110 protein-coding genes and 1 pseudogene (2 of these 111 running past the window's edge) are annotated in these 114,419 nt (G+C 58.8%); 54 read left to right on the top strand and 57 right to left on the bottom strand.

Features of this window, described 5'->3' with window-relative positions:
- The 9 genes from ACHAC9_RS13595 to ACHAC9_RS13555 form a co-directional block, all read right to left on the bottom strand.
- On the bottom strand, nt 1-785 hold the 5' portion of the coding sequence (locus ACHAC9_RS13595; RefSeq protein ID WP_435760534.1) for a sensor domain-containing diguanylate cyclase. 931 nt of this gene lie to the left of the window's left edge; 785 of the gene's 1,716 nt are visible here — the first part of the coding sequence; the start codon lies at nt 783-785; the stop codon falls past the left edge of the window.
- 125 nt (nt 786-910) lie between these two features.
- Nucleotides 911-1,546, bottom strand: coding sequence for an SAM-dependent methyltransferase (locus ACHAC9_RS13590; protein ID WP_435760533.1), 636 nt, complete (start codon nt 1,544-1,546; stop codon nt 911-913).
- Between the two features lie 218 nt (nt 1,547-1,764).
- On the bottom strand, nt 1,765-2,325 hold the full coding sequence (locus ACHAC9_RS13585; protein ID WP_435760532.1) for a YSC84-related protein: 561 nt from the start codon (nt 2,323-2,325) through the stop codon (nt 1,765-1,767).
- Between the two features lie 36 nt (nt 2,326-2,361).
- Nucleotides 2,362-2,844, bottom strand: coding sequence for a hypothetical protein (locus ACHAC9_RS13580; RefSeq protein ID WP_435760531.1), 483 nt, complete (start codon nt 2,842-2,844; stop codon nt 2,362-2,364).
- 248 nt (nt 2,845-3,092) lie between these two features.
- The gene (locus ACHAC9_RS13575) at nt 3,093-3,650 is read right to left on the bottom strand and encodes a DUF1643 domain-containing protein (RefSeq protein WP_435760530.1); all 558 of its coding nucleotides are present in this window, start codon (nt 3,648-3,650) and stop codon (nt 3,093-3,095) included.
- A 108-nt stretch (nt 3,651-3,758) separates the two neighbouring features.
- Entirely contained in the window at nt 3,759-4,361 is a 603-nt protein-coding gene (locus ACHAC9_RS13570) for a PD-(D/E)XK nuclease family protein (protein WP_435760529.1), read from the bottom strand.
- Complete coding sequence (locus ACHAC9_RS13565; protein ID WP_435760528.1) at nt 4,351-4,881, bottom strand: CFI-box-CTERM domain-containing protein; 531 nt, start codon at nt 4,879-4,881, stop codon at nt 4,351-4,353. Before ACHAC9_RS13565 ends, ACHAC9_RS13570 begins: the two co-directional genes overlap by 11 nt.
- Nucleotides 4,882-4,883: 2 nt before the next feature.
- Nucleotides 4,884-5,162, bottom strand: coding sequence for a hypothetical protein (locus tag ACHAC9_RS13560; RefSeq protein WP_435760527.1), 279 nt, complete (start codon nt 5,160-5,162; stop codon nt 4,884-4,886).
- Entirely contained in the window at nt 5,159-6,208 is a 1,050-nt protein-coding gene (locus ACHAC9_RS13555; RefSeq protein ID WP_435760526.1) for a PRTRC system protein D, read from the bottom strand. Before ACHAC9_RS13555 ends, ACHAC9_RS13560 begins: the two co-directional genes overlap by 4 nt.
- A gap of 1,036 nt (nt 6,209-7,244) precedes the next feature.
- Between ACHAC9_RS13555 and ACHAC9_RS13550 the strand changes: the two genes are divergently transcribed.
- From ACHAC9_RS13550 to ACHAC9_RS13540, 3 genes are all read left to right on the top strand, one after another.
- Nucleotides 7,245-8,519 carry an integrase domain-containing protein gene (locus ACHAC9_RS13550; protein ID WP_435760525.1) on the top strand — a complete coding sequence of 425 codons (1,275 nt, stop codon included), beginning with the start codon at nt 7,245-7,247 and terminating at the stop codon, nt 8,517-8,519.
- Between the two features lie 487 nt (nt 8,520-9,006).
- A complete protein-coding gene (locus ACHAC9_RS13545; RefSeq protein ID WP_435760524.1) occupies nt 9,007-9,201 on the top strand; it encodes a hypothetical protein in 195 nt (64 codons plus the stop codon).
- Between the two features lie 102 nt (nt 9,202-9,303).
- Nucleotides 9,304-9,792: a hypothetical protein gene (locus ACHAC9_RS13540; RefSeq protein WP_435760523.1), complete on the top strand. Its 489-nt coding sequence runs from the start codon at nt 9,304-9,306 to the stop codon at nt 9,790-9,792.
- Between the two features lie 212 nt (nt 9,793-10,004).
- On the opposite strand, the gene ACHAC9_RS13535 is transcribed toward ACHAC9_RS13540, so the two are convergent.
- The 6 genes from ACHAC9_RS13535 to ACHAC9_RS13510 all read right to left on the bottom strand — a co-directional run bounded on the left by ACHAC9_RS13535 (nt 10,005) and on the right by ACHAC9_RS13510 (nt 14,121).
- Nucleotides 10,005-10,268, bottom strand: coding sequence for a hypothetical protein (locus ACHAC9_RS13535; RefSeq protein ID WP_435760522.1), 264 nt, complete (start codon nt 10,266-10,268; stop codon nt 10,005-10,007).
- Between the two features lie 124 nt (nt 10,269-10,392).
- Nucleotides 10,393-11,223, bottom strand: coding sequence for a PRTRC system ThiF family protein (locus ACHAC9_RS13530; RefSeq protein WP_435760521.1), 831 nt, complete (start codon nt 11,221-11,223; stop codon nt 10,393-10,395).
- A 2-nt stretch (nt 11,224-11,225) separates the two neighbouring features.
- Nucleotides 11,226-11,924 (bottom strand): PRTRC system protein A, encoded by a 699-nt coding sequence (locus ACHAC9_RS13525; protein ID WP_435760520.1) that lies wholly within the window; start codon nt 11,922-11,924, stop codon nt 11,226-11,228.
- A complete protein-coding gene (locus ACHAC9_RS13520; protein ID WP_435760519.1) occupies nt 11,917-12,648 on the bottom strand; it encodes a PRTRC system protein B in 732 nt (243 codons plus the stop codon). Before ACHAC9_RS13520 ends, ACHAC9_RS13525 begins: the two co-directional genes overlap by 8 nt.
- A gap of 12 nt (nt 12,649-12,660) precedes the next feature.
- Nucleotides 12,661-13,809, bottom strand: coding sequence for a PRTRC system protein F (locus ACHAC9_RS13515; RefSeq protein WP_435760518.1), 1,149 nt, complete (start codon nt 13,807-13,809; stop codon nt 12,661-12,663).
- A gap of 105 nt (nt 13,810-13,914) precedes the next feature.
- Complete coding sequence (locus tag ACHAC9_RS13510) at nt 13,915-14,121, bottom strand: PRTRC system protein C (protein ID WP_262838259.1); 207 nt, start codon at nt 14,119-14,121, stop codon at nt 13,915-13,917.
- Between the two features lie 238 nt (nt 14,122-14,359).
- Here ACHAC9_RS13510 and ACHAC9_RS13505 point away from each other — a divergent pair, with 238 nt between their 5' ends.
- Nucleotides 14,360-15,349 (top strand): hypothetical protein, encoded by a 990-nt coding sequence (locus tag ACHAC9_RS13505; protein ID WP_435760517.1) that lies wholly within the window; start codon nt 14,360-14,362, stop codon nt 15,347-15,349.
- Nucleotides 15,350-15,374: 25 nt separating this feature from the next.
- Here the strand turns inward: ACHAC9_RS13505 and ACHAC9_RS13500 are convergent, their stop codons facing one another.
- Nucleotides 15,375-15,857: a PRTRC system protein E gene (locus ACHAC9_RS13500; protein WP_435760516.1), complete on the bottom strand. Its 483-nt coding sequence runs from the start codon at nt 15,855-15,857 to the stop codon at nt 15,375-15,377.
- 400 nt (nt 15,858-16,257) lie between these two features.
- On the opposite strand from ACHAC9_RS13500, the gene radC reads away from it, so the two are divergent.
- The 3 genes from radC (at nt 16,258) to ACHAC9_RS13485 (ending at nt 18,080) form a co-directional block, all read left to right on the top strand.
- Nucleotides 16,258-16,839, top strand: a complete 582-nt coding sequence (radC, locus tag ACHAC9_RS13495; protein WP_435760515.1) for a RadC family protein — start codon at nt 16,258-16,260, stop codon at nt 16,837-16,839.
- Between the two features lie 241 nt (nt 16,840-17,080).
- Nucleotides 17,081-17,362: an HU family DNA-binding protein gene (locus ACHAC9_RS13490; protein ID WP_435760514.1), complete on the top strand. Its 282-nt coding sequence runs from the start codon at nt 17,081-17,083 to the stop codon at nt 17,360-17,362.
- A gap of 58 nt (nt 17,363-17,420) precedes the next feature.
- A complete protein-coding gene (locus ACHAC9_RS13485; protein WP_435760513.1) occupies nt 17,421-18,080 on the top strand; it encodes a hypothetical protein in 660 nt (219 codons plus the stop codon).
- A gap of 32 nt (nt 18,081-18,112) precedes the next feature.
- On the opposite strand, the gene ACHAC9_RS13480 is transcribed toward ACHAC9_RS13485, so the two are convergent.
- The 8 genes from ACHAC9_RS13480 to ACHAC9_RS13445 form a co-directional block, all read right to left on the bottom strand.
- Nucleotides 18,113-18,259: a hypothetical protein gene (locus ACHAC9_RS13480; RefSeq protein ID WP_435760618.1), complete on the bottom strand. Its 147-nt coding sequence runs from the start codon at nt 18,257-18,259 to the stop codon at nt 18,113-18,115.
- A 156-nt stretch (nt 18,260-18,415) separates the two neighbouring features.
- Nucleotides 18,416-20,626 (bottom strand): UvrD-helicase domain-containing protein, encoded by a 2,211-nt coding sequence (locus ACHAC9_RS13475; protein WP_435760512.1) that lies wholly within the window; start codon nt 20,624-20,626, stop codon nt 18,416-18,418.
- 2 nt (nt 20,627-20,628) lie between these two features.
- Nucleotides 20,629-21,492, bottom strand: a complete 864-nt coding sequence (locus ACHAC9_RS13470) for a hypothetical protein (protein ID WP_435760511.1) — start codon at nt 21,490-21,492, stop codon at nt 20,629-20,631.
- A 499-nt stretch (nt 21,493-21,991) separates the two neighbouring features.
- Entirely contained in the window at nt 21,992-24,433 is a 2,442-nt protein-coding gene (locus tag ACHAC9_RS13465; protein ID WP_435760510.1) for a DNA repair protein, read from the bottom strand.
- Nucleotides 24,434-24,585: 152 nt separating this feature from the next.
- On the bottom strand, nt 24,586-25,893 hold the full coding sequence (locus tag ACHAC9_RS13460; protein WP_435760509.1) for a metallophosphoesterase family protein: 1,308 nt from the start codon (nt 25,891-25,893) through the stop codon (nt 24,586-24,588).
- A gap of 160 nt (nt 25,894-26,053) precedes the next feature.
- Nucleotides 26,054-27,445, bottom strand: a complete 1,392-nt coding sequence (locus ACHAC9_RS13455) for a hypothetical protein (RefSeq protein ID WP_435760508.1) — start codon at nt 27,443-27,445, stop codon at nt 26,054-26,056.
- Between the two features lie 135 nt (nt 27,446-27,580).
- Nucleotides 27,581-28,819 carry a DUF1173 family protein gene (locus tag ACHAC9_RS13450; RefSeq protein WP_435760507.1) on the bottom strand — a complete coding sequence of 413 codons (1,239 nt, stop codon included), beginning with the start codon at nt 28,817-28,819 and terminating at the stop codon, nt 27,581-27,583.
- Nucleotides 28,816-29,733, bottom strand: a complete 918-nt coding sequence (locus tag ACHAC9_RS13445) for a site-specific integrase (protein ID WP_435760506.1) — start codon at nt 29,731-29,733, stop codon at nt 28,816-28,818. Before ACHAC9_RS13445 ends, ACHAC9_RS13450 begins: the two co-directional genes overlap by 4 nt.
- Nucleotides 29,734-30,524: 791 nt before the next feature.
- On the opposite strand from ACHAC9_RS13445, the gene ACHAC9_RS13440 reads away from it, so the two are divergent.
- The 4 genes from ACHAC9_RS13440 (at nt 30,525) to ACHAC9_RS13425 (ending at nt 34,748) form a co-directional block, all read left to right on the top strand.
- Entirely contained in the window at nt 30,525-31,082 is a 558-nt protein-coding gene (locus ACHAC9_RS13440; RefSeq protein ID WP_435760505.1) for a TetR/AcrR family transcriptional regulator, read from the top strand.
- 50 nt (nt 31,083-31,132) lie between these two features.
- A complete protein-coding gene (locus tag ACHAC9_RS13435; protein ID WP_435760504.1) occupies nt 31,133-32,368 on the top strand; it encodes an MFS transporter in 1,236 nt (411 codons plus the stop codon).
- A gap of 49 nt (nt 32,369-32,417) precedes the next feature.
- Nucleotides 32,418-33,458 (top strand): alpha/beta fold hydrolase, encoded by a 1,041-nt coding sequence (locus ACHAC9_RS13430; RefSeq protein WP_435760503.1) that lies wholly within the window; start codon nt 32,418-32,420, stop codon nt 33,456-33,458.
- Nucleotides 33,459-34,109: 651 nt separating this feature from the next.
- Nucleotides 34,110-34,748, top strand: a complete 639-nt coding sequence (locus ACHAC9_RS13425) for a hydrolase (RefSeq protein ID WP_435760502.1) — start codon at nt 34,110-34,112, stop codon at nt 34,746-34,748.
- A gap of 317 nt (nt 34,749-35,065) precedes the next feature.
- On the opposite strand, the gene ACHAC9_RS13420 is transcribed toward ACHAC9_RS13425, so the two are convergent.
- The 6 genes from ACHAC9_RS13420 to ACHAC9_RS13395 all read right to left on the bottom strand — a co-directional run bounded on the left by ACHAC9_RS13420 (nt 35,066) and on the right by ACHAC9_RS13395 (nt 44,344).
- Complete coding sequence (locus ACHAC9_RS13420; RefSeq protein WP_435760501.1) at nt 35,066-37,360, bottom strand: xanthine dehydrogenase family protein molybdopterin-binding subunit; 2,295 nt, start codon at nt 37,358-37,360, stop codon at nt 35,066-35,068.
- 84 nt (nt 37,361-37,444) lie between these two features.
- A complete protein-coding gene (locus tag ACHAC9_RS13415) occupies nt 37,445-39,799 on the bottom strand; it encodes a xanthine dehydrogenase family protein molybdopterin-binding subunit (protein ID WP_435760500.1) in 2,355 nt (784 codons plus the stop codon).
- A complete protein-coding gene (locus ACHAC9_RS13410; protein WP_435760499.1) occupies nt 39,796-40,797 on the bottom strand; it encodes an FAD binding domain-containing protein in 1,002 nt (333 codons plus the stop codon). The genes ACHAC9_RS13415 and ACHAC9_RS13410 overlap by 4 nt, the downstream gene beginning before the upstream one ends.
- Nucleotides 40,794-41,306, bottom strand: a complete 513-nt coding sequence (locus ACHAC9_RS13405; RefSeq protein WP_435760498.1) for a (2Fe-2S)-binding protein — start codon at nt 41,304-41,306, stop codon at nt 40,794-40,796. The genes ACHAC9_RS13410 and ACHAC9_RS13405 overlap by 4 nt, the downstream gene beginning before the upstream one ends.
- Nucleotides 41,307-41,410: 104 nt before the next feature.
- Nucleotides 41,411-42,232 (bottom strand): hypothetical protein, encoded by an 822-nt coding sequence (locus tag ACHAC9_RS13400; protein ID WP_435760497.1) that lies wholly within the window; start codon nt 42,230-42,232, stop codon nt 41,411-41,413.
- Nucleotides 42,233-43,450: 1,218 nt separating this feature from the next.
- The gene (locus ACHAC9_RS13395; protein WP_435760496.1) at nt 43,451-44,344 is read right to left on the bottom strand and encodes a LysR family transcriptional regulator; all 894 of its coding nucleotides are present in this window, start codon (nt 44,342-44,344) and stop codon (nt 43,451-43,453) included.
- A gap of 105 nt (nt 44,345-44,449) precedes the next feature.
- On the opposite strand from ACHAC9_RS13395, the gene ACHAC9_RS13390 reads away from it, so the two are divergent.
- Together ACHAC9_RS13390 and ACHAC9_RS13385 are read left to right on the top strand one after the other, a co-directional pair.
- Nucleotides 44,450-45,199 (top strand): alpha/beta fold hydrolase, encoded by a 750-nt coding sequence (locus tag ACHAC9_RS13390; protein ID WP_435760495.1) that lies wholly within the window; start codon nt 44,450-44,452, stop codon nt 45,197-45,199.
- A 378-nt stretch (nt 45,200-45,577) separates the two neighbouring features.
- Nucleotides 45,578-46,513 (top strand): alpha/beta hydrolase, encoded by a 936-nt coding sequence (locus tag ACHAC9_RS13385; RefSeq protein WP_435760494.1) that lies wholly within the window; start codon nt 45,578-45,580, stop codon nt 46,511-46,513.
- 795 nt (nt 46,514-47,308) lie between these two features.
- Here the strand turns inward: ACHAC9_RS13385 and ACHAC9_RS13380 are convergent.
- Both ACHAC9_RS13380 and ACHAC9_RS13375 read right to left on the bottom strand, forming a co-directional pair.
- Entirely contained in the window at nt 47,309-47,770 is a 462-nt protein-coding gene (locus ACHAC9_RS13380) for a YybH family protein (RefSeq protein WP_435760493.1), read from the bottom strand.
- A 500-nt stretch (nt 47,771-48,270) separates the two neighbouring features.
- Complete coding sequence (locus ACHAC9_RS13375) at nt 48,271-48,885, bottom strand: TetR/AcrR family transcriptional regulator (RefSeq protein WP_435760492.1); 615 nt, start codon at nt 48,883-48,885, stop codon at nt 48,271-48,273.
- A 249-nt stretch (nt 48,886-49,134) separates the two neighbouring features.
- Between ACHAC9_RS13375 and ACHAC9_RS13370 the strand changes: the two genes are divergently transcribed.
- Nucleotides 49,135-50,031, top strand: coding sequence for an SDR family oxidoreductase (locus ACHAC9_RS13370; protein ID WP_435760491.1), 897 nt, complete (start codon nt 49,135-49,137; stop codon nt 50,029-50,031).
- 518 nt (nt 50,032-50,549) lie between these two features.
- Here ACHAC9_RS13370 and ACHAC9_RS13365 read toward each other — a convergent pair.
- From ACHAC9_RS13365 to ACHAC9_RS13350, 4 genes are all read right to left on the bottom strand, one after another.
- Entirely contained in the window at nt 50,550-52,025 is a 1,476-nt protein-coding gene (locus ACHAC9_RS13365) for a UvrD-helicase domain-containing protein (RefSeq protein WP_435760615.1), read from the bottom strand.
- The gene (locus ACHAC9_RS13360; RefSeq protein WP_435760490.1) at nt 51,961-53,406 is read right to left on the bottom strand and encodes an ATP-dependent nuclease; all 1,446 of its coding nucleotides are present in this window, start codon (nt 53,404-53,406) and stop codon (nt 51,961-51,963) included. The genes ACHAC9_RS13365 and ACHAC9_RS13360 overlap by 65 nt, the downstream gene beginning before the upstream one ends.
- Nucleotides 53,294-53,692 carry an ATP-dependent nuclease gene (locus ACHAC9_RS13355; RefSeq protein ID WP_435760489.1) on the bottom strand — a complete coding sequence of 133 codons (399 nt, stop codon included), beginning with the start codon at nt 53,690-53,692 and terminating at the stop codon, nt 53,294-53,296. Before ACHAC9_RS13355 ends, ACHAC9_RS13360 begins: the two co-directional genes overlap by 113 nt.
- 387 nt (nt 53,693-54,079) lie before the next feature.
- Nucleotides 54,080-54,877, bottom strand: coding sequence for a helix-turn-helix transcriptional regulator (locus tag ACHAC9_RS13350; protein WP_435760488.1), 798 nt, complete (start codon nt 54,875-54,877; stop codon nt 54,080-54,082).
- Nucleotides 54,878-54,991: 114 nt separating this feature from the next.
- Between ACHAC9_RS13350 and ACHAC9_RS13345 the strand changes: the two genes are divergently transcribed.
- Nucleotides 54,992-56,071 (top strand): zinc-binding dehydrogenase, encoded by a 1,080-nt coding sequence (locus tag ACHAC9_RS13345; RefSeq protein ID WP_435760487.1) that lies wholly within the window; start codon nt 54,992-54,994, stop codon nt 56,069-56,071.
- 465 nt (nt 56,072-56,536) lie between these two features.
- On the opposite strand, the gene ACHAC9_RS13340 is transcribed toward ACHAC9_RS13345, so the two are convergent.
- The 3 genes from ACHAC9_RS13340 to ACHAC9_RS13330 all read right to left on the bottom strand — a co-directional run bounded on the left by ACHAC9_RS13340 (nt 56,537) and on the right by ACHAC9_RS13330 (nt 59,113).
- Nucleotides 56,537-57,538 (bottom strand): N-acyl homoserine lactonase family protein, encoded by a 1,002-nt coding sequence (locus ACHAC9_RS13340; RefSeq protein ID WP_435760486.1) that lies wholly within the window; start codon nt 57,536-57,538, stop codon nt 56,537-56,539.
- A 126-nt stretch (nt 57,539-57,664) separates the two neighbouring features.
- Entirely contained in the window at nt 57,665-58,087 is a 423-nt protein-coding gene (locus ACHAC9_RS13335; protein ID WP_435760485.1) for a hypothetical protein, read from the bottom strand.
- On the bottom strand, nt 58,088-59,113 hold the full coding sequence (locus tag ACHAC9_RS13330) for an NADP-dependent oxidoreductase (protein WP_435760484.1): 1,026 nt from the start codon (nt 59,111-59,113) through the stop codon (nt 58,088-58,090).
- A gap of 96 nt (nt 59,114-59,209) precedes the next feature.
- Here ACHAC9_RS13330 and ACHAC9_RS13325 point away from each other — a divergent pair, with 96 nt between their 5' ends.
- Nucleotides 59,210-59,770, top strand: coding sequence for a TetR/AcrR family transcriptional regulator (locus ACHAC9_RS13325; protein ID WP_435760483.1), 561 nt, complete (start codon nt 59,210-59,212; stop codon nt 59,768-59,770).
- A 163-nt stretch (nt 59,771-59,933) separates the two neighbouring features.
- Here the strand turns inward: ACHAC9_RS13325 and ACHAC9_RS13320 are convergent, their stop codons facing one another.
- From ACHAC9_RS13320 to ACHAC9_RS13300, 5 genes and pseudogenes are all read right to left on the bottom strand, one after another.
- Nucleotides 59,934-61,061 carry an alpha/beta hydrolase gene (locus ACHAC9_RS13320; RefSeq protein ID WP_435760482.1) on the bottom strand — a complete coding sequence of 376 codons (1,128 nt, stop codon included), beginning with the start codon at nt 61,059-61,061 and terminating at the stop codon, nt 59,934-59,936.
- Between the two features lie 97 nt (nt 61,062-61,158).
- Entirely contained in the window at nt 61,159-61,635 is a 477-nt protein-coding gene (locus tag ACHAC9_RS13315; RefSeq protein ID WP_435760481.1) for a nuclear transport factor 2 family protein, read from the bottom strand.
- A 299-nt stretch (nt 61,636-61,934) separates the two neighbouring features.
- Nucleotides 61,935-62,873, bottom strand: a complete 939-nt coding sequence (locus ACHAC9_RS13310) for a LysR family transcriptional regulator (protein WP_435760480.1) — start codon at nt 62,871-62,873, stop codon at nt 61,935-61,937.
- Nucleotides 62,874-62,970: 97 nt separating this feature from the next.
- Nucleotides 62,971-63,111 (bottom strand): hypothetical protein, encoded by a 141-nt coding sequence (locus ACHAC9_RS13305; protein ID WP_435760479.1) that lies wholly within the window; start codon nt 63,109-63,111, stop codon nt 62,971-62,973.
- A 540-nt stretch (nt 63,112-63,651) separates the two neighbouring features.
- Nucleotides 63,652-66,161: pseudogene (locus ACHAC9_RS13300) on the bottom strand (sensor domain-containing protein).
- 591 nt (nt 66,162-66,752) lie between these two features.
- On the opposite strand from ACHAC9_RS13300, the gene ACHAC9_RS13295 reads away from it, so the two are divergent.
- A complete protein-coding gene (locus tag ACHAC9_RS13295; protein WP_435760478.1) occupies nt 66,753-66,917 on the top strand; it encodes a hypothetical protein in 165 nt (54 codons plus the stop codon).
- 107 nt (nt 66,918-67,024) lie between these two features.
- Here ACHAC9_RS13295 and ACHAC9_RS13290 read toward each other — a convergent pair whose 3' ends face one another.
- The 5 genes from ACHAC9_RS13290 to ACHAC9_RS13270 all read right to left on the bottom strand — a co-directional run bounded on the left by ACHAC9_RS13290 (nt 67,025) and on the right by ACHAC9_RS13270 (nt 69,905).
- Nucleotides 67,025-67,258: a helix-turn-helix transcriptional regulator gene (locus ACHAC9_RS13290; protein ID WP_435760477.1), complete on the bottom strand. Its 234-nt coding sequence runs from the start codon at nt 67,256-67,258 to the stop codon at nt 67,025-67,027.
- Between the two features lie 885 nt (nt 67,259-68,143).
- On the bottom strand, nt 68,144-68,440 hold the full coding sequence (locus tag ACHAC9_RS13285; RefSeq protein WP_435760476.1) for a hypothetical protein: 297 nt from the start codon (nt 68,438-68,440) through the stop codon (nt 68,144-68,146).
- Nucleotides 68,441-68,488: 48 nt separating this feature from the next.
- Nucleotides 68,489-68,893 (bottom strand): transposase, encoded by a 405-nt coding sequence (locus tag ACHAC9_RS13280; RefSeq protein ID WP_435760475.1) that lies wholly within the window; start codon nt 68,891-68,893, stop codon nt 68,489-68,491.
- The gene (locus ACHAC9_RS13275) at nt 68,894-69,073 is read right to left on the bottom strand and encodes a hypothetical protein (RefSeq protein WP_435760474.1); all 180 of its coding nucleotides are present in this window, start codon (nt 69,071-69,073) and stop codon (nt 68,894-68,896) included.
- A 142-nt stretch (nt 69,074-69,215) separates the two neighbouring features.
- A complete protein-coding gene (locus ACHAC9_RS13270) occupies nt 69,216-69,905 on the bottom strand; it encodes a DUF1845 domain-containing protein (RefSeq protein ID WP_435760473.1) in 690 nt (229 codons plus the stop codon).
- A gap of 461 nt (nt 69,906-70,366) precedes the next feature.
- Here ACHAC9_RS13270 and ACHAC9_RS13265 point away from each other — a divergent pair, with 461 nt between their 5' ends.
- The 5 genes from ACHAC9_RS13265 to ACHAC9_RS13245 all read left to right on the top strand — a co-directional run bounded on the left by ACHAC9_RS13265 (nt 70,367) and on the right by ACHAC9_RS13245 (nt 75,346).
- Nucleotides 70,367-70,930: a hypothetical protein gene (locus ACHAC9_RS13265; protein WP_435760472.1), complete on the top strand. Its 564-nt coding sequence runs from the start codon at nt 70,367-70,369 to the stop codon at nt 70,928-70,930.
- 38 nt (nt 70,931-70,968) lie between these two features.
- Nucleotides 70,969-71,280, top strand: a complete 312-nt coding sequence (locus ACHAC9_RS13260; RefSeq protein WP_435760471.1) for a hypothetical protein — start codon at nt 70,969-70,971, stop codon at nt 71,278-71,280.
- 75 nt (nt 71,281-71,355) lie between these two features.
- Nucleotides 71,356-72,981 carry an ATP-binding protein gene (locus tag ACHAC9_RS13255; RefSeq protein WP_435760470.1) on the top strand — a complete coding sequence of 542 codons (1,626 nt, stop codon included), beginning with the start codon at nt 71,356-71,358 and terminating at the stop codon, nt 72,979-72,981.
- A complete protein-coding gene (locus ACHAC9_RS13250; protein WP_435760469.1) occupies nt 72,981-73,997 on the top strand; it encodes a DUF7146 domain-containing protein in 1,017 nt (338 codons plus the stop codon). The genes ACHAC9_RS13255 and ACHAC9_RS13250 overlap by 1 nt, the downstream gene beginning before the upstream one ends.
- Nucleotides 73,998-74,281: 284 nt before the next feature.
- Complete coding sequence (locus tag ACHAC9_RS13245; RefSeq protein WP_435760468.1) at nt 74,282-75,346, top strand: DUF932 domain-containing protein; 1,065 nt, start codon at nt 74,282-74,284, stop codon at nt 75,344-75,346.
- A 176-nt stretch (nt 75,347-75,522) separates the two neighbouring features.
- Here the strand turns inward: ACHAC9_RS13245 and ACHAC9_RS13240 are convergent, their stop codons facing one another.
- Together ACHAC9_RS13240 and ACHAC9_RS13235 are read right to left on the bottom strand one after the other, a co-directional pair.
- Nucleotides 75,523-76,794, bottom strand: coding sequence for a type II toxin-antitoxin system HipA family toxin (locus ACHAC9_RS13240; protein WP_435760467.1), 1,272 nt, complete (start codon nt 76,792-76,794; stop codon nt 75,523-75,525).
- Nucleotides 76,772-77,149 carry a helix-turn-helix domain-containing protein gene (locus ACHAC9_RS13235; protein WP_435760466.1) on the bottom strand — a complete coding sequence of 126 codons (378 nt, stop codon included), beginning with the start codon at nt 77,147-77,149 and terminating at the stop codon, nt 76,772-76,774. Before ACHAC9_RS13235 ends, ACHAC9_RS13240 begins: the two co-directional genes overlap by 23 nt.
- A 324-nt stretch (nt 77,150-77,473) precedes the next feature.
- Between ACHAC9_RS13235 and ACHAC9_RS13230 the strand changes: the two genes are divergently transcribed.
- Nucleotides 77,474-78,355, top strand: a complete 882-nt coding sequence (locus tag ACHAC9_RS13230) for a type IV toxin-antitoxin system AbiEi family antitoxin domain-containing protein (RefSeq protein WP_435760465.1) — start codon at nt 77,474-77,476, stop codon at nt 78,353-78,355.
- Between the two features lie 53 nt (nt 78,356-78,408).
- Here ACHAC9_RS13230 and ACHAC9_RS13225 read toward each other — a convergent pair whose 3' ends face one another.
- Nucleotides 78,409-79,167, bottom strand: coding sequence for a S24 family peptidase (locus tag ACHAC9_RS13225; protein ID WP_435760464.1), 759 nt, complete (start codon nt 79,165-79,167; stop codon nt 78,409-78,411).
- A 279-nt stretch (nt 79,168-79,446) separates the two neighbouring features.
- Between ACHAC9_RS13225 and ACHAC9_RS13220 the strand changes: the two genes are divergently transcribed.
- From ACHAC9_RS13220 to ACHAC9_RS13200, 5 genes are all read left to right on the top strand, one after another.
- The gene (locus ACHAC9_RS13220; RefSeq protein ID WP_435760463.1) at nt 79,447-79,779 is read left to right on the top strand and encodes a hypothetical protein; all 333 of its coding nucleotides are present in this window, start codon (nt 79,447-79,449) and stop codon (nt 79,777-79,779) included.
- 12 nt (nt 79,780-79,791) lie between these two features.
- Nucleotides 79,792-80,409, top strand: a complete 618-nt coding sequence (locus ACHAC9_RS13215) for a FlhC family transcriptional regulator (RefSeq protein ID WP_435760462.1) — start codon at nt 79,792-79,794, stop codon at nt 80,407-80,409.
- 151 nt (nt 80,410-80,560) lie between these two features.
- Complete coding sequence (gene mobH / locus ACHAC9_RS13210; protein WP_435760461.1) at nt 80,561-82,354, top strand: MobH family relaxase; 1,794 nt, start codon at nt 80,561-80,563, stop codon at nt 82,352-82,354.
- Nucleotide 82,355: 1 nt separating this feature from the next.
- Nucleotides 82,356-84,242 carry a conjugative transfer system coupling protein TraD gene (traD, locus tag ACHAC9_RS13205; RefSeq protein ID WP_435760460.1) on the top strand — a complete coding sequence of 629 codons (1,887 nt, stop codon included), beginning with the start codon at nt 82,356-82,358 and terminating at the stop codon, nt 84,240-84,242.
- 9 nt (nt 84,243-84,251) lie between these two features.
- A complete protein-coding gene (locus ACHAC9_RS13200) occupies nt 84,252-84,875 on the top strand; it encodes a DUF4400 domain-containing protein (RefSeq protein WP_435760459.1) in 624 nt (207 codons plus the stop codon).
- 338 nt (nt 84,876-85,213) lie between these two features.
- Here ACHAC9_RS13200 and ACHAC9_RS13195 read toward each other — a convergent pair whose 3' ends face one another.
- From ACHAC9_RS13195 to ACHAC9_RS13185, 3 genes are all read right to left on the bottom strand, one after another.
- Nucleotides 85,214-86,668, bottom strand: a complete 1,455-nt coding sequence (locus ACHAC9_RS13195) for a hypothetical protein (protein WP_435760458.1) — start codon at nt 86,666-86,668, stop codon at nt 85,214-85,216.
- 411 nt (nt 86,669-87,079) lie between these two features.
- Nucleotides 87,080-88,039 carry a hypothetical protein gene (locus tag ACHAC9_RS13190; RefSeq protein WP_435760457.1) on the bottom strand — a complete coding sequence of 320 codons (960 nt, stop codon included), beginning with the start codon at nt 88,037-88,039 and terminating at the stop codon, nt 87,080-87,082.
- Between the two features lie 112 nt (nt 88,040-88,151).
- Complete coding sequence (locus tag ACHAC9_RS13185; protein ID WP_435760456.1) at nt 88,152-88,721, bottom strand: hypothetical protein; 570 nt, start codon at nt 88,719-88,721, stop codon at nt 88,152-88,154.
- Between the two features lie 495 nt (nt 88,722-89,216).
- On the opposite strand from ACHAC9_RS13185, the gene ACHAC9_RS13180 reads away from it, so the two are divergent.
- The 23 genes from ACHAC9_RS13180 (at nt 89,217) to ACHAC9_RS13070 (ending at nt 110,243) form a co-directional block, all read left to right on the top strand.
- Complete coding sequence (locus ACHAC9_RS13180) at nt 89,217-89,564, top strand: integration host factor subunit alpha (protein ID WP_435760614.1); 348 nt, start codon at nt 89,217-89,219, stop codon at nt 89,562-89,564.
- 307 nt (nt 89,565-89,871) lie between these two features.
- Nucleotides 89,872-90,372, top strand: coding sequence for a hypothetical protein (locus ACHAC9_RS13175; RefSeq protein ID WP_435760455.1), 501 nt, complete (start codon nt 89,872-89,874; stop codon nt 90,370-90,372).
- Between the two features lie 166 nt (nt 90,373-90,538).
- Entirely contained in the window at nt 90,539-91,087 is a 549-nt protein-coding gene (locus tag ACHAC9_RS13170) for a lytic transglycosylase domain-containing protein (RefSeq protein ID WP_435760454.1), read from the top strand.
- Nucleotides 91,084-91,800 (top strand): OmpA family protein, encoded by a 717-nt coding sequence (locus tag ACHAC9_RS13165; protein WP_435760453.1) that lies wholly within the window; start codon nt 91,084-91,086, stop codon nt 91,798-91,800. The genes ACHAC9_RS13170 and ACHAC9_RS13165 overlap by 4 nt, the downstream gene beginning before the upstream one ends.
- 64 nt (nt 91,801-91,864) lie before the next feature.
- Nucleotides 91,865-92,233 (top strand): hypothetical protein, encoded by a 369-nt coding sequence (locus tag ACHAC9_RS13160; protein ID WP_435760452.1) that lies wholly within the window; start codon nt 91,865-91,867, stop codon nt 92,231-92,233.
- Between the two features lie 31 nt (nt 92,234-92,264).
- Nucleotides 92,265-92,564: a type IV conjugative transfer system protein TraL gene (gene traL / locus ACHAC9_RS13155; RefSeq protein ID WP_435760451.1), complete on the top strand. Its 300-nt coding sequence runs from the start codon at nt 92,265-92,267 to the stop codon at nt 92,562-92,564.
- Nucleotides 92,565-92,582: 18 nt separating this feature from the next.
- The gene (gene traE / locus ACHAC9_RS13150; RefSeq protein ID WP_435760450.1) at nt 92,583-93,143 is read left to right on the top strand and encodes a type IV conjugative transfer system protein TraE; all 561 of its coding nucleotides are present in this window, start codon (nt 92,583-92,585) and stop codon (nt 93,141-93,143) included.
- Entirely contained in the window at nt 93,136-93,954 is an 819-nt protein-coding gene (locus tag ACHAC9_RS13145; RefSeq protein WP_435760449.1) for a type-F conjugative transfer system secretin TraK, read from the top strand. The genes traE and ACHAC9_RS13145 overlap by 8 nt, the downstream gene beginning before the upstream one ends.
- Nucleotides 93,955-93,956: 2 nt before the next feature.
- Complete coding sequence (locus ACHAC9_RS13140) at nt 93,957-95,339, top strand: TrbI/VirB10 family protein (RefSeq protein WP_435760448.1); 1,383 nt, start codon at nt 93,957-93,959, stop codon at nt 95,337-95,339.
- The gene (locus tag ACHAC9_RS13135; protein WP_435760447.1) at nt 95,326-96,201 is read left to right on the top strand and encodes a DsbC family protein; all 876 of its coding nucleotides are present in this window, start codon (nt 95,326-95,328) and stop codon (nt 96,199-96,201) included. The genes ACHAC9_RS13140 and ACHAC9_RS13135 overlap by 14 nt, the downstream gene beginning before the upstream one ends.
- On the top strand, nt 96,198-96,881 hold the full coding sequence (locus tag ACHAC9_RS13130; protein ID WP_435760446.1) for a TraV family lipoprotein: 684 nt from the start codon (nt 96,198-96,200) through the stop codon (nt 96,879-96,881). Before ACHAC9_RS13135 ends, ACHAC9_RS13130 begins: the two co-directional genes overlap by 4 nt.
- Before the next feature lie 22 nt (nt 96,882-96,903).
- Nucleotides 96,904-99,465 carry a type IV secretion system protein TraC gene (gene traC / locus ACHAC9_RS13125; protein WP_435760445.1) on the top strand — a complete coding sequence of 854 codons (2,562 nt, stop codon included), beginning with the start codon at nt 96,904-96,906 and terminating at the stop codon, nt 99,463-99,465.
- A 5-nt stretch (nt 99,466-99,470) separates the two neighbouring features.
- On the top strand, nt 99,471-99,842 hold the full coding sequence (locus ACHAC9_RS13120; protein WP_435760444.1) for a hypothetical protein: 372 nt from the start codon (nt 99,471-99,473) through the stop codon (nt 99,840-99,842).
- A complete protein-coding gene (gene traF / locus ACHAC9_RS13115; RefSeq protein ID WP_435760443.1) occupies nt 99,839-100,444 on the top strand; it encodes a conjugative transfer signal peptidase TraF in 606 nt (201 codons plus the stop codon). Before ACHAC9_RS13120 ends, traF (ACHAC9_RS13115) begins: the two co-directional genes overlap by 4 nt.
- A gap of 11 nt (nt 100,445-100,455) precedes the next feature.
- On the top strand, nt 100,456-100,818 hold the full coding sequence (locus tag ACHAC9_RS13110) for a hypothetical protein (RefSeq protein ID WP_435760442.1): 363 nt from the start codon (nt 100,456-100,458) through the stop codon (nt 100,816-100,818).
- A gap of 2 nt (nt 100,819-100,820) precedes the next feature.
- The gene (traW, locus tag ACHAC9_RS13105) at nt 100,821-101,465 is read left to right on the top strand and encodes a type-F conjugative transfer system protein TraW (RefSeq protein ID WP_435760441.1); all 645 of its coding nucleotides are present in this window, start codon (nt 100,821-100,823) and stop codon (nt 101,463-101,465) included.
- The gene (gene traU, locus ACHAC9_RS13100) at nt 101,462-102,484 is read left to right on the top strand and encodes a conjugal transfer pilus assembly protein TraU (protein ID WP_435760440.1); all 1,023 of its coding nucleotides are present in this window, start codon (nt 101,462-101,464) and stop codon (nt 102,482-102,484) included. Before traW ends, traU begins: the two co-directional genes overlap by 4 nt.
- A 76-nt stretch (nt 102,485-102,560) precedes the next feature.
- The gene (gene trbC / locus ACHAC9_RS13095) at nt 102,561-103,307 is read left to right on the top strand and encodes a type-F conjugative transfer system pilin assembly protein TrbC (protein WP_435760439.1); all 747 of its coding nucleotides are present in this window, start codon (nt 102,561-102,563) and stop codon (nt 103,305-103,307) included.
- A complete protein-coding gene (gene traN, locus ACHAC9_RS13090) occupies nt 103,304-104,629 on the top strand; it encodes a conjugal transfer protein TraN (RefSeq protein ID WP_435760438.1) in 1,326 nt (441 codons plus the stop codon). The genes trbC and traN overlap by 4 nt, the downstream gene beginning before the upstream one ends.
- A complete protein-coding gene (locus ACHAC9_RS13085; RefSeq protein ID WP_435760437.1) occupies nt 104,626-105,012 on the top strand; it encodes a hypothetical protein in 387 nt (128 codons plus the stop codon). The genes traN and ACHAC9_RS13085 overlap by 4 nt, the downstream gene beginning before the upstream one ends.
- A 27-nt stretch (nt 105,013-105,039) precedes the next feature.
- On the top strand, nt 105,040-105,936 hold the full coding sequence (traF, locus tag ACHAC9_RS13080) for a conjugal transfer protein TraF (RefSeq protein WP_435760436.1): 897 nt from the start codon (nt 105,040-105,042) through the stop codon (nt 105,934-105,936).
- Between the two features lie 10 nt (nt 105,937-105,946).
- Nucleotides 105,947-107,398: a conjugal transfer protein TraH gene (locus ACHAC9_RS13075; protein ID WP_435760435.1), complete on the top strand. Its 1,452-nt coding sequence runs from the start codon at nt 105,947-105,949 to the stop codon at nt 107,396-107,398.
- 58 nt (nt 107,399-107,456) lie between these two features.
- Nucleotides 107,457-110,243: a conjugal transfer protein TraG N-terminal domain-containing protein gene (locus ACHAC9_RS13070; RefSeq protein WP_435760434.1), complete on the top strand. Its 2,787-nt coding sequence runs from the start codon at nt 107,457-107,459 to the stop codon at nt 110,241-110,243.
- 183 nt (nt 110,244-110,426) lie between these two features.
- On the opposite strand, the gene ACHAC9_RS13065 is transcribed toward ACHAC9_RS13070, so the two are convergent.
- Complete coding sequence (locus ACHAC9_RS13065; protein ID WP_435760433.1) at nt 110,427-111,167, bottom strand: hypothetical protein; 741 nt, start codon at nt 111,165-111,167, stop codon at nt 110,427-110,429.
- A 186-nt stretch (nt 111,168-111,353) separates the two neighbouring features.
- On the bottom strand, nt 111,354-111,677 hold the full coding sequence (locus ACHAC9_RS13060; RefSeq protein ID WP_435760432.1) for a hypothetical protein: 324 nt from the start codon (nt 111,675-111,677) through the stop codon (nt 111,354-111,356).
- A gap of 398 nt (nt 111,678-112,075) precedes the next feature.
- Here ACHAC9_RS13060 and ACHAC9_RS13055 point away from each other — a divergent pair, with 398 nt between their 5' ends.
- The 3 genes in view from ACHAC9_RS13055 to dpdA are tightly spaced (each overlapping or abutting the next) and all read left to right on the top strand, a layout consistent with a single transcriptional unit that may run on beyond the window.
- Entirely contained in the window at nt 112,076-113,014 is a 939-nt protein-coding gene (locus ACHAC9_RS13055) for a hypothetical protein (RefSeq protein WP_435760431.1), read from the top strand.
- Nucleotides 113,001-114,122, top strand: coding sequence for a DGQHR domain-containing protein DpdB (gene dbpB / locus ACHAC9_RS13050; RefSeq protein ID WP_435760430.1), 1,122 nt, complete (start codon nt 113,001-113,003; stop codon nt 114,120-114,122). The genes ACHAC9_RS13055 and dbpB overlap by 14 nt, the downstream gene beginning before the upstream one ends.
- A protein-coding gene (gene dpdA, locus ACHAC9_RS13045; protein WP_435760429.1) for a tRNA-guanine transglycosylase DpdA crosses the window boundary here: on the top strand, nt 114,119-114,419 show its 5' portion. Its footprint extends 989 nt past the window's final position; the window shows 301 of its 1,290 coding nt (coding positions 1-301); it begins with the start codon at nt 114,119-114,121; the stop codon falls past the right edge of the window. Before dbpB ends, dpdA begins: the two co-directional genes overlap by 4 nt.

Here is a 114,419-nt window from a genome sequence, read left to right as displayed (position 1 = left end):
GGCCACTCCTCGCGCAGCGACCCGGTGCCGCCTCCCTGCGCCAGGCGCAGGCCCGGGCTGTCGATCTTCTTCTCGACCAATTCGGCAGGTCCCAGCAGGACCGTGCCATCCGCGCGCACCACCAGCACCTCGGCGCCGTACTGGCGCAACGCGGGCGTGAGCAACTCGTGCGCGCGGTTGCGCACCCACTGCCAGCTCATGTGCACCCCAACGACGCCGCGCACCACGCCGTCATCGCCCACGAGGGGCGCCGACATGTCGATGAAGCGCCACGGATCGATGGATTTCGGCAGCAGCTTGTTCAGCAGCAGGGCGGGATGGTAATCGGTCGCCTGCACGCCTTTCAAACCGGCCTTGAACCAGGGACGGCCATCGACTTGCGCGCCCTCGAGCATCCGGTTGGTCGCGGCGACCACCCTGCCCCCGGCATCGGCCACGCCGATCCACGCATAGTCGGCAAAGCCGCGCTGCAAGGAGTCGAGCACGCGGCGCGCTGCGTCCGGTTCATCGAACGAGCGTACCTGCGGCAGGTCGGCCAGCAGCCTGACGTCGGCGACGGCACTGCTCGTGACCAGGTTCAGCGAATCGCGCATTTGCCACGAAAGCTGCTGCAGGCGCATCTGCGCCTCCTTGCGCGCCTGCTGTTGCGCGAAATGGCTGACCAGGGCCAGGTGCAGCAAGACCGTCAGGGTGACGGCGATGCTAACCGTCAGCATCGCCAGGGTGACCAGGCGCAAGGGACGTCGCCTTGCCTCAGGGGTCGAAGCAGGAGCTTGGTTGTGCATGCATATTCTTTGTAAGAGCAATCCTACATGATATATGCGTGGGAACTGGTTTCCAACTTATTTGATGCCGGCAGGCACTATATGCGTGACAATTCCGAACAGGACTGTCGTGCAAGTCACAATCTTTAACGGGGATAGGTAAAGCCGGTACGGATATCCATCGGCGCCAACCGTTTGCCCTCGCGCACCATCAACTTTTGCGGCGGTTCGTCGCCCGCCAGCGCGCGTGGGAAGACGGGCAGTCCTTCGCCTTTGCGTTGCAATTCGTCGCAGCGTTCATAGACGTTCGGGCAAGCTGTCTCCTTGAGCAGTGCCTGCACGACCGCCACCTTCCACAGCTCGACGCCGGCCGCATTGAACTGGCACACCAGGTAACCTTCAGCGCCGCCGTAGCTGTGCACCAGCAGGCCGGACAAGCCGTCCTTATCGCCATCGATCAACTGGAACAGCGCTTGCGGGTCGGCGATGCTCCATGCAACGGCGCGGCGCGCCAGGGCGGCCTGCACGCGGCGCTTGATCAGCGCGTGGTCGATCGGCTCGTCCTCGCGCACGGTCCAGACGCGGGCGGCGATTTGGGATTTGGCGTTGTAGGCGGCGCGCGCCAGGAACTGGCGTGAGGAGGACTGGACGATCGCGGTGGCGCCGGGTTTTTTCAGCTCCTGCGGTTTGCCGTCGATTTTTTCGATGGCGGAGAGGTAGATCCAGGGGTCGCCGGCGAGGAGGGTCTTTTCTTTGCCCTGTTTGATGGTGATGATGAGCATGTGAGGCTTTCAGTTTTTCAGGGGTGGGATGATACAGCAAGCAGTTCCTGCCAAGGTCAGAGGATGCGCGCCCCGCGGAAGACGCGCAGGCACCTTCCCCGCTTCCGAAAAGCAAAAAAACCACCCAAGGGCGGTTTCTTCGTTTCCTGGCGGAGCGGTGGCAGTCGAATAGACGGTTGCAGAAGCACTACAGAGGCGTGGTAAAAATATTTTGCGATTCACTTATCAAACTTAACAATCCTTTGTCCTTGCACCCCAAAGCCGGCCATCAGTCCCTCTTGTCCAAAAATAAACGCATAGGCATCGGATTTCAACGTGGTAGTCGTCATTGTCTTAGCCATCCCAACATCCACGACGACGACGCTCGGCCCCGTGCCCACCGACAATCCGGCACCGCTGGTGAGCGTAGTGATGGCAGCGTCGGTCATGAGAAACAGGGCCTCCGAGAACGATTGGGCGCCAGCCTGCAGGCCGTACGACACTGCGCGCGCGCTGTAGTACCCCAGGATTTTCCCATCCGGACCAAACATCACCCCTTTCCCGCCTTGCGCACCAACAATCAGCCCCGCCTTGACAATGTCAGGGAATATAACCACGGCTTTCGCTTGAGATTGGAGTTCCCTCGCCTTTGGTGTCGCGATGAGAAGTTGTTGTAGTGCCGCTTGCGCTTTTGCGTCCAACTCAGGGTCTCCGCCGCTGGCGACGGTCGGATTCGTCGAGCAGGACAGGATAAACAGAAAGACGGGAATCGCGAAGATAAGCCGAAGGTATCCGATCATTATGCTGACTCCATTTAAAACTATGTGAATATGGCCTTAGATGTGACGCCCACCCACTTCAACAGCGACGCTCACATACATACTGGCAGCTGCGTACCGGCGGCCCAATTGCGGCATAAGCTTGGCGTCTTCACTTGCTTCGAATTGTCTGGGTTTTTCCATCGCATTGCTATAGGACCTTGGTCTAAGGAAGACGGCACCAGATGGGCGATTCGAAGAGGCAACAAAAAACCGCCCGAGGGCGGTTTCTTTGTTTCCTGGCGGAAGCGGTGGGAGTCGAACAAGGCCATGGAAGCCGCATGAATACTGGATTCCTCGCCAGTCTTTCACAGCCGTGGATGCATTCGTGGATGCAAAAAAAACTGCTATTTTCATGTCGCTTTCACGACGCTTAGCGCTGCCAATTTCCGCGAAAAGTGCACGAAGAATTCTATCAAAATTCGAGTCGAGCGGCGTCGCAATGTCATTTCTGTCACTAAAGAGCTTACTGTAGCTGACCAGGTCCTGTCCGTGAACCATATCTATTCCTACGCCGAATAAGTGGTCGCACGTATCGCGCGGCCTACTGCAAAAAAACCGCGCTCTCACTATGAGGACGCGGGCTGATGGGACTTGATGGGTGGTGGTACGGTATGGGATTCGAACTGTGTCTGGCACCGCGCTAAGCTGGGCCGAAACCCAGCGGACGGAAGCGAAAACGTAGTTTTTGGTCATCAACGTGAGCGATCGGTTTAGCATCCGTCGGCTGGACTAAGCACATCTTGCACCTACGCAAAATATTGCTTCAATGGTGCATCAAGCCGTTGATAGAGCGGGTGGACTGGCGCCCCGTTCTTATTCCTGCCGAAGCAAAAGACTTTCGCCGGGTCGCACACTTCGCGCAAGATTGTCTCCACCGCAGGTCCGCGGCCCGACTTTTGACCGGGATTACCCCAACTCACTACAATAAATCGAGCTTTGGCCGCGATTCGCCGGATCCATTCATCATTCTCCGGGAGGTTAACCAAGGCCGTATTGGCTAAGTCTGACGAGTAGGTACCGCGAATGGACATGACATTGAGTTGGTAGTAGGCACCAACGCCCCAGTAGTCTCGAGCTCGGCGGACCATTCCATCCACTGTAGGATCGCCTACATCTTCCGCCGCACCGGAGGGGTTCATGCTAATGCCGCAAGCATAGTTTTCTATGTCACCCCAATGCCGGAAAAGCGCGAAGCGATGAGTTCTATCGGTGTTGAAAACTGTTCGCTCTGCGATAAGTGGATCGACCGATTGCTCAGGCAACGGCGCCGGTGAGCCGATTGCTGCGACGGCGAAATTGGACATTGGTTTATCTCGAAGTTGGCTGTTTTCAGGAAGGTGAAGGAGGCATCGATCGTTTGATATGAACTTTAACTCATCTAACAGCCAGCGTCAGGTGAAGTCTGAGCGGGTTCAACTGAGCGAATGCCACCAAGCCCCCCGCCGCCAGAGAGCATCAACCTGGCTGGACCAGGTCGACACCTCGCATGCCTGCATGAAAGCGCACCCGCCACACAATCCCTTCGAACACGAATACCTTGGAACCAAATGGCCATTCAAAATGTGTTCCCTTCGCCTGGCCAGCGCTCCCACCTCTTCAGCCGACATCAAATCCACCCGATGTGCCGACTTGAACATGCGCCCAGGTCGCTGGACCAACACGTAGCCGAACGCAGCGACGTGCTCCCCTGTCTGCGCCTGCACCGCCAGTCGCTGAGCCGACAACCAGATCACATCGGAAAAATAAGGCCGATTTGCACTACGCGTTTTCAATTCCACCAATATGATTACGCCGCTCGGATTCCGGTAGCCCCGGTCCAATTTGGCGATAATTGTGATGTCGCCCCCGGCACAGAAGGTTTGCTCGGCATAGACCAACTCGGCGCCGCGTAGCTCCCGCGGCAGCCAGGCAAGCCCGAGTTCCTGGCCAGTCGAACGAGCATGGCGTTGTCGAACAACGAACGTCACAACGACCACTACAACCAGCACCAGCAGAATGAATGCGTTACTTGCCATGATTTTCTCCGTTCTCAAGAAGTATTTTCTTCACGAGCCAGACAGCAGCTCGCAGCGTGGTACGAACAATGGGTTGTAGCCATGCATGGTGTTTCAACGCTGAACACATCAAGGGCGCCGTCCGGTAGTGCATTCCGATGCACCAGCGTCCCGCCGAGTAGGGCCGCAATACTCGATCCCGGAATGCTCTGAGCGCAGCAGTCTCTGGGCCGGCGCCGAATATGAGCGTCGCGATGTAACAGCGCCCCTTTTCGGCCGATGCACTTCCTGCTCCGGATATCGATGCGCCGTCGCGATAGAACTGCTTGTGTGCGATCTGTCCTCGTTTGATTGCACCGCGCTGGCGTAGAGACCTCCGCTTGCCGAAGTGGTGTTCGAATACGACCAGTCGCTCACACACGCCCATCTGGGCTAATTCCGAAGCGCCGACTGCGTTCACCTTTTTGCCTGACTGCCGACCATCACCAGTGCGCAATCCGCCTTTCCGCGGCGCGCATCCGTCGAATTGATCCTGGTTCATGTCTACTCCATCAGCGGTTCGTCGAATACCTGGTTGGTGACCGAAGCCCCGCCCACATCGACGCGAACCCTGTCGCCATTCGCGTCCTCGATTGGAGCCCCTCCGCGAGCCGACCAGATTTGCACAAGCAAGCCTTCGTGCGCCAGGGTTCGCAAACGATTGACCCGTTTGGAGCCCTTCTTGCACTGGATCAAGTCATCGTAGAGCCGCGGATTGTCGGCGCGTTCCAATTCGAAAACGAGTCGTATGCGCTCTGGAGATCCCACATTGCCCGGGCTCATGCCGCGCCTCCATCCGCCTTCAACTCGGGCCGAACGGCGGGCGCATCCTTTTCGATTCCGCTTCGGACGTAGTTCATCCCGGCGATCTGAAACCCTTTTACGTTGGCATAGATCGGATCTTTGATCTCGTGGATCTTATGTCTCGGAAATGCGTCCTTGACCGCCTTCTTGAAAAGGAACGCGCCGCCCCCGACCAGGATGATGTTCTGGAAGTTGTACGATGCCTCGATCCATTGCATCATCGAAGACACCGCCTGCTGCGCGATCGTTCGCGCAATGGGCATCAGACGCGACATGTCGTAGGGCTTCTGATAAATGACAGGGTTTTTGCCAGTGCGCAGCGCAGCATCAATCGCGTCGAAGTCCCGGTAAGGCGTGCCGATGTCGTCACTGATCTCGGTCGCGATGGCCTGCAAGACATCGAACATTCCGCGATTGATGGAATGACTTTTCTTTTGGACTAGGCGCATCCCTCTCGTGACCAGCCAATCGAAGGTCCGGGCGCCAGGATCGATTACCAGGCTCTGCTCATTCTCGATGCTTTGCAGCTTTTGGTGCAGCGAGGCGTAGTACACCAACGCACCTTGAGGTTGGGCGACAGCCAGGGCCTTGCGCACCGTCACGGTCCGACCATTGCCGACTTCGTGTTTGCCGGTCATCGCCTTTTCCAGGGCCGCCTTTTTGGCGGCGAAGGCCGCGACAGGCAAGCCGACCACCAGCAGGTCTACGGTACTGACCTTCATCAGATTGAGCGCCCCTCGCAAGAGGGCCGCATATTCCGGGGTCTCGGTGTAACGGTCGTGCATCTGGGTAGAACGGAATGTATCGGCGGCCAGGTTCACTTCAGGGCCCACTTCATAAAAAAGGCCATCAATCGGCACGGCCACGGTTCTGCGCCTCTCGGCGGCCGGCGTCGCCGACAAGTCCCTTGCGCTCGGATAGGCGATCGAAGGGAAGGTGGCGCAACGGATCTCGTCGCTCGATCCACTTGTCACGTACTTGGTATTGCCAAATCCAACATCCACTGCTCTGACGATCGGTTCCATAGGTTCTCCGGAAATGTCGATTCATATGAACAGCATCGGATATTCGATGCCGCGCCTCCATGCGAAACGCCCACGATTGGGACCGGATTTCGGCACCAGGTCCACGTCCGGTCGATCCGCAGTGTCATTCGGATAAAACCGGAACGACATCGGCCGCCGCCGAGCCCGGATCGTATTGGTTCGCATGTCACTACGGTCGCACCAGAAGAACACGCGTCAAGCCTCCAGATCGTCCGTTAAATCGGCGGTCAAGGCCGGTTCCGGAACCAGAGGCCACTTCCTTGCGAGTCAACCCCTCGCGCACCCTCGCGTGCCCGCCGGATCGGAAGAAAAACCGCCATCAAGGGCGAGTGCCGTCGCCAGCCGAAAGCGCCGGAAAGCGCTTGACGCGCCAACCGTCACGGTGTCAACTGGCAGTGCTCGAAAGGCTCCTTGCCCTGCTCCCATCGCGGGAACAAAAAGGCGTTGCGGTCGATACCCGTCCTGACTAACCGATCCTTGAATTGGTTTTGGCGCGATCCTCGAGGTCGCGCCTAGCAGTGATCCACCCCGTAGTGCAATCGGCCTTGACTGTTCAGCAAAGCTGCGCTGGCCTTCTTCGAGAAGGCGTCATGGCCGGGCAAATGGTCTTTTCGGCACCCGATGCCGGACCACTATTCCTCGTTACCCGCTGCGAGCATGCATGCCATGCACCGTACGGCCGTGCTTGCCTATTTAGGCTCCCCGTACGCATTCGCTCGACTACCTGACACGCCCCGGACTTTCGGTAAGGGACGAACCCACCCAGGTAGGGTGACGGCTACAAGAACTGATCCCGACAGCGCACGAGACCCGATCTCGTCGCCGATGTCTTGCCACGACCCTGGAGGTCGGGCGGCATCCCCTCCCCCGTACGCTGCAGAAATGCACAAGCGGGCTGGATTCATTGAACCATTTTTACGATTACCGAGCCGGCCTCCCAACGGGGGACTGGCGCAACCCTGGGTACTTTTTTGATTTTCGCAAGGACGCTCGTGGTCGCGTCCGGCGCGATGCAATGACCACTGAACGCGATGGCGACGGAATCCGCCATTCTGTTTCATCCCCCATCGATTCCGTGATGACTGAACCCGCCCGCGTTTCGAGCAGCGGGCGTTCAAGAACGGAGGACATCATGTCCAAGGGAACAATGCATGACCGCACCTCGCGTGCGGCAAATTCGCTCGTCCATCAACCGCGCCGCCACCAGGACTGGACAGGACTGAGCGCATCCGAAATCCTTACCCGCTACCGAATCGGCAAGACCCCTCCGCTGAAGGTGTTGGAGGTCCTGATCGATCTGTTCAACAGGCAGCACACGGCCAAGCACAAGGACGTGTCGTTCAAGACGCGCCAGGAACGGGCCGACTTCCTGCGCCGCTTCTTTCGCGACCTGAAGGGCAAGGCTGGATTCAAGCGACTGCCGGACCCGCGCAACTTGGGCGAGCGCCACATCAAGGCCATGGTCGCGGTTTGGCAAGCAGAAAAACTGGCGGCGGCGACGATACAAACCTATTTGAGTTTTCTGCGGGGTTTGGCCCAGTGGCTCGGCAAGCATGGACTGGTGCGTCAGCCACATTACTACGGCTTGCAAGTCGACGAGTACCAACGCCATGAAGTGGCGGTGCGAGACAAGAGTTGGTCCGCTCAAGGGATCGATATCGACGGCGTGATTAGCGAAATCTGCATGTTCGATCCGTACGTGGGCGCGGCCATGCGCCTGGTCCGGGCGATGGGACTGCGCAGGAAGGAAGCCGTCATGTTCCGCCCCCATGCCTGCGTGATGTCCTTCGACGCGACCGGGTTGCCGCTTCACAAAAGAAAGGCGGACTCGTATGCGCGCATCAAAGGCGGCAGCAAGGGCGGCCGCGAACGCTTCGTCCCTCTTGATTCAGTGGAACGCACTGCTGCGGTCGAGCATGCGCAGACGGTGGTCGCGACCCGCGATGGCCACATGGGGCACCCATCGCATACGCTGGAGCAGGCCCTGCGTCGGTTCAACTACGTTCTGGAGAAATTTGGAGTCACGCAAGGCGCACTGGGCGTCACCGCGCACGGCCTGCGCCATGAAGTACTGATTGAACAATTTCAGGTACTCACCGGGCACGCAGCTCCGGTGCGCGGCGGCGCAAGACTGCCGACGGAAATTGCCGCTCCCGCACGCCAGGAGGTGGCGGAACTTGCCGGGCACGCACGCAAGCGCGCTTCAAGCGCTTATCTCGGCGGGGTATTGGCGCACAAGCGGGCCAAGCATGAGGATGGCGAACCGCCTGAATCGGGGTCCGTCGAATGACTCGCAACTGACGATGTTGCGCATGCGGGATGCACGTCCATGCGGACCGGCATCCGGTCATGCGTCCACCTCGCCGCCGCCATCCGAAACACACAGGAACCAAGACAGGTTTCCACGTGGCGCGTGCGCAAACAGCGGCCTCCGGTCTTGAACGGCGTCGTCGGCGATGCAATACTAGAACCGCTATCTGTGAGCATCGTGCTTACGCAGCCTTCGCGATGGTCGATCGCCGACCTCATGAAGTCCGGCCTACCTTGTCGGCGTTGCGGTCGTTACCCGCCCTTGAAGAATGAAGTCGAAGTCAAGCCTCCGTCCGCAAGGACAGTGTGCCGTTTTCGCATGCGCCAGCAGTCAGCAATGTGAATTAAGTGCGAGTTAAATGTTAAATATGAGCGTCTCCGTTGGCAACAATCGGAGGCATCCTTGACGGGGAACATTGTTCCCTTCCGGGACTGGTGTTCCCCTTCTTTCATTGAAGGAGAATGCCATGTTTTCGACAGCCAATCCCTATCGTCAAGGTCGACCAGTCAGTGTGCTGCTCGGTGGCTCCGGCATCGACCGGACTTTCGAGCGCAAGCTGCCTGTGTTGGGAGCGTTACTGAAGCCATCCACCGGCGATGCTTGTCGGTCCAGGCAAGAGCATGTCGTATCCATGCGCTGCGAAATCGCTCGTGGAGATTGATCGCTGTCGTATTTTTCTGGAGTCATCGTGCATCGTCACAACCTTGGGGAACCTTCGTCGTTCCCTTCAGGGACGGGGTTCCCCATTTTTTTGGAGAACCTCATGTCCCAAGAGAGAACCCATCGGTCCCGCGCCAAGCGTTATGGCGTTGAATTTGAAGAGGAAAAGGTCTGGGTCGGCTTCTACCGCCGCGTGGTAGATCCTGCCGTCGCGGTCGAAGTGATGAACCAGCTCGAGTCCGATCCTGATATGAAGCGTACGCACGTCGCGCTCTACCTGCGTTGCAAGGAAAGTCTGCGTACGCAGAAGGCACGCCAGGCGCGTAACAAGCGTATCGGCCAGTTCGTCCGCATGTTGTTCAATGCAGTGTTCGTCGTTCCAGTCATCGCTATGCGGCGTCTGTTACTACGAAGCGGCGACCTTGCCGTCGAGTGCTTGCCAGAAGTTAGCAAAGAGCCGGCCACGCGACGCGTCGGTCAGCTATCGAAGAAAGCCGAATTTGAGCAGGCGAAAACGACATTCACTGCCCAAACGGAAGCTCAATGTGTTCAGGAGAATGACGGCGCGCCGCCAGCCTCCAAAGTCGCATGAGTATTCGCCCATCACGGCGAACAAAGAAACCGGCATCCCCGGTTGCGGCGCTGCGCGATCCTTATTGCGGCGCCCCGAACGCCGAACGTCCTCACGCCCACCGGAGACGGTGATCGCATTAGGCGTTCGGGCATTTTTCCTCACAGGAGAGCGTGAACCGGAGCCCGGCAGGCCGGCACGAACTTGTCCCAGGCTGGGAACATTTCTTTTTCCTAGCCTTTGCCGACACAGAGCGAGCGCTCCCGGTCAATAAGCCAATGCAGGAACTTGGTGTCTGTTGACACTCCCCAATAATGCCGCTTGCATTGCCCGATGTAGGCATCAAGGTCGTCGAACGTTCGGACGTGCGCGGGCACGAAGCCCGTGATCATCGTGAATCGTTCGACTTCCCTCCGTGTCAATCGAATGTTCTTTCCGAGGCGGATCATGATCGTCACCCTGTGTTGGATGACGATGATTTTCGCGCCGTTTTGCACGCCTGTCTCTAGTGTTCCGCGCTTTTTTTCACACCGGCTGGCGCCCATCTCTCCAGTACCAGCACAGCGTGAGCGCACTGACCATCGGTTCCAGGGCGCAAGATTGGCAGCAGGTTGCCTGCGGTTAGGCCGCAACAGCATCCGTGTCGGCCCCTGCTGCGCAATAGCCAAACCGACTCCATGCCACCGGGTCGATGTCGATGGGACCGCTTCGTTTGGATTCGAGATTGATCAGCACGCCATGCTGCCGAATCCGTCCATTGGAAAACAATTCGTACAATATCTGGGCCGCATAGCGCACCGCCACGTCATTGATGAACAGGCCTTGGCTTGCCAGCGACATGCGTACCGAACATGACGGCGTGTTCGTATCGGCCACCGACCTATCGAGCAATTCCGGAAACAGTTCCGTGACGCACGGCAGGCGCGGCGACTGGCCCGTACTGGAGTGGCTGCGTCGGCCCGGCGCTTCGCCCAGCACCACCTGTGCCGTCGCTTCGGTGTTACCGAGATCGAGCCAGTAGCGGCGCTGTCCGCTCCCTTCGAATAGGCGAGCATGCAGCGCCTGTCGGGCGGATCGGGTGTCAACGCAACTGACGATCAGGTCGGCGTCGGGACGGCGCAAGGCGCCATGCTCGAAATCCTCGAACCGGCACGGATGGGCGATCCAGTCGAGTCCATAAAATTGGTTGAGCCGATGAATGGTTACCACCGCTTTGTAGCGCCCGACATCGGCCGGGCTGTACAACTGGCGGCCCACGTTCGCCTCGCTCACCCGGTCCCCGTCAAAGGCGGTGATGTGCAGTCCGTAGGGATGCCCAAGCGCCTTGATGGCGATATCGAGCCGTGCCAAGCAGGTCGCCATCTGCGCGCCATTGCCGCCGACACCGATCAGATAGATCTGCACCCGCTTGTCCAGCAGGCTCGCGTCGAGCACGTGTTCCATCGTCTCCATGTTCATTTCCCTCCTCTCGGTATACCCAACCACTTAAGTATCGTCCTGTATGCGCCACCATCAAGGCCGTCACCTTGCGCATCCATGCGGTTTTTCTGCCTCTCCCACGGATGCTGCAACGACTGGTAATGACCGTTCACCGCGAGCCGGAACGCCGCGCTTGGCCGAATACGATCAAGATGGCCGAACACGCCGGCCACCTTGACGCCCCGGTCGTCCCGATTGTCGGTCGCCGACCAGAACGCGGCGGCCCGGCCATGCGTATGCAAGTCGATGGCAATGGTTTCATCGTCGGCCAGGGATGGCATCCTGTAGTCGATGCCATCCGGTGACGCGTCCAGGGCGTCGTAGATCGCCAAACGCAGGGAGCCGCTTTGCCGCGCATAGATCAATCCTCCCGCCACTTCGTTCGGCAGCCCCGCCCTGCCCGCTTCGATGATGGATTCCAGCAGGCGCACCGGGATCACGCCGAACGCGAAATCGATGCGTTCGTGCAGGCATCCGAAAGGCAGCGGCGGGCTCAAAGCGACGTGCGCGATGCGCACCGTGCAATCGAGCCAGTCGAGTTTCACCTGAACGAACACCCCGTTCGAGGCGACGATGACGCGCTGCCCGTTATCCATGGCCGGCAGCGGCCCGAAGCGCGGTGCCGATAGCGTCGGGCAGCTTCTCTGCAGCGCAGTATCACGCGGATCAGTCATCGCGCTCACCTTCGATGCCCAGCAATGCACCGAGCGAGGTCTGCGCATCGACCAGCACGCGCTCCGGAAACCGCTTGAACTTGCCATCGAGCATATCGCGCCAGAACGGATAGGCACCGCCCCGATAGCGCACCAGTTTCCCGTCTCCATTCGGATGAGTGAAGAACGAGCCCATGAACGCGGCGTTCCATGCGGCGATCTTTTCGGTCGTCGTCCCTTCCGGCACTTGCACGTTGCCTCGGCAGATGGCGCCCCCTTCCCACACGTTGAAGTAGGGCGACTGGAACAAGGCTGTGCGCAAGGTGGGACGCTCCCTGCCCTTCACCGCCCACACCTTCCACACCGTGCTCGACGCCGCGAACAACAGGCCCGGATGCGGAACCACCTCGCCGCGCTCCGGCGCGCCCAATTCCGGCGCGCGGAACATGATGTGGCGTCTGCCAGGGGGCACCCACCAGAGCAGCAGGTCCCCGTCCACGTAGAGCACCGTCGCGGGCAGGAAGCCGCCATGCCCGACATTTTTCGACAAGGCGCGCGACAACTGGTTTGCCGCGCGCGGCGTCATCGCCCGGCCGGCCATTATCACCGGCTCGCCATCGACCTGCTTGACGTCGTGGACGGTGGCCAATGCGCTGTCCGACGCGCCCCGATAAATCAGTACCGCCTGCGCGAGTCGCAAAACACCACTAGTCTGCGTTCGAATCTGAAAATGTGCCTGGTTCATATCGCTCCCCTTTCACTGCCAGTTTCCCCCGGCAAGCCGGTGTATCAAGCGGTCGATCAGTCGGATCGCCTTGAAGCGCAACCGCATCGCGCGTTGCCACGAGTGCATCGCCTGCGGCGCATCGAGCGCCATATCGAGTTCTCCGATGCGGTCGCAGAATTCACTCTGATAGGCCAGTTGCACCAGATCGTCGTAGACACGCACGGTCAGGTCGTCCTCGCGCCATGACAGCACGGCGCCCCAGCCAAGGAATTCACCTTCAACCGCCGGACTGAAAGCATCCTTGATGCGCATGCGGGCCAGACTGAGCGCATCGGCGGCGATGTCGCGCATCGCAGGATCGTGCAAGCCGCATGACAATCGCTCGATGACCTGCAGCGGCAGCGGCCTTGACGGCTTGGGCGGCGTGGCCGTGGCCCACGAAGGGAATGCCTCGTCGAGTTTGCGGCGTGTCACCATCTCGTCCCGCATCGCCTCGCGCGCCTCTACGTCGTCTCCCGCTTCCATGTCGAGCGCCGCCTCTTCGTCGTCTTCGCCGCACCAGTACACATACGACGCCACATCGCAGGCAAGGTCGGGCGTGAACAAGGGGTAGACGAAGCGGCTCTGGCGGCGCAGGATGTCGAGTGTCATCTGTCCCAATCCCGGGAATGCCCGCTCCAGCGCCTCCAGCCCAGCTCCCACCGGCCACTGCTGCAGATTGTTCTCATACCAGACCAGCTCGACGCTTGAATACCGGAAGGACGCGGCGTCGCGTGCCCCCTTGCGCGGCATCGACCCTCCATCCGAACCGCTAGAGGCCGTCAGGGTGAAGACGGGTTCCAGGCAATGCAAGGGACCTAGTTCGCGCCTGAGCCATGCGTCGAGAGCGCCTTGGCAGACCTCGATGGCGTCGTCCCATTTTTCTGGCACGTCGCCTTCACGGATCGCGCCGGCTTGGATCAGGAAGCGGGCGATGCTCGCGTTCGCCGTAGCCAGACGGGGCGGCACGACTGTCAGGGGGATGGCGCCAGCAAGGCGCGGCAGGGCCAGCGCGAAGACAGCGCCATTCAGGGCAGCGGCGGCAGATCCTCCGATGGGAGCAGTACCCGAAACGCCGGCCGCTTTTGTTCGGTGCCGCCGTCCACCTGCTGCGCAAACTTGCTCCATAGCTGAGAACATCGCATCCCCTCCCTTTTGCTCAAGGCCGCCGCCAGCGCGGGGGCCTTTGTTACCAGCATCTGGCCGTTCGCCGCAGCCTCGACCTGCGCCGAAAACGCGGCGAGCCTACCCTTTGGTGCCGACGGCCCGCTTGAACGTGATCTCTTGGATGCCATTGTGAATTTCCCCTGTTTCAATCTCCGCACTGACCAGTTCCGGGTATTGCGCGCTGTACAAATCGCGCACCTCACGCGGCGCCATGCCGGGCACGTCTGGAAGACTGATCCCGTTGTAGCGGTATATCCGCTTCACTTCACTCACTTCGATGGCCACAGTTCGCCTCCTTTGAGAAGCACCGGAAACCGATCCGGCATCGTTGGAACCATTGTCTCAATAGGGGAATGGCCTGCAACCGGTGATCGCGGAGGCGCCGCATCAATTTATACGCGGTGCAGGCTGGCATAATCGGGTTGCATGATCGATAGGTCACACGCGCCGCAGGCGCGCGGGAACGATCTGGCCGAAGCAGTGAATGTACTTTTGACATCAAATCAACAGGAGTCCGGACCGTATGGGCAATGGGATCAAGATGCGTTCCGCCGTGGACGCCACAGGCAGGCTTTACCCAATTGAAGAATTACACACCGCGCATGATGCGAACGCCGCCATCCCCAACCTGCTCTGCGCCGATCCGATCTGCCGCAAGCCGGTGCGTTACGTGCCTCGCCACCAGCAAAACCGCAAGAACCGCATTGAGCCTGTCGACGTTCCGGCCTATATCGGCCTGACAAGCGGGTCAATGCACGCCGATGGATGCAAGTTCGACGCGGTCAAGCGCATCGCACTGATCGTCGATGAGTCCGATCCTGATTTCGTCGGTGCCCTCGATGAAGGCAAGCGCGACCTGCGCTTGCTCGTCCTTCACAATGGGCTGAGCGGCAAACCGCTCTCCGGCAACGCCCTCGTGCCTCCCGGCGGGGCGGGCGCGGGTTCTGGCATGGGCACCAAGACATTCACACCGAGCGGGAAAAAACTGGACTCGTACCTACGCACCACGTCCGATCTGCTGGCGCTGCGCGAGTTATGCGAGTCCGACGCGGTCTTGGCGGCGCAACTGATCCTGCGCTTTGGCACCAAGCGCATTGCGTGGAGCAATTTCTTTTTCACGAAGGATGGTTACGACGAAGCGTGGGAGTTGCTGCACAAGGCCGGGGGCAACGCCCATCCACTGGCACTGGTGGCCGAAGTGAAGTCGCATTTTTCGTCCAAACCGGACGCAAAGTACAAGAGCACGTTTCTCAATTGCCGCTCGCTGTACCGAAAGACCGATATCGCCGATACGATCGAGTCGTTCGAAGTGAGCGTCCTGCATGCTGATGCCGCATGGCTGGGCAGTTTTCCTGTCGGTAGCAATATCATCATGTTCGGCATATGGGAATACAAGGCGGCGACGGAAACCCACAGGAAGGCCGCGAACGACGACACCCGCACGATCACCTACATCACACACAAGCTGACCCTCAAGCCCAGGTTCAAGCAGCAGATCCTGGCCGCATCATGATGTAGGTGACGGGACTGACGGCTCGCTAACCGAACAGCGGCAGCGATTCGCCCAGCGCTGGCGCGGGAGTTGCTGTCTGCGGGTTTGGCACCTGCACCGGATCTTTGCCATCCATATCCTTTTCGTCCTCCTCCGATTCGGCCGATCTGACGGCTGGCCTCTGCTTCGTTGTAGGGGACGGTGTGGATACCTTCTTCGTCGCCTCGGTCGCCCGCGTGGCACACAATGCCGTGGCAGCTTTTAGCGCTTCCCGAGTCGCCTCGGCCTGTTCGTTCAGGGTCGCGCGCGCCTCGCGATAGCCTTGCAAGGCTTGCACGAAGCCGGCATCGAAGTCCTCGGGACTGGCGGTCAGCGTCAAATCCTTCGTCAGCGCCGCCTCGCCCGTGTCCTTTCTCGGCTTCGGCAGCACACTGATCGTGAGCTTGCCGCTTTTCTCGTCGGCGCTCACGATCATCGTCAGCGTGGCACTTGTCGCCAGTGCATACAATTCCTGAAACATCGTCATCATCACTCTCCTTGTGAGGGACCACCTCTGCATACATGGTATGGCGGCTTCCCTCCCCGTCCAGTCCTCGGGCGCCGGCCAACCCCACCAGTGCCCCCGCCGGAGACGCCTCCGTCAATTCGGCCTCATCGGTCCGCTGTCGCCCGCCACCGTAACGCCTCCCGCCGACGCGACAACGGGGTGGCGAGTCGCATGGCGGGATTGCTGCGTCCTCTCGCCGATGCGACACTGAAGCTTCATTTCCGATCCGTTGATCGGCGCCTTCCTCGTGGAGGTCCTGACCACGTCAGGCGTAGCAGTCGTTACCTGCCTATCTAGCAACGCACGTAATTCGCGTGCGTCCCGAGCGGGAACCTCGTTCCCCTCGGAGCGGTGTTCCCGCTTTTCTTTTTTGGAGAACGCCATGAACGAAATTAAACGCATGTCGCGGGCCGAACTTGCCTGTGAACTGATCACGATGCCAGAGGCGTCGATTGTTGCCGACGCCATAGTCTTCTATGCTGCCGGAGCCGTAACGGCGTCGCCATCTTGCGAAGAGCAGGTATCACGCAAGCTGTCGGTGGCCAGGGAACTTCTAATGCGCGACCTGGCCGCCACGATGCGCAGGGGATCCGTCATGCGCTCGCCGGACACGGTGCGCGAGTGGCTCAAGTTGTATTGCGCTCAGCTTGAACATGAGGTGTTCCTTCTGCTTCACCTTGACGTGCGCAATCGCCTGATCGCGGCCGAGGAGATTTTTCGCGGGACATTGACCCATACCTCGGTGTATCCGCGCGAAGTCGTGAAGTCGGCTCTTGCACGCAACGCGGCCTCGGTGCTGCTGGCGCACAACCATCCCAGTGGCGAAACCGATCCAAGTCCAGCCGACCAGGTGCTGACGAGGCAACTGGCCTCGGCCCTTGCCATGGTGGACGTGCGGGTGGCCGACCATTTTGTCGTCGCCGGTGACCGCATCCTGTCCTTCGCCGAACAGGGCCTGCTGTAAGCAATATCGAAGTATTGATGGCAAGTCAGGAAAACGCTTCATCTCTTGATTGCTTCCGAGCCTGATGGCGCCCCATCCCGTTGCGGTGGGGCGCCATCTTGCAATGAACTGGCGTCTCGTCAGCCGACAGTCGGGAAGTGCTGCTTCGGCCCGCCCGGAATTTCCGCAATTCGCCTTGTGATGGGGTGGGATGGGGCAATGCTAAAATCACGCCCTTTGATTCCATCCGATAGACTTGAATATGAACAAGACTGACCTGATCGAGACCATCGCCAAAGAATGCGAACTGTCCAAAGCGGCTGCCCAGCGGGCATTGGAATGCATATTGAACACCATCGTCGATACGGTCGCGGATGGCGACACCGTTCAATTGGTCGGATTTGGTTCGTTTTCCGCTGGCAAGCGCGCCGCCCGTACGGGACGCAATCCGCGCACCGGCGAGGAAATCAAGATAGCAGCCACCAAGACGGTGAAATTCGCGTCGGGCAAGGCGTTCAAAGATACATTAAACACGAAGAGATAGTCGGCTCTATCCAGGCGTGCGCCAATTTCGGTCCAAAAGAGCCCGTTATAATCAAAGCATGAAACGCCTTGTCGACCGCCTGAAAGACCTTTTTGGCATCAGCCAGCCAGTATCCCCTGCTGTGCCAGTTGACCCATTGGACTACGAGCAGGCAATTTCTTTGGACGCTGAAAGCTTGGCGGAGCAGGGTATCCTGTCCGCTTATCGAGAGTTGTTGCCCCGGCTCAAGAAGTACACGGTGGCACCACTTGAAGTCACTGAAGCCCTTGACGACGACGGTCGCCGGTACACCGTTAGCGCCGGTGGCAGGCAATTTGTCGTCTGGGAGGTATTGGAAAACGGAAAGCAGAACACCGATGGCTGGGAGCGCGCCACGGTCGCCTTTTTCCAAATCGTGAATGCAAGTCTTAACGCCTCCACTCACCATTTTTACGCACTCTATGGCGGCAACGATCTTTTCGGGATGTTCCTGACCGAAGGCGAATTCACTGCCGCACGGCAAGGTATTGCAAAGCGCTCATACTGGCCGTGGTCGCCGGATGACAAGTCGCCGCACGATGGTTTTCCTGTCGAAGATGCGGACTGTTGGCGCCGACGTCAAATTGACCCAGGACGCCGAAATTTGTTGACCCACCCATTTTCTTCGAAGCCCAAGCCTCGTGTGGCGTCGTTCCGATTTCGCTGGGTCAGTCGAGATCGGCAGCTTGGGGCAATTTGACGTCGGCGTCAACAGCGGACTAACGAATGTTATTACGGTTTGAATTGAGCGTGGCTGATGCGGAATTTCGCGCGCCGATCCCCCATCAAGTACCGCAAGTCGCGAATACTCAGGCCGCTCACCTCATGCATGCGGATCAGCAGCGACGCGTCAACCGCCAGCCGGCGGTGGATCGTCACCGGACGTTCGCCGGGTAGCAACTCGTTGACGGCTGCGCATCCGACAGCGGGCTTCGCCCGGGGCTGCCTGGGGCCAGCGCCAGTGCATTGGCTACATGACGGCACCCGGCGGGTCCCGGCAGGCCTTGACGTCGTCTTGCCGCAGTGCGGCTGGGTTCAGCTGGCGCGCCGCAAGGTCTTGTTGGCCAACGGCACGTCCAACAATTGGCAGGGCCCGCCTTGTTCTTTGGAGCTCGACAGCAGGATCTTGCGCGCAGCCCGGCTGGCGCCGAGGTAGACGCGCGACACATAGCGCCGGCGCGTACCCAGGCCTTGGTCCTCGTTGTAGTCCGCACTATCGGCATGGATTAGGATCACGGTGTGGAACTGCAGTCCCGCCACAAATTCCGGCATGCTGAAGACGCATTTGCTCTTGGCGTAGCGTAGTTCCTTAAGGTCATCGCGCGTGGTGATCGGCACGAATTTGTCCCGAACGCGGCCGGCAAAGCGGATCTTGTCGAACAGCGCTTCGTTCAGGCACAGCACCGCCACCTGGCTGCCGCCGCCATCGATGTCGCGCGCCATGCGGGCGGCCTGCTCGAATACGCTATCGACCAGATTGATGTCGGTTTCGTAGACGGTCAGGGTCGGCGTTTCGCCGTCCTCCTGCTGCGACTCGGCCACGTAGGTCGCGTACTCGCCCTCAAGGTCCATTGCCGGGAAAGAAGCATCGAGGTCGCGCAGGAACGCCGTGATCTGGGGCGTAGAGCGATAGACCTGCTTGAGTTCGGTCAGCACGGATTCGCCTACGCCCGGGTTGCGGAACTTTTCCATCCCGCCGCTGATGGCAACGTCGTTGGTGCCCTGCTTGATGTCGTAGGCCATGAGCAAGGGCCAGCGGCCGCCGACCTGCGCCCGCGTCTTGAACAGGTTGTGGAGCAACATGGCCTCGACGCGGGTAAAGTAGTGGTACTCGTCGACGAACACTAAGTCAAAGCCATCGCGCTCACGCAGGGCCCCCCACTCGTGCGTGCCGAGGTAGCGGTCGAAGTCAGCGACCATCTGGTCCATGCTCAGCGTCTTCTGCGCCCGCAGTAGCGCACGATAGGTATCGTGAATCTCCAGGACCACGCGACGGTGGGTTTCGCTTGGCAGGACCATCTGCCAGGCCTCCCTGGAGCCACGCGCATAGCGGTGGGCCTCGTGGGTGTCCTTCTTGATGGATTCCAGGTCCAGCACACAGGCAAACTCGTTCATGAGTTCGTCAATGAGCGAGGCGTCTTCGGCGCGATTCTTCAGGCGCTCCTGCAAATCCGGACAGCCGGGGAACAGGTCCAGAACGATACGGGGATCCTGCACGATCTGGCCGATGGCCTGCTCAATGATGATCCGCTGGTACTCGCGTCCATCACAGCCGTCCAGCGATAAGGGCTTCAAGCCCTTTTTCTCGTAGCCCAGCTTCTCCTGCGCCAACTCGTAGATCGTGCCGATCCACAGCCTGGGTTGCCCGGAAGGTGTCTTCAATGACGTCCAGCGTTCCGTGGGGTCCAGTGCATGGAACATACCCCGCACGATCGTATGGGCCAATGCCGAGCTGTGGGTCAGGAATGCGAAGGTTTTGTCGCCGTCCGCGTCGGCATACAGATCGCGCAGGCACTTCACCACCATCGACTGCGTCTTGCCCGTTCCGGCGGCGCCACGCAGTCGCACGGGCCGGTCATGCGGCAGATCGACAAATGTGCGTTGCTCGCGGTTCAGGCGCTGCTCGTACCACTCCTGCAATGTTCCCGCACTCGCCAGCCGGACACCCAGGGGCTCCGACAGCAGGACGCCGAAGTTGCCTACGGGTGGTGCGACCGGAGGGGGCGTCAGCAAGGCATCGCAGATACCTTCCATCGCGCGCTGATACAGCGCAATGTCCTCCGGCACTCCATCCAGGTCTTCGGGGTTACTGGTGACTGCAAACGCGTAGAGATTGCCGCTGCCATCCGGCGATTGGTCGAAGTAGACCCGTTGCCTGGCGTCTCGGGAAGGCTGTGCGTAAACCGAAAGCAGGGAGCCAACGTGATACGGCTGCCACTGGATGGGAATCGCAATGCCGCGGTCGAAGTGACGCAACGCCACGCGGATCACCCGCTCAAAGGCCGTGCATGGCTTGGCGAGCCCGGCCGGAGGGACGAACACGGCAGTGTTGATTACCAGGTAGCCATCATCCAGATCGGCATCCTCGGACAGCAGGTAGACGATGTCTTTCGATTTCACACGGCGCAGGCCATCGGTGTTCTGCGGTACTTCGAATTCCTGCAGCCATGCATCCTCTACGAATGCCCGGTCCAGGATGCTGATGGCCTTCTGGTCAATAACGAGGGCGGATACGGTCGTCGTCATGGTCATGCCTCCTGCACGCTTTTCTTGAAGAATTCCTCGATCGTGAGTTCGGCCGCTGTTTCGCAGGCGGATTCGAAGGCCTTGGGCATGCCGATGCGGGAGAACAGGAATGCCAGCTTTTGAGTGATCGAGAAGCGAATGCCGTCGTTGAGGCGCCCCAAGCGATGGAAAGCATCCGGGCGGTTATGGATGCGCGCGTCCTGCTCAGTGAGATACAGGTCGGGGGCCATGATGGTCCACATCGAGCGCAGCATCACCACAAAGCCGAGACCAGTCTGTCGGGGCAACTCCGGAAGCACGAAATAGTCCTGGAAACCGCCGCCGTCCTTGAATGCATTGCGCACGCTTTCTTGCTGTTTATTCTCTTCGAGGCCGAAGAGTGTCCAGGCGGCTTTCAAACGGCTGAAAGCGCTCTGGGTTTCGTCGGTGCTCACCGTGAGAGCGAAGCCCTGGAGATCGCTCAGCGGCTTGCCATCTGCGGCTGGCGCCTGGCCGGTGGCGCTCGCCAGAATTTCTTCTGCAGTTTTGCTGCGCAGCCATTGCACCAGTGACTCATGTGTCAGTGCAGCAAGGCCAGGTTGCAGTTTGCGGATCTGGCCATTGAGATACTCGCAATTCGCCTTGGAACGTTTCTCGGAGAGCTTGCGCAACTGCTCCTGCGCCCAAGGGCCTTCGATATAGGCTGCCATGGGGACGATTTCCAGCCAGGTGTAGCGTTCGCCAGCTTTCCTTTGGGCGATATCGCAATCGGCCGTGATCACAATTCCCAGCTTCTCTGCTTCGCCGGTCTTGGGGTTGAGCTTGCGGATGATGTCGCCTTGGCGCACCTCTTCTGTGTCTTCGATCTGCGTGAAAAAGCCCGTCATGTAGTCTCTGTATGAGTCAATGGTGCCAATGTGTACACAGCATACTACATGATGGAGGCTTACCCATATTGCAGCCTGGGCACAAGACGAAGCGATGAGAAAGTCTTGCGCTGAGGTGAGTTCGAACAGTAGAGAAACGGTCGCTGGCGCGGCGCGACGCGCTGTCTGAAAGACCAACGGCCGCAGTACCTCGTACAGCCTCCATTCGGGGCGGCGCATGGCGCCGGGTCCAATGACCGCTTTACACCAGGCAGCGTAAAATAGGCTCGCAGGCGGCTACCGACAGAAACCGCTGCATTGCTGTCATTGGTAGTAAAAATTTGAGCGGCAGCATCGGATAGCTGCCGATCATCGGACACGATCCATCAGATCAAGTCTGAGTTCGTACAATTTATAACTGCTATAGACGTAACGCTATCGAAGCCAGACTCTGATGCCAAGCGCACTCAAGAGAATGAAAAACTGCTCATGGAAATGAGCCCAACTCGAGTCTGAACTGTCATCTTCCCGGAAGACAAAAGGCATCGAGGTCAATCATCGCATCGGCCGTTGCGGTCAGGTCGGGGTTTTGCGATACAAAAAATTCCTGCTCATAGCCACCCAGGCGCAACACCTCCCGTTTCATCGCCATGAACATCCGCTTGCGTTCGGGATCGAGCGGCCCGTCGGCCTCGTCGGAAAACAAGGTCGCATAGCGGCGCCCGGCATGTTGGGCGAGATACAAGGCCACCGCGCGCACCATGCATTCATTGATCCAGACCCGTTCGCCGCCGCTCATCAGGCCCACGCTCTTGCTTTCGGTCGACTCGGAATCGTGCACCACGATGTCGAATCCCTCGCGCGGTTCTCCTTTTCCCGTCTCGACCAGCGTTTTGATCGACACCGTGAACCTGCCGCCATAGCAGGCCAGCAGCAGGTCGTTCGCGAGGCCGGACAGCACGGGGCCAGCGTCATCGATCGCCAGCGCAATCACCCCGTCATTGCTCAGGCATTTGGCGAACAGCATCCAGTTTCCCAGTTCCTCCTCGACCGCAGCCGTCCGCTGCGCCCCCCGCGCCTTGCGCGCACACAGGTCGGCGGCCTGCCGGTCCACCAGTTCCAGCGACTGTGCATCCTGCACGGCAGCGACGTGCGCCTGCTCGGTCGCATTCACCGCGTTCACGGCCACCTCCACAGCACGCGCGTCGGCAACAAGCCGCTGCTCGTCGTACGGCGCGGGCAACCCGGCGATTGCGGTTTCAAGGCGCCGCAGCGTGCTACGCAACTGTGATTCTTGTCGCCCGCGCTCTGCGGCAATTGCCTTGCATGTCGACGCGATCTTCTGACGTTCCACAAACTCCTCCGTGGTTTCGCCAACGAAGCCGGTCTCGGTCATTGCGTTCAACTCCTGAACCAGGCCGGACAACGCCGCGCGCGCCTGCCTGATCTCGCCGGCCTGGCCCGCCAACACGGCGTATCGCGACGCCCGCAGCCGCGCACCTTCCAATCGGCGTTCCGCCTCAATGAGACTAGCCGGCGATTCGGCAAGCGCGGAGCGTTGCGCACGTAGCGCGCTCAGCTCATCATTGACCACCCGCTTCCTCTGGGACAGGTTAGCAATTTCCAGGTCGGCGCTGGGCATCAGCGTCTTCGCCTCTCTCGCATCGCCCAGCAGCTTGCAGCGTCCCTGCAGATCGGTACCAAAGCATGGCACTTCCTGCGTCAGGCCGAATCGCCGCGCCAGCTCTGCGGCCCTCAGCGATGCCTGTCCCGCTTCGCGTTCGATGGCGGCAATTTTTTGCAGGGCCGCCCTGTCGTGTCCTTGGAGTTCCGCCAGCCGCTGGACCGCATGACGACATTGTGTGACGCGCATGCTGTGGGCCGCGACGATGCGTTCCGCTAGGTTCTGACGTCGGCAAGCGCGCATCACGGCGCTGGCACGGGATAGAATTTGGTTGAGGCTCCTGCGCTTGTCCTCCAACGAATGCCGCCGCAACCGCGCCTGCTCGGCGCGCGCCGCAACCCGTTGTTGCAGTTGGGTCAAGCGTTGCCGCTCCCGGGCATCCTGCACGTCCAGCGATTGCACGGCTTCCCGTCCGGATTGGATCACTGCCCTCCGATCAGACAGCAAGTCCGATCGCCGCAGTTCTGTTTGATGTGCCTGATCCCTTTCTGCTGCTAGTTGCGTCTGCTTTGCCCGTGCGGCGTCGAGCGACTGCTGTGCCGAATGTTTTGCTACAGTCGCGCTCGTTACCCGCATCCGTGCGTCCGCCATGCGAGCCCGCTCGCCTTCCACCCGCCGCAATTCATCATCCAGGGTGGTCTGCGCTTGACGGATGGCGCTGAGTCCAGCCTTCAACAACCGTCCTGTCTCCGCAGCTCGCTGGCCAAGCTGTCGAATCTCGTCCAGTCCAAGCAGGTCTCCCAGCAAGGTTTTTATCTCCGCATTCTTGTAGGTAGTCAGTTGCCGTTTTCCCTGCGCCGAGAAAACCGACGTGAAGAAAGTCTCGGCCTTTCCCAGGATCGCTTCCAGGCACCGCTCGTAGGTTTCGACCTTGCCGTCCGACACGGTGCCGTCGTCCAGACACACCGGCCCCCATCCCTGAACGTCCTGTTTGAACAGGAAGGCCTCGGTCTTGCGTTTGCCATTGAGTCGGAAAACGATGTGCGACCGATAGCGCAGTCCCTCATGCTCCCAGATCAGGTCCTTTTCGCTCTCGGGCAGATACACATGGTCGTAGTAGGAAAACCCGCCCGGGCCGGCGACACCCGCCCGCGATGGCATGATCAGGTATGGATGCATATTGTCCATCAACGTGGTCTTGCCCCGGCCATTCGATCCCGCGATGGCTATCAGCCTCGCGCCGCTGACAAGAGCATCCAAATCCAGTGAAAGTTCGCCCCGGCCGAGGCCGTCGCGAATGCCCCGGAATCCTTTCAGAGTGAGCGAGAGCGGTGTCATGATGACTCCCTTACATTCGCCGAACGCATCGGCATTTCTAGCTGAGCAAGCTTGATCGTACCTATCGACATAGCTATCTCCATAATTGATCTGGAACCAGTGTCGCTCAGACATGGCACACTTCAACCCCAGCGCTGCCACCATTGATCTGACTAAACCAGATCTGGCATGGTGTCAGCGGCGACGTCCGATGGCGCCTGGTATGCCGTGGCCCGTGTGTCAGAAAAATCCCGAACAGTCGCCTCGACACCGCGCTCCAGAATCTCGGACACGATCTCCTCCGGTGCACACGTTTGAAGGCACTCCAGGCAAGCGAGCAGCGGATTAGCCTTTACCTTGGTCGCCCGTGCCCATACTTGGACCTTGTCGGCAATCGTCGCTGCCTGCGACAATCCTGTAGCTCGCGTCCGAACGACTGGCACGATGCGGCCCTCCAGCTTGACCTCCGCTGCGGCGTTCAAGATGCGCCCAATCGCATCGCGGTCGACCTGATGCCGGTCCTCGTCGGCGATGTTCCAGCGAACCCGAACGAAGGCACCCGCGACCTCCTGCGCGTTGATTGCTGCCTGCAGCGCTTCGATATCCGGCTTGCCCTCAAAGCAAAAATCGATCGTCCGGCGCGCGGACGTGGGATAAAGCGCCAGCCGCGCCGCTGTCGCACCGACCTCCCATAGCAGGAAGCCCTTTTCCCCCTCCTCTCCGTAGTGGAAACGGCCAATCGATCCGGCATACGCTATCCTCCGACCACCGTCCTCCCATTCCTGATGGCGGTGAATGTGGCCAAGCATGAACGCCTGGGCCTGCGCACCGAATAGAGACCCGGTCGTGAATTCGTGATCGAAGCCCGCCATCGGCACGCCGTGTTCGGTCATACAGCCATAGACCGTACCGTGCGAGACGCCAATGGTCGGGACCCCAGCTTCTCGTGCGGCCCGGTTGGTGGGGCCGAAACCGGACAGCAGCGCACCGAGTTGCTCGCCGACGGCAACCGCTGCAGACGTTGCACCGAACGCTGCGGCCACGGTCGCCTTGTTTACCGTCGGCACGCACGAGAAAAGCGCGCGCATGGCGCCGGGAAGCTGCGCGAAGCGCCAGCTCTCCGAGGCGATCCAGTTGCCGTCGTTTGATAACGCGACCTGGCCGATCCGGTCCGCGACATGCACCGGAAAGCGGCCACCGAGCAAGCGGAATATCGCCAGCGTCCCGGGTGGCTCGTGCGAATAGGTCCCTTGGAGCATGAGGACCGGGCAATGCTCCGCCAGGCGCCTGACGTTGCTAGCCAGGCGCAGGGCGGCCGGCGCATGCAAGTCGAGTGCGTGGTCGGTCGAATCGCCCGAAATCACCGCGGCATCGACGTCCAGGGCAATTGCCCGATCAACAGCGTGGCTGAAGCAGCGGTCGGCTTCCGCAAGATGCTTGCCGCTGTAGTGCAGGTCAGAAAACTGCGCAATGCGAATCATGGTCGTCCTCCCAAGTCGTTTCATCAAAGGCCGGTCAAAAGATAGTTCACTACCTGCCGCGTTCAACGTCCACCGCCTGGCTTGTGGGCAGAGAAGCGCATAACCATCGCCCGCCCCTGCGGTCGGGACTCAAGCGCTTCGCTTCCCGTTGGCCGCGCTGCTACTTCAATTGCGATGCGATCTTGTCGACGTATCCCTGCGGATCGTTGCGATAGCGTCCAAGCTCCTCCAGCGCCCGTCGGCGCCCATCGGCGTTGTGCTTCCATCCACTTCCCCAACTGCGGTCCGCGTAGGCCTCGAACGTCACCGCATCAATGCCATAGGACGAAGCGACGTCTATCACCTGGGCCAGGCTAGGACCGGCGTTGCGCTCCCTTCCGGCCGACTGCGCGCCAGCCTTCGGCGTAGCCGAAGCGCTGTCCCGCGTATGCGCTACATCAGGTCGCGCTGACTCTTGTTTGGCGTCGATGGCGCCCGCCTTGTCGATGTCGGACCATATCTGCGAGCGGGGAATGTCAGCAAGGGGCGCCGCCGCTTGGGCGGCCCCGGTGGGGCCCACGTCGAGCGGCCCCTCGAGAATCTGGCTTGCGATTTGCGCGTTGACGATTGCAGTATCCTCGTCGTCATGCGCGCGCAACAGCGCGGTCACGTCGATCGGCGCCTCGATTTCAATGATCCACTGCCTTACCCGCACCGCCCGTCCAGTTTCATCGATATGCGGCACGTCCATCAGCTTCTTGGTGATATAGAAAGGCGTTTGCTTGGCATCGAGAAAACCCGATATCCGCCCGCCGCGCATGAAGGCAATGGTTTCGAATTTCTGGATTGCGGCATTCATCGCGTAAAAACTGTTTGTGTGCAGTTCGAACGCGCTGATCGACTTGATACCCGGTATGAAGAAGATGAAGCGCCCAGACAGATTGCATTGCCGCTGCTGGTATTCGGCGCAGCCTTCCGGGTCGCACAGGCCACCGTTTTCGCTGCGCAATGTAGTTTTGCGACCGCCGAACACACGGATCACGCGCCTGCCGGTGTCATTCATCGGTACGGGAGCGAAGCACTTGCAATAGCGCACCCGGCCGTCCGGCGCATATTCCGACCAGAACTTCTTTTCACTCGCCCCCCAGGCGACCAATTCATGCGGCATCACTGCCTGCCACATGTCAGAGGGAAAGACGACTGGAAAACGATATAAGCGCTTGACGCCGTCGCCGCGCTCCTCGCCGAAGGTATCGAGGATCTGGCTTGCGATTTCGGGATTGGGGAAGTCCTGGCCACGGACCGTGAACCAGGCTACGTTCTTCGGGACCAACGGCGTTTTCAGTTTGGGCAGCGCCTCACCGATGAATTTTTCGATCTGCTCGAATGACTGGCCCGATGCGACGCCCTGATCGTAGATCTCTTTGGCTTGCGGGTTGTCCGCCGCTTTTTTTGTCAGTACCTTGATGCCCGCGCGGATCTTTCCGCCGGTCGCAATGCGCACCGGGCCATGCCCGAGCAGCGTTGGCGGCGCCTGACCGCTGCCGTTGATAGATACCATTGTGTTGCCCATGGAAGCGCTCCTTCATGAATAGCGAGACATCTCGCGAATTCATGATCTCCTGCATCCGCCTCACATCAACTGTGCCCCCCAAGAATAGTGCAACTGATGGCGCCAAAAAAGTGCAGCGGCAATTCGGCCGTGGCGTCAACGGCGCATTGCTGCCGGTTTAATTGCGGCGGGCAATGCCGGCATCGGCGTGTCGGTGGTCCAGGCCCATTCCCTGGTGCCGCTGGCTTTGAGTAATTTTTCCTTTAGCCCTCGCTCCTTGGCCTCCATGAAAGCGCTCACGACGTGTAAGGCCACCGGTGTATCGCCGGCGTCAAGCAGTAGCGCATTCGGAAATTGCGCGGCGCTCTTGGCGTCGTAGCGTAACGGCTTCATGAATCGACGATGGTGCGCGACCAGCGCATCGATCAAATCAATTTCATGGATGCCATCGACCGGAATCCATTGATCCGTAGTCAACAGGAAGCTGGCCTTGTCGATCTGATAGGTGTGCTCCCGCTTTGCGTATATTAAGGCGCACATGACGACGCGAGGTTTGTGGGATGTGTCCGCATCGCGCGCATCGAAAAGACTGCCGTAGACACGTTCTATCCGCTCCCATGCCTTGGTGTTAATGAACAACGGCGCATCGGGCATATGCTTGACCCATACCTTGCGCCCAAACGAGGTCGCCTCGCTGCATTTGAACTCCCCCAATACCAGGGCCATCTTGAATTGCGACTCGTCGTCGGGAGCATGGAGCACCGCGAGCTTGTTGCGTCTACGCTCCGCAGTATGCGACTTTGTCGCTTCGCTGAACGGTTCGGGCACGTAGAGGCGCTCCGACAAGCGCACGCCTTTTGTCACGACATCTTCGGCCGCTTCCATCAGATACCTGTGCAGTACGCCCTGATTGCGCTTGCCCTCCATCGCTGGAACCCAGCGGTTCATCCCTGCCCGCTCGAACAGGAAGTGCATGACGGCGCGCAGGCTCATCCTGCGTCTGGGAACACTGACCTCGGAAGGCTCGTGCTGTTCGCCGCAGGGAACGGTCCGGCCTGGAACGCGGACCAAGGGAAAGTCAACGCGCAGCTCCACGGATTCGGCAGAATGTTCGATGATCGACTCCCCCATCAATTCTCCCAGTCCCGATTGGTACAACTCCGACTCATAGGATGGACAGGATGCGTGGTGGCTTGTCCCCGTCTCAGGCATGCGTTTGACCACGAACAGTCGGTGCTTGGCGACGTACATTTCGATCCCGCCCGGGACGCACAGGCAGCGCGGACGCTCGGGTGTGTCGTAGACGCGCGCGAGCGCATCCTGCAAGCGCTCGTCATTCGCTGCAAAGGTAGATCCGTTGATGAAGAAGCGCTGGTCTTCCATGGCGGCGCTCACACCAGTTCCCGCACGACCAGGTGCAAAGGCCGACGCACGTCTGGAAGAAGCTCCCTCACCGACTTGAGTTCGCTGATCCCCAGGACTTCGCCAATCTGGTCCTCGGCGGCACCACGTTCGAGCAAGCGGGCGGCGACCGCCCGTCGCACGTTAAGTGCCGACAGCCCCTCGAGCCCGATGCGCCGGAAGATCTTACGATAGGTATCGAGAATACCTCGGCACAGAAATCGCGTCTGCCCCGCCTCGCCGTAGCTCACGATGTCGAATGCTGCACCTGTCTCGGTCAGAAACAGGCGGCTATGTGGGTCAAGGCCGCGATAGCAGGACGGATCTGCGACGGCATATCCCCGGCGTAGTCGTTCCGCCAAATAGCTATCGATAGATTCGGCGACCTTACTACTTGCAAAAAAGAGCGGCCTAGCCTTGTTGTTGATTGCCACCTCCGCGCGCATTGCCGACTGCTCCCGCACATTGCCGCCAAAGTCTAGATAATCACACACTTCCAAACGCGCGATTTCGAGCGGGCGCGCACCAGTGGACAGCAAAATATAGAGCAGTGCGATGTCGCGGTGTGGGCAACTGCTGCGTACACGCGTGCGCTGCACTGCCAGCCCAATTTCCTCGTCCGTCAATATTCGCCTTGCTGGTCTTTCGTGTGACAGATTTGGTGTGTACCTTTCAAGTGCCGCCGTGACACCCTCACTACATTTGCGGAGTCGCTGTACGAACGCCAGACCATCCTGGTTGAGCCCTTCGATACCCACTTCCTGGCACAGCTTCAGTGCCAATGCCTTGATGCGACGCTCGACCGCCGTACGCGTCACGCCGTGCTCACCGGCAACCACATCGTAGGTCTTGCCCGTGATGACGCCTTTGAGCATAGCGATCGAAATAGAAATTGATTCGGAATCCATGCTTGGCACCGTCAAAGAGTGGGGACCTCCTATATTCCTATCTCGGCCACCTTCCGGGCCAGTGCAAAGCCCCCCCGCAAACTGGGGATTTCGACACTAGTTTTGGGTGTTGGCTTGGGCGCGGCCTTCCGTTGCGGTTATGCTGGCGAACCGAGTCTCGAAGTCCACATGTTTGGTCAAACCGACCAGCGGATCGCCAATCTTGGTATTCCCTAATTAGTTAAAATAAATTTCGAACTATACGAATACTTTCAAAGCCTGCTCGACGACGGTAATCATCTGTGCCTTCAAAGCGCCGACCTTTCCCACAGACCGCATGCCTTGAATGCCGTGTAGACGCTGCCAGTCAGCAGCCTGACCGCGGCGCTGAGGTCGCAAATGGAGGTGGCGTGAAAACGGCGCTCATGAAATACCAGCACCCCTTGTCCAGCATCTCGCCCATGTCGAATGCGCGCCGACGCCCGGGATTGCGTGGGGTGATGGACGGTGGGTGAGAAAATGAGGTCATGCGCCCATTATAGGGAATATTAATTCCCTAATCAAGCCATACCCGAAAACAGGTATGGAACGCATGTGCTTATTCGACTTTTACATGACGGCCATTGGGCAAGAGCGATTTCACTTGGCGTCGCCCTTTGGTGCCAGGTCAAAAGGGCAGACGCGCTTCCATCCCATGTTTTCAGGCATGCCTTGATTAGGGAATGAATATTTCCTATAATGCGTGTATGACCTCTTCGTCTCATCCACCTTCCATCACCCCACGCACTCCGGGGCGTCCGCGCGAATTCGACATGGACGACATGCTGGACAATGCTGTGCTGGTATTTCGCGAGCGCGGTTTTCACGCCACCTCCATCGGCGACCTCAGCGCCGCGGTTGGGCTGCCTACTGGCAGCATTTATAAAGCGTTCAAGGATAAGCGCGCCGTTTTCCTGGCGGCCTTCGACCGGTACGTGTCGGTCCGCGGCGAGCAACTCCGCAAGCGGCTGTCCAAAGGTGAGACTGGTTACGACAAGTTTCGTATCGCGCTCACGTTCTACGCCGACTCAGCGCAAAGCCAAGAGGGTGTGCGTGGGTGCATGGTGGTGGGTACGGCCGCGGGCATTGCTACATTCGACGAAGAAATTACGACTAAGGTCAAGACTGCTTTTGAGCGTAACGAAAATATGTTGCGCGAGCTGATTCTGCTAGGACAGTCGGACGGTTCGATCGCCTCCCGCATCGACGCCGCGGGGGTTGCGCGCTTCACGCTCTGTCTGCTACAGGGCATGCGGGTGGTGGGAAAGGTCGGCGCTTCGAAAGCACAAATGAATGCCGTCGTCGAGCAGGCTTTGAAAGTACTCCAATAGTTTGAAATTTATTTTACCCAATTAGGGAACGAATGTTCCCAAAAGAAATCATGACCGAAACAACCATACCCTCGCCGCTCAATTCGCGCTTGACCATATTGCTAGCTGTCGCGTGCGGCCTTATCGCCGCGAACCTTTACTATGCGCAGCCGCTTACCGGCCCCATAGGCCAGGCGCTCGGTCTGTCGGCCGGATCGTCGGGATTGATAGTGACGATGACGCAGGCTGGCTACGGCCTAGGATTGCTGCTGATTGTGCCACTAGGGGACCGGTTCGAGAATCGTCGCCTTATGCTTTGTCTCTTGGCCATCTGCATTTTTGCGCTGGTTGCAGCTGCAATGTCGACTAACGCATACGCATTTCTCACTGCGAGTTTCTTGATCGGCGTCGGCGCGGTCGCAGTGCAAGTGCTGGTTCCATACGTCGCTCACTTGGTGCCGATTGCAACACGTGGGCGGGTAGTCGGAAACGTTATGGGTGGGCTAATGTTCGGCATCATGATGTCGCGGCCTATCGCGAGTGTAATTTCTCAATTGCTCTCGTGGCATGCAGTGTTCTTCATTTCGGCGCTTGTGATGGCCGCAGTAGCGCTGATTCTAAGGCTAAGCCTGCCTCAGCGTCAGCCCGCCCCTGGCTTGCGTTACGGTGCGATGTTAACGTCAATGCTTCATTTGGCCGCCACGAACCGAATACTGCAGCGTCGCTCGTTGTACCACGTTTTCCTGTTCGGCGGGTTCAGCCTCTTCTGGACAACGGTACCTTTCCTGCTAAAAACTACATTCCATTTGTCGCAGAACGGTATCGCACTGTTTGCCCTTGCCGGAGTTGCAGGCGCCGTTGCCGCACCAATTGCAGGCACGATTGCGGACCGCGGTTGGAGCGAACCCGCAACGGTATTCTCGATGCTCGCTGTGGCCATGGCGTTTTTGTTGAGCATGTTTACCGACTCTGGCTCCCCAGGCGAACTGGGCTTGTTGACGGCCTGCGCCATTTTGCTCGATTTCGGCGTCACCGCGAATTTCGTGCTCGGACAGCGTGCTCTTTTTATTCTTGGAGCCGACGTACGCAGCAGGCTAAACGGCTTGTACATGGCATTCTTTTTTGCCGGCGGAGCTCTGGGAGCATTGATTGGCGGCTGGGCTTACGCTAGGGCAGGATGGACTTTGGCGGCATCAATCGGCCTCGGCATGGCGTTGGCTGCAATCGCTTACTACTGCACCGGATTTCTTGCAAAGCCCTCCCCTCCCTCTTCTTTAAGCGACAAAGACACCAGTCCTCGGGGTTGATTTATTCAGATATTCGATCACACCGTCCTGCAAAATGAAAGGATTTATCATGTTCAAGAAACCTGCCGGCCTGCTCGTCGCTTTGCGCGCAACGCTGCACCTAGTCCTGAAACAAATTCTCAATTTTCGCCTGTTGGTGTTACTTCTCGTTATGCCCTGCGCTGCCGCGTTTGCAGCCGCTCCGACACAAAAACAAGCGACACTCGATCCGTTCTGGCAAACGTTTCATCATGCCGCCATCACACTCGACGGCGTTAAGATCCATTACGTTGAAGGTGGCCAAGGTGCCCCAGTGCTGCTGATCCCGGGCTGGCCTGAGAGCTGGTATGCGTGGCGGATGGTAATGCCGGCGCTCGTCGCTTCGGGACATCGAGTCATCGCCATTGATCCACGGGGAATGGGGGATTCATCCCATCCCCGCTCTGGTTATGACACCCGCACGGTTGCCGCCGAAATACACCGATTTATCGCCGCAACAGGTTTAGCACGTGACGCAAAGGTCGATGTCGTCGGCCATGACGTCGGCGCTTGGATAGCTTATGCGTTGGCGGCCGACTGGCCAGGGGACGTTCGGCGCCTTACGGTGATGGAAGCGGCACTTCCGGGCATTACGCCGCCTAACCCGGCTGGTATCCCAACCGACAGCGCCAATACTCATACCTGGCACTTCGCCTTCAACCGCCTCGACGACCTGCCCGAAATCCTCGTAGAAGGACATGAGCGTGCCTATCTGAATTGGATCTTTCAACAGAAGGCAAACCGCAGTTGGGTGTTCACACCGGAGGTGATGGACGAATACGTGCGTGTATATACCCTACCTGGCGGAACTCGCGCCGCATTTTCATATTATCGTGAGGCCTTCAGCAATGCAGGACTCAAGCAGAACGTCGAGCGTGCTCAAATTAAACTGGCAATGCCGGTGCTGGCGATTGGCGGACAATTCGGCGTAGGTGATGCAATGGCGAACACTATGAAGAGTATTGCTAACGACGTCAGCGGCAAGCGACTGGAAGGGTGCGGCCACTTCGTTTTGGAAGAATGTCCAGAGGCTGTCGCCAGCGCGCTGCACCCGTTTCTTAGTATGAAATAACGGCGTCGAAAAATTGGAAGCCTATTAAGTTGCAAACGCCAGAGATGTCCGTCGGTATGGAAGTAATCAACTACGAATTGGCGCACATTCACGCGGCCAGTGAGCAGCAGGCCGAGACTTTGACAGTCGCCAACGACATTGAATACTGGTTCTGCATGTTCTTCCAGCGCGCGCGCAGAAAGAGGCGTTCATCAACCACTTCGGCTGGGCCACGGACAAGTACATTGACGGCCTCGACGCCGCCGAAAAGTCGGGCGTCAAGTTGAGGACGCGCACCGTCAAGTTAAAGGTGGGGCGCGTAGACAGCAAGCTGGCGGACCTGGCGTAATGGCTTCCTACTGCCTACAGTGCAGCGTGCACGTGCTGGGTGCGGACTACCGAGACCTGGCCGGCATTGTCAGCGAGGAGGACACCGCCAAGGGCTTAGGCGTCCGCGTGGTGTGCCAGGGATGCGGCAACGCCTTCGTTGACCATGAGGGCCGCTGCCACTCGCATACCTGCACCGCGAACCACGGCGACCTCGCGCATGGACCTTCAGACGCGTCGAACATGTATATGAAGTAGCGCCATTTTTACAGGAACTGAGGTACTCGCCTCAGGATGACAGCGGGTGTTGCGCTTCAACACATTAGTTCATTTCAGGAGGCTATTATGACCAGTGAAACGATCCGAGACGCAGGCAAGGACCAGCTGCTTACTCCAGCCAACTCAGCCTTTCTTATCATCGACTATCAACCAGCACAAATAAACTCAATCGCGTCGATGGATCGACAGCTATTAATCAACAACATTGTCGGAGCGTCTAAGGCCGCACTTGCCTACGGCCTACCCATCGTGCACTCGACCGTCAACGTCAAGACTGGCCTCAATAAGCCGCCGATTCCACAGGTGCTCAAGGTGCTTGAGGGCGTTCCGACCTATGACCGCACCACCATTAACGCGTGGGAGGATGTTGAGTTCCAAGCTGCCGTGAAGGCAACGGGCCGCACGAAGCTCGTCATGACAGCGTTATGGACGGAGGCCTGCTTGACCTTTCCAGCTCTCGACGCGCTAAAGGAAGGTTTTGAAGTCTACGTCGTAGTCGACGCTGTGGGCGGAACGTCGGGAGCAGCACACGATGCGGCATTACGGCGCATCGAACAGGCCGGTGGAAAAATGATTAGCGTGGTGCAGTTGTTCTGTGAACTTCAGCGTGACTGGGCTCGGAGCGAAACCGTCCCCGCGTTCATGGAACTTTTTATTGAAACGGGCGGCACCGCCGGGATTCAGTTTTCGCTCGATAAGAGCTAAGGATTCGTGGTCTCGTCTCGCAAAAGGAATCTCTGAAGCCGTGTCTCTGAGGGGCTGGCCCGGCTGGGCCGGTCGCTCGAGCACTTTATTGCCGGTCACACGACTCGAGGCCGCTAAGGTCGTGCCGCGCGGCCAGCACAAAAACATCGGCACTACATCGCGCGGCGGCCGGCCCGTGCACCGTCCGTGCACCGCACAGACCGAGTTCGGCACAACCTGATCCGCGAGCGTACCCAGGCCAAGCTGGGCGCGGCGCGTACATGCAACCGAACGGGCGGGGGCTTTTGCAAACGATTGCCACGCTCAGCACCATAGATTCAGGCGGCCAGCACCTTGTCGAGCGTGATTGGCAATTCACGGATTCGCTTGCCAGTCGCATTGTAGACCGCGTTGGCCACCGCAGCGGCGACACCGGTGATGCCAATCTCGCCGACCCCGTGCACGCCCATCGGGGCGTGCGGGTCGGGGATGTCGGTCCACATCACATCAATCTCCGGCACGTCAGCGTGGACGGGAACGTGATATTCAGCGAGTGAGGGATTCATGAACCGGCCCGACCGTTCGTCGAACAGGCTTTCCTCGGTCAACGCTAGACCAAGGCCCATGATGATACCGCCGCGAAACTGGCTAGCGGCCGTCTTGGGATTAAGGACGCTACCGGTGTCGAACGAACCCAGGAAACGAGACACGCGGATTTCACCGGTGACGTCGTTCACGCGAACCTCGCAGAACTGCGCGCCGTAAGAATGCATTGAGTATTTCACGATCTCGTTCGGGTTCGAGGCAACTGCCTCCGCCTCGACCTGGTCGCGGCCCGCGTTGGCCAATATTGAGATATATGTTTCGCCTTGATCCGGCACGTCGTTAAGGTACAGGCCGCCGGCCCGCGAATGGACCTCGTCGGGCTTGGCACCGGCGAGCGGCGAGGTGTTGCCGGCCAGTTTGAGTAGCTTTTTCACCAGTGCCCCTTGCGCTGCGATCACGGCGGCTATGATGCTGACCGTCTGCGACGATCCGCCGGCGACAGTGCCGGTCGGCAAGTTTGTGTCGCCATATTCGAAGGCGACACGGTCAACCGGCAGGCCGAGCCGATCGGCGGCGTGCTGGGACTGCACCGTGGCGGTGCCCATGCCGAGCTCGTGGCTCGCCATCTGCACGACCGCGCGGCCATCGACGGTGAGCCGAATGCGCGCTATGCCGCTCGGCATCCGGTGATAAGGATAGTAAGCGGTGGCAACGCCTTGGCCGATCAGCCATTCCCCTTCCCGCCGCGATCCGGGCACAAGGTTGCGGTCCGCCCATCTGAAGCGTTCGGCGCCGGCCGCGTAAGCCTGGATGATGTTGCGCGATGAGAAGGGCGTGTTCTTGGTCGGGTCGATCCCGGGTTCGATACGTCGCCGCAGATCGATGGGGTCAATATTCATCTTGATCGCAAGTTCATCAAGCGCAGACTCGAGCGCAAACGTGCCGATCGACTCGCCCGGCGCGCGCATCGAGGTGTTGGCTACCATGTCGAGCAGGACGACGTTCTGTTCGAGCAAAAGCGTGTCTGCAGCGTAGAGGTGGCGCGCGGGAAAGGTGAACTGCTCGGGGAACTCGTTGTGGGCGGTCATCGCGGTCGTGCCGGTATGGATTAAAGCGGAGAGCGTGCCGTCGCGCTTGGCCCCGAGCGCGACGCGCTGTTCAGACAGCGTGCGTCCGCCGACGACGCGGAACACGTCCTCGCGCGTCAGGACGATGCGGACTGGCCGCCCGGTGAGCTTGGCCGCCGCGATGCAAAGGAGTTGGTGGCACGACACGGTCTTGTTGCCGAAAGCACCCCCAACGAAGGGAGCGTGGACGCGTACATTTTCCGGTTTCAGCCCAAATACCTTAGCGAAGGTATACCGGGCGCCCTCAAGCGACTGGGAGGCGTCGTGGACGATCAGCCGTTCGTTGCCGTCCCACAGTGCGGTGGTCGCGTGCAGTTCGATTGCGTTCTGGGTATTTCGCGAAGTGCGGTAGATTTGGTCGACGCGGAACTCGGCCGCAGCGAGAGCCGCCTCGGCATCGCCGCCGACGCTCACTGCAGCATCTTCACCCATGATGTGCTTGGGCGACTTCGCGCCGGACTTTAGTGTCCCGAACGACAGGTCGGCAGGCTCGAGGTCGTACGTAACGCACACGAGGGTGGCGGCGTAATCGGCCTGTTCCTGCGTTTCCGCGACTATCAAAGCGATGGGTTGACCGTTCCAATGAATTTTGGCGTCCTGCATGACAGGAAGGTTGCTAAACGATGCGGCCTTCGGGTCGGTGAACAACTGCGGCGGAGGCGCCATTTTGGGAGCGTTCTCGTGCGTCATCACGAGGGAGATGCCATGTGCACGTATCGCATCGGCGGTATCGAGGCGGCTGATGCGGCCCTTGGCGATCGTGCTGCAGATCATGGTGGCATAGAGCAGCCCGTCATACGCCACCTCGGCGGTAAAGCGCGCTGTACCCGAGACTTTGAGCGGCCCATCGACCCGCGACAACGGCTGGCCGACCGCGTCGCGTGTGGCAATCAACGGGTCAACGGGCGCATCAGGCAAAAGCTTTACGACGGCCTCCATCACTTTTTGTATGACGCTCATGCCCTTAGCTCCTTCGATCATGCAGATCCACGGAATCCGTTCAAATCCAACGCCCTTTGCACCGCTCCCACAGCTGCCTTGTGATCAGTACCCCATCAGGCTGCTATCAGTTTCCGCGCCCTTCCATCTACCGGCCTTGTCGAGGGTGATCGGCAAATCGCGTATGCGCTTGCCGCAGGCGTTATACACCGCGTTGGCAATAGCCGCGGCGGTGCCAGTGATGCCAATCTCGCCGACGCCACGAGCGCCCATCGGTGTATGCGGGTCGGGAATATCAGTCCACATCACATCAATCTCTGGCACGTCCATGTTTACTGGGACATGATACTCGGCGAGACTCCGGTTCATGACGCGACCGTTACGCTCATCGAACTGGGTTTCTTCCATTAACGCCAAACCTATACCCATAATCATGCCACCGCGAAACTGGCTAGCGGCCGTCTTGGCGTTTAGAATGCGGCCGCAGTCGAAGGCGCCCAGCAGTCTATTCACTCGGACCTCCGCGCTAACAACGTTGACCCGTGCTTCGCAGAAAATGGCGCCGAACGAATGCATCGACCAATGCCGCATTTCGAGAGGTGGCGGCGCGCTCGCCTCGACGCTGATCTCATCCCGCCCCGCTCCCTCAAGAATGGACGCATAGCTTTCAAAGCGCTGCGAATCGTCCAACTTGCCCAAGCCGCCATGCAAACAGCCAACCTCGTCTGCCTTTAGACCGGCGAGAGGGGACTCACCTCCGATCATCTCCAGCAGCTCAGTGACCAACACACGATGTGCGGCGGACACTGCCGCGCCAATCGAGGCGCTCTGCTGGGAACCACCCGCGAGGACAATTCCTGGAAACGCGGAGTCGCCATAGACAAAGCTGACCTGGTCCATCCGCAACCCGAGCCGCGCAGCAGCGACTTGTGTCTGAGCAGTGGCCGTGCCCATGCCCATTTCGTGTGCCGCTACCTCGACGCGGGCATGCCCTTCTCTTGACAGCGTGATTCTTGCCGCACCGCCTGGCATGCGGTAATAGGGGTAAGTGGCGGTCGCGCAGCCTATGCCTACCAACCATTCACCTTCGCGGCGCGTGCCAGGTTTGCTGCTCCAGTTTGCCCAGCCAAAGCGCTGTGCCCCCATGCGGTAGGCCTCATCCAGGTGCCTCGAAGAAAACGGGGTGCCAGTCAGCGGATCCTTGGCCGGTTCATTGCGCATTCGCAGGGCAATGGGGTCCATCCCCAGTCGCTCGGCCAGTTCGTCAACGGCGCTTTCAAGGGCGAAAGTGCCGACCGCTTCTCCCGGCGCACGCATGAAGGTGTTGGCTAGCATATTCATCGTTGCAACTTCCACATCCAGCTTGAAGCTGCCGGCGGCGTAGACGCACTGGGCCGGCAGGACAAACGGCTCGGGCAGCGCATTGTGCTCCGTCATGGCGACCACTCCGGTATGGATGAGCGCATCGAAGCGCCCGTCGGCCTGTGCACCGATCGCTACCCGCTGTTCGGTCACGGTGCGCCCGCCTACCACGCGGTACACGCCTTCGCGCGACAGCACGATCCTTACCGGACGGCCAGCAATCTTGCTCGCAGCCGCCGCCAAAACCTGGTGCTGCCACAGCGTTTTGCCACCAAATCCACCGCCGACAAAGGGCGAAGTAACGTGGACTTGCTCCTCCTTGATAGCGAACACTTCGGCCATCGACCAAGCCATGTGCGCCACGGCTTGCGAGGCATCGTGGATGGTCAGTTCGTCGCCGTTCCAAGCTACTGTGGCGGCATGCAGTTCGATCGCGTTGTGGTTATGACGTGGGGTGCGATAAATTTCATCGACCTGGTACGGCGCCGCTGCCAGCACGGCTTCGGCGTCACCGACCTCGGTTTTCAGCGGCTCTCCCTGAAAAGTTCCGGGCGCGGTGCCGTTCGCCTTGGCAACAGACATTGCTGTGACTGCGGTTTCGGTAAAATAAGTCGTGCGTACCAAGGTGCCGGCATGGTCGGCCTGCTCCTGCGTCTCGGCCAGTATGAGCGCGATGGGCTGACCGTTCCAGCGAACAGCGTCATCCTGAAAGACCGGTGAAGAAGAGCCGCCTAAGGCTTTTTCTCCTGTGAGGAACAGCGGCACCTGCTTCATCGGCGGAGCATTATGGTGCGTCATGACCATCACCACCCCTGGCGCCGCCTCAGCCGCGGCAGTGTTGAGGGTTGCGATGCGCCCTTTCGCAATAGTGCTGTAGACAAGCGATGCGTAAGCCATGCCTCTTATCGAAAATTCAGCCGCGAATCGTGCTTGCCCCTGCACCTTTAGCGGCCCGTCGAGGCGCGACACAGGGGCGCCGATCAAGCTATGGTCATCGTTGGCCAGAGGATCAGGCTTGGCACCTGGAATGTATGCGTCGGGTGCGAGCTCGACTGCTTTGGTCGACACAGCCGTGGCACCTGTTTGGACTATGGTCATCCGTTTTCCTCCTTCGCCTGTTGTTCCATGAGGCCATTCAGAACGGCGATCAGAACTCGCTGAGCCAATTCAACCTTGAAACCGTTATCGCGAAGTGGCACCGCGCCAGCCAATTCGATTGCGGCGGCGGCGCGGAAATTTTCCACTGTGGCCAACTGGCCTTTGAGCGAATGCTCGGCCTGCCACGCACGCCACGGCTTAGGGGCGACGCCGCCGAGCGCGAGCCGGACGTCGCGAATGATGCCATCCTCGACGTCGAGCGCGGCGGCGACCGAAACCAGGGCAAAAGCATAGCTGGCCCTGTCGCGCACCTTTCGATAGGTGGATCGCGCGGCGAACGGCAATGGCGGCAGTTCGACTGCCGTGATCAACTCGCCTGGCTGCAACATTGTTTCGTACTCGGGATGTTCGTCAGGCAACCGATGCAACTCGGTCAACGGCAGCACGCGGGTGCCACGCGCGCTCTGCAGATGGACTTTTGCGTCTAGCGCGGCCAATCCGACGCACATATCAGAGGGATGAGTCGCTACACAGGAAGATGACGCGCCGAGAATCGCATGATTGCGGCTGAAGCCGTCGATGGCGTCGCACCCCTGTCCCGGCGTACGCTTGTTGCAGCGCGAGCCGGCTTGATCGTAAAAATAGGTGCAGCGCGTGCGTTGAAGGACATTGCCGGCCACCGTCGCCATGTTGCGAATTTGCGCTGACGCACCGGCGACGATCGCGCGAGTCAATAGAGGATAGCGTGCGCGCACTAATCGGTGTTCCGCCAGCGCCGTGTTCTTCACCCCGGCACCGATCAGCAAGCTGCCGTCGTGCAGCTCTTCGATTGAATGCAGCAAGCCGCTGACGTCGACCAGCGCAACCGGACGCTCCAACGATTCGCGCATCAGGTCGACCAGGTTGGTCCCGCCACCCAGATATTTGGCGCCCGATTGCTCGCCCAGCAGCACGGCCTGCTGCGCGTCTGCCGCACGTGCATAGTTGAACGGGATCATGGTGCCGGCTCCCGGTGGGCGTCGAGGATCGCAGCGACGATCCCGTTATAGGCGCCACAGCGGCACAGGTTACCGCTCATGCGTTCGCAGACTTCATCCCGCGTCATGGAAATTAAGGCGCTGGACAGATCCGCAGTGACTTGGCTTGGGACGCCGCGCAGCAATTCGCTGGTCATACCAAGGGCTGAGCAAATTTGTCCCGGCGTGCAGTATCCGCATTGAAACCCGTCATGTTCGATAAACGACTGCTGCAAGGGGTGGAGCGCACCGTCCATCTCCAGCCCCTCGATCGTGGTGATTGAGCGCCCTGCATATTGCACTGCCAACGCCATACACGACAAGATGCGCTCACCATCTGCCAACACGGTGCAGGCGCCGCACGCTCCCTGATCACAACCCTTTTTAGTACCTGACAAATGCAAATCTTCGCGAAGCATATCGAGCAAAGACACGCGCGGGTCTGTCGGTACATCGTGCTCTACCCCATTTATATTGATTGTCATGCGCATAGTTGAAATCTCCCCAAGAAATGATGACGCCTTGCACGGACCATGAAGGTGTAGCAGTCGATTGGTATCAGGAAACGTATTTTCAGCGAACCTTGCTCATACATCTACCACTCTGGCAGCATAGAAAGATCGTCCGATGATCGCTTGCTTGCTTTCATCAGCGTTTCGAGTTCGTCAGGCCAGTTGTCGCGTATTTGGTTCCACGTCTGAGCGACGAGCAACGGATTCTGCAATTTAAAACTTGCGTTCGTCGCGAGCGTCACGTCAATAGAAGTCAATGGAATCGGCATTCGAACGATGCTACCTTGATATCGAAAGAGGATGATCTCGTCCATGCTACGCACATCGAAAAGCGCCGCCATGACCCCGTCGACTCTGCTTAAGCGTAATTTTTCGAAATTAGCCCAGATATCTTTGCCACCGTAATCAACAACAATGGTCTCGCTCGGCAACGCGTTAAAAACCTGCAGTTCCTTATAAGCAGCAAGTGCGTGCGACCTGAAATAAACTGAAGGAAGCACAACCGGCGATATTCCGTCTTTCGCGCGGACAAAAACCACACCCTTCAGATGCAGTGCCCGTTGCCTGTCTACATTGCCATTCGACAGGGTCGGAACTGCGATTTCGCGGCCCAGCTTTGGACCCAAACCGACGAATGAAAAGTCGACTGCTCCTTGGCTTAGCGCGCTGGCAAGCCGTGCAGGTGGATAGCGCTTGAAGTGAACGCGGCAATTGAGGGCCGCAAAGCTGTTTCTAATAAGTTCGACAGCCATTCCCGGCGGCTCTGGGGTCTCATGCCCGGAGCCGAGAAAGAACGGCGGGCGGGGTTGGTCGGTGTAGCCGACCTTTACTATGCCGCACGGAGCAGCGAACGCCGAGGACGAAATTCCGAGCAAAAAAACAAGTAAAGCGAACCACCTTTTCATCTAAGAATCCTCCTACTTCAGACGGGCGCTCACCTCTGAATTTTCCCAATTGAATGACCGCCCTTTTCGCTGATAATCCAGTCCGTCAAGTATGTAAATGCTTCGCGCTCCAGGCACGGTCAACCACTTCTGGGCCTGATTGGTCAACTGGGGCGCCAGATCGACAATTGGCTCTTCAACTCCCAACGCGGGACGCCTTCTACGCCAGTAGGATCGCAACCTTAAAGGTCAGTCCAAAGGTGGTCCGTGCAATTCGCTTGCAACGCACTAGCTTTCTATCATTGTGGCTCGTGACGCGACGACGGTCGACGCGGACTCGTGCTGTCGCGGTATGATTGTTGCGCAGCGTTTGCACGTGGGAAACCAGGTTTATGCTTCGCGCATTCTCTCGATATGAACACGCCAGTCGACCCATGTCAATGTTGTTTCGCGGCGCGCGCTGGGTAGTTACGTCCGGAGCTCAGCTGTAATTTCGATTGTCGTTGAGTCATCTTGGGTAAGCGAAACTGCCGAGCGCCAAGTTCGCAATGGCGCACCGTAGAGTAGATCTACGCGTTCAGAGGGCCAGCCGTGGCTGTCTTGACCCTTCGGCATGCATTTCCGCACATGGCAGACCACTGGCACAGCGCCTGGTACTAGCTGCGGCCTCCATACTTTGAGCCGGCCGCATCCAACATTGATCCGTAAGGACTGCCCGAACAGCGGTTGGCGGCATATCGACGGGCTGCTGCTATTGTGTGCCTGCCTGTTCGAAGCGACCTGCAAGACCTTCACGCTACTCACACGTCGGACGAATCCATGGCTGCCGAAAACCGGTCCATCCCGAATGAAGTCTACGGCATCTTGCTGGGTGATATTGGCTGGCTTCTATCTATGGTACTGGCGCGGGCACTGTTGCAGGCAAAAGTCAGAGGTGCTTAGGCGCGAGTTCCAACGCAGTCGGCTTGTCCCATTCGCATCGGGTCGTGCCTGTCACAGCAGAAAATCGGTGTTGCTGCAACCATCAGGCTTCTCCAAATACAAATCCAATGGTTCAGCCGCTTTCGCTCAGTTTATAGGGCATTTTTGGCTTGAGCCTCTTCAAAATGCCTTCCTTTTACGCTGTGGTCGGACGATTACCGAAGTAACTGCCCTAGCAATGCCGTTCTGCAGAGGAATCGCGCCTGACATTTCACAGATACAGTGTCGGGCCAAGCGAAACCGACCTCAGACGCGCCCTCAAACATTAGCACGTAGGACAGCGAGAAGCGCGGCGAAGGCTGACGGCATCAGTCGTTGCCGAGGATAGTAAATATAATAGCCAGGAAAGGCCGGGCACCAAGACTCCAGGATGCGCACAACCGATCCGTTCGCCAGTTGCGAAGCCACTTGGTCCTCGAACACGTAGCCAATACCTTGGCCCTCTTCTACGGCCGCCATTATGAGACCCAGAGTGTTAAAAACTAGTTGGCCATCGGGGCGGACTTCAACTTTACGCCCCCTCTTCTGGAATTCCCACGCGAATACTGCGCCGGACGTCGCAAACCTATAGCCAATGCAACGATGGCCACTCAGATCGCGGGGTTCATTCGGCGTTCCGTGACTTGCAATATACGCTGGCGACGCCAGGACTACGACGCGAGTATCCACGCTGAGGCGCAACGCAACCATATCTTTCTGAAGGTGTTCGCCACGGCGAATGCCTCCATCGAATCGCTCTGCGACGATGTCAACGAAACCATCGTTTGCATCCACCTCTACGTTTATATCCGGGTACGCGTCTATGAAAGACGGCAGAATTGGACGAATCAACAGCAGTGCCGCGTGCTCACTCATCGTCAATCGGACAGTACCTGCAGCTTTAGTCCGCTTAGCGCCAAGAAGTAGGAGAGCTAACTCAATCTCCTTAAATGCCGGAGAGAGGGAACGCAACAATTCTTCGCCCGCCTCTGTTGTTGCAACACGTCGAGTTGTGCGCGACAGAAGCGGCACTCCCAAACGTTCTTCTAGCGAACGCATGGCGTGACTCAGCGCCGACTGCGACATCGCTAGCCGTCCTGCAGCACGGGTGAAACTGCCCTCTTCCGCCACGACGCTAAAGGCGACCAAGTCAGCCAAATCTGCTCTCTTCATTTATGCACCGGTTTCATATGTTCATGCAGTTTATCCTATCTAGTCGCCGACTAAAAGCCTCTGTATATTGGACAAATCGCTGCAACCGCAGTCTAGGAGCTCACAATGCAACGTCGTACAACTATGGCCCTCGCCGCCTTTACCCTACTGCATTGCCTCACCGGCAGTGCGGCAGAGCCTGTCAAGAATATTGTCCTGGTACATGGCGCGTTAGTCGATGGCTCAGGCTGGCGCCCGGTCTACGACATCCTAAAAAAGGATGGTTATAAGGTTTCGATTGTCCAGCAGCCACTAACCGGTTTCGACGCCGACCTTGCCGCGACAAAGCGTGTGCTGGATCTGCAAGACGGCCCGGTCGTATTGGTCGGCCAAAGCTACGGCGGTTTCGTTGTGACCGCGGCAGGAAACGATGCAAAGGTTAAGGCCCTGGTTTATGTTGCAGCCTTCGCGCCGGCGGAGGGCGAGTCTGTTGGCGATCTTGGGCAGCGTTTCGTTTCCGCTTCGGGCAAGGATATCAAAGCGACAAAGGACGGCTACATTTACATGTCGCACGAAAACTTCATCAAGAATGTAATGGCCGATGTTGACCCTACGGTCGCACGCTTTGCCGCTGATTCGCAGACCCTTACTGACCCCAGCGCTTTCGGCGTGAAGATGTCGGCACCCGCATGGAAGAACAAACCCAGCTATGGCATTGTCACAACAGAAGATCGCACCATTGAGCCACGGCTGCTTCGCTTTATGTACGAAAGAGCGGGCTCGACCATCGTGGAACTTAAGGCGAGCCACGCGGTTTATCTTTCGCAGCCCCGAGCAGTTGCGAAAGTGATTGAGCAAGCAGCCCGTGGTAAATAGTGGGCGCATGCTATTTCGCTGAGTTAAAAGCGTGAAGCAGAAGAATTTATTCTAGATTGTGTCGGTGCTAAAGTCGGTCGGGAAAATTAGAGTTAATCGTTAATTTCCTAATTAATGAGGTCGCCGTGAGAACGGTCGATTTCAGTTCCACGACTAAAGTATTTTTTCACCCCACTGGGCAACCGCGCGCCCATGGCTTTGCGCAGCGTAGGGGTGTGGCCTATACTTAAAATGTTGGACTAGTAGAAATGTGTGAACACCGCGAAACAAAGTCAACGGGACCAGAATCGCATCGCCTATTTAGCGCCAGTCGTCGCACCCGCGCCATACGACCTCAGGCATAGCCGGTAAATAAATTAGCGCATAAAGGAGCAGGAAATGGCTTGTGAACTGAAACACATTTCGTTTAAAAACGGCAGCATCGACATCGCTGGTGATTTACGATTTCCCAACGGGTTTGACGCGAACCAAAAATACGCAGCGCTCGTCATCGTTACCCCAGGAAGCAGCGTGAAGGAACAAATCGGGGCCGTTTACGGCGAGAAGATGGCAGAAAAGGGGTATGTCACTCTTGCGTTCGACCCATCACATCAAGGCGAAAGCGGCGGGGAGCCAAGAGACTTGGAGGACCCTGCGGCTCGCGTTGAAGATATCCGATGCGCCGTGGATTTTCTGGCAACGCAGTCGTACGTCGGAGAAGATCGCATAGGCGTGCTAGGCATTTGCGCTGGCGGCGGTTATGCGGTAAATGCCGCCCTTACCGAGCATCGATTTAAGGCCGTTGGAACAGTCGTCGCAGTGAATTTAGGCAGAGCCTTCCGACAAGCCGAGCTTTCAGTTGGAGCGGTCCTTAAAACCATCGAAGCAGTCGGGAAGCAGCGCAACGTCGAAGCCCGTGGTGGGGATCCGCTTCGTGTCCAATGGATTCCGGACAGCTTGCAAGAAGCGAAAGCGGCTGGCATCGTGGACCCCGATACCCTTGAAGCTGTGGAATTTTATCGGACCCCGCGCGGTTACAACAAGAACTCGACAAATCGCCGATTCTTTAGAGGTGACGCGCTTGTTCTAGGCTTCGATGCGTTTCACCTCGTCGGGGAGTTGCTGTCTCAGCCTATTCAAGTGATCGTGGCTGGAAGACTAGGGACCACATTTTCTTTTGAAGATGGAAAGCACCTCTGGGGCCAGGCGACCAATAAGAAGGACCTTTTTGTCATCCAAGGTGCCGGGCATTACGACATGTATGATAAACAACCCTACGTCGACCAAGCCGCTGAGCGACTTGATAGCTTTTATAAAGAATATTTAAGTACATAGGATCCACCAAATTCGATCGCGGCTCGGTTAGCTACGTTGAAGACCGAGCGCGACTTAATGGGGCAATTCAATCTCTTGTTTGGAAATATATGATACAAGGTTATCTATACCTCAACTCGATACTGTATTTGCTACTAGCATTTTGGTCTACAGTTGCATCACAAAGCATGTCGACACGATTGGGATACATCACAATGTCGAACCGTGGCCACTCGGAATATCTGGTGATTTACGGTGGCTTGCAAGTTGGCCTCGCAATCCTTTTCTTTCTGCTTGCACAAAATAGGGACTTCCACCGTCTAGGCCTTCTAATCTCGATCGGGTTTTATGCTCCGATCGTAATTTATAGACTTGTGATCATTCTAGTGAAGTGGCCAGACTCTGGGTTTACGACAAGCACAATCGTTTTAGAGGCGTTTTTTTTACTAGCAGCATTGTGGCTTTATTTTTCAAAGGTATCTTGATCCATCGTTGTGCTCATCGTACGAACGCATCTTTAGTTTCCAGGCCCTCATCTGGCGAATCAGCGGTCATCTTAATGCCTTGCGAAAATTAGGCGTAATTTGGATCGAGATTATGTCATGAAAATGCAGGATAATTCCGGCAACGATTTTTCCGCATTGATCAAATGCCCCCACTCCTGCGTAGCAACTGTCAGAATTCGCAATTCGTTTGAACGCCTTAAATTTCCTCTTTGAAACATAGGAGAAATTTCCAGGGCGGAAACATGTTTGTGAGTCGAATTGTGGTGCGATGGGCGTTCATTCATAGATCCACTTTCGCCCGAACCTGTCGCTAGAGTGGCTGCTTCATCACTGCCTCTCTCGTGAAGATGTTGACGGGTAATGAGCTGTGCTCGTGTATGGCGAGCCACTTTCCGTCATTCTTACGCCAAATGCCGGTGACGCGGATGTGGACGTCGATTTTTGATCCATCTTTGGACTTCACCGCCACGTGCCCATACGCCATCGAGTATGCGAGGCTATCCGAAAGGATCCTGACGGTCACCTTGGGATACTGATTGGTGACCGGCCCATCCGCGTTCTCGACAAGGCGGCCAGCAGTCTTCTTGACCTCGTCGACCGTGGTCACACCCGGCGCCATGAAATCGAACAACACTACACTCGCGTCCTGATCGAACATGGCGACCACAGCGTCCAGATCGCCTTGCTCGGTCCCACGGCCAGCGCGCCGCAACGTCTCGATGATGTCCGCGATGTCCTGCGAATTACCGATTGACCCCTCACCAATCTCCATATCATCCTCCTCCGATCGTTACCAAGATCATTCGTTACAAACGAATTGAGATTCGACCTTACGGCTTTGAAATTGACTTCTTCGCGCAGCATTGCCGACGATCAATATTGCATTGTTTCGTAACACGCCATTCTATTGAGCCACAGGACCGCATAATGCGTGAGGCGTGCACCGTCAGCACGATTGCATGATGGAGACGCTGTTTCGATTCCAGTCCGTCCCGCCGATGTCATAGTGCGGCCGGCGGCGCCGCGTCCGATAATCGGCGGTATTCTTATAGCGGAGTGACATTGACGCCCTCATTTCCGCAGTGGCGGCACAATCCGCCGGAGTCACAGAAAGAGTGAACGGTGCCGCAACGCACCTAATTCATACCCGCGCTATTTTTTCGAACATGGTTTGTCGTGCGTATGACAATGGCAAGACCTGTTTGTTGCGTAACTGGGAGCGAAATACCACGCCAGATGGTGAAGTCTACATCAGATTGTCACGCTCAGATACTAAGTGCTAGCTCGAAAGCGCAAGCCGTCGATGAGCAAGCTGACCATGCGTTGCGCATAGTCGGTCTGATCCGCGCCGGCCGACATGCACAAGCTGCTGACGGCGCGCAACAGGTCGTAAGGCACGATGTCGGCACGGATTTCCCCGGTTGCGGACGCTGCTTCGAGCAATGTCCGCACTGCCGGCTGAAGCCGTTGATCGAAATATGCATGCAAGGTGCTGTAAGCCGGATCGCCAGAGTTTAGCGCAGCCGCAAGACCGCGCTTGGTGGCGATAAATTCCGCGTAGCGGTGCATCCAGCGGACGAGAGCCTCGGCCGGTGCATGCTGTTGCGCCAATACCGGTGCCGCGTCGGCACAGGCGTCGACCTGTTGGCGAAAAACCGCGACGACTAAGTCGGAGCGCAGCGGAAACCGACGATACAGCGTGGCGATGCCAACACCCGCCTTTTCGGCAATTTCGCGCACGGGCGCGTCAACGCCCAAAGTAGCGAATATTGACAATGCCGCGTGCAGCAAGGCGTCTTCGCTGCGTTGAGCGTCTGCGCGTAACGGTCGAAGTCGCGGTTTCGCGCGACCTCCTTCTTGATTAGGAGGAACAAAATCTTTCACCATTTTTACACTCATTTAAAACGCAATTGACAAACGGAACTTTGATCCATATTATACGGAACATTGATCCATTTTACGCCAAATCATTAGTTTGGGCAATGTCGCCAGCCGCAGTTTGACGAAGCGGACCGACTAGCAATTTACGATGAGGGTGGCGCAGGTCGATTTGTGATACCCGTGCCGTCGCGTCGGCGCTGTGGACTAAGGGTTCTACGATCTATGTTGCAAAAATTCTTAAAGGAGAAATTCATCATGCGTGTATTCGTCACCGGCGCAACCGGTTTCATCGGCTCTGCCATCGTCCCTGAACTGCTTGCTGCCGGCCACCAGGTCCTCGGCCTCACCCGCTCGGACGAAGGCGCCAAGGCCCTTATCGCCGCAGGAGCAGAAGTGCATCGCGGCGACCTGGAAAATCTGCAATCCTTACGCACTGGCGCGGCCAGTGTCGACGCCGTCATTCACGCCGCCTTCAACCACGATTTCTCGAAGTTCGCCGAGAACAGCACATTAGACCGACTTGCCATCGAGGCAATAGGTGATGAGCTGGCCCGTTCGAGCCGCCCCTTCATCGTCACGGCTGGACTTCCCACCACCCCCGGTCGCCCTGCAACGGAAGACGATGAAGTATCGTCTGACCCAGCGGACACGCCCCGGAGGTCCGAGCAAGCTGCGATGTCGCTGCTTAAGCGCGGCGTGCAGGTATGCGTGATGCGCCTGCCACAAGTGCACGACCGGAATAAGCAGGGGCTTGCCAGTTATCTATCTGCGCTGGCACGCGATAAGGGCATTTCTGCCTATGCCGGCGACGGCAACAACCGTTGGTCGGCAGTGCATTTGCGCGACGCGGCATCGCTCTACAGGCTAGCGCTCGAGAAAGGACATGCTGGCGCGAAGTACCACGCCGTTGCTGAAGAGGGTGTGCCGCTGCACGCCGTTGCTGAAGCAATCGCTCGCGGCTTGAAAATTCCCGTTGTGGGCTTGTCACCGGAAGAGGCAGCGCGTCACTTTGGCGGGCTCTCTTTCGCAGCCACCATGGATGCTCCCGCGACAAGCATATTGACGCAACAGCGCCTCGGATGGTTCCCTGCCCAGGGTGCCGGACTCATGGAAGACCTCGAACATGCAAGTGAATTCAACAAGCCTTCGTAGTCTGTCGGGCTCAACCATTTGAGCGAACGTACCTCAGCCGCGTGCGCGATTGGACGTCGCGCCTCTCGGCTTTTTTGCGAATGCGGGCGAATGCATCCAAACAAAGCCAGCGCGTCATATCCAACGCTGCCTGTTGGAATTTAGGCTCAGTTTTTCTGATGCGTCGCGGTCCATTGAAGCCATTTTCGGGTACCTTTTTCGCCTGAAATTTCGCGCCAAGGTGGTCAGATCCCACTCACGGCCGCGTTGCATTAGTCCGCTCATCAAAATCACGCAAATTTGGCGTCTGAGGTACAGTGGAACGATTATGCTCAGCTGACCGTAATCGTTCTTATGAAAAGTGGCTGCTTATGAAAAGCCAGGGTCACAGAACGCCTCACGTGTAGGGTCGAGAGCTGGTTTTACTTTACATATTATTCGTAGCCCCGCCACCCGCGGCACAGTCAGAGCGCGGAGCGGTCGGTGAAGACTCGAACGCCACCGTTGTGAGGATGACTCAGTTGTTGAATGAGCGTTCGCTAGCGGCCCGCGGCGGGCGTAAGCAAAGGTGTCGACGAGCAAACCACGACTCGCCTTGCGCCTCGCGTCAGAGCCACGTAGAGGTGTTGCGCAGTCATGCGCTCGGGCTCAAGAATGACCGCGACATCAGCCTCGAGCCCTTTTAGAAGAAGCGTGCTTCCAACCGCGCGCCGGCCCAGCGGTCGACCCAGATGGCGGTTTCGCTCGCGGGTCTGCATCGCCGCGCCAATGAACCCACCCTCGTCCCCGGCTGCTCTCAGCGCTGAGATACAGCCGTGCAGCACTTCGGGGCGGTAGACCCGCGCACCGCGTTGGTCCGCGAGGGACAGGAGGAGGTCAATCGAGGTCGTGTGGTTGGGAGTTGCCATGAATATCACTGCTGCCGTTTCTGCAGGCGTCGCGGGCGTGCGGGCTCGGCCGCCTCGTATCGTTTCGACCCGAGCGAGTAAGTTGGCAGTTCCCACCTCGGTCATCAGTGAAGTGGCGAACTCGGCAAGCAGTCGCAGCGCGTTGGGCCTCGCTAAATCGAACTGGCGGGCAAAAATCAGCAGGTCCCTGAGGTCGACCGCCTCGACGGAGGTGGCGCCCGGCGTCTGCATTGTGAGTTGATGGCGACCGTTGACATTCATAGAGTCGCCAATCACTAAAACGCGGCCATCTCGGTTTGGCGCCTCCGTCCGGGCGGCCACTAGCCGCTGCTGCACTTCCATGCCTTGGGTCAGTCGAACCCACTGGACGCCCTCTGGCGCTTCACGCAGGTCCACAGGCTGGCCCGCCTGCAATGATGTTCGGGCTTGAAGTAGCCAAGCACCTAGTGCATCCATGCCTGCGAGCTGCCATCGCCAAGGGGTCTGCAGCGAGCCGATGGGCGGGAACGCAGCCTGAGCCTCACGTTCCCAGTGGACAAGTGGGTCGCGGAAGCCGAATATCGCCTGCATCGGGTCCCCAAGAATGCAAGTGGGCAGCGTCTGCGCGATGGAGCAGACTATGGCATGCTGCACGGTATTGCAGTCCTGATACTCGTCCACCAGCAAGCGCGAATAAGTGGAGGCTATGGGGTCACAGATGTGACCTGCCTGTAGGAGTTCTTGCACGGCGACTCGGATGGCTGGGTAGTCGGCGTTCGGGTTGTCCAGATCAAGAACGCGCGCGTTGAGGCCCGCGCGGAGCGGAAACTTTGCCGCTAACCGCATGGCGAAACCGTCGATGGTTGACACTCTATACGCTGAGCTCGGGACGCCGCCGCGCTGGAGCCTGGCGCGTAGCGCGGTGACTCCGGCGTTGGTATGCGTCAGCACCAAGATTGGCTTGATGCCCGCGTGCCGACTCAGCGCGTCCGCGATGAGCTGGGTCTTGCCGCATCCAGCTGGGGCGGTAACTGAGCCTAAGCGCGCTTGAAAAATGTTAATTTCAGGCGGCCGCACTCGACCACCCCCAGAGTTGGTTCGTAATTTCGGCGAACCCCGGCTCTGCATTTGCAATGTGGGGGCCGACGATTTCCTTGGCGATTTCCTGGAAACCAGTCACTGACTTGAACCAGCCGTTCTTGTTGTTGCGAGCGGCAAGTCCGAGCAATGCTCGACTCGCAGGTGTGTAGCCGCCATTCATCCGTTCCGCCTCTATCGCATCCAAGGTGACTTGTCCGTTTGATTTCGACTTGATGTGCTCGGCCATGAGCTCGCGGCCGACCATCTCGTCCGCCTTATTCAGCAGCGCGTGCACCGCGTCATTGCTTGAATGGCGGAATAGCTCGTCCTCGAGGGCCAAGCCGGGACGCCATGTGACGTACTGACCGTCAGCCGCGACGAACCTCTCGATGAGTCCGACTGTCGAAACAGGTTTGTCCGCGTCGACGAAGACAAGGACGCGATAGCCCAACTTGAGGAACGCTTCCCCTCGTGTGAAGCATTGGTCGGGGCTTCCTCCGCCTGCGTCCACATATGAGCCTCCGTTGGCCAGGAAAGATGTCGCGCCACAGTGCACCCACCACTGGTCCATACCGCGAGCGAATCCGACCTCGCTGGCGCCCTCGCAGACGATGACGGACTTAGACAGGAAAGCCTCGGCGGCCTTGCGCAGTGTCCCCTGGATGCCGTCGTCTGTACCGGCACATGTGGCTGTGTGGATGCCCAAGTGCTGGCGCACGACGAAAAGCTGGTTGCCAGCCAGCTCCCTGAGCGTTACCGGTGAATGGGGTGTCATAAAGACCTGTAGCGGCTGGGTCGCATCCTTCGCTCCGAGTGAGTCGAGCAGACGCATGAGTCGGTGCGGCTCGAGTCCGTACTCGACTTCGTCTACTAGGGCGACGGTGGCGGCCGCCGCTGCGGCCCTTTGCAACCCCGCGACAAGGAGGCGCCCCGAACCGGTGCCGAGCGACCGCAAAGGAATGCCGGTCTCACTGTGGAGCGCGATAGCACCGTCGCCAATCGACACCGAGTGAGCATCAAGTAGCGCCTGAGCGCTAGCGCCGATGGCTACGCCCAGGGCGGTAGCGGTCTGGGTGACCACTTGCAGCGTTTGGGCGAGTTGAGGGCCAGCCTGCGCGCCGAAGGCGGCCCGGGCGGCGCGTGCGGCGCCGGCAAGTTCCAAGCCAAGGTTCGCGCGCTCTTCCGTAATCCGGTTCAACACCGAGCCTCTAGCCCAGGAAAGGTTCGTGTTTGCGTAGGTGCCGATTCGAGCTGGTGTCAGGAGGTTGCGGTCCTTCCAAGGCAAAGACCGTTCTATTTGCTGGCGGGCGGCTCGGTCAGAATGGAGCGTCCAACTCGGCTCGAGGTCGGCCTTGACCTCGAGCTTCAGCGTCAGAACTGTTTCTAGTCCTGCGCGGCTCGTCTTCAAGCAGCCCAGTGCCGAGGTCAAATCCGCGAAGGAACTCTCCGTACGTTTCGATGTTCTTCAGCGCGTCAGGTAGTGCACCGAGCGTGATCGCAATCACGATGGTCCGGCTTACGTCCAGGCCGAAAAAGTCCGTGTCGCCGAAAGGTGCGCTCCTCCGCGCTCCAAGGCAGAGGTCAATCGCATCGAGAATGGTCGACTTGCCGCTGTCACCCGGGCCAATAAGGCAGTTTACGCCATTGGACGGTAACCAATCGAGCGTCTGTATCGAACGGAAATTGCGAATTTCAAGGCGTCGGACACGAGTCATGTAACCTCTCAGTTAGTCGAGCAAATATTCCGACGCAACGTAAGCTGCCCAAGGGGTTCATGGGTCCTCGTCAGAATTCCTAACGCAACTGTCTCCGGAAAACCGGCGACCGAGAGTCCGGCTGCCGACCGACCGCAAGCAGCCTGCATCGGACGTTAAAGTTGACCTTGCGAACTTCCGCTTCCGGCCGCTTGCCGTCGATTGTACCCGACACAACAATGAGCGGCCCCGCAGGCACCCATCAACGCCCACAATTGGGTGTATGGATTGCGCGCCCGTGTGCATTACCTGGTCTTTAATGATGCGACCGAGCAGGACTGCCGGGTGGATACGCAGCGGAGCCGCGTCCGCCTTAGGCTAGCATCCCACGTTTTCCTGCACGCTCTGCTATCTTGTACCTGCCGAGAAAACTACTAGTCTTAGCGCCGGGTCATCGTTGGATTGGAAGCTAGCGTACTCATAATTCACGACACCCTTTTCGGGATGAATCAGCGACTTTCGGCCGGATGAGACTTTGCCGATTTCGTGGTCTCGCCACCAACTGGCGAATTCGGAATTGCCTTCACTCAGGCATTGAACTAGTTGTATAAAAGCTGGGTCGTCCGCCCAAGGCGCGTATGCGGAGCGAAATTCGGCCACCATGCGCTGCGCCTCCTGTGTCCATGCATTGCCAAACAGCCTTCGTGCGTTCGGATCGATCAACATGCCAATGAGGAGATTGTGTTCGGCCTGCGGCCGCCGGCTGGAGGCAAACAGTTCATTTGCCGCCGCGTTCCACGCCAAGACATCCCACCGCCGACCCGTGATGTAGGCTGGCTGAGGTATGCCAAGGAGCACGCGCTCCACCGCGGGCGGAACGGTTTCGCGGATGAAGGCTGCTCGCTCTGCCCGATTGTAGAGTTTGCGCGTCAACACCTGCAGGTGAGCGTGTTCCGCCTTGGTGAGCCGTAAAGCACGGGCCAGTGCGTCAATGGTGGTTACGGATGGGTTAACCGATCGTCCCTGTTCCAAACGGATGTACCAGTCCACTCCGATGCCGGCGAGCTCCGCCACCTCTTCCCGGCGAAGGCCGGGCGTGCGTCTTCTGCGGCCGCTGGCAAGCTTGAACGCTGCGGGGCTCAACCTCTCCCGGCGCGAGCGCAAAAAATTTCCGAGTTCGCGTCGACTTGGTTCAATGATTGTCAAGGTTTTTCCTTTTAGCCAATGTTTTTCAATCCTAGGATACCAGCCGTCCTTGCTCGGACTTGCCAGATCCTGAAGACTACAGACTTCACTGCCCAAATCATAGAAGGAAAAATCATGAAAGCAGCAATCTTGAAAGCCTTTGGTCAGCCTCTCTACGTAGAGGATATTCCCGCGCCAACTCTGGGCACAGGGGAAGTCATTGTCGATATGGTCGCAAGTGGCGTGCTGAATTACGCGAACGAAGTCTTTAGCGGCGAGCGCAAATTTTTGCTCGACCTGCCAGTGGTGCCGGGCCCCGGCGGCATCGGCCGGGTGCGCGAGTTCGGACCGGATGCAACCCATTTGGCGGTGGGCGACTGGGTTTATTGCGACCCTACAGTTCGCTCCCGAGATGATGCGCTCGATCCCGACATTACCTTGCAAGGGTGGAGTGCAGGTGGCACAGGCGGGTTGAAACTTCAAGAATATTTTCGCGATGCTTCGTGGGCACAGCAGATGCGCCTGCCGACCGAAAACGCCATCCGCATCGGCAACATTGAAGAAAAGGATGCCGCTGCCTGGCTAGCAATCGGCACTTTTCTTGTGCCTTTTGGGGGCCTGCTAGCCCTCGACTTGCAGGCGGGCGAAACGCTGGTAGTCAACGGTGCCACCGGTGGTTTTGGCGGCGCCGCCGTCGCGGTGGCTTTAGCGATGGGCGCTGGCTGCGTCATCGCCACTGGTCGAAACGAACATGCGTTGCGCGAACTGGAGCGCCGCTTCGGCCCCCGCGTGAGAATCACGAAGATGGGGGGCGACGAGCAGGACGACCGCGCGCGCATCTTGCAAACCGCCGCTGGCCCGATTGACTGCGTGCTGGACTTGCTGCCACCGGCCGCGACTGGCGTGCAAGTGCGTACCGCCTTAATGACCGTGCGGCCTCGTGGCAGAGTAGTCCTGATGGGCGGCGTCGGCGAACAGGGCGGACCTGGCCTTGAGCTGTCCTACCGGTGGCTTATGCGCAATGCTGTGACCGTTCGTGGGCAGTGGATGTATCCCCCGGAAGCGACCGCGCGCATGGTTAGGCTCATCCATTCAGGCTTGCTGACACTAGACCATTACCAAGTCACTGAATTTGACCTGGACCGGGTCAACGAAGCCGTCGCTCACGCGGCCGCTAACGCTGGGGCGTTTCAAAAAACAGTGATCCGTTTCTGACCACCGCAGGTTTCTTGGCTACAGATGAGAGTATTATTTTCCGTATGATGTCGTGCCCACGCACGACATTCCAACGGAAAATAGCTCGCATCAAAAGTACTCAGTCGTCGAGGCGTTAAGAGTGGTCGCAGCAAATACGAGAGATGGCCGCGGAATAAGCCGATCGCTTACTGTTGGCTGCCAAGCTCGATCCTCTGCCGTCTCGTTTAGGGGTGCTGAAGCGATGGCTGCAGCGGAGCAAATCAATTTTAGCTCTTCGTTCCCATCGCCTTCGTCAGCGCACCACCGCCCGACAGCTCCGAGCTCGCCCAACATCCAGATCTTTATTCCGGTGGCGCCTGAGCGCCCCCACCACGTACAGGTGGACGCACGTCAGGCACCCGGTTTCCGCGGCCTCAGCCATCAAACTGATGAACTACCATCACAAAGAGATAATTTCACGCTCGTTTCTTCATCGACCTTGTCTCAGTCGAGATATTTTGGAAAAGCCGGCATCGCGGCGAAGTCTTCGGGTGCGTGTTGAATAATCACGCGCGCATTGGTGTTCGTTTTGATTTTGGCAAACCGCTCCATCGATGCCAGCGTATCGGCGCGATCATTAAGGTGCGGAACCAAGCCCTTTTCATAATTTTGTCGGGTGTGGTACAAGTCGCCCGTGATCAGCAGAATGCCGGATTTAGGTAGTTTTACAATCAGCGATCTGTGTCCGCGTGTATGACCAGGTGTCTTGAGCATTTTAACGGTACCGTCGCCAAAAACGTCATAATCTTCGTCCACCGCAGTGACCTTGGCTTTCGCCAGAGGAGCGATCTGGGCAAGATCAATCCCAAACGGTGTCGGCTTGGCATGGGCTGCAGTCACTTCTGCCGCCGCGACAAGAAACGTAGATGTCGGGAACAAGGCAATATTGCCAGCATGGTCGAAGTGGAGATGCGAAAGCCCGACGTAGTGCACATCGGACGGCTTCAGTTTTAATTGCGCCAGTTGGGCTGCCAGCGTTCGTTTCACAGTGAAGCGTCCGCCAAATTTTTCCAGGACCCCGTTCGGCTGCGCCGCGATTTTATCGCTCAAGCCGGTATCCCAAAGTAGCCACTGCTGCCCATGCTGAATTAAATAGCAGGGCGTCGGCAGCGCCAGCGGTTTACCTTCATATTCGCCCGTATCAGAAAACACGTCCGCGTCTTTGAACTCGGTAAGTCCGCAATCGAGCGTGTAAAGTCGGATATCCGGCGCGGAACCGGATGGGTTGGCTACGGGCTGAGCAGCCATCGCGTTCACGCCGCCTAAAACGGACAACACTGCAAGCGCCGTCATCAAATGTCTCACGATGCGAGAGTCGGCCGGCTTTCCGACGATGTTACTTCGAATCTGTTTAACATTGACCTTAGTTTTTGAGGGTGCGGCGTCCTTGCGCTTTGCAATTGCGCCATATGCATCGAATCCAGTTGCGTCGTGAAGCTGTTCCATTGTTGTACCCACCTTTCTAATTTTTATAATGAATAAGCTGATTGCGCTCGCAAAATGCCGTGCGACGAATATGGCGGCACCTTGCGACTAAACCTTAACAGGAAGCATCGCGCTGCCTGTCGTGCGTTATTTAGTCCTATCTACGATGCGGTCGTGCACCTCGGCAAACCAGCTGCCGAGCTGCGAAAGATCACCGTCGACCCGCATTTCGCCAGTGCGTTGGAATTTGGCGAGTGCGTTTTGATAATCCGGGTCAGCGCTACGCAATATATTGAGCGCATGCGAAGCCGCGGCCGTTACTTTGACCGTTATATCGGCCCGCTCGCCCGGGACCGCGCCGACCCTGAACGACGGCTGGCCGCCAGCGATGTCGAAACGAAGTCCTTGAACAAGGCCCTCGGAAAGTTCGACGCCGTCCGTGTAGCACTCCACCAGAGCCAGATTGACGTCCGGCGAAAGTTTGGCCTGCGAGGCGGCTTCGCACATTAAAGTCGCTGCCATGTGGAACCAAGCGGAGGAGCCATGAAGTAGCTTGATCTCTGCGTTCATTTATGTGTTCCTTTCCGGCACGGTGAGGACTATCTTGCCTCTAATGTGTCCAGCGGCCGCGCGTTCGTGCGCAAGTCGCGCCTCGGCCAGAGCAAAAGTGCTGTCGATGGCGACTCGGATGGTCCCGGCATCGAGCAAATAGCCGAGTTCGGCAAGTTGAGCGCCGTTCGATCGCACTTGGGTCGCCGAAACCGTGAGGCCCAGCTTCGCGGCCTCGTCCGCGCCCGAGAAGCCCAAGGGGAAGACCGGAAACAATGCGCCGCCAGGTTTGAGTACCTTCAGAAAGCGGCCGGTGCTGGCACCGCCGACGGCATCAAGGACGAGATCAACGTCGTGCGCAGTATTTTCCGGCGCAGTCAGGTTATAGTCGATGAATTCGTCGGCGCCGATATCTCGCAGAAACGACTTATGCGCAGCCGAAGCCACTGCAATGACGTGCGCGCCTTTCCATTTCGCCAGCTGCACTGCAAAGTGCCCTACCCCACCCGCCGCGCCATTGATCAGCACCGTCTTTCCCTTGAGCGGCACTGGTTTATGCCGATGCGGTTGCAGCGGGTTCGGATGATCGTGTCCGAGCTCGATTAAAAACTGCCACGCTGTGAGCAAGGCCATCGGCGCGCCGGCGGCGTGCACATGATCGATACCGGCTGGCTTGATTGCCAAGTCCGACGCCGGCGCGGCGACATACTCGGCGTAAGCGGCGCTGTCGCCAAAGCTGGGAAAGCGCAACATACCGAAGACTGCATCGCCAATAGCAAAGCCCTGCACATCCGCGGCAACGGCCTCGACGATGCCAGAGATGTCTGAGCCTGGAATAACTGGTAATGCCATTGTTGGCCGCCAATCAGGCGGCAACATCTTGTAACCATCTCGCAAGTACCAGTCCGGCGGATTGACGCCTGCTGCCTGGACCCGCACTAGTACTTCACCGGATTTCAGCTCGGGAAGCTGCACCTCCTCGTAACGAAGGACCTCGGGACCACCGAACTCATGCAGCCGAACCGCGTTCATCGACTTTGAAATCATTGCTTTCTCCTTTGCCTCATATGGGCTATCATGAACGGAGCGCTGCTCCGAATAAATTCACTATACGGAGCACTGCTCCGATTGTCAAGGAGATTTATGCGGGCTGATGCTAAGAAAAACTACGAACATGTACTTAACGTTGCGCGCGCCGTCATCACCGAGCAAGGTGCCGACGCATCGTTACGGGATATTTCACGCAAAGCTGAAGTTGGACTCGGTACGGTTTATCGTCACTTTCCAACACGTGAGGCTCTGCTCGACGCTTTGCTTCGCGAGAGCTTCGACGAACTGACTGCACGCGCAGCAAAGCTTGAAACGGCGGACTCCTCGGCCGCCGCGCTTCAGTCTTGGCTGCGCGAAACGGTCGCCGTAGCACGCAACCTTCGCGGCGTTACTGCGTCGATGATGGCTGCCATCGAAGAACCCGATTCAGCACTCCATGCTTCCTGTGTAACGATGCGCGCGGCCGGCACCCGGCTTCTGGTTCGCGCGCAGGCTGACGGCATGGCGCGGACCGACATAGATGGTGCCGACCTGTTTGCGCTGGTGGGAGCGCTAGCGTGGCTCGGCGATCAACCTTCGCTTGCGCAACGGTCAGACCATCTCTTCGGCGTTATTGCGGACGCCATTCTCAGTAGCCCAGGGATGCAACGTTAGGGTCGGTTTGATCGAATTAACGGCAGGATTGCATATGATATGGCGCTCAGAAGGACACAATTAACTATAGTCCGGCGCCTCGCCCGTTCTGTGCGTTCGCCCACATAAGCACAAAATACCTCACGATTTCCCGGCACTGTACCGTTCGTATTTGCCTCAATATTTATGAAGGTGCGTTATCGGGAGCTTTGGCAGAAATATCTTCCGCACCTGTTTCATCCAGAAGCGCAAGGACGTCTTGCAGACTCTCCCAAATCATGATGCCTTGCTCCCACGGCGCAGCGTGCGGTCCGGTACACCGATGTCCTTCCACCACACGAACACCTTGCACCTGATGTAAGTTCTGCTCCAATCGCGTCCGCTGGTTCGTGGGTACAAGTTGGTCCTGCTGACTCTGGTCCAAAACGAACAATCGCGGCGCAGTGGTTTCGTTCACCCGCGCGGCAATGGACGCGGGATTGAGCAGCGCCGGACTGGCCTCCTCCCATTTTTGTTTGTCTGTGCCAAATGCATTTGACAGCAACGTCTGATATTCGTCGTGAAGATGCTGGTGTGAAGATCCAAGCCCATCCACAAGCGCGACCAGGTCATACAGACCGTTCAAGCCAATCAGCGCTGCAGGACAGGGGGCATCGCGGAGATTTTGCAGCCCGTAGTGCTGCGGAGATGCCAAAACAGCTTGCAGCGCTAGGCAAGCGCCGCAGCTGTGCCCCGACAAAATGTAGGACTGCTCTCTCAATCCAAAGGAGCGCAGCAGGTCGAGTCCATGGAAAACGTCGGCCAGATGTTGCGGGTGGACGGCCTCGCGAGCAGGATCGGCATGGTTCGCACTCGCGGCATCGTATGGCAGGGTCGGATGCGTCGGAAACTGCGAGACCGTGTAGTTGATCGAAGCAATGGCGATGATCGGATGTGAATCATCGTTGGCAGCGAAAGCGTGGGCGACGGTGGGTTCGATCGACTTGGCGGTCAGTTGTGGATCACGCCAGGCGCCGCCATGGATGTGGACTTGGTAGCAAGGCGCACCAGTCTGCGAATGTGGTGCCGGCAGCGCAGTGACCGCACTGCCGACCAGCTTTGCGTTGGCCAGAGTATGTGGCAGATAGATGTTGAGATTCTGCCGGCGATTGGCGTCACGAAGGCAGGGGATGTTTTTGGCGGCAATCACGGCGACGGGCGCGACCAGATTGGGGCTGGTCACTTCGGCGAGTTCCCACAACACCAGTTTTTGGTTTTGGACGCTCACCGACCGCCGCCCCTGCGGGATTACCTGGTTTTCGTCGACGTTCACGGTTGGCCCCATCTCAGTAAAATTCAACGCGGGCAGTAGTGCGGGCAAACGATGCCCTTACGCCAGCATTAGCCCGCCCTCGCCTAACGATCCTTGATCAGCTTGCGCTGCCGGGGGACGGAAGCGAGAAACTGTCTCCGCCGAACGGCGATGTGTCGAGCCACAGATACTGAAACGAGCGGCTGGTAAAGACCCAGCCGTTTTCCGAACGCTTCAGGCGGTCCAACGCCATGCAGTGATTGCGGTAATAGACTTCGCCAGGACCGCGTGCGGCTTCGGTGCAAACGCAACTGGTGGTGGCCTGGTCGCCGCTGATCTCAATAGCGCCTTGCACCGCGAACTGCACAAAGAATTCCTTCCCTTCCCGCAAGCGGCGAAGCATGGCCACGATATCGTCCATTCCCTGTGCCTGGGCTTTGGGCGGCGTGCCGATCGTCCACTCGCCATCGTCGGCCCACACCGTTCTGAAGCTGTCATAGTCTGCCCGGATCGCCGCGTCAGCGAAACGGGCGGTGGCGTTGCGAATCGACGCTTCGTCGAGCAGACGAGTCACCGAGGCTTGAATATCGGACATAATTTTCTCCTTGGATGGAATATGGAATGTGTTTCCCGCTCGGCAAGGGATGCCAGGGGAACTATTTAAAGGGACGGTCTGAAGGATGGCGGCGCCCTCACTTCGGCAACCTGGAAAGGCCGGGAAACTGTTCTTCGTGTCGTATCAATATAGCCCTGATCCAATTGAAAAATAAGAGGGCATACAGGGAACAGCTTGTTCGAAAAACAGGACACTGAAAAAAAGTCAAGTTCAGCCGTTACCTTTGCGTGTGAAAAAATCTTCGCATGGTCTGACCGACTGCCGGCGCCAAGTGCGTTTCACCAGGGGGATTTAGACATTCCTTCACCGGCCTCTCGGGTTTGCGCAACCAGATCGACGAACGCGCGCAAGGTGGCGGGCATCGACCGGCTCGAGAAATACAGCCTCGGACCACCAAACGTCTGCCACCAATCCGGCAGGACCGGTACCAGTTCTCCACTTTGCATGTACGGCTCAAGCCAGTTTTTAAAAGTATAGATGAGCCCACAGCCGGCGCGTGTCAGATTGATTGCAGCGGCGGCGGCATGTACGCCAATGGTCACGCGGCCAGGCGCATTGACAGTCACGACCTCGGTGCCGCGCTCAAACGTCCACGCTGTTAATACACCGCTGGAAAATCGCAAGCGGACACATTCGTGATCCGACAGCTCGCCGGGATGCAATGGGTGTCCACACCGTGCTATGTACGATGGCGCTGCGCATAGGGCCAGCTGCTGAATTTGCGGGCCGATCGGCACTGCGATCATATCTTGCGCCAGGTGTTCGCCATAACGTATGCCGGCGACGCAGCCATCAGCAATTGCATCGATTAGCCTATCTTCGACAACTATCTCTACCCGCACTTCAGGATGGACTTTCAGGAAACGCTCGATCAATGGTGGGAGGATGTCAACCATAACAGCCCCGCTTACATTTAATTTCAAAAGACCGCGAATTTGATGTTCCGAATTCGTCACCTCAAGTAGCGCGGCGCGGGTTTCAGCTAGCAACGGCGACATCCGGGCCGCAAGCGCACGGCCGGCTTCTGTTGGCATAACGCTGCGCGTGTTCCGAGTAAGCAGAGGCACACCAAGTTGCGCCTCCAATCGGGTGATCGTATCGCTGACTTTCGAGGGCGATAGACCGAGCCGCTTCGCCGCGGCTCGAAACCCTGCGGTGTCAAAAACGGCTAAAAAAACGGAGAGATCGTCTAGGGAAGGCTCGTGATTGCTATTCATAAAGCTCAGTCTATCCGATTTCAACCGGGCCACATATCCGTTCCATGTGGCCGACTTAATGGAGCGCCAGCGTTAGCCAAGCTTCTCCCAGCTTGAGTTAGCGTTGTCGGCATTGCCCAATTCTTGTCGTATTTTCCATGGCCGCGTTCGAGCGGGCGGAGGCAGCATTGATGTGATGCTCTTCCGCCTTGTTTTTCGCCGCGCGAAGATTGCCCTTCATTTGCGTCGGATCCGCCACGTCCATCTCCACCGAGGGAAATGTCGATCCCGCACGTGACTGCCTATCCAAGCAGGCAGGAATTGGGCTCCAGATCGCATGGCCGCAAGTGAAGCTCGATGCGCCCATGACGGCGACGACGATAGCAGCCCAGCAGTTTCGCTAGTGTCGCGATCGGTAACGATACCGAGTTGCCGGGGTAGACGAATAACTTCACCTTTGGTCACTGACAGCTTGCTGACCTACTAGCGCCGGTAGTGCTCGCAGAGCCGCTGTAGCGGTAGCCGTCCGGGTGGCGCTCGATGTACTCCTGCCACAGCAGGTCCGGCGGCGCGTATTTCTGGCTCTCCCTCCACGCAAGCGACGGGGACTCGACGTCGACGACCAGGAAAGGGGCAGCATTTTACATTCGATAGCGCGCCCAATACTGCACCGAAGGCGCCCGGACTCGCCGAGAGCAAAGCAATTCGGACTCCTATTCTCCAAGGATATTTTACCATCTAGGCCGCATCCTTCGGTGCATCAAGTTGTTGCTTTCGGCAAGGAAGCCGCCCCTACCGTTCAACTTTTTCGCGGTGTGGGGCGTGACGCAATATCAGCAATTTGTTCGGAACCCCTTTCGGCTATCTGCCGCGCGAGCATCGCATCGAAGGCGTTTCGCGTCAGCGGCTGCGAAATTAAGTAGCCTTGGAGGTAATCGCAACCGAACTGCGTCAAAATGTCGCTTTGCGCCTGGGTCTCGACACCTTCTGCGATTGCAGCGATCCCCAACTTATGCGCGATGTCTATGATCGCTTGCGTCAACGCCTTGTCGCTAGCGTCGCGCTCCAGATTTTGGATGAACGATTTATCGATTTCAAGTAGTCAAACGCAAAATTCTTGAGGTAGGAAAGCGCAGAATAGCCTGTCCCAAAATCATCCAACGACACTTTCGAACCATTTCTTTTCAACCTATTTAGGCACTGCCGGACATGCTCTGAATCGCTGATCAGCATACCTTCGGTTATTTCGATGGTAATACTCATAGGCGGCAACCCAGAATTGGCCAGCCGATCGATCCAGGCATTCGCCGCATTCTGTTCAAACTGGACAGGCGAACTATTGACACTTAATTCAATTCTGGTGCCGAAGTTTTCCTGCCAGTGCTCCACGCTGGCAATCGCTTGGTCGATAACCCAACTCCCGATCTCTACTATAAGGCCAGATTGTTCGGCCAACGGGATGAATTGGGCCGGGCTAATAGAGCCGAGCACCGGATGTGTCCAGCGTAACAGGGCTTCGGCTTTTTCAATTCTCCCGCTGGCAACATGGACTATCGGCTGGAAAAATACCTGCAGTTGCTCCCGCGCGAGTGCATGCCGCAATTCATTTAGCATCCTCATTTTTTCGAGCGCCGCCTGCTGCTGCGCTGGCGCGAAATACTGAAAACGCTTGCCGCCGGAGCGCTTTGCCTGAACCATTGCCTGTTCCGCCGCCTTAATTAGGGCCTCCGCATGCTCGAAATCATCCGGAAAGACGGCAATGCCGATACTGGCGGACAAGTCCATGCCCACCTTCCCGTCTACGTTCCATTCGTGGGGTGCATCGTTTAAGAGCGGCACCGAAAGGATGTTCATTATTGCTTGGGCGGTTATCTCAAGTTGAGCGCGCAGGCCATCGGAAACGATGACGCCAAAGCGATCGCCGGCAAGCCGGCCAACTGTCGCAGTTCCGGATAAACATGCACTTATTCGCGCCGAAGTTTCTACCAGGATGAGGTCGCCTCCGGAATGGCCAACCATCTCATTAATTTCACTGAAATGGTCCAGATCCAGGCATAGCAGGCCTACACAAGCGTTACTAGTGCGGCTTTTCTTCAGTTCCTGTTCCAGACGATCGAGGAACAGACTTCGGTTCGGCAGGCCGGTCAGCTGATCGAAATTGCTGCGAACCCAAAGTTGCTGATCTTTGCGTTTGTGCTCAGTCAGGTCTGCAATATGGATCGCGCGCCTGAACTCATTTTTATCACCCTCCCGCAAAATGTTGATATCGACAGAAACGTCGATAATCGTTCCATCACGGCGCCGGCAGCGCATTTCGCCTTCCCAACTCCCCTGCTCGTCGAGCACGCGGCGGAGCGTGTCCGGTACTTTTGAGGCGGATGACTCGGCAAGCAACTGACTGGCGGTCATACCAATCACGTCGCCGCGCGCGTATTTGAAAAGACGCAGAAATGCCGGATTAGCGTCAACTACTATGTTTCGTCGGTCTGCGACCAGGATCGCGTCGGATGTCGTGCGGTAGATAAGGTCGGCCATCTGCATCGATTCACTGAGCTTGCGGCGCGCTGTCGTGTCCTGCACCATCCCCCATATCCGCGTCACTTCGTCGCCGACGCTCGTCGCCCGCCAAAGTGCTCGAATCCATTTGTGCGCACCGCTTGGCAAAATCATCTCGACATCGAGGTCTTGAGGCGCTCCGGTTTTTAGCGTCTGCGCTAACGCGTTTTCGATACGGAGCCTTTCCGCGTCACCGTAGTGAGACAGAAACATCGCTAAGCTAAGTTCACGATCAGGGTCGAATTCGTGCAACCGCGCGAGCTCGGTGGTAAAGGAAAAACTATCCTCAGCCACATCGATTTCCCAACCGCCGATGTTAGCCAGAGCGCTCATTTCATGCAACAATTGCTCCTGTTCGTGCATCTTTTGCTCTTGACGTCGCCTTACGGTGACATCGCGCGCCACTCCAAGCACGCCCATCACCGTGCCGTCGGGACGCTCCACCGCCGTTTTAAGCATGTCAAGCGTCCGCGTTTCGCTTTTTTCTCCCTCTGGCACGAGCTGTTCTTCAACAACGCTTCGACGCGTAGCGATTACCTTCTGGTCGAGTAAGCGATGCTGGCACGCCACTTCCTTCGGAAAAAGGTCGGCATCGGACTTGCCGACAACTTCATGCTGGGCACGACCGAATAGCGCGGCCGCGGCTCGATTGCATGCAAGATAGACGCCATCAATGCCCTTCAGGAAAATTACATCGGGGCAGGTTTCGATGAGGGCATCGAATAACGCCTTGTCGTCGGAGCACGGGAACATCTTCGCGCTGCTCGCGTGCCGCGCCCCGCTCCACCAAGCCAGCGGAATTAGCAATGAAGCGAGCAACGCCATGTTTCCGGTGGGACTTGATGGACTTAATGACTTATGGTCCGAGGTTAATGATGGGGACACCTTGGCCTGACCACTCGACCGTAGAAGCATAGTTGAAAGGGCGAATGCCCCAAGTAGTATTCCGCGCATTTATCCTCCGTGAAATCTTTGCAATTGCTCACAAATTCTTCCTGAAGCTCGTATGACAATGTCGAACGGTACCCGTGAAATGTCAAGCAACCAAATCGCCTCCTCGTTAGCGCAATCTCGTATGCCATCGCCAATGCCGCTGACCTGCGCTAGATCGACGCTACATTGTGCCAGTTCAACCGCGCCAGTTGTGCTTGGCATGCGACGCATAACTGCCTATTTTAGCTTGCTCGAGGTTGGCCAGCCTTGACCCGGTGAGACCGTCTTGGTCTCAGGCGCGGCAGGCGCAGTCGGCGTGCTGATCGGACTGTTCGCTAACGTTAAGGGCTGCCTGCGGCCGGAATAGCTCGAGGCAGGAAAAGAAGAGCTACTTACATACGCTTGGATGTGATGAAGTCATCGATTACGCCGAAGGAGAAGAGCCTGAGCGCGCTGGCATGGACCTGTCCGGATGGCGAAGACGTCTACTACGTCAACGTAGGCGATGCGCTGAGCGACATGGTGTTGGGGCGTTCGGCATCAGAGCTGCCGGTCGACAGAATAGTGGAACGGTAACGCACCCACCTCTGCCTCGGGTGAGCGCGACACTCTGCATGCATGGCACGATGCAAGCCTCGGCGCCTTGACTCCGGCTTGCACCACGAACTTGCATGCACCGACAGTCAAGCCTGGTTAAGCCCAGGTCCTGATCCGTCCTGCTCATTGATCCAGTTGCGAATGTCTTCGGCGCGCCAGGCCGTTACTCGCGGCGACAACTTCACGGGCTCCGGGAACGTCCCGGCGAGCACCCTCCGCCATAGCGTCGATTTGGAGATTGGAACAAACGTCAAGACCTGCGGTTGCCGCAGAAAGCCCGTTTCGGGAAGAATTGCGTGGATCGAAATTGTAGTTGACATGACCTGCCCTAACACCGGCGCACTCGCCGGATAGAAATGGCTGACCCGCTTTGTCACGACCATGCGAGGCCAGGAATGCATGATCAATAGGGAACTGAACGCTTTACGTCATACCGCGGCTTCCCGGCCGATTGGTACCCGTGGTTGGGGAATAATCATCTGCATGAGCATTGGTCACGCCCGCCTGACATCCTCAGGTCGATGGTATTGGGGGAGCGCGCCGCAGTTCTCACTGCGTCGCGCACGGGCTTGGATCGAATTGAGATAGAAGGGGCAGGTATCGACTGCAACGCCGCCGGATCACATGGCGGATTCTGGGGCACTGGCCGCCGACTCCTCGTCTGGCATTTCGCGCTACCGGCTGACAGAGTAAGACACAGCGGGATGGCTTTCAAGCACCGCGATCAGTGCCGCCACCATAGACAGCGCAAGCATATCTGCCATGGGGAGATTTCGGTTGGCACCAATCCGAGGCGCCACGGCGCCTGCCAGATGCAATATCCATTTTTTTGGAACCCCGATCAAATCGCTTGCCGTGCAACGGTCACATCAGCCGGCTGACGACAGACCCAATGGAATGGCGGCGTTGGGAAAGGAGTTGGCGTGCCGACTTTTTCTAGATGATGCCCACAATTTCACCGATTATTTCTTCCGTGACGCCGCGTTTGAACATTCTGACTGCGCCCATTCTTCGAACATTGTCTGGCGCCCGCCTCCGGAAACACGATCCGTCTGAACATTTTTTGGTATACATCAAGGATTCCACGGCACAGGAAACGCATCTGCCCGCTTTGTCGGTAACTCACGATATCAATGGCGCGCCTTGCTCGGTCAGAAACAATCGGCTATTCGGATTGAGGCCAATCCACCGAATAGCTCTGCACATCAACACGGCTTCGGACTCCAGGATTTGTGCGGTTTCGCGCGTGCGACCCGAGGCTTAAATTTGATGATGCCAGGCCGGTGCAAATAGGTCCAGCCGCCGATCAATTGTAGTGCGTCGAGCAAACGCGCGGCGATGCCGGCGCCGAGCAGCAGCGCGGGCAGCAGCGGTTTCAAGATGGAGTGTACAGCGACGCGATTGATGCGCCGCGTGGGCGGCAACGGTGCCTCGCGAAGAGCCGTTTCCGTGGCTAGGGACTGGAGGTTGTCACAGACGATCTTCGCGACGAAGTCGTGCAACGCCGCCTGCTGCGAGAGGCCTGAGACGTGCTCGAGATTGAGCCGGTGCTAGATGTGTTTGACGGCCTCCTCAATGCACCAACGGTGGTGGTACAGGTCGCCGAACTCGTGGGCCGGAAATGTCGCCGTGTCCAGCAAATTGGTCTTCAGCACGCGCACCTTGCCGGTGCTGGCACCATGGCGCACCAGGCGCGCCGTTTGCGTCCTTGCCGGGCATTCGTAGTCGGCGGCGGCCCGCCGGTCGGGGGCCGCCAGCGTGACAACCAGTTCGTCGTCGTGCGAGCGCAGGAAGTCGCGCCCGCACGCGAAGCCAGCGTTGCCGGCCTTCTCGACGCGCATGCAAAAGCCGACGCCGCGCGCGTTGAGCACGGCGACCAACCAGCGCGACGGATAGCCGCGGTCCATCAATAGAAGGTCGCCGCCGGACAGGCGGTCGAGGTGCTGGAACAGCATCTAGCGCTCGCCCTCGTGGACGCTGTGCAGCGAGGCGGCCAGCACCATCTCGGCGCCTGGCATGTAAAGGCCAAAGCCGATCTGGTCGGTGCTGACAGCGTGCGTGACGTGGCTGGCGCGGCGCCCGAAACACTGGGTCGAGGGGGCGACGACGAGCCGCCGGTCGCGCCAGTGCGGCACGAAGCCCTCGGCGCCGGCGCGCGCGATAAGCCAGTCGTTGAGCGCCGGGTTGGCCGCGGGGGCCAGCTTAGAGCGGGCCTTGGCGAAGGCCTGCTCGGAAGCATCAATTCTGCCCAGCCAAAGTGAAGTTACATTGATTCAGTCAACTATTTTGTACGCTGGAGTCCATCGCAAATTCAGTGGCCGCCGGATTGCCATCGGCAACCATGAAGCGACCGTACTCGGCCTCGGACTCCCGTCCCGACATCGCATTCATGCGTCGTCGCAGTCCTGTGGCGAGATTGCGAGCGGCGACCGCCACCCCACGGATCGAACGTTTGAAGCCTGCACGCTGGATATCAGCCTCGCGCGCTGTGATCACCTCATGAATTTCCAGCGTCTGCAACAAGGGCATCACTTGATCGAACTTGTTCAATATTTCAAGGTAGCGCCGCCCGGTCGATGAAATGATCCCAACCTCAATCGCCAAGGGCTGCGTATCGTAAGTGGCAAAAATGGTAATTCCGTTGATTTTGAACAAGGCCTCGGCACCGTCGATCGCTTCGTTCAACTCTTCCGCTGCCGCGTTAAGCCGGTCCCGTATGACCGCTTCGACGCGCTCGACATCCTCATGCTTGAGCTTGGTACGCGCGATGACCGACACGAAATGGTTATTGAGTTGCAAGGTACTAAAGAAGCGCACGAACAGGCGCTTCGCTTCGGCGCTCGTAAAATGCGTCACCACCTTCACGCTGGCCTGCTCGACGCGCCGAAAATCCGCCTTGACCTCTTTCGCCAGGATGCGCTGGTTCACCTCGCTCTGGTCCATCTCCACGATTTTGGTGTCTGCCATGTTGAACTCCTCGATGTGTTGCCACCGAACCCATCGTCGCCTTTCGGGTCGATACTCGCCATCAGAAATGGCACACGGACAAAGGGACATTTCGGCACCAGCCCGGATTTTGTTCCGAATCCATATTGACATCGACGCACTGTCGAATTAACTTGGCGTCATGCAGCAGCTAGCCCTGCAAGCAGTCTGGCAAGCCCCGTTGTCTCATCTGCGTATCCAGGGACGCCATCCATGGTGCTTGTCGCATATCGCCACCGAAGATTGCTTTCGAGGCCGGATTTCTTTCTCGCGCCGAAAGTTTTCTCGCATCGGTAACTGGCACACCGATCAAACGGCTCTTGCCGCCACGCACTCAAGCCAGTCCAAGTAGCACCGGTCTCCGTACCGGCCATTCATAACCCGTGGGGGCAATCGCCTCCGCCTATGGTGTGCATTGCCCTCATTTTCTTTTGGAGGCAATGATGCAAAGTTCACTTTCAACACAGGCGGCACCACGATTCCCCGATCCGGCTTCTGGGCGGGGCCCTCCTGTTGCCAGCCAGTCCGCTCTGTCGATGATGATTAGCTCCATCGCAGAGGACGCGACGCCTTTCGACGACGCGACAATCGGCGAATGGGACGAGGAAGACATCGTATTTTTACACTGGCGTCTTCTCAAGGAAGTGGGCGGACTGCGCGACCCGGCAACGCCCCTTGAAGAAAAACTCGATACCTTGCGCTGGATTTTCACCGAGCGCGAGAAAGAGAGCCGGCCATTCTCGTTCGTCAATTGCCTCAAGGTTGTTGGCTGCAGCCCGCTGTCGCCACTGCCCTATTTCGGACGATTGGACGCCGACGAGATTCGCGACGCCATTCGATGCCAGGTCAAGTTCTGGCTCAATGCGACGCTGATGCGCTACCCGTCATGGGTACGCGAGGCTGTCCTCAGGAATCCAACGTGGATCGAAAGCCGATTGTCGAAGAATCCGCAGTGGATCAATGAGCAGGTCAAGAAACACAGCGTGCAAGGCGACTTGTTCGCCTGATCCGTTTTTTGCAACGATTCATCACATAGGAGATCGCCATGTTCACCGCAACCCATAGCAAACGCAGGCGTGGCTCGATGGTCAATGTCCACGCCTCGGAAGATATCGAATTTTTGGTCAAGGAGAGCGAAATCATCACCGGTCGCCTCGGACGAAAGTTCGTCATTTCGGGCGCCGACCAACTCGTTTACATGATCCAGTGGTATCCGGACGGTTACAAGGTGCAGCGTCTTGACAACGAGGGCAATGCCACGAGCACGCTCTACGTCCAGCCCGAGGAACTCGGGTCGCACAGTCTCGGCGAAGCCTTGCGCGCCGGGCAACTGTACACGCCTCAAGTGACTCACTAAGCCTGTTCTTCCCCCAACGCGGGCCATTGCCCCGCTTGGGGCAGTGTTCCGCCCATGCATTCCAGGAGCATTCACATGAACATTCAGATCCGCATCAATGAAGAAGGCGCACTGCGCAACCAGCGCTTTGCATTCACCGACAAGTTTACGCTCCTCTCCGAGCTAATGCAAAATGCCCGGCGCGCAGGCGCCAGACGCATCGAGATCGCCTACGACGACGCGACGGGCATCCTGCGCGTTGTCGATGACGGGCGGGGAATCGCAGACTTTCAGAAACTGCTGACTTTTAATGAGTCCGGCTGGGACAATGAAACCTGCGACGAGGAGCGCCCGTTCGGCATCGGCTTTTCGAAATGCCTGTATTCGGCCACGCGTTGCATCGTCATGTCGCGCGACCGGAAGATCGATTTCCTGACAAGCGAAGCGCTGGCGAGGAAACCGGTCGAGGTACAGGAGATCGCGCCGCAGCCGCATACGACGGTGGAACTGCACGAGGTGCAACTGCCCGACTTGAAGTTTCGGCTGCACGCGATATGCAGTGGTTTTCCAGTCCAGGTCTGGTTCAACGGCGTCGAACTGCCGCGCATTCACGCGGTCGATCAACTGCCGTTCATGAACACCAGCATCGGGCAGGTGTACCTGAGAGGCACTGGCAACGGGAACTACACGCGCAATACCCTGATGTTCCTGCAAGGGCTTTGCGTAGCTCGGCCATCGTTTTTTGAAGGCTTCCAGGTCAATGTCGTGCATCTCGATTCGAGGCAGTTTGTCGCCCGTCTTCCTGACCGCGATAAGCTCATCGATGAAGACGATCAAACAAAACGGGTCTATGCCTGCATGAAGTGGCTTTGGCGCCAAGCTCTGTGTGACGCGAAAAGCAGCTTGGATGCGTCGGATTTTGTCGAGGCGTTTTTCGACGTGATGCGCTACTGGCACCATGTTGATCTCATCAACGACGTGCCTGTATTGCCGAAATGCCTGACCCATCGCATCTCGGGTTATCCGATTCAGGAGGGCTACGAGGGCCGCTGCTACATCGCCGCTCCCGAGCACTGTGTGACGCGCACGGAAGTGGTGGACGGCAGCGTGCATCTGGTCGATCTCGATAGTGTGAGCAGCGAAAACGCTGCTGGCTGGATGTTTGCCAAGGCAATGGATTACACCGTCCTTTCGCCGCTGGAACTGCATCCGGAGCACTGGGTACACAGCTACATCGAGGTCATCAAGGAAGCGTCCATCCGGGTCAAGGCCCTGAAAGAGCAATGCAGAATGACACTCGACGGACGTTGGATCACGTCGCAGGTCATTCTGTGCGACGCCGTCGAAATATCGATCGGCGCCGATTGCGTGACTGTCACCGACGTCGGTGTGTATTGCGACGGCGCGATATTCATCCCGCCTGGAGAGTGGACAGGTGAAGCGGTACGGCAAGCATCGGATTTCATCGATCCAGACAACCGCTTCGTCGAGGAAGACCGCGACGCCGATCGCACCGCGCTCGCGGATCTAGTCAAAAGGCTGCGCTGCGTCGATCCCCAGTCGACGCTCGCTTCGCTACTGCAGGAATTGAGGCTGGAAAATTACCCGCTCTTGCGTGGCAAAGCCTTCCAACTCCAGATCGGGCATGTACGCGACAGCCATGTGATCGAAGCCCTCCCGGCGCCAGCGTCGCATGCGGCGATTCTGCAAGGGAGGTCTTGATGGAAAGCCAAGCCTTCGAAGCACGCGTCGCCGAAATCAAGGGGCGCGCCCATGGCCGCTGGAGTGAATTGCTGCCCATACTCGGCGTCGACAAGAAAATTCTCAACAAGCGCAATCAGCCATGCCCCCTTTGCGCCGGACATGACCGGTTTCAGTACACGGACAAGTTTGGCGAAGGGAACTACCATTGTCGCGGCTGTGGCCCCGGAGGCGGACTCAAACTGCTGCAGGGCGCGCTGGGCTGGGACTTCGGCACGGTGTTGACCAAGCTTGAGGAGTATGTCGGTCGCAGCGTCCCCATCAGCCATCAATTGCATCCAAAAACGGTCGAACCGTCCGCGGACTGGATGAAGAAGCTGGCGAAGCGGATATGGAATGAGGCGCAACCGCTTACCCAAGGCGACGAAGTCGATCGCTATCTGAGTAACCGGGGCATTTCGCTGAGTGCCTATCCGAAAGTGCTGCGCTATCACCCTGCCCTTGGCTTCTATGAAAAGGATGCATCGGGAGCTTCGCGCCAGGTGGCCGAATATCCGGCCATGCTCGCTTGTATCCAGGGAGCCGACGGGCATGCCGTCACACTGCACCGCACCTACCTCACCGATGGCCGAAAGGCATTGCAGCACGAGGCGAAGAAGGTGCTATCGGCTGGAATTGGCGGCTCGGCCATCAGGTTGTATAGCTGTGACGAGGAATTGGCGATAGCGGAGGGCATCGAGACGGCGCTGGCCGTGCACCTAAGTACCGGCAAGCCGGTCTGGGCGGCAATCAATGCGGGCAATATGGAAAAGCTGTGGCTGCCGGAATCGGTACGCCGCATTCGCATCTATGCCGACAACGATGGCGACACCCAGTTCGAGGGACAGGCCAGCGCATTTTCCCTGGCGCGGCGCTTGAAGAAGGACGCAAATGGAACGGACTCCCGGCAGGTCGAAGTCTTCGTACCTCGGCACGCCGGAACCGACTGGGCCGATGTCTGGTGCTCGCGTATCGGGCACGTCGGGAAAGTGGCGTAGTTTTTAGGCGCGGTACCGATACCGCGCCCGCTTTTTTCTTCCCACGCCCGAATGGATGAATGTTTTTCGTGCGCGATCTCGTCGAGATCGCGTTAGAAAGATTTTTCGCTGGTTGCTGTCACACCAGGATGCATGCTTCGCGCGCATCGAAGACAGCCCTGCCATTACACCCGCAGTAAATCGCGCATAGTCGACTCGGAATTTCGAGTCAGTCATTGACCCCAGCGGGAACGTGCATCCCGCCATGGGTCATGCCGTTTCCGCTTTTCCTTAGGAGTATTGCCATGAAAAACGGACGTTCTCTCATCAACCTTGCTCACGAACTCGAACGCCAACTCGCGAGCAAGCGGGACATGATCGTACCCTCCTCCATGATGCTCTGCCATACCGATGAGGGAGGCAAGTGCAAGATGATGATCGACGAGCCTGGCGGCGTCGGCAAATATGACATCACCAACCTCGCCCGCCGCCAACTGGCGGAAAAGTTGAAGATTCCCTTCGCATACTTTGAACGCATGCGCGCGGAGCAACCTGGCCTGCTCGACCGGAACGTGAACACGTGGCTGCAGACCGATAGCGAACGGCGCATGATCCGTACGCTTGATGGCCACGTACGCGCGGTCCTGTCGGATCGTTACCGCCGGCTCGACAATTATGACCTGGCCGAAAACGTGTTGCCAATTTTGCAGAAGCTGTCGGAAGTACGCTTTGAATCGGTCGAACTGACCGAAACAAAAATGTACATCAAGGTCATCACGCCGCGCACCCAGTATGAAATGGCGCCAGGCGATGTCGTGCAAGCCGGTATCGTGATCATGAACTCCGAAGTCGGTCACGGCACGCTATCGGTGCAGCCACTGATCTATCGCCTAATTTGCAGCAACGGCTTGATCGCGGCCGATCATGGTCTGCGCAAGACCCACGTCGGGCGCATTTCGCAAACGGACGAGGAAGCGATCACCGTGTTCCGTGACGATACGCTTGCCGCCGACGACACGGCATTCTTCCTCAAGGTACGGGACGTGGTCGAAGCGGCCGTGTCCGAGGCGAGCTTCCTTCAGGTCGCGCAGAAGATGCAGCGAACGCTGGGCATAAAACTGACCGGCGATCCGGTAAAGACCATCGAAGTGCTGGCCAACCGCTACGCCCTCAACGAGGTCGAGCGCGCCGGTGTCCTGCGCCACTTGATTGTCGACGGCGACCTGTCTGCCTATGGATTGGTCAACGCGGTGACCCACTACTCGCAGGATGTCGAGGACTACGACCGGGCGACCGAATTTGAGGTGCTCGGCGGGAAATTGATTGACCTGGCAGCCAGCGAATGGAAGGGATTGGCTGAAGCCGCATGAGAATCACACTGAAGTAAAATAGGCATCCCGATTTCTGGGATGCCTTTTTTCCTGCATCTGTTCCGTCCCGAAATGAAGAGCCTAGAACCGATCATCAATCTCAGGTGTAATTGCTCAGACTGCCGACACCCCAGCGGCTAGTTCAGCTGGTGTGACGTGCGGAGTCCCATGGGTGGCTACACTTGAATCACCGCCTCCATACGTTGTATTTCGAGACGTGACAGTCCGTGAAGTTGAGCTTCATCGCGCCAGCCAGCAAGTGCGCCACGCACCTCGTCAACGACGACCTTGGCGCGCGCCTCACTCAATCGGTACATGTCGGCACAACTGACTGCCGCCGGCAAGCTCGGCTGCGCGTTGTGTCCATCCAGGGTCAAGGCGTGGCTCGCCTTGCCCGGGTTGGGATTCACATCATAGGCGGGAGAGAGGCGCCAGCCGGTGGTTTCCCGAATGAACCCATGGTTGCGCATGTGGTCGTCCCGGTTGCCGATCAATACGTTGAAAACCACGCGCCTGAACAATTGCTCGAGGTCGGCATCGATATGGTTCCTGGCCCCCTGGTCTTCGATGAACTCGACAAGGTCAAGATAGCTGCCGCCAGGCTGGCCATCCCTTCGCTCGAGCAAGGTCATCGCGGATGCAAACATTCTGCGGCTGTCGCCACTGCGGTCGAAACGCTTGACGCAAAACGTGCGGTAGCGATCACCCAACAGTTCAATGCGCGCTTCGGTCACTTCAATGCCCGCCCTTGCGGCGAGTGTATGGGCCACGAACTCCCATGCGCCGACATCGTAGCGGTCGTCGCTGGCCGGGAACTTCGCGAACCACAGCAGACCATCGTTATCGGTGAAGTTCGCCTTGGGCCGTGCACCGCCCAAGGAACTTCCTGGCGCGATCAACATGGCAAGCCACTTTTCGTACTCTGGTAATCTCTCGACACCTGGCTCCTCGATGCGGCGGCTGATGTGGGCAAGTTCACCAAGACTTGTGGCGGGCGGTGCCGCGTACGGGTGGTTGTCCAGGAACGGGCCATCGAGCCCTTTTCTGAAGCGCAAGGCGCCCATGCGTGTCAAGTCGTGCACGCCCAACAGAAAGTCCACCTCGTGGAGCTGGCGCATCTTGCGCCCTTCCCGCTCGGCCATTGCAGCTTCGCGCCGCTCCAGCAAGACCCTGCCCCACCGATCCGGCGCCGAGTCCATGAATACGCCAAAGGCCGGCATGTCGACTTCGGGATGCTGCTCGCCCGCCCACAGTTCGAGGCGCGGATCGAGCATGAAACTATTTCCGCTCTTGAGCCAGCCGGTGTCGTAAGCGAAGCTGGCCGGCAATTCCAGACGCAAGGCGTCACGGTACATGGTACCAACGCGGGACTCCACCCCCAGGTCGGCTGCCCAGAGATAGACGTCAAACGCGTCCCGTGTGTCGTTAATCGGTTTCTTTGTGGCCATGGTTTTCAGTCCCGCTTTCGGTGTCGGATGACGTGGAGCGTTCCGGACTTCCCCTCGGTTTTCTGGCAACCGGCATCTTCAGGTCCTGCAGTTTGCGGCCAAGTTCGTCGTCCTGCGCCACCTTGTCGAGATCTTTTTCGACGCCGAGGACGCGCAAGGCCCGGACATAAGTACCCATGGCAATGCTGGGATCGCCCTTTTCGAGGCGATTGAGCGTATCGCGTGACACGTTCATCCGTTCAGCGAACAGAAGCGTGCTGATGCCTCGGCGCAGACGGGCCTCGCGCAGGCGCTGACCGAGCGCAGTCATCTGTTTTTCGATGGCCGGGAAGGGACGTGCTGACGATGTTTTCATGTCAGGTATATTGGACAAACCGCCTTAACTTGTCAATTTTATCGGACAAGCATTTTATTCATCTAGCGTGATGTCCGATAAAAGCGACAAAATAATCTATATTGTCCAATTTATCGGACAACATCGACATTACCTAACTACGAATGCCCTACCCCAAAGCGCCGAAAATTCGTGTCAGACAGGCGGGCCAGCGCCATGGCGTGCTGAAAAATACCTGTCCGTAGGCGTGTCCGTGGAGTATATATACTCCACGGACACGCCTATAACGAGGACGAGTGGGCCAGGAAGAATCGGCGCAACGACACCAAACGCTAAGCCAAGCACATGAGCAAGTCACGCATCCATAACGCCAAGCCCGCCATCGCAGCCTTTCTTGACGATTACCCCACTGGTATATTCAAGCCATCAGACATCGCGACGATCCTGGCGGAACAGCGTAGCGGATGGGCACTAGCCAAAGGTACCGGCGTCCAGGCATTCACCGACTTCCTGTGCAATCACGCCGAATTGGCCAAACTGACCTTCCCCTTTCCCTACCGCAGCGAAACGCGCTACACATGGGGGAAGGTGTCGCTCATGCAGGTCTTATTGAGCCTGAAGACGGGCGCTTACTTCAGCCATCTGACTGCCGCCAACATGCTCGGACTGGTGGCTCAAACGCCCTCGACCATCTACCTCAACCACGAGCAACGCCCCCAGCCACAAGATCCCCATCTAGCACAAGGGCGTATCGACGCGGCATTTGCGCGCCGCCCGCGCGCATCGAACAATGCCATCGAATTCGGTGCAATCCAGATTTGCATGATCAACGGCATGCACACAAATCAGATGGGCGTCATCAACAAGGCATCGCGCTACGACGGCGACGACCAGGGAGTATTGCGACTGACCGGCTTGGAGCGGACCCTGATCGATATGACCGTACGGCCAGTCTATTCCGGCGGCGTGGACACGGTGCGTACTGCTTTTGAATTGGCTCAGGGCGCCCTGTCGGTGAAGATCCTTGTCGACATGCTGCAAAAACTGAAATTTGTGTACCCCTTCCACCAATCGATCGGCTACTACCTGGAACGTGCCGGCTACGCTGGCGCATCTCTTGACCTACTGCGGCGCATGCCGACCGAGTATGACTTCTATCTGGAACACCAGATGCAAGAGACCAGGTACGAGAAAGGCTGGCGCCTGCACGTGCCCGCGAGTTGGTAGCGCACCATTCACCAGTCAATCCCTACCCGCCATGTAGGTACCTGCCGATCCAGTCAATTCATCCGGCAAAATTTCAGGATACGGATGCAGGCACGCGCCTTCCCCAGCACCTTCAATCCAAGGCGCTCGGCCGCCGCGGAATTCTTGACAAGCGATGGCTGGTATTTTTGGTTCGCGCAACTGAGCACCAGTCCTTCACCGATGCGGCTCTCGACATTGCGGACCATGACGCGCCCGTCGCATTCGACAACATAGATGCCATTGCCGACGATTTCCCGCGTTCCAAAATCGACAACAAGCATGTCGCCATCGTGGATGATCGGCTCCATATCATCGCCCGGCATCTTCATCGGCGAACACCCGGTCGCCGCACCAGAGAGGTCTTGCACAATGGGGGCGATCCAGATCGCAGCAGTTGGGCCATCAACCGTTCGCATTTCCGGGCATTCTTCGATTGCCAAGAGATTCGAAACCGTACGGTCCGGGGTGAGTCCAAGAAACCAGTTCGCATCCACCTTGAGTCCCTGACACAACAGCGCGAACGATTCCAGGTCGGGCAGACCCGGCTTGATCGGGTCAATCCACCGCCTCGACGTCTGGGGAACGCGACCGGTCAACGCCGACAAATGGGCCAGCCTGGCGTCCTTTGGCACCATCGCGGCATCCAAGGTGGCGATTAAACGATTTCGAAATCCATCGCCCACGCTAAATTCTGCAGCCCCACCTAACTTGCCATGCCCGTCCGCAGCACCGCGCCGCAGTCCGGCTTGATGGACAACATCCTGGCGTTGACGGCGCTCACCTGTTTCCATGTCCCTACTCCCTCTCGTTTTCTTATCGGATTCTGCACGGTCCGTTTTGATTTTTTTCGCCGCCCAGCAAAACACGCCGAAATTGGAGCATTTGCTTGTGGCAATTGAAGAGTTCAGAGCATTTGCTCTTGACGACAACATTACCGAAAATATAAATTAAAGCACATGTGCAATCAAGCCAGCAATCTTGAAGCACCCACTATTTCTCTACATCAATCGTCCGCGTGTGTTTGTTGCACGGCGATAGTGTCGATGGAACCTGCCGAAAGGAAATGAGTCATGGGTGATGTGCAATTTTCCGATGTGCAACTTCAGAATTTATCCATGCTGATCACGATGAAGGACAGTATCAAGCATGACCTGGTCTCCGGATGCTGCAAGTTCGGCTTGCACATCGACCAGGCGCGTTTCCTGAACGATCTCACCTTCGATCAGATTCTGGTCATGGTGGCCAATATCGGACATGAGTGCCTGTTCCCGCCGCGCCAGGACCTCGTCTCCCTGTTGAAACTGCCCGTCCCCCTCGCCGGGCCGATCACGTCGGTCCACCCGCCATACCAGACCCCGTCCAGGCCGAACACGCTTTTTCCCCGATGCTGCCGCGCGTCTTGAGCGCGAGCCATCATGACGACCAATACAACCTGCGCCGAGCGACATATCCGCGCGCTTGGCTTGGCGAAGGAATGCGCCTCGCTCGGCGCGCGCATCCGCACCATCGGCTATGTGACCGGCATGCCGCACGGGCAGTTGGGCGATTTATTTTTTCCCGATCGCCAGTTGGCGCCCCGCGGGCGCCCGCCCGACTCCCCCGACTGGTATTACAACGCGAACTTGCTTAATCGGGCCGAAGCGTCGATCCTCGTATCGGTTTATCGACGCGTTCGGGACCTTGGCTTCGGCCCCGCCGAGGCGCTTGTGGCGGCGTACAAACATTATCTGGCGGCTTGCCATATGGCTCCGCGTATCAATTTCGACCGCGCCTTCGACCTGGCATCCCATATGGACGGCATCTGGCTGGTCCGAGCGGCGAGCTTTTCGCTTGTGACCTGCCCGGTCTGCACGAGCCAATACGTCACCTCGATCGGCGTCCATCCGGTTGGCAATCACGCGTGCCCGTTTTGCAAACTGGTCAAGCGCTACAGAAGCGACCCACGCATCCAGTCCTCGTTTCCGGTCATCGCGCTTCCTGACCCGAACGCACTTCAATGCGGTGTGCTCGCCCTGCCGCGGCAGCGGAAGTAGACCCCTGATGTCGAAACCTCCATCGTAAGTCGTCCATTCCCATTGGTGGCGGATAGCGACCTGCGCGAACATCAAGCGTCCACCACCTTCCAAACCAACCATGCGCGCCCTAGATCGTCTTTTGGGTAGTTTCGGTCTGCGGCGCGCGAGCATGTCCGACGCCGAAAACCTCGCGCCGCCAGCATTGGCGCCCAGCGGCGCTCACGCGGTGGCCTATCCGCCGGTCGACCCGGGCATTCCAGCCTTGAGCGTTGACGAGCTACTTGCCTCGCACGCGGATCTGATCGACCGCATCAAGGTCTGCTACGGCATGGACCGCCCTACCTTCGAACAAGAGTTGCTGTCGCTGATACGCCGCTATGCCGAATTCGTCCATCTGCTGCCGGCGACACCGGACAATTATTTTAAAGCACCGGGCGGGCTGCTGCGCATGGGGCTGGAAACCGCGTTCTTCAGCCTGCAGGGCACGGACGGCTACATCTTTTCGGGACGTTCGACAATTACGACACGCCGTCATCTTGAGCCGAGGTGGAGGCACGCGACCTTCATCGCTGGCCTATGCAGCGAGATCCATCGCACCCTGTGCCATGTCATTGTCACCAACGAGCACGGCGACGAATGGCAGCCATATCTGTTGCCGCTGGCAAAGTGGCTGTCCGTCCATCAGGTGACGCGATTCTATCTGAAGTGGCTCCCAAACGTGCATGAGAGCCGCACGCTGGGCGTGTTCGCATTGCCCCATGTCGTGTCGGGGGAAATGCTGCAGCACCTCGCCACCGGCAATACGGTCATCGTGCCGCATTTGATGGCGAGCATCTCCGGCATGCCGATCTACCGCGACCGTAATATCCTGGACGACCTGGTGCGCCGTTCGGTCGCGCTTGTCATCGACCGGTATCTGCAGGCGACCGCGGATCGCTACGGACAACCGCAACTTGGATCGCACCTGGAGCGCTATCTGGTTGACGCATTGCGCCGGCTTGTCAGTTCCAATTCGGCCTGGGCCCCAAATGGCGAGAAATCGCGCGTCTGGTACGGCAGCGATGGCCTGTTTATCGTCTGGCCGAACGCGGCGACGGAAATGCGCGCCCTGCTCGAATCCGATCAACTGCCCGGGATACCCAAGGCGCCGGAAACGATGCTCGAAATTCTGATAGCGGCCGGCGTCTTCGAGCCACAAAATTCCGGCCTGAGCACATGGCAGATCGCTCCGCCCGATCTCAAGACGGTGATCCAGGCTGTCAAGTTGTCATCCCCGGCGATTCTATTCGCCGGCCTCGATCCCGAACCCAAACCGCTCTCTGTTCCACTGATTAACTCCGCCGCAAGCGCCAACCCGGACGCCAGCGCCGCACCGAATGCCGCAGCACATGGCGGCCCCACGCTGGTCAGGACAGACCAGAAGCCTTTACCGGCCTGCCAACTCGCCTTGCCAATCGAGACGGATCCCGCCCCGAACGAACGTTCCCGTTCCCCGGCAAAGACGGGCACGATCATCGACATCGCAGCGCCAGTGCATCCGGCCGACCCAGGGCCACCGCTGTCAGCGCCCCCTGCATCGACCGTAGACAAACACGCGTCAGCCCAACCGACGTTCAAGCTCGAAGCGCCGATGCGCCTCAATCCGGCGGCACGCGATGCGCTCGCGCAAATCGTCGATACCTTGAATCGTGACGGCGTCGTGGCGGCCGCTCGAACCGTCTCGTCGGGCCTATTCGTCCCGCTTGCCGAATTTGAGCGCCGCAAGATCGAACCATCGTTGGCGTTGCGCGCGTTGACCGATGTCGGAATGCTCGCGCATAGCCGCGGACCCAAGGGTTCGCCATCACAGACTGAGACTCTCGATTTCGGCGGCGAAAAAAAACTGGGACTGGTTATCCACCCCCGCTTCATAGCCGGACTTGACCCTGCCGATTTCAACCCCGTGAACGGCGGAGGAGGCTGACATGCTGATCCGAAAATATGAGATGCCATGGCGCCGTGCCTACGAAGCCTATGCCGCACTGGCCTGGTTCATCGCCCTGGTTTCCTTCGTTACCATCTCCGTTCTGGCGGCGCTGCCCGGACAATTCACCGGACCGCTCGCGGTCGCGTGCATGTGGATGGCACTACGACGCATGCACCAGGCACTGCGAATTTTAGTTATTCGCGCGTCGCTGTCGGGGCGGGCCATGCAGGTGCTGACCACCAAGGAGCTCAAGGCGCTATGCAGGCAGCCGGACCAGATCTTTCTCGGCTTCGGCTTCGAGTGGCTACCGGTGCATTCCCAGCGCCTGTATGAACTGTCAAAGATAAATTTCCGCGACTTTGCCGTGTCGCCGGTCTTGCTGCATTGCCTCGGCTACGAGGCGAATCCACAACCGGACAGCGAGATCGGTCTGCCTTACATTCACGGCGTCGAATCGCGGGAGCACGCGCAATATCGTCCGTTACAGAACTTCGAAGGCGGCACCCTGCTGGTCGGTACGACACAGTCAGGCAAGGGGGTGGCGCTCGCCAATCTGGTCACGCAAGCGGTGCGGCGCGGCGATGTCGTCGTCGTGATCGATCCGAAAAATAGCCGCCGCCTGAAAAGGGCCGTGGTGCGGGCCTGTGCGGACTACCGCGACGCCGACACCTTCCTTGAATTTCATCCGGCATTCCCCGAAAGCGGCGTGCGGCTCGACTTCACCTTTAACTGGCAAAAACCGACCGAGATCGCCTCGCGGATTCAATCGATCATGCCCCCGGACACCGCCGGCGCCTTCAGCGCGTTCGGATGGGACGCAGTCAATGTCGTGGTACAAGGCCTGGTCGATCTTGAGGAGCGGCCGAATCTGATGAAACTGACCAAGTACGTCGAGGGCGGCATCGAACCGGTACTGGAAGCGTCTTTGCGCCGCTTCTTCAATGGCATTTTCGGTGTGACCTGGCGCGATCAGCCGGAGATGAGAAAATTGCTGAGCGACGCCCAGCGTGGCAACCTGAAGCGCCCGTCGGAAGCGGCCAGCAATGACCTGCTCGCCTTCGTAGCCTTCTACGAGCATCACGTGCCGCAGAACCAGCACAACAAGGTCGTCGATTCACAGGTACGGACCTTCCGCCACAACCGGGAACACTACCAGAAAATCACCGCGAACCTGCTACCGATCCTGTCAATGCTCACCTCCGGCGACCTGGGGCTGAGCCTGTCGCCCGACCCATTCGACGCCGTTGACGTGCGTCCGATCATGAATTTCGAAAAGATCGAGCGCGGTGGCCACGTCCTTTACATGTGCCTCGACTCATTGCCCGACCCGTCGGTGGCGTCGGCGATCGGCGCGCTCGCGCTGGCCGACCTGGCCGCGCGCGCGGGCATGCGCTACAACCTGGGCGGCTATAGGCGCATTTCTCTCTTCGTCGATGAGGTCTCGAACGTGATCAACCAGCCGCTGATCGAAATCCTCAACAAGGGCGCGGAAGGCGGCATCTTCACCACCTGCGCGATGCAGACGCTGGCCGATCTCGCCAAACGGCTCGGTAGCGAAGACGCAGCGCGCATGGCGCTAGGCAACCTCAACAACCTGATCGCACTGAGGACCAAGGATAGACCGACGCAGGACTTCGTCGTCGAGACCTTCGGCAAGACGGCGATTCACACGGTTCGCGTCGGCTTGAGCGAGGCGTCCGATGCCCACCTTGGCGACTTTACCTCTGTGTCCTCGGCACAGTTGAGCGAAAGCATGGAAGAGTTGATCCCGGCCGACATCCTCGGCAAGCTGCCGAACCTGCAGTATTTTGCCTCGGTATCGGGGGGCAGGATCATCAAGGGACGCTTCCCGATCCTCAATCCCGATTTCGACCGTCCAACTTAGAGGTTCGCGATGATCCGCTTCGTATCGACCGCATCACTCCTGGCGCTGCTTGTGCTGGTACTGTATTTGCCATCGGCCTGTCCACCGCAACGCTTCTTCGATCAATTGCGGATCGAAGCAAGGCTGAACGCCGAGTTTTGGGGCACGGACCATGCGACGCGCATTTTGGCGCGCACGCTCGACTTTCAGACGACCACAAGCAAAGTCAGCCCCGTGCCGTCGATGAACCAGGCGCCATCCCCATCGGGTGTCGACGCGGCGGTCGCCAGCGAGATGGCCCAGGTCAATCACCGCCTGTTCAACAACCCATACTTTCGCTCGATTGACGCCCTGCTGGTATTGGCAACCTACCGGCTGTCCGCGCTGGTCGAATGGTTTCCCGTCCTGCTGGTGCTCATAGTGACCATCCTGATTGATGGCTTTCTGGTGCGCCTCGTCAGATCCAAGGAATTTATCCAGCATAAGCCGGAAATGTTTGCTTTGAGCGCTTGCGCGGCGATCATGGCGGCCTGCGCGACGGTGCTGGCGTTTGTACTGCCCGTCACAATTCATCCGCTTGCGCTTCCCTTTGTACCAATGGCGATAAGCATATTTGTCAGCCGCGCGGTGGCGAACTTTCACCGCCGCGGTTGATGGTTGTATGCCGCCGTTGGACGAATTGGACACTGGGACTGCGGCTTCGGTAGTTGAAGCAGTAGCTGCAGTCCCCGGCCTGGGACCTAGTAGTTATCCCTCCTGTACTTGGTCCGTTTCGCATGACGCCAAAGATCGAAAATGGACATCGGTTCGACGTGCGAAAATGGCCGTTCGAACATCTCCATCACCTCGGCGGACGTATGGGACAGGGAACTGCACCACCGAGGCACTTTTTTAATGGCCTCATGAAATCCGAGCGGCCTTTCGAAGACCAGTCCGTATTGTGCGGCCTCCAGAACGTTCCTCTTCCCGACCGCCTCGACCAATCCGAACATTCAGTCGCTTACCTCAAGGTAGAGCTTGCACTGACCATCCCCGGTGTCGGACCAGATGGCGGTGGTGACGAGATTCGATGCGCTGGACATGGATTGTCCTTGAACATCGAGCGCCAGGCTGAACCCCTCCTTATCGCCATGGCGCGAGACATCGAGTTCCATGATATATCGCTGATGCCCGAATTGCGATGTGTAACAGGAGAGCTCGTGATTGGCGACCTTCTCCAGCACCTCCGCCGCGAGCGGCACATGATCGGTCTTCACCACACAGAGCACCCGTCCGGCTTTCGGGACAAGTTCGACCTTCAACGCCATGTGGATATCCCATCGCGAGGCCGGCCTGACAAATAGGAAGGAGCGTGGACCATTGGCGTTGATCGATACGAGTTCGGCGGAGCGATCGCCCAGGAACGCACGTCGCAGCGACTGGTGATATTCATCGAGCCACTGATCTCCGTCCTCAACCGTTGCTGGGACATGGACCCAATCGACGCACACGGCTGGTTCGTCGATGACCGCGATTTGACTGTCGTTGCCTTCGTCACAGATCGCGTCAGCGCCAGCAACCTGCGGCCAAAGGGCGACACTATCGGGCGACGCCGGAACCCCAAAGACGAGATAGCATCCAGTCGATGTCACGACGGGAAGAAACGCCATATCCTTGTCGCCACCATAGCGTGACTTTTCATCCCAGAGCTGGAGGATCGCCTCAAACCAGGCCGCGTGGCGCTGCATCGCCTGGTCGAGTTCAACATGTGGAGGTTGCATCGGCACGACATCATCATCGTCGTCAGCACCGTCGAACTGGGACAGAAAGACATACGTCGCCTCATACCATGCTCTCGGACTCGACCACATTATTTCATAGCGGTCGCCGCCGTTGACGGCACAACTCACAACGCTTTGGAGATTCTCCCCGAAATCAAAATACTCGGGCAGATAGACACGCGTTCCGATGAGTTTAACCGGCAGGCCATTGGCCACGGTCGTGGTTTCGACGACGGCATGCGGGTCGGGACCGATGTTCGCGGGCCGCCACTGCAGGATCTCCAATTTGTCAGAAACATCCGCCAATCCCACATCGGCACCCGTCAGTTCGAAGACCCTTCGGACAATCTGATAAACGCCAGCCAAATTGCAGTTGGTCAGGACGCGCCGGCCAATTCCCAGCGCGACCCGCCGGATATGGCTGGACAGGTAGCTTTGCCCTTCCATCGACTCGGGCAGAAGCGCCAGCGACAGGGCTGGATTGTCCGACCCGGCCTCGATTTGATTCAGCAGATCGCGCCAGTTGGCACATCGATAGGCTGTCGTCGCCAGGATTTCTTTCGCCGGGGTGAGTGGTATGTCGAGTTGATGTTTCAGGCGCTTGGCCTGCCGCAGCACATTGTCCTGCATGCGCTCCGATGCTGATGAAATAGTCATGATCTCTCCGTTGCCGAAAAATGCTCGCATCAGAGACGCCTCCCCGCACTCCCCGATGCCCGGTAACGGTTTATTGTCATCGAAGGGAAAAACTCATGGTTGCATCCACTTGGCTGCGGTCCGTAGAGACCCGGAGGGTAGGCAGCACGCCGACCATGACGGCGTTTTGAGACATCATTTTAGCTGAGAGGCAAAGCAACCCGCAAGTGTGTCCCGATGCGATGGTTCTCGCGCGCCATAGATTGCCTTTACAGCCGTCAAGAGGCTAGCATCCTTGTCGATTCAACCACAACTCGACGGAACATCAGTTAGCCATGCCGCATCTCGAATCTTTTACGAAGTATCCGCGCAATACCGCTTAGGCCGAAATGCTAGATCGGTGCCCCCCACTGCGCGCGCCAACTAGAGAACATGCCAACTGTTGGCAATGGGCCGACTCGTTCATGCCAGCCAAGCCGGCAAGTAGCCCAGGTGCTTTTCCACCGCTGCGCGGCGCATGCCACCAGGCACAAGGCCATAGCAATTGACTGCATTATCGTAGAAGAGCGCGTCGAGGTTCATGTCGCTCAGTGCCCGCGCCAAGTCGCCCGCGTAGTCCTGCCAGTTGGAGGACTTGATCATCATGAACCAGTCCGAACCGTACATCAGCTTCTTCTCCACGCCGGGATAAGAGGCGATGGTCGCTTTCAGGCGTTCGAGCGCTGCGCAACCGCTGTCAGCCGTGCAGCCGCGCAAGTGCTTCCAGTTTCCGAGGTCCGCATACATTTTACTTGTGCCAGGGTCGGTCAGCAGGCTGGCGTACTTGGGCTGCCAGTCGTCATCGAATTTCTCGTCACCTGCAAAGTGCCCCAGATTGACAATGGGTGTCTGCTGGTCCAACGCCATCTGCTTCGCGAGCGCGATCCAGCCTTCTGGCTTGTTGCCGTTATCCCAGGCCTTGCTACGGCCCATGCTCTTGTTCGCATGCGCCATGACGGGAGCGCCGAGTTTGCCGCATTCGCGGAAAAGCGAAAGCATGTGTTCATCAAACTGACGCGCAGTCATCATGAAGTCTTTACCGTGTCCTTTGCCGAACTCCACGTTACCGTATGGGTAGAAGCCGACAGGCGGATAGATCTTGACGCCGATGAAGCCTTTATTGGCCAAGGCATCGAGCACGTCGGCCAACATCTTGCCACCGGAGTCCATGTCCGCCTTGGGATTGTACGCAGCCAGCGGCAAGAGGTAACCCTTGGACATGCCTGAAAGTAAAGCGTGCAGTTTTAGCTGGTCAGCGAACGGCGAACGGGCATTGTCGTAGAGGGCGTCGAAATTGACCATCGCACCGAATACCGCGTCGATACCGCGTCCGCGGAAGCCTTCTTCAAAGGTGCGCAGGTTGACCCAGCGGTCGTTCTTCATACAGCCGATAAAGCGGACAAGTCCCTTGTACGTTTCCCGCAATTTCTTAGTGAGCGCATGCTCGAGGAAAGGCTCTGGCGCGATAATGGCCGGATCGACGCTGACTGCCTCTTCAATGAACTCGCGCGAAAAAGCGGAAAATTGGCGGAGCAGCCAGCTTCAGCCGTTTCGAGTCCAGCGTCAGATTCTGCATCAGCTTCAGTGCCGTGCCGTCCGCCTGCATATGCGAATAGATGAATTCTGCCGTTTGCATCCGCTTTTCCCGAGCAAGCTGGTCGACGGCGATTGACATAGATGCGGGGTCGAGGGACTGCAACCGGTCCTGCAGTCGCAGAAGGTCTTCGATTTCTTCCGCTGCGGTACGAGCGCTGGCGATCACCTTTTTTAGCAGAGGGTTGAGGATGCCGACGAGGACTTTGCCTCCGGGGAGCTCGTGCGCGATCGAATATTGCAGGTATTTGATGGCATCAATGTCGGTAGCATTGAAGAAGTGCGCATGGACGTCAATGGCGCGGCGCGGCATGCCGGCAGGACGATCAGTTGGCTGCGCTGCAAGGATCGGAAGGAAGTGCTGTGGATTGATTTCCGCACGGCCGATACGTGGCAAGAGCATGCTGCCGCAACCAATACTGGCCAGCAGGACAAGGCTACGACGACGGGCCGCAGATGGCATTTCCTTCACGTTGTTCTCCTTTTGACAAGAGGGCCTACTATAGACCCTTATTTGTGCAGGGAAACTCACGCAAAGTCACACCTTTGGGCGAAGCAAGTCGGCAGTTGAGGTCGCAGTCTTTTATCCGGTGCGCTTTCAGTATTAACTGATGCTAGCGGCTGGTGTTAGAACGGATACCGTCGCAGGGTCCTGCAGTACCTGGTCGGCATCACTAGAAACGTCGAGTCATGACCGCGCGCTTGTCGATGCCAGCGCAAGAATGTTGCCTTTCACAACCTTTTACTGGATACTCAACCGCCTTCCGAGCAACGGAGCCCAAGCGCCCGTGACGTCCTTAGTCGGTTAAGAAAATGAACGCGTCCGCGCAGAATAAAAGAGATTCAGGAGCAAGTCGTGCAATTTTCAGCGCTTACACACGAGGGTATCCAAGCCGCGGCGGACACGAAGAACAATGCCGGCTCGATCAACCCGCCATCGGAATGGTCCCTCCGCTTGCCGCCCGCGATAGCTGCGACCAACGTGCTTGCTGATGCAGAAAGCGATTTTCCTTCACTGACCAAAGCGGAACTGGCCGAACTGTTGTTCGAGCATGTCGGCTTGAACAAGCGGGAAGCGAAGGACATGATCGAGACGTTTTTCGATGAGGTCTGCAACGCGCTCGAACGCGGGGAATCGGTCAAGCTGTCTGGATTCGGCAATTTCCAGCTGCGCGACAAGTCCGCGCGGCCTGGGCGCAATCCGAAAACCGGCGAAACGGTTCCCATAGCGGCTCGCCGCGTTGTCACATTCCATCCCAGCCAAAAACTCAAGGACATGGTCGTTCAATGCAGTCTCCCGGACGCACGCTTCTAAACTTGGCGCAATTCATGAGCGGATATCACATTCCTCGCAACGCCTGAGCTAGCTCGGTTTCAACATCCGCTGGACAAGTGCGCGCCGACCAAAATTTTTCAGACGGAATACTCGATGATTTTAGAAGTGGTAAGGCTATGACCGGAAGACTTCGGGGATGCTGAACAAGTTTTCAAACCCTAATCACGAAAGCCCGTCCTGGAGCGTCCCATTCTTTGCGGACATCCCTGCCAGCTGTCTGTAATCTGTTTCCTATCCGCCGTGCTCGCCACGGTTCACAGCGATTAAATGGAAAGGGACAGGCAATATGGACACCACGATCCCAGGCAAGCAAAGAGAGCCATCGCCGGTCGCCAAAGTCCACGGCCAGGCAGACGACACGATCGAAATCCGCTTGTGGGTCGAAGAGCACGAATGGCTCTACGGCGTGCACACGAGTGCAAAGAACACTTCGCCGACGTTCCGTTGTCCCGACCTGATCAGCGCATGCGTCGAAATCGTGCTCGCCGAAACTGGCGCGGCTGAAACTATCTTTACGTACTTGGGTACCGAATTGGTGTTGCGCCAGATTCATACGCCGCGCCGCGCGGGATCCCTATGGAAAGCTCAGCGCGACCTGTTGCAGGACCTTCAGCGCTCGCCATTGAATCGCCATCCGAATCCAAAATTCCAGCTGGACGAATTGACAACCACCTGCGTGGCCTTGTGCCGCCGGAGCGATCCGTCGGGCGAACTTGTCTTACAGCAGTGCCGCATCAACTTGGCGGATCGCTTAGCCAGGAGCAAGGGCATCCACCGTAGCAACTGAACACGCGTACCGCGGACGCATCTGGTCCGCCGACCATTCCATCACCGACCCCGCCAAGGCCCCTACGGCCCAGGCTTGACCCGAACACGACTGTGGCCGGCCGCACCGGTCCCGATATGACGCCCACAAACCCTGTGCGGCGCATCGGTCCTCGTTGGGGTGAGCCATGCGACATCTTCAAAACACGGCATTACTGATTCTGCTGATCCTTCCCGTACATGCCTGGGCATGCTGGGAAGCGGCGGCCGAGCGCTATCAGGTTCCAGCGCGGCTGCTTTACGCAATCGCCAAGGTGGAATCGAACCTCAATCCCCACGCAGTCAACCGCTCCCACCTGCAACGGTCGGGCACCTACGACATCGGGCTAATGCAAATCAACAGCTCGAACCTGCCCGCGCTCGCGCCGTACGGTATCCGGGAGAGCGACCTTGCCGACGCTTGCACGAGCATCCACGTAGGCGCCTGGCTGCTCTCGCGCAGTTTTGAGCGCCACGGCGCCACCTGGGCCGGTGTCGGCGCCTACAACGCCGCGTGCACTCAACTCAAGGGCGCGGCGTGTCAACAGGCTCGCGCCAAATATGCATGGCTGGTCTATCGCCAACTGCCGTCGCCGCAGTTGGCGCAAGCGACTTTGACTGCAGCAGCCGCGCATGTAGGCCGCAGGGGCCCATCGACCAGCACCGCTGCCGCTCCCGCCGCAGAGGTGGTGCAATGATGAAGCGCACTGCCCGGGCAATTTCACTTGCCGGCCTGACTGCGGCTAGCGCACTGCTGCTTGCCTCATGTGCGCCGCTCCTGCCACAACGACTCGACGTCGCCGCCAAGCGGATTCCTTCTGACGGTTCAAGCCGTCATATTGTCCAAACGGGCTTCGGCAGCATGGCCACGTATGGTGTGTGCGCCGAGCCGGCCTGTCCAGCCATTAGCCAAAAGACACTGGCCATCGTCGCCGATGACAGGACAACGCCGCCACAGGACACTGGCGGTCCCGCTGAGTCAGCGCTGCCGCCGGCAAATCAAGTCCGATCGCCCGCGCCAGCGGAAGGCAGCAGCAATCCCGCCGTACGCGCCGCTGTCCGCGACCATCACGTGATCGTGCGGTTCATGTCGGGCAGCGACCTGCTCGCCCAGTCGGGCAAGGACACGCTCGACCAGACGCTGCACCTCGCGCTCAAGGCCAGTCGCATTGTCATCCATGGCCGTACCGACAGCGTCGGTCCCGACGCCCCCAATCAAGCACTCGCCCTGGCGCGCGCCCTCAGTGTGCGCGACTACCTGCGCGAGCGCGAACCAACGATTCCCGCAGACATGATCCTCGACGCCAAGGGGCACTGCTGCTTCGTCACATCCAACGACACGCCGAAAGGCCGTCAGCAAAACCGGCGTGTCGAGATCGTCTTCAGCGTTCCCGAGTGGGTGGCGCCATGACGTTTTTCCATACACCCGCTCACCTGTTCGACATTTCTTGACCTACTTTTTACTGGAGGCATTCATGAGTATCGCTTTAATCAAGGTATCGCCCACCACATCGGCTCCGCGCTCGCATGCGGGGCGTAAGCCGATGACCGTCGTCGCGCTGCTATTGTCGCTCGTCGTCGGTCTGTGCGCCGCCTTCCCGGGCTATGCGCTGGACCTGGTCGCCTTTTCCGGCATTACCGGTCCGATGACGTCCGCGCTGACACAGATCTCGGCACTTGGACCAGCCATCAAGGCCTTGGTCGGCTTCGTCGGCTTTGTCGTCGCGCTGATTTCCCTTTCGGCGCTGCGCAACTTCGGACCGGTCCTGTTCTACGTCGGCCTGGCGATCTTCGCCGCGGTCGGCCTCGTGATCGCGGGCGCGATCATGGGCGCGGTGCTCTGACCGACTGCGCCACGGCCAGCGGGAGAATCGCATGCAGACAGATACCTACATTCCACGCCGTCTCGACGACCAGTGGAAACTCGGATTCTGGGACGCCGACGTGGCCGCCCCGATCCTGTTCTGTTTCATCCTTGGCTATCTGTCCGGATCGAAGATGTCGTTTGCCTTCTGTATGACGATCGGCATCTTCGTCTCCCGCTGGCTGTCCCGCATCAAGGCAGACAAGCATTCCGCCTTCGCTATGCACTGGATCTATTGGGCACTGCCGCCCACTCCGCTGAGCGCGATGCGCGCCACTCCTCCGTCCCACCTGCGCCGCATGGTCGGCTAATCCGGATTGGAATTCGACATGGACTTTGCCAAACTCGACAACGACCTCAAGGAGATGCGGCGCCGCAATCGCGGCCTCGGCCTGTCCGTCGGCGGCCTGACCACGGCCCTGCTCGCCTGCCTCGTCATCATCCTCAACCTGATCGGCACGGAGCGCACGATCGTGGTGCCGCCCTCGATCGACAAGACGTTCTGGGTCACCAAGGATCGCGCCAGTCACGAGTACCTGGAGCAAATGGGCAGCTTCATCGCCTGGCTGATCCTCGACGTCACTCCCACCTCGATTGACTGGAAAAAGGACGTCCTGCTCAACTACGTCGCCCCCGACCAGCATGGCGCCATGAAATCGCGGCAGGAGGTCGAGGCCGAGCGCCTGAAACGCATCAACGCCAGCACATCGTTCCTGCCGCAGCAACTCGTGGCCAATGAGACGAACCAGTCGGTGGTCGTTCGAGGGCGGCTGCGCACTCAAGTCAACGGCCAGGAAACCGCGCTGGAAACGAAAGCCTATCTCGCCGAATTCCAGTACACGGGCGGGCGCATTCACCTGAAAGCCTTCAAGGAATATCACAATGAATAACAAGCCATGGTTTCCACCGCTGCTCGCCGCGCAGCTTGCGCTCGCAGTGCTTTCGGCGCCATCCGCGCATGCCAGTCAAGTCATCGACGCGCGCGATGGCGTGACGATTGAAGCCGTCATCGCGAGCCGCGAGTCGACCCGCATCCGGATCGAAAATGCGCCGATCACAGATGTTTTCGGCAATCTCTATTCGAGCAACTGCGCGCCGCCAGCCTCGGGAGTCGCCGCAGCGCCGTCACCGATCGCACCCGTCATCAACCCGGCCGGCGAGATTGTGCTCGAGTGCGACCGGGACAAGGGCGAGATCTATGTGCGTCCGGTCGGCAATTCGAACAAGCCGATCAATCTATTCGTGGCGTCGGCGAATGCCACTTACACCCTGCTGCTGCGCCGCTCCGACACGCCTTCCGACACGATCGTCATACGCGACAAGACGGCGCGCCGACTGGACGGCGATCCTGCCGGCGCCAGACAAGGCCCCTTGGGCACGTCCGCCAACCACGTGCGAGCAATGAAGACTCTCCTGGTTGGCATGGCCACTGAGCGCCCCGCGCCGGAAGTGCGCGTGGAGGACATCAACCGGCCCATCCAACTTTGGAGCGAAGTCAGGTTCGCGCTGGTGCGCAGCTACACCACGCGCGGCCTGGTTGGCGAAAAATATCTGCTGACCAATGTAAGCGGACAAACGATGGTCCTGAGCGAGCAGGAGTTCGACCGGCCGGAGGGACAAGTCGTCGGCGTCGCCATCGACAACCTCAATCTGCGCCCGGGCGACAGCACCGCCGTTTACGTGATCCGGACCGGGAGCTGAGCATGGGCACATTCGACAAACTCAGGAGTGCAATTGAGCGGCTCACGCCGAAGCAGCGCCAGTACGCCGCGCTCGCGGCCATCATGGGCTGCGGCATCGGGGCACTGTGGGCAGTGTTCTCGTTTAATGGCGGCGACGGCAAACCGGCCAGCTCGCGGCCATCGAACTCTGCCGGGGCAGCAGCACCGACCAATATCGGCGTGATGGCCCCGGGTCAGCAGGTCAATCCGGTGGACCAGTGGGTTGGCACAGCCGGGCGCAAGCTGGCGCAATACGAGAACGAGCGCGACGAGCAGTCCCGCTTCAACCGGGACCGCAAGGATTTCGAAGACAGGACGATGCAGCGCTTTGGCGACCTGGAACAGCGCCTGACCACTGCGTCCCAGGCCAAGACCGCCATGCCGGCGCCAATGCCGCCTCCGGCAGCGCCAACCGCGCCCGCATCGTATCCGCCACCCGGTGCATTGCCGAACAAGTTGCCCCCGCCGCCCGGAACCGGCGTCCCCGCCGGCGCCATGCCGCCCGGGAGGCCAACCGATGGCGCGGATCCTCTGGTGCCGGGCTTGGTACCCGGGCTCGTACACGCGTCGATGTCTGAACCGGGCAAGGCGCCAGCGTCCCGTGCCCAAGCTGTGGCAGGCGCGAGCGGCGATGGCCCCAATGCCGATTCGATAGAGACTTTCCTGCCGGTCAGTTTCACGCGCGGCACGCTGCTCGGCGGGCTTGATGCGCCCACCGGCGGACAGTCGCAATCGAACCCGCATCCGGTATTGATCCGGCTATCCGACAATTCCGTCCTGCCCAACGGCTACCGAGCCGAGTACCGCGAATGCTTCGTGATCGCCGCCGGCTATGGCGACATCAGTTCCGAACGCGCCTATCTGCGCACCGAAAACATGTCGTGCGTGCGCGATGACGGCTCCACATTGGAGGTAAGGATACAGGGCAGCATCTACGGCGAAGACGGCAAGGTCGGCATGCGCGGACGGCTCGTCACCAAGCAGGGACAGATGCTAGCCAACGCGCTGCTGGCGGGCGTCGCCAGCGGCATCGGCCAGGGTCTGGCGACATCCGCCACGACCACCAGCACGTCGCCGCTCGGCACCATCGCCAGCGCTTCCGGCATGGATGCCTACCGCGCCGGAGTGGGCACCGGTGTCGGACACGCGCTCGACCGACTGGCCCAGTACTACATCAAGCTCGCCGAGCAGACCTTTCCTGTCATCGAGATCGACGCAGGGCGGGAGATCGATGTCGTCATCACCAAGGGCGTTCGCATCGAGTCGCCGCAACGGCCGCGAACCGGCCGCGCTTCGAATCTCGCCGCGGCCCGTCCCATTCCGGAAAACAGCTATCTGAAGGAGTCCCGCGATGAAAACTACTGATCCCGGCATGAAAGCCATAGCAATCGCCCTGCCTTGCCTGCTCGCTCTTTGCGTCGGCGCCAGCGCGGCGCCGACGAGCGCGGAGGAGGCGCGCCTGCTCGCCGCGCTGCGCCAGGCCCATCCTGCCACCACGTTCACCAGCATCGCGCGCACGCCGATCTCCGGCCTTTACGAGGTGTGGATGGGGCCAAACGTAGCCTTCGTATCGGACAAAAATCCGCGCTACCTGATTTTCGGGCGGATATTCGACACGAAAAAGATGACCGACCTGACCGGGCCGAAGCTGGCGAAGGCCGAGCGGACGCAAGGGGGAACCGACACGCATGCCACGGGCCCGACCTTGCCGATCGAGCAGTTTCCGCTGCACGACGCCATCAAGACCGTACATGGCGATGGCGGCAGTGCACATCGCGCCATTGTCGTTTTCAGCGACCCGGCCTGCCCGTATTGCAAGCGGCTGGAATCTGAATTGGCCAAGCTCGACAACGTCACCGTCTATACCTTTTTGGTGCCGTTCCAGGGATACCCGCTGCCGACAGCGATCTGGTGCGCTGCCGACAGGCAGAAGGCCTGGCGCGACATGATGCTGGCCAGCGATATATCCGCAGCGAACGGGCCGCTCGCCGCACAAGCCCAATCGGCATCATTGGCTTCGATGGCGCCCCCACCGACATGCGCGCATCCGCTCGACAGCAATCTTGCCCTTGCCAAGCGCCTGGCGGTCCAGGGCACGCCAACGATCTTTCTCGCGAACGGCCGTCGAATCGACGGCTACGCCGAGGCGAAGGAGATCGAATCCCGCATCGCGGACCGGGCGCTGACCGCCACAACCGCGCCACAGAACAAGGAAGCCGCTCAATGAAATTCACTCTCCATACTGCAGGAATGGCGCGCTCGCTGCCCATCCTCTCCGTATTGCTACTGTCGGCCTGCGCCAATATGAGCGGCGTGGGCGGCACGACCGAATACAGCTGCAAAGCTCCCAAAGGCGTGCAGTGCGATTCAGTGTCAGGCAACTACTACAACGCGATCCAGAACAATCTGCCCGCCCAACGGCAGCAGCGAGGCGCGACTGCCACCGGACGAGATCGCGCTGCCCTCATTGCGCGAAGCCCCGACGGCGGGCCGACACCCTTGTCCTCGCAGGGTGCCGCAGGACGGCCGTTGGCCGGGGTGTCGGCAATTAGCGCGGCCGGCGAGTCTCTGCGATCCCAGGCACGCGTGCTGCGGCTGTGGTTCAAGCCCTGGGAAGACCTTGACCATGACCTCTACGACCAGGGCTACGTCTACGTGCAGATCGACAGCGGCAACTGGCTAATTGGCCATGCTCAGCAACGCATCCGCGACGCCTACGCGCCGATTCGCCCTCCCCGTCCGTCGGGAAGCCGCGCCAGCGCGCCCGACAAGACGCGCTACCCGGGCGCTGGCGGGGCCAATGGGGCCGGCTCCACAGACGGCAACGCCAATCCTGTGGCGGCCCCCTTCCCGTCACCGGCCCAGGCAATGCCTGGCCCCAGCGTCCCCGGTGAAGAGCGCCAATAACCCGACCAACAAGGAGACCAATATGTTTGAATCCATGCGCGCCGGGTTACTCGGCGGCGGCAACGGCAGTGGCGGCTTTTTCGGCCTGGGCGGACGCGACGATTCGCCTGCGGAGCAATTCGCAAGCTGGCTGCCCTACTCCGCCTATATCGGCAGCGATGACATCTTCGTCAACCGCGACGGTCTCGGTTTCATGCTCGAGGTGATGCCGCAATCGGGCGCCGACGAGCGGATGGTCGAAGTACTCGTCTCGCTCTATTCGACATGCCCGAAAGGCGCGGGCATCCAGTTTCATCTCTTCGCGTCGCCGCACATCGGCGCCTTGCTGCGCCGTTACGCCAATCTGCGGATGGAGGACGATGACCAGGCAGAGAAGGCCATGCATTGGGGGCGCCCCGCGCGCAACGACAATCTGTTTCGCCGTCTCGCCCGTCAACGCGTCGGTCATCTGCTAAAAGGCGCGCAAAAGTCGATGACGACGGGCTTTCACTACACAATTAGGGACTTTCGGCTGATGATGAGCGTCGCCCTGCCGGGTGGCCCCGATGATCTGAACCGGATCGAAGAGCTGACCGCGCTGCGTGACGCCATGTCGACGACGCTGCGCGCGGCCTCGCTTCCGAACCGCGTCTGCAACGCGGCCGACCTGATCAACTGGTGCTCGCTGTTTACCAACCCGAACCGCATCTCGCGCACGGATACGCCCGATCTGCACTACGACGACGGGCGCGAGATCCGCGACCAGATCGTCGACTTCGACACGATCCAGGATGCGCATGCCAACGGGCTGCTCCTATGGAAGGAAGGAGACGCCACCGCGCTGGAGGCGCGCTTCTACTCGATCAAGTCGTTTCCGGAACGCTTTGCCCTGTGGCAGATGGGCTCGCTGATCGGAGACTTGATGCAGCCGGCGCTGCAATACAACGCGCCGTTCCTGTTGACCATGGGCGTCCATGTGCTCGATCCGAATGCGACCAAGGCCACCGTCACGGCAAACCATGTGCGGGCGACGCAAAACGCCCAAAGCAAGATGGCGGCGGTGATGCCGGACGTGGGCAAGAAGCTCAAGGACTGGAATGCGGCGGCCGACGCGATCGACGTCGGCGGCGCGCTCGTTTCCATGTACCACCAGCTTGCGATCTTCACCCCGGCCGACAAGGCGGCTTCCGTCGAAGAGACGGCGAAAGCCATCTGGCGTGCCCGTGGGTTCGAACTCAATGCCGACGTCTACATGCACCGCCAGGCCCTCATCGCCAGCCTGCCGATGACGCTGTCCGAGCGCTTCCATGGCGACCTCAGGAAAATGCGGCGTGTCACACGCAAGACCATGGCCAACGCAATCCACCTCGCGCCATTGATCGCGGAGTGGCGTGGGACGCGCACGCCGACGCTCGTCTTCGGCGGCCGGCGCGGACAGTTGACTATGCTCGACCTGTACGACAACGACCTCGGCAACTACAACTTCGCCATCATCGGCGCGCCGGGATCAGGCAAGTCGGTGCTGATGAACGAAATGGCCTGGTCGTACCGGGCCATCGGCGCCAAGGTCTGGATGCTTGACCTTGGAAGGTCCTTCGAAAAGCTGTGCCGCAAGGCGCGCGGCACCTACATCGAATTCCGTCCCGATGTCGACATCTGCCTCAATCCGTTCTCCAGCGTGCAGGACATCAACGAGGACATCGACATGCTGGTGCCGGCCATCGCGAAGATGGCTTCGATGCAGCACACGCTGGAAGAAGTGCAATACAAGGCCATTTCGGCGATGACCTTGAAGCTGTACCGGAAATATGGGCGGGACCTGACCGTGACGGGCCTGCGCGACGCGTTCAAGACCGGCACGATCGAGGAACTCGGCGTCGTGAACGATCCACGCATCCGCGACCTTGCGATCATGCTCAACCCCTACGCCAAGGGTGGCCAGTATGAGCGCTTCTTCGAGGGACGCAGCAACATCGACTTTTCGAACGACTTCATCGTCATCGAAAACGAGGAGTTGAAGCGCAAACCCGATCTGCACGCCGTCGTCAACATCCTGCTCCTGTACCGGATCACGGGCGAGATGTACCTGACCCGCAACAGCAAGAAGGTGCTGTTCATCGACGAACTCAAGCAGCAACTGGGCGACATAGGGGCCGACGATCCGGTCAAGGCCGCCGTTGTCGAGGAAGCGGCGCGCCGCGCCCGCAAATACGGCGGCGCGCTCGGCACCGCCACCCAGAGCGCGGACGACTACTACGGTTCGGCGCAAATGGAGGCGGCGTTCAATTGCTCCGACTGGGTTTTCCTGCTGCGCCAGAAAAAGGAATCGATCGAGATGCTCGACCGGAAGGGACGGCTGACGATGGACGAGCCGAAGAAGCGCCTGCTCAATTCACTGCGCACCGAGCCGGGCGTGTTTTCCGAGCTCTACATCTCGTCGCCAGTGGGCGAAGGCGTCGCACGCAATATCCTCGACCCGGCCACGCATCTGCTGTTCTCGAACAAGCTGGAAGACAACGCACCGATCGACGAGCTTCGCGCCCGGGGCTACAGCATCGACGACGCCATCACCGAACTATTACGCCAGAGGGGACATAACGTATGAGACCCATGTTCAAGTCCTTGCTCGTGAATTTGCTCACGAGCACCCTAGTCGTCGCGATCGCCCTTCCGATCGCCTTTGACTTCTACGACCGGACGGTGGCGCGTCCCGCGCGCCTGATCGGCGTGGTCGATGTCGGCGAAGTCTACCGCCTTAAAGAAACCGAATTCACCCAGATCGTCACCAGGACGTCTTCCGAAGACGAGCGCCAGAAGGCGCTGCTCATGGCACGCCGGTTCGCGCAGCGTCTTCCACTGGCGCTGGAAGAATTGCCAAGGGATTGCCGTTGCCTGGTCGTGGTCCGCTCGGCCGTCGCCGGCGTCCCGCCGAACGCCGTCGATCTGACCGCGTCGCTCAAACACAAGGTGGAGTTGCCATGAACGATAGAACATTCACTCTCGGGCCGCGCGATCCCGCCCGCAGTCTGCCGCGCCGTCTCGCCCTGGGTCTGGTCCGTCTTCCCGCCCGCTTGACTCGGCACGTGTGCGCGCACTGGATCGCCTATGTGCCCGTTTTCATCATCTGGGGCCTTGCGTTCACCCGCGTCTTCATCGATCCGACACCGCATCTGCCGATCCTGTTCAACTGGACGCCTAGTCTCGCCTACAAGGTCGCGGTAGTCCGCTACGGGAACCTGCAACCGTTCAAACAGGGCGACTACATCATTTTCGCCTTCGACGGCGACGCGCAGCGCATCTATCCAGGCCTGCGCGCGCAGACGTTCTTCAAGAAGATCAGCGGCATGCCGGGCGACCGGATTACCGTCGTCGGCCGCCAGGTATTCGTCAACGGCCATGGCGTCGGGCTCGCCAAGGCGAACACCTTCGACGGCCATCCGCTCGCCCCGATCGCCGAAATGGTGATCCCCGCCGGCAAGTTCTATGTTCAGGGAACCAGTCCGGACAGCTTTGACTCGCGCTATCGCGCCAGCGGCCTGGTCCGCATGGATCAGGTGCTCGGAAAAGTCATTCCCTTGTTTTGATGGAGACAAACATGCGCATAACCATTCTGATGACATTCGCCCTCCTCTGCGTCGGCACGGCGCTGGCGCAGGACACGTCCCCCTCCTCGGGACAGAGACAAGAGGCGCGCCCCCTTGCGGACGATATCGCACTGGACGCCTACCTCGACGCGCTGGCACAGATCTCTCCGGCCGCGCGCGAAGGGGCTGATGCCTATCTCGAGGCATTCAAACGCCGCTGCGGCCGCGCGCTCGGCGCCATCGAACTGCGAAGGGCCATCGCCGAAGGCAGCGGAGACCCGGTCTTAATGGCGATGATGCGCGCGGCCGCGCAGCGCGACACGGCGATGCTCCAGCGCCTGTCAGGCACGGTCGCTTGCAAGGGCGGGAGGTAAACATGTGGCGCCCACCGTTCCCGGCCTTGCTTGCCATACTAGTGCTTGCCCCACTTTTCCTTGCCCCCTGCATCGCAGTTGCGGTCGACCTTGGCACCATCGGGCCGGTCTATCCAATCGGCGAGCCGAACCTGCTCGATTTCATCCGGCAGCGTCTGCTGGCGAAGGAGCGCAGCGGCGAACTGGAGAGCCTTCAGGAAAGCGCCCGGCGACGAGGCATCGAGGCGATGACCCACCCGCAGCCTGTTGCAGGCCTGCGCACGGCCGAGACGGCACGCACCTTTTATTTCGATCCGACGTTCACGCTCGACCGTAACGTACAGGACGACAAGGGCCGGTTGCTGTTTGCTGCGGGAACCCGAAAGAACCCGCTGGAAATCGTGTCGCTGTCGAAGCACCTGCTGTTTTTCGACGCGCGCGACCAGCGCCAGGTAGCGCGCGCGCGCGACGTGATCGCGCTTTACCACGGCCACGTCAAGCCGATCCTCGTGGGCGGCTCCTACCTCGACCTGATGAAGTCATGGCGCTCGCCCGTGTATTACGACCAGCAAGGCTTGCTGACGCGCCGGTTCGGCATCACGCAGGTGCCGGCGATCGTCTCCCAGGAAGGCCTGAGCCTTCGTATCGATGAATTGGTGCTCCCATGAAGATCTTCATTCAGCTTGTCCTGCTGCTCACCTTGCTTGTCCGTCTCGGTATCGCCAATGAGGCCCATGCCGCCGGCGCGGCGACCTGTACCGGAAAATTCCCCAATCCGATCACGGATATCTGCTGGAGCTGCATTTTCCCGATCAGCATAGGCGGCGCGCAAATCGGCAACTTCGGCGGACAGGAGGACATCCCCAACCCGTCCAGCCCCATCTGCAGTTGCGGCAGCAATCCCATGGTGGGCTTGTCGATCGGATTTTGGGAGCCCGCGCGCCACGTCGAGGTCGTGCGCAAGCCATTCTGTCTGGTGTCGCTCGGCGGTGTCGACATGGATCCGGGCATCGCCGCGCCGGAGGCGGCGCGCTACACGCGTGCCGAAGGCGACGGCGACGGTGGAGCCTTCTACCAGGCCCACTTCTACGTCAATCCCGTCATGTACTGGCTCGATGTCGTCTCCGACTTCCCTTGCCTGGAGCGCGGCTCGTTCGATCTGGCCTACCTGACCGAGGTCGATCCCTTATGGAAGGACGACGAGCTGACCTTGATCCTGAATCCTGAGGCCGTGCTGTTCGCCAATCCGGTCGCGATCGCCGCCTGCGCCGCCGATTGCGTGGCGGCCTCCACCGGCTTCGGAATTCGGGAAATGTTCTGGTGCGCGGGCTGCCAGGGCGCCATCTATCCGCTGGACGGCCTGGTGCCGTACCACCTCGGCGGTGTGCGCACCGCGGCGCTGCTCGCGCAACGCCTGACCGCAAAGATGCACCGTGAACTGCTTGCATGGGGCTGGCACGGGCAATCAGGCCTGTGCGGCCCCTACTTCCTGCCGGTCATGGACAAGACGGCATACAAGACCCAACTGACGTACCCGATTCCCAACACGGACCAGGAAGCCGGGAAGTGCTGCCAGCCGTTCGGGCGCACGACCGTGATCTGGGGCGCGGGCAAGGAATATCCGGTGCGAGGAGAAGACTTCGCTTTCATGCTCTTCAGAAAAAGGAACTGCTGTGTTGGCTATTGAAACCATATTCGCCTCCGAAGAGGCCATTGTCCGCGCCGATTGCCGGCACCATCGGCGCGGCCGGCGTGGACTTGCCATGCTCGCTACTCTTGCGTTGGCGGTGTCGCCGTTGACGCGATCGGTGTTCGCCCAGTCTCCGGCCACTGCGAACGTGACGGTGACGGAGGCCGACGTCGCGCGGGCACAGCGCTCCCAGCCCGTGATCACCGAGCAGGACATGGAACGCGCACGCAAGAAATACGCGATGCCGTCCGATGCGCAGCTGCGGCGCGTGCCCTTGCCCTCCACCCCGAACATCGGCGCGCTGCCGCAGCCGAAGACAACGGCGCCGCTCGACCTGGAAGCGATCGCCAAGGGCTTCGAGACCAACGTCGGCATTGAAGCCCAGGCCCAGGGCTTGGCGGCCGGTCCAAAATTGCTGGTGTTCGTCAGTTTCGCCATGCCGGAGCCGACGCTCAAGCGCCTGGCCGAGCAAGCTGGCCGCGCCAACGCCACGCTCGTCCTGCGCGGCTTCGTCAACGGCTCGTTGCGGGACACTGTAGCGCGGGTGCAAGGGCTCATCGGCGCGCGCCGTGTCCCCTTCCAGATCGACCCGCAGGGGTTCGACCGCTTCGCCATCGACAAGTCGCCGAGCTTCGTCCTGGTGCGTGACGGCGCATCGACAAGCTCATGCGCCAGTGGACAGTGCTTCGCCAATGACGCCTTTGTGAAAGTGGCCGGCGACGTCAGCCTGGACTATGCGCTGGAAAGCATGGAGCGTGCCGGCCCCCGGTTCGCGGGCAGCGCCGCACGCTATCTCGACAAGATCAGGAGCGCGCGATGAAAAAATTCATGACATGGCTCACGTTGCTTTCGTTCGTGTCGATGGTGACGTCCCAAAACGCCATCGCCCAATCGAACAATGAAGGCGCCGCCGCCGGCCTTGCGGCCAATGCCTTCGCCCGCGGCAACGTCAATGCGCCACAGGCCGCCGCGAACGTGCCGGGCTACACCAACGCACCGCCGGAATCCGCCTACTATGGGCTGGGCAACCTGAGCACCCAGGCCAACGCACGCGTGCTGTATTGCCAGACGTTGCCAAACGACCCCGTATGCCAGGCGCAGACCGGCGCGATCGCGTCGGCCGGCACGGTGCGCCCGCCCGTCACCGCCACCGATCCGGCCGTCGCCGGCGCGAGCGCGGTCTTTCAAAACCCCGCGTCCCAGCTCGGCGCCCTGTCAAGCTACTACGCGGGCTGCACCAACGCGCCGGGAAGCCCATGCCCGTCCAATGTGTTCTGCCTTGGCCCCAGTTGCTTCAACACCAGCTACACGTCCGACGCCGACTTTGCCCGCTCCATGTCCATGATGGAGGCCGCGCGCGAAGCCGGCGTCTATCTCGACAAAAACATGGAAGTGTTCGCGGGCGAGGCGAACAGGTGCCGCGACCGCTTGCTAAAGAATTGCTGTTATGCCGACGCGGCCGGCGCCGGCATGACAAACCAGAGTCTGTTCGGAGTTGGGTCGCGGCTCGTATACGACGTCCTGATGAATTCGGACAACCGGAATTTCGTCAGTCAAGGCATCACCGCGTTGCTGACCAGCGGCGGCTTTTCCGGCAGCTTCACCTCCTATGGCGTCACGCTTGCCGTGAACGGCACCGCCTTGCCTGCCGGCTCGGTCACCCTGGCGGCGACCGACAGTCTCGTCATCGCGTTCGATCCCTGGTCGCTGGCCATTGCCGTCATCATCTACATCATCATGTCGATGACGTCATGCAACGAAAACGAGGGCAAGCTGGCGATGCAGGAAGGAGCGAGCCTGTGCCACAGCATCGGCACCTACTGCTCGTCCTGCATTCGCATCCTGGGGCATTGCGTCTCGTGCATCGAACACACCACGGGCAAGTGCTGCTTCAACAGCCGCCTGTCACGCATTGTCAACGAACAGGGACGCGGCCAGGTCGGCAAAGGCTGGGGCAGTGCGGAATTCCCCGACTGCTCCGGCTTTTCCATCGCCGAACTCCAGGCGCTCGACTTTGCGGCGATGGACCTGACCGAATTTTATGCGTCGATCGTTCCTACCCTTCCCAATGTGAGCGCGATCCAGGCCATCAACGCCGGACGCATTTCGAACTGCTACTACGGACAAGGACGCTGCCAATGAACGCCATCCAATCGACCATTGCGCCCATTGCCATGCTTCTCGCCTGCGCCGGCGCAGCCAGCGCGCAAACGCCGGAACGCATGCCAGTAACCGATGTCCGCCCGCTGCTGGTCGCGGCGCTCGACGCGCCCGGTGGCGAGGCCCACGGGGTACTCGTTGGCAGCCTGGCCGACGCGATCACGCTTCGCTTCAAGGCCACGTCACCGATCTATATCGATGTGTCTACCAGGAAGCGCTATCGGCAGACCGGATGCAGCCGGTTCAAGGTCACATTCTGGCAGGAGGGGGTATCGCTTTCCTCCTCCGCAGCTCCCAGGAAACAGACCATCGAGTTGGGAATCAACTACTGCCGCGATGGCCTGCCGCCCCGTTCCTTGTCCTGACACCGCTACCCCACAGGAGAAAAGCGCATGAATCAGAACAAGCGGTACTTCTTGCCAGCGATGGCGGCTCTTGCACTCACGCTTGCGCTAGCGCCGATCGTGTCGTCTGCCCAGGATCCTGACACCAGGACCACCGCTGTACGATCCGCCCCCGGCCCCGGCCCCAGGTATTGGTCCGATAACTGGCGCGGCTGGCACTTCTACGAGGAACCCGAGCCGAGCGACGAAACGGACCCGCCCCGCAAAAGGCAGCCATCGTCCGTACCGGCAGCGCCCGCGCAACGGCGCGCCCCCGAACTCGTCCAGTTCGAGGCCCTGCAGAAGACGCTGGAGCAGTACCGCAACATTGCCATCATCAAGCCGACCGAGGCCAATGTGCGCCGCTACATGGAGCTCGAATCGAAGATCGTCGCGCAGGCGTCGCATTTTGCCGATGTCGCGCAGCGCGTCGCCTGGGCCACGCCGGAACTCGATCCCACGCTGCAGGGCCGCCCGGTCAATGCGAAGGCGATCGAGGTATTCGAGCAGGATCAGCTGACAACGCGCTCGGCCGCGATGGCCGCCCTCGGCAAGGATCATGTGCTGTTCTTTTTCTTTCGCGGCGACTGCCCGTTCTGTCACGCTTTCGCCCCGACGCTGGAGGCGTTCCAAGCGCGCTATGGGATCAACGTCGTGGCGATCAGCGTCGACGGCGGCCCGATGCCGGGCTTTCCGAACGCCCGGGCCGACAACGGGATCGCGCGCACGCTCAAAGTGACGCAAGTGCCGGCCGTCTTCCTGGCACAACCTTATTCGGGAAAGATTTCGCCGATTGGCTTCGGGGTCCTTTCCGAGTCTCAATTACTCGAACGCATTTCCACCGTGGCCGCTCCGGCCACGCAGGAAATGGCGCCGGGCACGAACAAGCACATCGTTCTTCGTTAGGAGAGTCACCATGGCAAACAAATCGATCAAACGCCGTTCCTGCGCCATATTGGCCGTGGCGCTGTCGCTCGGACCTGTCGTCTGCACCCAGACGGCAAGCGCTGGTGACCTGAACAGCGAGGTGAACACGATGTTCAACAACCTCGGCACGATAGGCAACTACACGGCGCCCGGCGCCTTCCGCGGCCAGACGTTCAACACCTACACCGGCGGCAGTCTGTTCATGCGCGCGCCAAACAAGGTCTACCAGCTCACCGCCATCCAGTTCCCCAGCGCGAAGGCCGGATGCGGGGGTATAGACGTCTTCGGCGGTTCGTTTTCGCATATCTCGGCAACCGAATTCAAGAACATGCTGAGAAACATCACGGCCGCCCTGCCCGGCATCGCGTTCCAGCTTGCGCTGGAAGCCGTGTCGCCTCTGCTGGGCGGCTTGACGAAATGGGCAAAGGGACTGGAAACGTGGATCAACAACGCCCGCATCAATTCCTGCGAGACGGCCAAGGCCATCGTCAGCACGGCCGCGGAATCGGTCGGCTACAGTTCGCAGGAAACCTGCGCCGACCTGGCCATCGACATGGGTCTGGAGACCGACCGCGACGCGGCTCGGCGGCGCTGCGCCACCGACCGCCCAAGCGTCCTGGCTTCCGCCCGCGCCTCCAGCGATCCCAATGTGCGCAACAAGGCGCCGTTCGTCGGCAACCTGACCTGGAAGGCGCTGCAATACACCGGCTCCTATCTCGACGACCAGGAACGTGAGCTCATCATGAGCATGGTCGGCACGATTATCTACTACCCGGACGAAGCGAACCGCGATCCCGAACCGATTGCCCCCACGATCACTTCGATCAGCCAGTTGCTGTATGGCCAGGCTGCGGGGGCAGGCACCGACGTCGTGCAGCATGTCCTTCAATGCAACAACTACACGAACTGTGACACGGTCACGCTCAACACGGGATACACCCACACGCCGTTCACCGCCAAGGTCGAGAACATGATGCGCTCGATCGCCTCGAAGATCGCGACCCGCACCGCGATCCCGAACAACTCGGCGGAGGTGGGCTTCGTCAACCAGACCACCGAGCCGGTCTACAAGATGCTGTCGATCGGCTCGACGATTCCGGGCTCCGGACTGGCCGACAGCCTCATCGCTCAATACCGTGACGTGATCGCGGCCGACTACGCCTATGTCTTCCTCGATACCAATCTGCGCACGGGAATGGGCGCGCTCGACAAGGATTACAACCTTCAGCAGACACAGCGCGATCGGGCAAACGAAATACGCAGGCGCGCGCAAGCCATCCTGCTGCAACTGGCGCAGGAGAAGAACCTGCTCTACCAAAAGGTCGGATCGTTCAAGGCGGTCGCCAGCCATCTCGAGCAACTCGAACGGCAACTGCGTTCCTCCATGCCGCAGCACGTGATGGATTTGTTGGGGCAGCAGGCAGCGGGGTTGGCGAACTAGCGAACTGGCGGACTTAGCGGACCAGACTTCGAACTGAACGAAACACAGAGGGGCGACCATGTGGGAGATCTACGCATACCAGAACTCGGACAGCCTTTTCGGCATTTTCAATGCCATCGCGGCCATCCTCGGTTCCGGCGATTACATGAGTACCGTGGCGGCGGTCGCTTTCTGCGGCTTTGCCGCCGCCTTGATCGCCTACGCTTTCGCCCCCGAAAAGCTGCAAGGGTGGAAATGGCTGGGTTCGGTCGTCCTGGTATTCACCATCCTGATCGTCCCGAAGGTCACCGTCGGCATAGTTGACCGGACTGGCGGCGCCCCGGTCAGGGTGGTCGCGAATGTACCCTTTGGTCTTGCCCTCTTCGGTGGCCTGACGAGTACCATTGGCCATACCTTGACCACGCTGTTCGAGACTGCCTTCCAGGTGATTCCCGGTAGCGGCGCTCTGCCCAGTGAATTGACCTATCAGAAGAGCGGCCTGATGTTCGGCAATCGGCTGATCCGCGAAACGCGCAATGTCGTTTTCCAGGACCCGAATTTCCGAACCGATCTGGTCAATTTCATTCACAATTGCACCATGTACGATCTGATCGACGGCACGATCGATCCAGGCACGTTCTCGCGCTCGGATGACGTTTGGACCTTGATGGCCTCGCCAAATCCGGCCCGCTTCAGCACCCTCACAGTGATCGGAGGATCGGTCACGATCGATACCTGCCCAAACGTCTACAACAGCCTGAATACCCGCATTCCCGCCCAGATCACCCAGATCCAGGACCGATTGGCCTTCCAGCTCAATCCGACGCTGCCAGGCTCCGCTGCCTCGGCCGTCATCGCCAGCCAGATTCAGCAAGCCTATCTCAAGGACAATATCGCGAACGCCGCCGCCACGGCGGCCGACCTGATCCGTCAGAACGCGGTGATCAACGCCATCAACGACACCAGCAAGATCATCGGCCAGAAGATCAATGATCCGGCATCCATGATTCTAGCTGTCGGGCGGGCGCAGGCTGTGGCGCAAACCAACGCGTCGTGGCTGAACTACGGCAAGGTCGCCGAGCAGGCGCTGCCTGTATTCAGGAATGTTGTGGAGGCGCTCACATACGCCCTGTTCGCATTGTTCGTCTTGCTCCTGTTGCTTACCAGCGGGCGCGACACCATGCTCGCTCTTAAGTCGTATATCGCGATTCTGATCTGGATTCAGCTTTGGCCCCCGCTGTACGCGGTTCTCAACTACATGGCCTCGATCTATGCATCCTACGACCTGGCCGCCGCAGCCGACCTTGGTGGGGGGCTCAAGGCGCTGTCATTGCAGACGGCGTCAACAATCTATTCCACTGCGATCTCCGGGGAAGCGGTGGTCGGCTACCTGGTGATCAGCGTCCCGCTCATCGCCTGGGCCGCCGTCAAACGCATGGAAAATTTTGGCGCAGCGCTGGTCGGCGGGCTGTCGGGTCTGCAGGCCAGTCTGAGCAATGCAACTGGCGGCGCTGCTGCCGGCAACGTCAGCATGGGAAACGTGTCGATGGACCAGATGCAACTGGCGCCAAACCGCACGTCGGCATTCATGAAGTCAATGCAGGACAATGTGACAGGCAATACCATGACTTCGAACGTGTTGAATGGCCGCTCGGCCGTCAACCTGCTGCGCAACCAGGGCTTCGCGTCCCATGTGGCCTCCATGCGCGTGTCCGAAAACGATGTGACCGAAGCCAACAAGATGGCCGATGTGGCCCGCAGCGAGGCGGTTTCCGCAAATACGGAACGTTCGGCCGCCCTGGTCAATACCTTTACCAAGGGTCTTGCCAAGTACCGGTCGTCGCGTAGCAGCGGCGGCACGACATCCAGCAGTTTCGAGCAAATGGGAGAAACCCTGAATCGTCTGGACCAGATCAGCAAGGGCGTATCCGACAAGACCGGGCTGTCTCAGTCGCAAGTGGCGCAGATCGCCTTCGGCGCATCCGGTTATCTTGGCGTCTCCACGCCTGTCGCCGGAGCAAAAGCGGAAGCGCGCGCTGGCAAGGCATATCAGTCCGGTCTATCTGCGGAAGAACAGAAGGTGCTCGGAGCAATGACCAATGAGCAAATCGCCGAATTCAAGCAATTCGGCGATCGGGTTTCGCGGGACACGAGCATCACGAGCGCGATCGCTACCGACTCAAAAGAGGCAGGTGATATGTCTTCCCGCCTTGCAACCACCACATCAAGGGCATCGCGGGCCAGTGCCGCGCTCACCGAACGCATCGCCTTTGCTGAACGTGTCTCCGCAGCCCGTGAGCACGGCGAATCGATATCCGTCGATATGGCACAGGATCCGCATAATCTTGCGATGTTCCTGCGCTATGCGGAGCAATATGGCGGTGACAGTGCAGCTGCTTTCGCTATGTTCGACGCTGAACTGGCGCGCCAGGGCTTGCGCCCGAACCGCGTGTTCTCCGATGGCACGGCGCTGCCTGTGTCGTTCAACGATGTCCACGACAGGTTCGATCGAGAATCGAACGACTCGCGCTTGAATCCGGATATCGATGCAATCAATCGACAGCATCACGCCAAAGCCTCCCGCGTCAGTGCGCCGGCACCGGCGTCGGATGCTCCGACGTTTCCTTCGACCATTCGCAGTGACGTCCAGGCACAAGGCGAGAAAATACGCAGCCGTACAGGCTCCGCCGACTCAACCTTCGAGGCGAAAGCGCAGATCGTGAAGACACCAGACGGAACTCTTACGTCCAAGAAGTCGTTGTTGGCAGGGACCATAAGACAGACAGCAGACGATGCCGGCGCTACCATCGACAACGCGAAGGATATTGCGAAGGATCTACTGGAGAAAGGGCCAGCGAAGAAATAACCTGTCGTAATTTAGACTTGACCTGGCAAAAGCTGCCCGGCGTCTGTCGACTTCCTCCCCAGACGCAGACAATACGTATTCCTTGAATTGTCCAGTCAAGGTTTGAAGTAAGTGGGGGCTTGTGGAACGCCCCTTTACAAGGAGCTAGGCATCAGGCTGAGGAACCCCAAAGCATTGTTTCAACTACTTGCTGGTCGTGAAAAACGGAAGGCTTAGTTCTTGGAGGGAGCCGCATGCCTCAATCTCGACAGTCTTGGTCATCCTGCTCAGCATGGGAACTTCGATGTACTCCTCAAGAATCAAGGCCATGACGCCTTGGGCGAACAAATGTAGAGGCTTATCGATTGCGTTAATCTCGCCGACTAGTTTGGCAAATGCATCGGCCATGGTGGCACATTTCGTTAGCCTCATCAGTTCGGTGTTAAAGACGGTCTCGCTAAACGGATATATGCAATTGCCCCGCGATTCGCCTAGATAAAGGGAGAGATCGTGTTTGTTGAGCTCGCCCTGCGGTGTCGTGGCCGCAGTTTCTATAGAAAAATGGAATGCGAGGCCATTGCGAACGTCCGCGATTATGTTCCTCTTTGAGAAGTATCTCTTAAGATTGTCGAGTGCCTGGCCTTGGTCAGCGCTCAATTTTGCAGCGTACTTCTTCGAGAGTTTTGATCTGAAGTAGCCAGCATCAATGGCATTCCATGCCTCTAGGATCTTACCAACAAGAACTCGGGTGAGCGAATACATTTGAATAGACTGGGCGTACACCACCTGGGATGGTTCGTCGTCGAAGTTCGCAGCGGCGATTAATAGTTTATTGAAAATGTTGAACTCGTTGAGCGAATGACCCATTGCGACTAGGAACGCTCTCTCATCCTTCGGGATTCTTAGAAAGTCTTCTACTGGCAATGAAACTTGGCGGATCTTCATAAGATGTCTAACGAATAGATTTATCGAGACTTGAGTTTCTAAACATTAAAGGTGGCTCTGGATCTCTCGGACAGTCAGGCCGCGCGCGTAGAGAGAGTTGATCCTGTCTATCTCATCTGACACAAGTTGTCAGGCTAAAACAGAGCTCCACAAATAATCTTTATGAACAACTCCTCCATCATGCAGTCAGTGATCCGGATCGAACATTTGGCTGCCCCGTTCTGGTTCCAAACGCTCAGCCAGCGGAAGCCCGCCTTTGTCCCGCCAGTAATTGTGCATCAGGTCAGCCGGGGTTACCCCAAGTCCCACGAAGGCGTCATCGTCGTCATCAATCCGGGTTGTGTGCCGCCGTCTGTCTCCCATGCGCGCGATCGCACCTCCGACTGCGGTTCCAGCGAGCGCGCCGATCAACATCATCCCAATCTTTACCCCAATTTCGTCAGGGATAGTCGCAAACAATCCAACGCCAGCACCAAAAGCAATGCCAACAATGATGGGTGTGGTCTTCACGTCGCCTCCGGAACATACACGTCTGTTCTTCAATACTGTAGTGTATTCCACAGGCTGCTGCGCACAAGTGGCACCTGCAGGTCGATGCCGAGAGCGTCAAAACGAGTTGGTTGTTCGATTTCCACTTCTCATGATTGCCACGCAGATGGTTTCGCCACGTTTCGCCTTCGCCTATGAGGGTGGTCTTGTCTGCATGAACCTGAAGTCCATGCGAGAACCAGGCAGTTGTGCGGTTACCAGCAGCCGACAGCGAAGGAATTCTTCATTTTTTCGACAGTTATTTGTCACTTTTCGTTCGAAAACACACGCAATTATAGTAGAATATCGCCCGCACTAATGTAGAATAACTGTTGATCCCACGCGCAGCTAGACGCGCTTCCTTTAGGTAACTCTTGTCGATGCGCACTCTCATCATTACAAACTGCACAAATCGCAAACGCGTGGCAGATGTAACCACAGTGTGCGCGCGCGAGCTTTCCACCGGCAGTGTGAAGCAAGTCACTCATCGCTGGACACGAAAACTGCACGGGCAACTGACACCAAACAGGGCGAAAGACACTTACTGCGGTCGCGGATTTGGTGAGGCACTGCGAGCTGCGGAAATTCTCAGCGCAAAGTTCTTGGTCGTTTCGGCTGGCTTAGGCCTTGTTGACGCGGAAACGTTCATCCCAAGATATAGTGCCACAATCTCGCCTGGCAATGAGGATTCAGTATTGCAGAAACTGAACAATGGAACAGCCCACTCATGGTGGGTCGCCTTGAACGAGGCCAGCCCATTTTCAACACCACTGAGCACAGCCAAGTTCGACATTGTTCTCGTTGGGCTACCTCAACCATATTTCGCACTAATACAGTCTGAACTTGAAGCCTTGCCATCTGGCGAGAAAAAGAAGCTTCGCCTGTTCTTGCGTACGCCAGCATCGACCTTTCCTTCATCGTTGCGCCCGGCACTAATGCCATACGATGGCCGCCTAGATAGTCCGCTCGGTCCATTGCCAGGAACTCTGGGGGATTTTGCGCAGCGGGCGTTGCGTCACTTCGCCGAGTTTGTCCTTGTCGGCAACGAGGACATGGACTCAGCATCGCACGCAAGCGTCGTTGAAACGAATCTGCGTCCTCTCGGGGCTCCGAATAGGCAAGCCGGACAAAAAGCCTCAGATGAATACATAAGCGAACTGATTGTGGCCAACTGGGAGCAAGCTGGAGGGCGCTCAACATTGATGCTGCGGTTACTGCGCGACACCTTGCATGTGGCCTGCGAGCAGAAACGATTTCAAACACTTTTTTACGGCGTGAAAGCGAAACGACTCGCTGCGGCATCAGATGATAAACACTAACAGCATCATTACCAGGGCGCTTCGGACACAACAAGGTACGAATGTCGACGTCTTCGCATTTTTCCTGTTTGGCTCCGACATTACTCGCGTCGCGGACATCTCGAGAATTTCGCGCGATGAAGGCGACCATTTGCGAGGGTTTCAGCGCAAGGAAATCCGCAATCACGTAAATGCAATTGTTGAGTTCCTTGACAGCGGATCAATCCTCTTTCCGAATGCAATTATTCTTGCAATGTCGCCAGAGGTGGAGTTCAAGCAATCCAGAGGACCGACTCCTGCTGGCATGATAGAACTAGCCCAAAGCGGCACGTTAACCATTCCGCTCCGATCAGAAGGCAATAGAATTGCCTGGATTGTGGACGGCCAGCAGCGCTCGCTCGCGTTGGCAAAGGCAAAAAACAGTAGCATTCCGGTCCCAGTAATTGGTTTTGTCTCATCCGACCTTGAAATGCAGCGAGAACAATTTATTCTCGTAAACAAGTCAAAACCACTTCCTACGCGCCTGATCAATGAGTTGCTACCCGAGGTCAACGCAATGCTGCCGCGCGACCTCGCGATACGAAAATTGCCTAGCGAATTGTGCCATCTACTGAACAAGGATCCAAAGTCCCCCTTCTATCACATAATTCGCCGCGAATCCGACGAGAACATGCCTGCGGCCGTACTAATCGATTCGGCATTGGTTGAGGCAATCAAGCGCAACCTCAAGCCACCGATGGGCGCACTCAGCCAGTACAAGGGTACTCACGATTCTGATACGGACGCGATGTACCGCACCCTCGTGCTCTATTGGTCAGCCGTGCGGAACACCTTTCCAGAGGCATGGGGCAAACCACCAACCGAGAGCCGCCTCATGCACTCCGCAGGCATCCTAGCAATGGGGGGCCTAATGGATCAAATCATGATGCGGGCTGATAGTTCACCGTCGCCCGTAACAGAGATTCAAGAATCGCTCACCAGACTTGCGTCACATTGCTGCTGGATCGACGGCACGTGGGAGCAACTGGGCTGGCGCTGGAACGAAGTTCAGAATACCGGTGTGCATATTTCGAAACTGACGGAGCATTTAATACGTCTCGACCGTGACTTATCGAGGCCACAACGATGAAATTTATTTTTGCTGATAGCCTGGACATGGTCGATCCAGTGTATGACTTCATCGAGGATCGTAGCGCTCCCGAACGTAAGGCGTACTGGGACGATGTCTACCCACACGAAATTCTGGGCTACGCACCATATGATGGCATGCTTGTTTCAAGGGCCATCGTTGGCGACCATCGCATCACTGGAAAGTACACCAGTGCACAGGCTATGCGCTTCCGTCGAGTTGGCGCTAGGGCTTTCCTGCGTCTCGATACTCCGCAGTTTTCTAAGCTCGACGTCTTCGGGGATTGTGGCGCCTTCA

This window comes from Massilia sp. CMS3.1 (assembly GCF_051262535.1).
GTDB lineage: Bacteria > Pseudomonadota > Gammaproteobacteria > Burkholderiales > Burkholderiaceae_D > Telluria.
Note: the sequence above shows the minus strand (reverse complement) of the source record. Positions and strands in the feature narration are given on the sequence as shown.

Bases quoted from the DNA above. Each gene is read 5' to 3' on its own strand.
- ACHAC9_RS13410 (WP_435760499.1), bottom strand. From the start codon at position 40,797: ATGATCCCGTTCAACTATGCACGTGCGGCAGACGCGCAGCAGGCCGTG.
- ACHAC9_RS13330 (WP_435760484.1), bottom strand. From the start codon at position 59,113: ATGATTTCAAAGTCGATGAACGCGGTTCGGCTGCATGAGTTCGGTGGT.
- ACHAC9_RS13085 (WP_435760437.1), top strand. From the start codon at position 104,626: ATGAACGCCATCCAATCGACCATTGCGCCCATTGCCATGCTTCTCGCC.
- mobH (WP_435760461.1), top strand. From the start codon at position 80,561: ATGTCCGACGCCGAAAACCTCGCGCCGCCAGCATTGGCGCCCAGCGGC.
- traF (WP_435760436.1), top strand. From the start codon at position 105,040: ATGAATCAGAACAAGCGGTACTTCTTGCCAGCGATGGCGGCTCTTGCA.
- ACHAC9_RS13195 (WP_435760458.1), bottom strand. From the start codon at position 86,668: ATGCGAGCATTTTTCGGCAACGGAGAGATCATGACTATTTCATCAGCA.
- ACHAC9_RS13290 (WP_435760477.1), bottom strand. From the start codon at position 67,258: ATGTCAACTACAATTTCGATCCACGCAATTCTTCCCGAAACGGGCTTT.
- ACHAC9_RS13430 (WP_435760503.1), top strand. From the start codon at position 32,418: ATGTTCAAGAAACCTGCCGGCCTGCTCGTCGCTTTGCGCGCAACGCTG.
- ACHAC9_RS13240 (WP_435760467.1), bottom strand. From the start codon at position 76,794: ATGGCCACAAAGAAACCGATTAACGACACACGGGACGCGTTTGACGTC.
- traF (WP_435760443.1), top strand. From the start codon at position 99,839: ATGAACGATAGAACATTCACTCTCGGGCCGCGCGATCCCGCCCGCAGT.
- ACHAC9_RS13370 (WP_435760491.1), top strand. From the start codon at position 49,135: ATGCGTGTATTCGTCACCGGCGCAACCGGTTTCATCGGCTCTGCCATC.
- ACHAC9_RS13420 (WP_435760501.1), bottom strand. From the start codon at position 37,360: ATGAGCGTCATACAAAAAGTGATGGAGGCCGTCGTAAAGCTTTTGCCT.
- ACHAC9_RS13200 (WP_435760459.1), top strand. From the start codon at position 84,252: ATGATCCGCTTCGTATCGACCGCATCACTCCTGGCGCTGCTTGTGCTG.
- ACHAC9_RS13070 (WP_435760434.1), top strand. From the start codon at position 107,457: ATGTGGGAGATCTACGCATACCAGAACTCGGACAGCCTTTTCGGCATT.
- ACHAC9_RS13055 (WP_435760431.1), top strand. From the start codon at position 112,076: ATGCGCACTCTCATCATTACAAACTGCACAAATCGCAAACGCGTGGCA.
- ACHAC9_RS13500 (WP_435760516.1), bottom strand. From the start codon at position 15,857: ATGATGACGATGTTTCAGGAATTGTATGCACTGGCGACAAGTGCCACG.
- ACHAC9_RS13165 (WP_435760453.1), top strand. From the start codon at position 91,084: ATGATGAAGCGCACTGCCCGGGCAATTTCACTTGCCGGCCTGACTGCG.
- ACHAC9_RS13250 (WP_435760469.1), top strand. From the start codon at position 72,981: ATGGAAAGCCAAGCCTTCGAAGCACGCGTCGCCGAAATCAAGGGGCGC.
- ACHAC9_RS13405 (WP_435760498.1), bottom strand. From the start codon at position 41,306: ATGCGCATGACAATCAATATAAATGGGGTAGAGCACGATGTACCGACA.
- trbC (WP_435760439.1), top strand. From the start codon at position 102,561: ATGCTCGCTACTCTTGCGTTGGCGGTGTCGCCGTTGACGCGATCGGTG.
- radC (WP_435760515.1), top strand. From the start codon at position 16,258: ATGAACGAAATTAAACGCATGTCGCGGGCCGAACTTGCCTGTGAACTG.
- ACHAC9_RS13225 (WP_435760464.1), bottom strand. From the start codon at position 79,167: ATGGAAACAGGTGAGCGCCGTCAACGCCAGGATGTTGTCCATCAAGCC.
- traW (WP_435760441.1), top strand. From the start codon at position 100,821: ATGTGGCGCCCACCGTTCCCGGCCTTGCTTGCCATACTAGTGCTTGCC.
- ACHAC9_RS13110 (WP_435760442.1), top strand. From the start codon at position 100,456: ATGCGCATAACCATTCTGATGACATTCGCCCTCCTCTGCGTCGGCACG.
- ACHAC9_RS13265 (WP_435760472.1), top strand. From the start codon at position 70,367: ATGCAAAGTTCACTTTCAACACAGGCGGCACCACGATTCCCCGATCCG.
- ACHAC9_RS13260 (WP_435760471.1), top strand. From the start codon at position 70,969: ATGTTCACCGCAACCCATAGCAAACGCAGGCGTGGCTCGATGGTCAAT.
- ACHAC9_RS13475 (WP_435760512.1), bottom strand. From the start codon at position 20,626: ATGACGACGACCGTATCCGCCCTCGTTATTGACCAGAAGGCCATCAGC.
- ACHAC9_RS13135 (WP_435760447.1), top strand. From the start codon at position 95,326: ATGAAAACTACTGATCCCGGCATGAAAGCCATAGCAATCGCCCTGCCT.
- ACHAC9_RS13550 (WP_435760525.1), top strand. From the start codon at position 7,245: ATGACCACTGAACGCGATGGCGACGGAATCCGCCATTCTGTTTCATCC.
- ACHAC9_RS13130 (WP_435760446.1), top strand. From the start codon at position 96,198: ATGAAATTCACTCTCCATACTGCAGGAATGGCGCGCTCGCTGCCCATC.
- ACHAC9_RS13190 (WP_435760457.1), bottom strand. From the start codon at position 88,039: ATGAAGAACGACCGCTGGGTCAACCTGCGCACCTTTGAAGAAGGCTTC.
- ACHAC9_RS13215 (WP_435760462.1), top strand. From the start codon at position 79,792: ATGACGACCAATACAACCTGCGCCGAGCGACATATCCGCGCGCTTGGC.
- ACHAC9_RS13235 (WP_435760466.1), bottom strand. From the start codon at position 77,149: ATGAAAACATCGTCAGCACGTCCCTTCCCGGCCATCGAAAAACAGATG.
- ACHAC9_RS13545 (WP_435760524.1), top strand. From the start codon at position 9,007: ATGTTTTCGACAGCCAATCCCTATCGTCAAGGTCGACCAGTCAGTGTG.
- ACHAC9_RS13270 (WP_435760473.1), bottom strand. From the start codon at position 69,905: ATGGCAGACACCAAAATCGTGGAGATGGACCAGAGCGAGGTGAACCAG.
- ACHAC9_RS13075 (WP_435760435.1), top strand. From the start codon at position 105,947: ATGGCAAACAAATCGATCAAACGCCGTTCCTGCGCCATATTGGCCGTG.
- ACHAC9_RS13580 (WP_435760531.1), bottom strand. From the start codon at position 2,844: ATGGTTCACGGACAGGACCTGGTCAGCTACAGTAAGCTCTTTAGTGAC.
- dbpB (WP_435760430.1), top strand. From the start codon at position 113,001: ATGATAAACACTAACAGCATCATTACCAGGGCGCTTCGGACACAACAA.
- ACHAC9_RS13555 (WP_435760526.1), bottom strand. From the start codon at position 6,208: ATGGAACCGATCGTCAGAGCAGTGGATGTTGGATTTGGCAATACCAAG.
- ACHAC9_RS13160 (WP_435760452.1), top strand. From the start codon at position 91,865: ATGAGTATCGCTTTAATCAAGGTATCGCCCACCACATCGGCTCCGCGC.
- ACHAC9_RS13170 (WP_435760454.1), top strand. From the start codon at position 90,539: ATGCGACATCTTCAAAACACGGCATTACTGATTCTGCTGATCCTTCCC.
- traL (WP_435760451.1), top strand. From the start codon at position 92,265: ATGCAGACAGATACCTACATTCCACGCCGTCTCGACGACCAGTGGAAA.
- ACHAC9_RS13470 (WP_435760511.1), bottom strand. From the start codon at position 21,492: ATGACGGGCTTTTTCACGCAGATCGAAGACACAGAAGAGGTGCGCCAA.
- ACHAC9_RS13255 (WP_435760470.1), top strand. From the start codon at position 71,356: ATGAACATTCAGATCCGCATCAATGAAGAAGGCGCACTGCGCAACCAG.
- ACHAC9_RS13415 (WP_435760500.1), bottom strand. From the start codon at position 39,799: ATGACCATAGTCCAAACAGGTGCCACGGCTGTGTCGACCAAAGCAGTC.
- ACHAC9_RS13445 (WP_435760506.1), bottom strand. From the start codon at position 29,733: ATGGATTCCGAATCAATTTCTATTTCGATCGCTATGCTCAAAGGCGTC.
- traC (WP_435760445.1), top strand. From the start codon at position 96,904: ATGTTTGAATCCATGCGCGCCGGGTTACTCGGCGGCGGCAACGGCAGT.
- ACHAC9_RS13345 (WP_435760487.1), top strand. From the start codon at position 54,992: ATGAAAGCAGCAATCTTGAAAGCCTTTGGTCAGCCTCTCTACGTAGAG.
- ACHAC9_RS13375 (WP_435760492.1), bottom strand. From the start codon at position 48,885: ATGGTGAAAGATTTTGTTCCTCCTAATCAAGAAGGAGGTCGCGCGAAA.
- ACHAC9_RS13520 (WP_435760519.1), bottom strand. From the start codon at position 12,648: ATGAACCAGGCACATTTTCAGATTCGAACGCAGACTAGTGGTGTTTTG.
- ACHAC9_RS13065 (WP_435760433.1), bottom strand. From the start codon at position 111,167: ATGAAGATCCGCCAAGTTTCATTGCCAGTAGAAGACTTTCTAAGAATC.
- ACHAC9_RS13325 (WP_435760483.1), top strand. From the start codon at position 59,210: ATGCGGGCTGATGCTAAGAAAAACTACGAACATGTACTTAACGTTGCG.
- ACHAC9_RS13530 (WP_435760521.1), bottom strand. From the start codon at position 11,223: ATGGAGACGATGGAACACGTGCTCGACGCGAGCCTGCTGGACAAGCGG.
- ACHAC9_RS13310 (WP_435760480.1), bottom strand. From the start codon at position 62,873: ATGAATAGCAATCACGAGCCTTCCCTAGACGATCTCTCCGTTTTTTTA.
- ACHAC9_RS13230 (WP_435760465.1), top strand. From the start codon at position 77,474: ATGAGCAAGTCACGCATCCATAACGCCAAGCCCGCCATCGCAGCCTTT.
- ACHAC9_RS13175 (WP_435760455.1), top strand. From the start codon at position 89,872: ATGGACACCACGATCCCAGGCAAGCAAAGAGAGCCATCGCCGGTCGCC.
- ACHAC9_RS13280 (WP_435760475.1), bottom strand. From the start codon at position 68,893: ATGCTGTTCCAGCACCTCGACCGCCTGTCCGGCGGCGACCTTCTATTG.
- ACHAC9_RS13355 (WP_435760489.1), bottom strand. From the start codon at position 53,692: ATGACTCGTGTCCGACGCCTTGAAATTCGCAATTTCCGTTCGATACAG.
- traN (WP_435760438.1), top strand. From the start codon at position 103,304: ATGAAAAAATTCATGACATGGCTCACGTTGCTTTCGTTCGTGTCGATG.
- ACHAC9_RS13575 (WP_435760530.1), bottom strand. From the start codon at position 3,650: ATGTCCAATTTCGCCGTCGCAGCAATCGGCTCACCGGCGCCGTTGCCT.
- ACHAC9_RS13340 (WP_435760486.1), bottom strand. From the start codon at position 57,538: ATGGAACAGCTTCACGACGCAACTGGATTCGATGCATATGGCGCAATT.
- ACHAC9_RS13140 (WP_435760448.1), top strand. From the start codon at position 93,957: ATGGGCACATTCGACAAACTCAGGAGTGCAATTGAGCGGCTCACGCCG.
- ACHAC9_RS13315 (WP_435760481.1), bottom strand. From the start codon at position 61,635: ATGTCCGATATTCAAGCCTCGGTGACTCGTCTGCTCGACGAAGCGTCG.
- ACHAC9_RS13380 (WP_435760493.1), bottom strand. From the start codon at position 47,770: ATGGAGATTGGTGAGGGGTCAATCGGTAATTCGCAGGACATCGCGGAC.
- ACHAC9_RS13560 (WP_435760527.1), bottom strand. From the start codon at position 5,162: ATGAGCCCGGGCAATGTGGGATCTCCAGAGCGCATACGACTCGTTTTC.
- ACHAC9_RS13395 (WP_435760496.1), bottom strand. From the start codon at position 44,344: ATGAAGAGAGCAGATTTGGCTGACTTGGTCGCCTTTAGCGTCGTGGCG.
- ACHAC9_RS13245 (WP_435760468.1), top strand. From the start codon at position 74,282: ATGAAAAACGGACGTTCTCTCATCAACCTTGCTCACGAACTCGAACGC.
- ACHAC9_RS13435 (WP_435760504.1), top strand. From the start codon at position 31,133: ATGACCGAAACAACCATACCCTCGCCGCTCAATTCGCGCTTGACCATA.
- ACHAC9_RS13145 (WP_435760449.1), top strand. From the start codon at position 93,136: ATGAATAACAAGCCATGGTTTCCACCGCTGCTCGCCGCGCAGCTTGCG.
- ACHAC9_RS13570 (WP_435760529.1), bottom strand. From the start codon at position 4,361: ATGGCAAGTAACGCATTCATTCTGCTGGTGCTGGTTGTAGTGGTCGTT.
- ACHAC9_RS13425 (WP_435760502.1), top strand. From the start codon at position 34,110: ATGACCAGTGAAACGATCCGAGACGCAGGCAAGGACCAGCTGCTTACT.
- ACHAC9_RS13120 (WP_435760444.1), top strand. From the start codon at position 99,471: ATGTTCAAGTCCTTGCTCGTGAATTTGCTCACGAGCACCCTAGTCGTC.
- ACHAC9_RS13525 (WP_435760520.1), bottom strand. From the start codon at position 11,924: ATGACTGATCCGCGTGATACTGCGCTGCAGAGAAGCTGCCCGACGCTA.
- ACHAC9_RS13540 (WP_435760523.1), top strand. From the start codon at position 9,304: ATGTCCCAAGAGAGAACCCATCGGTCCCGCGCCAAGCGTTATGGCGTT.
- ACHAC9_RS13385 (WP_435760494.1), top strand. From the start codon at position 45,578: ATGGCTTGTGAACTGAAACACATTTCGTTTAAAAACGGCAGCATCGAC.
- traE (WP_435760450.1), top strand. From the start codon at position 92,583: ATGGACTTTGCCAAACTCGACAACGACCTCAAGGAGATGCGGCGCCGC.
- ACHAC9_RS13455 (WP_435760508.1), bottom strand. From the start codon at position 27,445: ATGGGCAACACAATGGTATCTATCAACGGCAGCGGTCAGGCGCCGCCA.
- ACHAC9_RS13365 (WP_435760615.1), bottom strand. From the start codon at position 52,025: ATGCAGAGCCGGGGTTCGCCGAAATTACGAACCAACTCTGGGGGTGGT.
- ACHAC9_RS13220 (WP_435760463.1), top strand. From the start codon at position 79,447: ATGGGTGATGTGCAATTTTCCGATGTGCAACTTCAGAATTTATCCATG.
- ACHAC9_RS13565 (WP_435760528.1), bottom strand. From the start codon at position 4,881: ATGAACCAGGATCAATTCGACGGATGCGCGCCGCGGAAAGGCGGATTG.
- ACHAC9_RS13465 (WP_435760510.1), bottom strand. From the start codon at position 24,433: ATGACACCGCTCTCGCTCACTCTGAAAGGATTCCGGGGCATTCGCGAC.
- ACHAC9_RS13390 (WP_435760495.1), top strand. From the start codon at position 44,450: ATGCAACGTCGTACAACTATGGCCCTCGCCGCCTTTACCCTACTGCAT.
- ACHAC9_RS13585 (WP_435760532.1), bottom strand. From the start codon at position 2,325: ATGATCGGATACCTTCGGCTTATCTTCGCGATTCCCGTCTTTCTGTTT.
- ACHAC9_RS13505 (WP_435760517.1), top strand. From the start codon at position 14,360: ATGGGCAATGGGATCAAGATGCGTTCCGCCGTGGACGCCACAGGCAGG.
- ACHAC9_RS13590 (WP_435760533.1), bottom strand. From the start codon at position 1,546: ATGCTCATCATCACCATCAAACAGGGCAAAGAAAAGACCCTCCTCGCC.
- traU (WP_435760440.1), top strand. From the start codon at position 101,462: ATGAAGATCTTCATTCAGCTTGTCCTGCTGCTCACCTTGCTTGTCCGT.
- ACHAC9_RS13485 (WP_435760513.1), top strand. From the start codon at position 17,421: ATGAAACGCCTTGTCGACCGCCTGAAAGACCTTTTTGGCATCAGCCAG.
- ACHAC9_RS13515 (WP_435760518.1), bottom strand. From the start codon at position 13,809: ATGTTCTCAGCTATGGAGCAAGTTTGCGCAGCAGGTGGACGGCGGCAC.
- traD (WP_435760460.1), top strand. From the start codon at position 82,356: ATGCTGATCCGAAAATATGAGATGCCATGGCGCCGTGCCTACGAAGCC.
- ACHAC9_RS13295 (WP_435760478.1), top strand. From the start codon at position 66,753: ATGAAGTCATCGATTACGCCGAAGGAGAAGAGCCTGAGCGCGCTGGCA.
- ACHAC9_RS13440 (WP_435760505.1), top strand. From the start codon at position 30,525: ATGGACGACATGCTGGACAATGCTGTGCTGGTATTTCGCGAGCGCGGT.
- ACHAC9_RS13335 (WP_435760485.1), bottom strand. From the start codon at position 58,087: ATGAACGCAGAGATCAAGCTACTTCATGGCTCCTCCGCTTGGTTCCAC.
- ACHAC9_RS13490 (WP_435760514.1), top strand. From the start codon at position 17,081: ATGAACAAGACTGACCTGATCGAGACCATCGCCAAAGAATGCGAACTG.
- ACHAC9_RS13460 (WP_435760509.1), bottom strand. From the start codon at position 25,893: ATGATTCGCATTGCGCAGTTTTCTGACCTGCACTACAGCGGCAAGCAT.
- ACHAC9_RS13400 (WP_435760497.1), bottom strand. From the start codon at position 42,232: ATGAAAAGGTGGTTCGCTTTACTTGTTTTTTTGCTCGGAATTTCGTCC.